At 65.4% G+C, this 114,694-nt stretch carries 96 protein-coding genes (2 of these 96 cut by a window edge); 53 read left to right on the top strand and 43 right to left on the bottom strand.

The window, feature by feature from the left end; genetic code table 11:
• Positions 1-1,559: the 3' portion of an ATP-dependent helicase gene (locus tag AC3WMU_RS14230; RefSeq protein ID WP_492282539.1), read on the top strand. Its footprint begins 577 nt before the window's first position; the window shows 1,559 of its 2,136 coding nt (coding positions 578-2,136); its start codon lies off the left edge, out of view; the stop codon is at positions 1,557-1,559.
• A 36-nt stretch (positions 1,560-1,595) separates the two neighbouring features.
• On the opposite strand, the gene AC3WMU_RS14225 is transcribed toward AC3WMU_RS14230, so the two are convergent.
• Both AC3WMU_RS14225 and AC3WMU_RS14220 read right to left on the bottom strand, forming a co-directional pair.
• Positions 1,596-2,015 (bottom strand): type II toxin-antitoxin system VapC family toxin, encoded by a 420-nt coding sequence (locus AC3WMU_RS14225; RefSeq protein WP_492282538.1) that lies wholly within the window; start codon positions 2,013-2,015, stop codon positions 1,596-1,598.
• Positions 2,012-2,260 carry a FitA-like ribbon-helix-helix domain-containing protein gene (locus AC3WMU_RS14220; protein WP_280026648.1) on the bottom strand — a complete coding sequence of 83 codons (249 nt, stop codon included), beginning with the start codon at positions 2,258-2,260 and terminating at the stop codon, positions 2,012-2,014. The genes AC3WMU_RS14225 and AC3WMU_RS14220 overlap by 4 nt, the downstream gene beginning before the upstream one ends.
• 214 nt (positions 2,261-2,474) lie before the next feature.
• Here AC3WMU_RS14220 and AC3WMU_RS14215 point away from each other — a divergent pair, with 214 nt between their 5' ends.
• Positions 2,475-2,756, top strand: coding sequence for a peptidylprolyl isomerase (locus tag AC3WMU_RS14215; RefSeq protein WP_006222441.1), 282 nt, complete (start codon positions 2,475-2,477; stop codon positions 2,754-2,756).
• A gap of 305 nt (positions 2,757-3,061) precedes the next feature.
• Here the strand turns inward: AC3WMU_RS14215 and AC3WMU_RS14210 are convergent, their stop codons facing one another.
• From AC3WMU_RS14210 to AC3WMU_RS14195, 4 genes are all read right to left on the bottom strand, one after another.
• Complete coding sequence (locus tag AC3WMU_RS14210; RefSeq protein WP_492282811.1) at positions 3,062-3,802, bottom strand: ATP-binding cassette domain-containing protein; 741 nt, start codon at positions 3,800-3,802, stop codon at positions 3,062-3,064.
• Positions 3,803-3,825: 23 nt separating this feature from the next.
• Entirely contained in the window at positions 3,826-4,788 is a 963-nt protein-coding gene (locus AC3WMU_RS14205; RefSeq protein WP_492282537.1) for a sugar ABC transporter substrate-binding protein, read from the bottom strand.
• Positions 4,789-4,806: 18 nt separating this feature from the next.
• Positions 4,807-5,748 carry an ABC transporter permease gene (locus AC3WMU_RS14200; protein ID WP_169269668.1) on the bottom strand — a complete coding sequence of 314 codons (942 nt, stop codon included), beginning with the start codon at positions 5,746-5,748 and terminating at the stop codon, positions 4,807-4,809.
• Positions 5,749-5,893: 145 nt separating this feature from the next.
• On the bottom strand, positions 5,894-7,444 hold the full coding sequence (locus AC3WMU_RS14195) for a xylulokinase (RefSeq protein WP_492282536.1): 1,551 nt from the start codon (positions 7,442-7,444) through the stop codon (positions 5,894-5,896).
• A 123-nt stretch (positions 7,445-7,567) separates the two neighbouring features.
• Here AC3WMU_RS14195 and AC3WMU_RS14190 point away from each other — a divergent pair, with 123 nt between their 5' ends.
• The 4 genes from AC3WMU_RS14190 to AC3WMU_RS14175 all read left to right on the top strand — a co-directional run bounded on the left by AC3WMU_RS14190 (position 7,568) and on the right by AC3WMU_RS14175 (position 11,116).
• Positions 7,568-7,897, top strand: a complete 330-nt coding sequence (locus AC3WMU_RS14190) for a YegP family protein (protein WP_006222446.1) — start codon at positions 7,568-7,570, stop codon at positions 7,895-7,897.
• Between the two features lie 212 nt (positions 7,898-8,109).
• Positions 8,110-9,045, top strand: coding sequence for a 3,5-dioxohexanoate:acetyl-CoA acetone transferase (kce, locus tag AC3WMU_RS14185; protein ID WP_492282535.1), 936 nt, complete (start codon positions 8,110-8,112; stop codon positions 9,043-9,045).
• Positions 9,046-9,087: 42 nt separating this feature from the next.
• Positions 9,088-10,287: an ABC transporter substrate-binding protein gene (locus AC3WMU_RS14180; protein ID WP_006222448.1), complete on the top strand. Its 1,200-nt coding sequence runs from the start codon at positions 9,088-9,090 to the stop codon at positions 10,285-10,287.
• 25 nt (positions 10,288-10,312) lie between these two features.
• The gene (locus AC3WMU_RS14175; RefSeq protein ID WP_492282534.1) at positions 10,313-11,116 is read left to right on the top strand and encodes an SDR family oxidoreductase; all 804 of its coding nucleotides are present in this window, start codon (positions 10,313-10,315) and stop codon (positions 11,114-11,116) included.
• 22 nt (positions 11,117-11,138) lie between these two features.
• Here the strand turns inward: AC3WMU_RS14175 and AC3WMU_RS14170 are convergent, their stop codons facing one another.
• Both AC3WMU_RS14170 and AC3WMU_RS14165 read right to left on the bottom strand, forming a co-directional pair.
• Positions 11,139-12,068, bottom strand: a complete 930-nt coding sequence (locus AC3WMU_RS14170) for a LysR family transcriptional regulator (protein ID WP_424626589.1) — start codon at positions 12,066-12,068, stop codon at positions 11,139-11,141.
• 88 nt (positions 12,069-12,156) lie between these two features.
• Entirely contained in the window at positions 12,157-13,629 is a 1,473-nt protein-coding gene (locus tag AC3WMU_RS14165; protein WP_280026644.1) for a DUF1254 domain-containing protein, read from the bottom strand.
• 161 nt (positions 13,630-13,790) lie between these two features.
• On the opposite strand from AC3WMU_RS14165, the gene AC3WMU_RS14160 reads away from it, so the two are divergent.
• Positions 13,791-14,384 (top strand): hypothetical protein, encoded by a 594-nt coding sequence (locus tag AC3WMU_RS14160; RefSeq protein WP_492282533.1) that lies wholly within the window; start codon positions 13,791-13,793, stop codon positions 14,382-14,384.
• 35 nt (positions 14,385-14,419) lie between these two features.
• On the opposite strand, the gene AC3WMU_RS14155 is transcribed toward AC3WMU_RS14160, so the two are convergent.
• Positions 14,420-14,986: an ureidoglycolate lyase gene (locus AC3WMU_RS14155; protein WP_492282532.1), complete on the bottom strand. Its 567-nt coding sequence runs from the start codon at positions 14,984-14,986 to the stop codon at positions 14,420-14,422.
• Complete coding sequence (locus tag AC3WMU_RS14150; protein ID WP_454677933.1) at positions 14,983-15,222, bottom strand: Arm DNA-binding domain-containing protein; 240 nt, start codon at positions 15,220-15,222, stop codon at positions 14,983-14,985. Before AC3WMU_RS14150 ends, AC3WMU_RS14155 begins: the two co-directional genes overlap by 4 nt.
• Before the next feature lie 151 nt (positions 15,223-15,373).
• On the opposite strand from AC3WMU_RS14150, the gene AC3WMU_RS14145 reads away from it, so the two are divergent.
• A complete protein-coding gene (locus AC3WMU_RS14145; protein ID WP_454677934.1) occupies positions 15,374-15,754 on the top strand; it encodes a cupin domain-containing protein in 381 nt (126 codons plus the stop codon).
• A 2-nt stretch (positions 15,755-15,756) separates the two neighbouring features.
• On the opposite strand, the gene AC3WMU_RS14140 is transcribed toward AC3WMU_RS14145, so the two are convergent.
• Positions 15,757-17,001 carry an MFS transporter gene (locus AC3WMU_RS14140; RefSeq protein ID WP_492282531.1) on the bottom strand — a complete coding sequence of 415 codons (1,245 nt, stop codon included), beginning with the start codon at positions 16,999-17,001 and terminating at the stop codon, positions 15,757-15,759.
• A gap of 85 nt (positions 17,002-17,086) precedes the next feature.
• A complete protein-coding gene (locus AC3WMU_RS14135) occupies positions 17,087-18,493 on the bottom strand; it encodes a sensor histidine kinase (protein ID WP_492282530.1) in 1,407 nt (468 codons plus the stop codon).
• Between the two features lie 251 nt (positions 18,494-18,744).
• Between AC3WMU_RS14135 and AC3WMU_RS14130 the strand changes: the two genes are divergently transcribed.
• Both AC3WMU_RS14130 and AC3WMU_RS14125 read left to right on the top strand, forming a co-directional pair.
• Positions 18,745-21,855, top strand: a complete 3,111-nt coding sequence (locus tag AC3WMU_RS14130; protein WP_492282529.1) for a WG repeat-containing protein — start codon at positions 18,745-18,747, stop codon at positions 21,853-21,855.
• 2 nt (positions 21,856-21,857) lie between these two features.
• Complete coding sequence (locus tag AC3WMU_RS14125) at positions 21,858-24,746, top strand: WG repeat-containing protein (protein ID WP_492282528.1); 2,889 nt, start codon at positions 21,858-21,860, stop codon at positions 24,744-24,746.
• Between the two features lie 20 nt (positions 24,747-24,766).
• On the opposite strand, the gene AC3WMU_RS14120 is transcribed toward AC3WMU_RS14125, so the two are convergent.
• The gene (locus AC3WMU_RS14120) at positions 24,767-25,627 is read right to left on the bottom strand and encodes an isocitrate lyase/PEP mutase family protein (RefSeq protein WP_006222460.1); all 861 of its coding nucleotides are present in this window, start codon (positions 25,625-25,627) and stop codon (positions 24,767-24,769) included.
• Between the two features lie 104 nt (positions 25,628-25,731).
• Here AC3WMU_RS14120 and AC3WMU_RS14115 point away from each other — a divergent pair, with 104 nt between their 5' ends.
• Complete coding sequence (locus tag AC3WMU_RS14115) at positions 25,732-26,616, top strand: LysR family transcriptional regulator (RefSeq protein ID WP_006222461.1); 885 nt, start codon at positions 25,732-25,734, stop codon at positions 26,614-26,616.
• 19 nt (positions 26,617-26,635) lie between these two features.
• Here the strand turns inward: AC3WMU_RS14115 and AC3WMU_RS14110 are convergent, their stop codons facing one another.
• The 3 genes from AC3WMU_RS14110 to AC3WMU_RS14100 form a co-directional block, all read right to left on the bottom strand.
• Positions 26,636-27,451: a siderophore-interacting protein gene (locus AC3WMU_RS14110; RefSeq protein WP_492282527.1), complete on the bottom strand. Its 816-nt coding sequence runs from the start codon at positions 27,449-27,451 to the stop codon at positions 26,636-26,638.
• 26 nt (positions 27,452-27,477) lie between these two features.
• Positions 27,478-28,182 carry a PadR family transcriptional regulator gene (locus tag AC3WMU_RS14105; RefSeq protein ID WP_492282526.1) on the bottom strand — a complete coding sequence of 235 codons (705 nt, stop codon included), beginning with the start codon at positions 28,180-28,182 and terminating at the stop codon, positions 27,478-27,480.
• A gap of 99 nt (positions 28,183-28,281) precedes the next feature.
• Positions 28,282-30,207 (bottom strand): transcriptional regulator, encoded by a 1,926-nt coding sequence (locus tag AC3WMU_RS14100; protein WP_492282525.1) that lies wholly within the window; start codon positions 30,205-30,207, stop codon positions 28,282-28,284.
• A 251-nt stretch (positions 30,208-30,458) separates the two neighbouring features.
• Here AC3WMU_RS14100 and AC3WMU_RS14095 point away from each other — a divergent pair, with 251 nt between their 5' ends.
• The 3 genes from AC3WMU_RS14095 to AC3WMU_RS14085 all read left to right on the top strand — a co-directional run bounded on the left by AC3WMU_RS14095 (position 30,459) and on the right by AC3WMU_RS14085 (position 34,003).
• A complete protein-coding gene (locus tag AC3WMU_RS14095; protein ID WP_492282524.1) occupies positions 30,459-31,307 on the top strand; it encodes a class I SAM-dependent methyltransferase in 849 nt (282 codons plus the stop codon).
• A gap of 526 nt (positions 31,308-31,833) precedes the next feature.
• Positions 31,834-32,862: a DUF1254 domain-containing protein gene (locus AC3WMU_RS14090; RefSeq protein ID WP_492282523.1), complete on the top strand. Its 1,029-nt coding sequence runs from the start codon at positions 31,834-31,836 to the stop codon at positions 32,860-32,862.
• Between the two features lie 112 nt (positions 32,863-32,974).
• Positions 32,975-34,003 (top strand): AraC-like ligand-binding domain-containing protein, encoded by a 1,029-nt coding sequence (locus tag AC3WMU_RS14085; protein WP_492282522.1) that lies wholly within the window; start codon positions 32,975-32,977, stop codon positions 34,001-34,003.
• Positions 34,004-34,015: 12 nt separating this feature from the next.
• Here the strand turns inward: AC3WMU_RS14085 and AC3WMU_RS14080 are convergent, their stop codons facing one another.
• The 5 genes from AC3WMU_RS14080 to AC3WMU_RS14060 form a co-directional block, all read right to left on the bottom strand.
• Positions 34,016-34,810 (bottom strand): hypothetical protein, encoded by a 795-nt coding sequence (locus AC3WMU_RS14080; protein WP_492282521.1) that lies wholly within the window; start codon positions 34,808-34,810, stop codon positions 34,016-34,018.
• A 53-nt stretch (positions 34,811-34,863) separates the two neighbouring features.
• Positions 34,864-35,640, bottom strand: a complete 777-nt coding sequence (locus AC3WMU_RS14075; protein WP_492282520.1) for an acid phosphatase — start codon at positions 35,638-35,640, stop codon at positions 34,864-34,866.
• Between the two features lie 258 nt (positions 35,641-35,898).
• Positions 35,899-37,377 carry an efflux transporter outer membrane subunit gene (locus AC3WMU_RS14070; protein ID WP_492282519.1) on the bottom strand — a complete coding sequence of 493 codons (1,479 nt, stop codon included), beginning with the start codon at positions 37,375-37,377 and terminating at the stop codon, positions 35,899-35,901.
• 18 nt (positions 37,378-37,395) lie between these two features.
• A complete protein-coding gene (locus tag AC3WMU_RS14065; protein ID WP_424625368.1) occupies positions 37,396-40,572 on the bottom strand; it encodes an efflux RND transporter permease subunit in 3,177 nt (1,058 codons plus the stop codon).
• Complete coding sequence (locus AC3WMU_RS14060) at positions 40,569-41,744, bottom strand: efflux RND transporter periplasmic adaptor subunit (RefSeq protein WP_280026628.1); 1,176 nt, start codon at positions 41,742-41,744, stop codon at positions 40,569-40,571. Before AC3WMU_RS14060 ends, AC3WMU_RS14065 begins: the two co-directional genes overlap by 4 nt.
• Before the next feature lie 220 nt (positions 41,745-41,964).
• On the opposite strand from AC3WMU_RS14060, the gene copM reads away from it, so the two are divergent.
• The 4 genes from copM to AC3WMU_RS14040 all read left to right on the top strand — a co-directional run bounded on the left by copM (position 41,965) and on the right by AC3WMU_RS14040 (position 44,515).
• Positions 41,965-42,288 (top strand): CopM family metallochaperone, encoded by a 324-nt coding sequence (gene copM, locus AC3WMU_RS14055; protein WP_492282518.1) that lies wholly within the window; start codon positions 41,965-41,967, stop codon positions 42,286-42,288.
• A gap of 166 nt (positions 42,289-42,454) precedes the next feature.
• Complete coding sequence (locus tag AC3WMU_RS14050) at positions 42,455-43,636, top strand: GGDEF domain-containing protein (protein ID WP_454677946.1); 1,182 nt, start codon at positions 42,455-42,457, stop codon at positions 43,634-43,636.
• Between the two features lie 53 nt (positions 43,637-43,689).
• On the top strand, positions 43,690-44,019 hold the full coding sequence (locus AC3WMU_RS14045; RefSeq protein WP_454677947.1) for a YciI family protein: 330 nt from the start codon (positions 43,690-43,692) through the stop codon (positions 44,017-44,019).
• A 13-nt stretch (positions 44,020-44,032) separates the two neighbouring features.
• On the top strand, positions 44,033-44,515 hold the full coding sequence (locus AC3WMU_RS14040) for a cupin domain-containing protein (protein WP_424625366.1): 483 nt from the start codon (positions 44,033-44,035) through the stop codon (positions 44,513-44,515).
• Between the two features lie 45 nt (positions 44,516-44,560).
• On the opposite strand, the gene AC3WMU_RS14035 is transcribed toward AC3WMU_RS14040, so the two are convergent.
• Complete coding sequence (locus AC3WMU_RS14035) at positions 44,561-44,812, bottom strand: hypothetical protein (protein WP_081534002.1); 252 nt, start codon at positions 44,810-44,812, stop codon at positions 44,561-44,563.
• Between the two features lie 66 nt (positions 44,813-44,878).
• On the bottom strand, positions 44,879-45,760 hold the full coding sequence (locus tag AC3WMU_RS14030) for a helix-turn-helix transcriptional regulator (RefSeq protein ID WP_454677948.1): 882 nt from the start codon (positions 45,758-45,760) through the stop codon (positions 44,879-44,881).
• 120 nt (positions 45,761-45,880) lie between these two features.
• On the opposite strand from AC3WMU_RS14030, the gene AC3WMU_RS14025 reads away from it, so the two are divergent.
• Positions 45,881-47,326 carry an MFS transporter gene (locus AC3WMU_RS14025; RefSeq protein ID WP_492282517.1) on the top strand — a complete coding sequence of 482 codons (1,446 nt, stop codon included), beginning with the start codon at positions 45,881-45,883 and terminating at the stop codon, positions 47,324-47,326.
• A gap of 40 nt (positions 47,327-47,366) precedes the next feature.
• On the opposite strand, the gene proC is transcribed toward AC3WMU_RS14025, so the two are convergent.
• Complete coding sequence (gene proC / locus AC3WMU_RS14020) at positions 47,367-48,173, bottom strand: pyrroline-5-carboxylate reductase (RefSeq protein ID WP_006222478.1); 807 nt, start codon at positions 48,171-48,173, stop codon at positions 47,367-47,369.
• A 38-nt stretch (positions 48,174-48,211) separates the two neighbouring features.
• Entirely contained in the window at positions 48,212-49,345 is a 1,134-nt protein-coding gene (locus AC3WMU_RS14015; protein ID WP_492282516.1) for an alpha-hydroxy acid oxidase, read from the bottom strand.
• Positions 49,346-49,703: 358 nt separating this feature from the next.
• On the opposite strand from AC3WMU_RS14015, the gene AC3WMU_RS14010 reads away from it, so the two are divergent.
• From AC3WMU_RS14010 to dapA, 5 genes are read left to right on the top strand one after another with little or no spacing between them, the layout of a single operon-like run.
• On the top strand, positions 49,704-51,131 hold the full coding sequence (locus AC3WMU_RS14010) for an FAD-binding oxidoreductase (RefSeq protein WP_492282515.1): 1,428 nt from the start codon (positions 49,704-49,706) through the stop codon (positions 51,129-51,131).
• A gap of 49 nt (positions 51,132-51,180) precedes the next feature.
• On the top strand, positions 51,181-52,263 hold the full coding sequence (locus AC3WMU_RS14005) for an ABC transporter substrate-binding protein (protein WP_006222481.1): 1,083 nt from the start codon (positions 51,181-51,183) through the stop codon (positions 52,261-52,263).
• A 20-nt stretch (positions 52,264-52,283) separates the two neighbouring features.
• Complete coding sequence (locus tag AC3WMU_RS14000) at positions 52,284-53,363, top strand: ABC transporter ATP-binding protein (RefSeq protein ID WP_280026614.1); 1,080 nt, start codon at positions 52,284-52,286, stop codon at positions 53,361-53,363.
• 4 nt (positions 53,364-53,367) lie between these two features.
• Positions 53,368-55,143, top strand: coding sequence for an ABC transporter permease subunit (locus AC3WMU_RS13995; protein ID WP_280026613.1), 1,776 nt, complete (start codon positions 53,368-53,370; stop codon positions 55,141-55,143).
• Positions 55,144-55,180: 37 nt separating this feature from the next.
• Entirely contained in the window at positions 55,181-56,092 is a 912-nt protein-coding gene (dapA, locus tag AC3WMU_RS13990; protein ID WP_454677950.1) for a 4-hydroxy-tetrahydrodipicolinate synthase, read from the top strand.
• Between the two features lie 1,306 nt (positions 56,093-57,398).
• Here dapA and AC3WMU_RS13985 read toward each other — a convergent pair.
• The 4 genes from AC3WMU_RS13985 to AC3WMU_RS13970 form a co-directional block, all read right to left on the bottom strand.
• Positions 57,399-58,226 carry an IclR family transcriptional regulator gene (locus tag AC3WMU_RS13985; protein WP_492282514.1) on the bottom strand — a complete coding sequence of 276 codons (828 nt, stop codon included), beginning with the start codon at positions 58,224-58,226 and terminating at the stop codon, positions 57,399-57,401.
• A gap of 130 nt (positions 58,227-58,356) precedes the next feature.
• Positions 58,357-59,142, bottom strand: coding sequence for a phytanoyl-CoA dioxygenase family protein (locus AC3WMU_RS13980; RefSeq protein ID WP_424625359.1), 786 nt, complete (start codon positions 59,140-59,142; stop codon positions 58,357-58,359).
• A gap of 118 nt (positions 59,143-59,260) precedes the next feature.
• Positions 59,261-60,376, bottom strand: coding sequence for an AI-2E family transporter (locus AC3WMU_RS13975; RefSeq protein WP_006222487.1), 1,116 nt, complete (start codon positions 60,374-60,376; stop codon positions 59,261-59,263).
• A gap of 151 nt (positions 60,377-60,527) precedes the next feature.
• On the bottom strand, positions 60,528-61,613 hold the full coding sequence (locus AC3WMU_RS13970; protein ID WP_006222488.1) for a LysR family transcriptional regulator: 1,086 nt from the start codon (positions 61,611-61,613) through the stop codon (positions 60,528-60,530).
• A 387-nt stretch (positions 61,614-62,000) separates the two neighbouring features.
• On the opposite strand from AC3WMU_RS13970, the gene AC3WMU_RS13965 reads away from it, so the two are divergent.
• The 3 genes from AC3WMU_RS13965 to AC3WMU_RS13955 all read left to right on the top strand — a co-directional run bounded on the left by AC3WMU_RS13965 (position 62,001) and on the right by AC3WMU_RS13955 (position 67,989).
• On the top strand, positions 62,001-63,197 hold the full coding sequence (locus tag AC3WMU_RS13965; RefSeq protein WP_006222489.1) for an efflux RND transporter periplasmic adaptor subunit: 1,197 nt from the start codon (positions 62,001-62,003) through the stop codon (positions 63,195-63,197).
• 26 nt (positions 63,198-63,223) lie between these two features.
• On the top strand, positions 63,224-66,439 hold the full coding sequence (locus tag AC3WMU_RS13960; RefSeq protein WP_006222490.1) for an efflux RND transporter permease subunit: 3,216 nt from the start codon (positions 63,224-63,226) through the stop codon (positions 66,437-66,439).
• A gap of 71 nt (positions 66,440-66,510) precedes the next feature.
• Entirely contained in the window at positions 66,511-67,989 is a 1,479-nt protein-coding gene (locus AC3WMU_RS13955; RefSeq protein ID WP_006222491.1) for an efflux transporter outer membrane subunit, read from the top strand.
• Between the two features lie 530 nt (positions 67,990-68,519).
• On the opposite strand, the gene AC3WMU_RS13950 is transcribed toward AC3WMU_RS13955, so the two are convergent.
• Positions 68,520-69,065, bottom strand: a complete 546-nt coding sequence (locus tag AC3WMU_RS13950; RefSeq protein ID WP_492282513.1) for a hypothetical protein — start codon at positions 69,063-69,065, stop codon at positions 68,520-68,522.
• Entirely contained in the window at positions 69,065-70,000 is a 936-nt protein-coding gene (locus tag AC3WMU_RS13945) for a LysR family transcriptional regulator (protein WP_006222493.1), read from the bottom strand. Before AC3WMU_RS13945 ends, AC3WMU_RS13950 begins: the two co-directional genes overlap by 1 nt.
• Before the next feature lie 182 nt (positions 70,001-70,182).
• Here AC3WMU_RS13945 and gtdA point away from each other — a divergent pair, with 182 nt between their 5' ends.
• From gtdA to AC3WMU_RS13905, 8 genes are read left to right on the top strand one after another with little or no spacing between them, the layout of a single operon-like run.
• A complete protein-coding gene (gtdA, locus tag AC3WMU_RS13940) occupies positions 70,183-71,259 on the top strand; it encodes a gentisate 1,2-dioxygenase (RefSeq protein ID WP_492282512.1) in 1,077 nt (358 codons plus the stop codon).
• Positions 71,260-71,312: 53 nt separating this feature from the next.
• Positions 71,313-72,011, top strand: a complete 699-nt coding sequence (locus AC3WMU_RS13935) for a fumarylacetoacetate hydrolase family protein (protein ID WP_492282511.1) — start codon at positions 71,313-71,315, stop codon at positions 72,009-72,011.
• A gap of 16 nt (positions 72,012-72,027) precedes the next feature.
• Positions 72,028-72,666, top strand: a complete 639-nt coding sequence (gene maiA, locus AC3WMU_RS13930) for a maleylacetoacetate isomerase (protein WP_492282510.1) — start codon at positions 72,028-72,030, stop codon at positions 72,664-72,666.
• A gap of 8 nt (positions 72,667-72,674) precedes the next feature.
• The gene (locus AC3WMU_RS13925) at positions 72,675-73,052 is read left to right on the top strand and encodes a chorismate mutase (RefSeq protein ID WP_492282509.1); all 378 of its coding nucleotides are present in this window, start codon (positions 72,675-72,677) and stop codon (positions 73,050-73,052) included.
• Positions 73,045-74,049, top strand: coding sequence for a Bug family tripartite tricarboxylate transporter substrate binding protein (locus AC3WMU_RS13920; protein WP_492282508.1), 1,005 nt, complete (start codon positions 73,045-73,047; stop codon positions 74,047-74,049). The genes AC3WMU_RS13925 and AC3WMU_RS13920 overlap by 8 nt, the downstream gene beginning before the upstream one ends.
• Before the next feature lie 26 nt (positions 74,050-74,075).
• Positions 74,076-75,428 carry an FAD-dependent oxidoreductase gene (locus tag AC3WMU_RS13915; RefSeq protein WP_492282507.1) on the top strand — a complete coding sequence of 451 codons (1,353 nt, stop codon included), beginning with the start codon at positions 74,076-74,078 and terminating at the stop codon, positions 75,426-75,428.
• A gap of 19 nt (positions 75,429-75,447) precedes the next feature.
• Positions 75,448-76,662, top strand: a complete 1,215-nt coding sequence (locus AC3WMU_RS13910; RefSeq protein WP_492282506.1) for a 3-hydroxybenzoate 6-monooxygenase — start codon at positions 75,448-75,450, stop codon at positions 76,660-76,662.
• Positions 76,663-76,684: 22 nt separating this feature from the next.
• The gene (locus AC3WMU_RS13905; protein ID WP_006222501.1) at positions 76,685-77,860 is read left to right on the top strand and encodes an ABC transporter substrate-binding protein; all 1,176 of its coding nucleotides are present in this window, start codon (positions 76,685-76,687) and stop codon (positions 77,858-77,860) included.
• Between the two features lie 43 nt (positions 77,861-77,903).
• Here AC3WMU_RS13905 and AC3WMU_RS13900 read toward each other — a convergent pair whose 3' ends face one another.
• The 7 genes from AC3WMU_RS13900 to AC3WMU_RS13870 all read right to left on the bottom strand — a co-directional run bounded on the left by AC3WMU_RS13900 (position 77,904) and on the right by AC3WMU_RS13870 (position 90,328).
• Positions 77,904-78,689, bottom strand: coding sequence for a TIGR02594 family protein (locus AC3WMU_RS13900; RefSeq protein WP_492282505.1), 786 nt, complete (start codon positions 78,687-78,689; stop codon positions 77,904-77,906).
• A 57-nt stretch (positions 78,690-78,746) separates the two neighbouring features.
• The gene (locus tag AC3WMU_RS13895; RefSeq protein WP_492282504.1) at positions 78,747-84,494 is read right to left on the bottom strand and encodes a CHAT domain-containing protein; all 5,748 of its coding nucleotides are present in this window, start codon (positions 84,492-84,494) and stop codon (positions 78,747-78,749) included.
• A 363-nt stretch (positions 84,495-84,857) separates the two neighbouring features.
• A complete protein-coding gene (locus AC3WMU_RS13890; RefSeq protein WP_454678154.1) occupies positions 84,858-85,874 on the bottom strand; it encodes a Bug family tripartite tricarboxylate transporter substrate binding protein in 1,017 nt (338 codons plus the stop codon).
• Between the two features lie 214 nt (positions 85,875-86,088).
• Positions 86,089-86,829, bottom strand: a complete 741-nt coding sequence (locus tag AC3WMU_RS13885; protein WP_006222505.1) for an amino acid ABC transporter ATP-binding protein — start codon at positions 86,827-86,829, stop codon at positions 86,089-86,091.
• A 60-nt stretch (positions 86,830-86,889) separates the two neighbouring features.
• Positions 86,890-87,990 (bottom strand): amino acid ABC transporter permease, encoded by a 1,101-nt coding sequence (locus tag AC3WMU_RS13880; protein ID WP_315140743.1) that lies wholly within the window; start codon positions 87,988-87,990, stop codon positions 86,890-86,892.
• Position 87,991: 1 nt separating this feature from the next.
• On the bottom strand, positions 87,992-89,182 hold the full coding sequence (locus AC3WMU_RS13875) for an amino acid ABC transporter permease (protein ID WP_088591051.1): 1,191 nt from the start codon (positions 89,180-89,182) through the stop codon (positions 87,992-87,994).
• 129 nt (positions 89,183-89,311) lie between these two features.
• A complete protein-coding gene (locus AC3WMU_RS13870) occupies positions 89,312-90,328 on the bottom strand; it encodes an amino acid ABC transporter substrate-binding protein (protein WP_315845268.1) in 1,017 nt (338 codons plus the stop codon).
• A gap of 325 nt (positions 90,329-90,653) precedes the next feature.
• Here AC3WMU_RS13870 and AC3WMU_RS13865 point away from each other — a divergent pair, with 325 nt between their 5' ends.
• The 3 genes from AC3WMU_RS13865 (at position 90,654) to cheD (ending at position 93,481) form a co-directional block, all read left to right on the top strand.
• Positions 90,654-91,415, top strand: a complete 762-nt coding sequence (locus AC3WMU_RS13865; RefSeq protein ID WP_424625520.1) for a cell division ATP-binding protein FtsE — start codon at positions 90,654-90,656, stop codon at positions 91,413-91,415.
• Positions 91,412-92,320: a cell division protein FtsX gene (locus tag AC3WMU_RS13860; protein ID WP_492282503.1), complete on the top strand. Its 909-nt coding sequence runs from the start codon at positions 91,412-91,414 to the stop codon at positions 92,318-92,320. The genes AC3WMU_RS13865 and AC3WMU_RS13860 overlap by 4 nt, the downstream gene beginning before the upstream one ends.
• A gap of 411 nt (positions 92,321-92,731) precedes the next feature.
• A complete protein-coding gene (gene cheD, locus AC3WMU_RS13855) occupies positions 92,732-93,481 on the top strand; it encodes a chemoreceptor glutamine deamidase CheD (RefSeq protein WP_006222511.1) in 750 nt (249 codons plus the stop codon).
• 13 nt (positions 93,482-93,494) lie between these two features.
• Here cheD and AC3WMU_RS13850 read toward each other — a convergent pair whose 3' ends face one another.
• Positions 93,495-94,451 carry a GlxA family transcriptional regulator gene (locus AC3WMU_RS13850; RefSeq protein ID WP_088591055.1) on the bottom strand — a complete coding sequence of 319 codons (957 nt, stop codon included), beginning with the start codon at positions 94,449-94,451 and terminating at the stop codon, positions 93,495-93,497.
• Positions 94,452-94,722: 271 nt separating this feature from the next.
• Here AC3WMU_RS13850 and AC3WMU_RS13845 point away from each other — a divergent pair, with 271 nt between their 5' ends.
• The 4 genes from AC3WMU_RS13845 to AC3WMU_RS13830 all read left to right on the top strand — a co-directional run bounded on the left by AC3WMU_RS13845 (position 94,723) and on the right by AC3WMU_RS13830 (position 97,992).
• Entirely contained in the window at positions 94,723-95,409 is a 687-nt protein-coding gene (locus tag AC3WMU_RS13845) for a M24 family metallopeptidase (protein ID WP_006222513.1), read from the top strand.
• Between the two features lie 27 nt (positions 95,410-95,436).
• Positions 95,437-95,967, top strand: a complete 531-nt coding sequence (gene thpR / locus AC3WMU_RS13840; protein WP_006222514.1) for an RNA 2',3'-cyclic phosphodiesterase — start codon at positions 95,437-95,439, stop codon at positions 95,965-95,967.
• A 45-nt stretch (positions 95,968-96,012) separates the two neighbouring features.
• Positions 96,013-96,573: a 5'-3'-deoxyribonucleotidase gene (locus AC3WMU_RS13835; protein ID WP_006222515.1), complete on the top strand. Its 561-nt coding sequence runs from the start codon at positions 96,013-96,015 to the stop codon at positions 96,571-96,573.
• Positions 96,574-96,654: 81 nt separating this feature from the next.
• Positions 96,655-97,992: an NAD(P)H-dependent oxidoreductase gene (locus tag AC3WMU_RS13830; RefSeq protein WP_006222516.1), complete on the top strand. Its 1,338-nt coding sequence runs from the start codon at positions 96,655-96,657 to the stop codon at positions 97,990-97,992.
• Between the two features lie 25 nt (positions 97,993-98,017).
• Here AC3WMU_RS13830 and AC3WMU_RS13825 read toward each other — a convergent pair whose 3' ends face one another.
• Positions 98,018-98,764 carry a FadR/GntR family transcriptional regulator gene (locus AC3WMU_RS13825; protein WP_006222517.1) on the bottom strand — a complete coding sequence of 249 codons (747 nt, stop codon included), beginning with the start codon at positions 98,762-98,764 and terminating at the stop codon, positions 98,018-98,020.
• A gap of 37 nt (positions 98,765-98,801) precedes the next feature.
• Positions 98,802-99,539, bottom strand: coding sequence for an SDR family NAD(P)-dependent oxidoreductase (locus AC3WMU_RS13820; RefSeq protein WP_006222518.1), 738 nt, complete (start codon positions 99,537-99,539; stop codon positions 98,802-98,804).
• Between the two features lie 238 nt (positions 99,540-99,777).
• On the opposite strand from AC3WMU_RS13820, the gene AC3WMU_RS13815 reads away from it, so the two are divergent.
• The 11 genes from AC3WMU_RS13815 to lpdA all read left to right on the top strand — a co-directional run bounded on the left by AC3WMU_RS13815 (position 99,778) and on the right by lpdA (position 112,011).
• Entirely contained in the window at positions 99,778-100,590 is an 813-nt protein-coding gene (locus AC3WMU_RS13815; RefSeq protein ID WP_492282502.1) for a shikimate dehydrogenase family protein, read from the top strand.
• 40 nt (positions 100,591-100,630) lie between these two features.
• A complete protein-coding gene (locus AC3WMU_RS13810; protein ID WP_006222521.1) occupies positions 100,631-101,866 on the top strand; it encodes a branched-chain amino acid ABC transporter substrate-binding protein in 1,236 nt (411 codons plus the stop codon).
• A 254-nt stretch (positions 101,867-102,120) separates the two neighbouring features.
• The gene (locus tag AC3WMU_RS13805; protein WP_006222522.1) at positions 102,121-103,062 is read left to right on the top strand and encodes a branched-chain amino acid ABC transporter permease; all 942 of its coding nucleotides are present in this window, start codon (positions 102,121-102,123) and stop codon (positions 103,060-103,062) included.
• A complete protein-coding gene (locus tag AC3WMU_RS13800) occupies positions 103,059-104,327 on the top strand; it encodes a branched-chain amino acid ABC transporter permease (RefSeq protein WP_088591062.1) in 1,269 nt (422 codons plus the stop codon). The genes AC3WMU_RS13805 and AC3WMU_RS13800 overlap by 4 nt, the downstream gene beginning before the upstream one ends.
• Entirely contained in the window at positions 104,324-105,076 is a 753-nt protein-coding gene (locus AC3WMU_RS13795) for an ABC transporter ATP-binding protein (protein WP_006228129.1), read from the top strand. Before AC3WMU_RS13800 ends, AC3WMU_RS13795 begins: the two co-directional genes overlap by 4 nt.
• Positions 105,073-105,792 carry an ABC transporter ATP-binding protein gene (locus tag AC3WMU_RS13790; RefSeq protein WP_006228128.1) on the top strand — a complete coding sequence of 240 codons (720 nt, stop codon included), beginning with the start codon at positions 105,073-105,075 and terminating at the stop codon, positions 105,790-105,792. The genes AC3WMU_RS13795 and AC3WMU_RS13790 overlap by 4 nt, the downstream gene beginning before the upstream one ends.
• A gap of 36 nt (positions 105,793-105,828) precedes the next feature.
• Positions 105,829-106,617, top strand: coding sequence for an SDR family NAD(P)-dependent oxidoreductase (locus AC3WMU_RS13785; protein WP_006228127.1), 789 nt, complete (start codon positions 105,829-105,831; stop codon positions 106,615-106,617).
• 37 nt (positions 106,618-106,654) lie between these two features.
• A complete protein-coding gene (locus AC3WMU_RS13780; RefSeq protein ID WP_280030141.1) occupies positions 106,655-108,838 on the top strand; it encodes an alpha-ketoacid dehydrogenase subunit alpha/beta in 2,184 nt (727 codons plus the stop codon).
• On the top strand, positions 108,835-109,323 hold the full coding sequence (locus AC3WMU_RS13775) for a VOC family protein (protein ID WP_492282501.1): 489 nt from the start codon (positions 108,835-108,837) through the stop codon (positions 109,321-109,323). The genes AC3WMU_RS13780 and AC3WMU_RS13775 overlap by 4 nt, the downstream gene beginning before the upstream one ends.
• 10 nt (positions 109,324-109,333) lie before the next feature.
• The gene (locus AC3WMU_RS13770; RefSeq protein WP_492282500.1) at positions 109,334-110,605 is read left to right on the top strand and encodes a pyruvate dehydrogenase complex dihydrolipoamide acetyltransferase; all 1,272 of its coding nucleotides are present in this window, start codon (positions 109,334-109,336) and stop codon (positions 110,603-110,605) included.
• Positions 110,606-110,613: 8 nt separating this feature from the next.
• The gene (lpdA, locus tag AC3WMU_RS13765; RefSeq protein ID WP_492282499.1) at positions 110,614-112,011 is read left to right on the top strand and encodes a dihydrolipoyl dehydrogenase; all 1,398 of its coding nucleotides are present in this window, start codon (positions 110,614-110,616) and stop codon (positions 112,009-112,011) included.
• A 37-nt stretch (positions 112,012-112,048) separates the two neighbouring features.
• Here the strand turns inward: lpdA and AC3WMU_RS13760 are convergent, their stop codons facing one another.
• Together AC3WMU_RS13760 and ilvD are read right to left on the bottom strand one after the other, a co-directional pair.
• Positions 112,049-112,930 (bottom strand): LysR family transcriptional regulator, encoded by an 882-nt coding sequence (locus AC3WMU_RS13760; protein WP_088591069.1) that lies wholly within the window; start codon positions 112,928-112,930, stop codon positions 112,049-112,051.
• A gap of 857 nt (positions 112,931-113,787) precedes the next feature.
• Positions 113,788-114,694, bottom strand: the final stretch of a protein-coding gene (gene ilvD / locus AC3WMU_RS13755) for a dihydroxy-acid dehydratase (RefSeq protein ID WP_006227183.1). The gene runs 962 nt beyond the window's last position; the window shows 907 of its 1,869 coding nt (coding positions 963-1,869); its start codon lies beyond the right edge, outside the window; its stop codon occupies positions 113,788-113,790.

Here is a 114,694-nt window from a genome sequence, read left to right as displayed (position 1 = left end):
TGTGGGCCATCGAATACGAGAAGCAACGCGTTGACGTGTTCGGCTACGTGGACGCCCGCGGCTTTTTCGATGCCACCTATGACCTGGCGCGCCTGCTGCGGTCCAGCCCCGACGCCCGCCACGACCTGCCCCGCTATAAGCTGGTGGTGTGCGATGAATTGCATGACATGAACGAAGCCTCGTTCTGCATTGTTGAAGCCCTGGTCAGCCTGGACACCACCTATTTCGTCGGCGTGGGCGACAAAGACCAGGTCATTTATTCGCACCTGGGCGCGGACGAAGCGTTTCTGCAATATCGCATCGCCTCCAGCTTTACGGACTGCGCCAGCTTCCCGTTGACGATGACGTACCGCCATGGGCCGCATCTGGCCTACGCGATGGAAGCGTTCAAGCACAAGCCCGTCGATTCAAATCTTCCGGTGCGCACGGATATCCACGAACTGACCTACGCCAACACGCCCGGCGCGTGCGGCGCCGAAGTCGTCAAAGCGGTTATTCAATGGAAGCAGGACGGCAAGAAACTGGAAAACTGCTGCATCCTGTTCCGCGACGCCCACCAGTCCATCGAAATAGAAAACGCGCTGATGAACGCCGGCCTGCAATACCGCACGCTGACGATGAACAGCTACCTGTTGCGCGAAGAAATCCTGTTCCTGCGCGGCATGATCGCCATTGCGCTGGACGACTTCCACCACGTTGCGTCGCCGACTACGCGAGAGGCCATCGTAGAAGCGCTGGCGACCTTTGCAGAGGTTCCGCTGACCCCGGAAGCGCTGAGCGAGGCCAAATCCACCCTGGCCAAAGAACCGTCGGCGTTGAAGCACTTTTTCGACGGCCAGATTCAACGCGTCGGTAGCGTCTCCGCCCGCACCCGCATTGCGGATGCTGTGTCATTCCTGCGCGGCCTGTCCGTGGACTCGCCTGCCCACACGGCGCTGGAGAAAGTCTGCGACATCATGGACATGGATAAATTGGCCAAGCGCCTGTATGTCCACCCCTATGAAGCCTCGGTCGTCACCAAGTCCGTCAGCGGATTCCTCACCTCGGCACGAAACTCGGGAAAGACGCTGAACCAGTTTTCCGAATGGATTGGCGCGGCGGAAGCGTTCGTCGGCGCCCGGCCTGGGAAGAACGCGGTGTTGATGGACTGCATCGTGAATGTGAAGGGCAAGGAATTCGACCATGTCGTCCTGCCGTTCCTGGACGCGGGCGAGTTTCCGAATCCGCTGCGGGAATTGGGGGAAGAAGAGAATCTGTTCTATGTCGCGGCGACACGGACGAAAGCGCGCTTGACGCTGGTTTCGTCGGAAGAAGCGGCGCGGCGGAGCGTGTTCGTTGAACGGATGCAGCTGGCGGCGATTCAGAAGCGCGCGGACACCGCGCTACGCCGGAATATGGCCGCGCCGACGCAGGCGGTGGGTCATCGGGATCTTCGCGTCGCCTATGAGAACAAGGACGTGGTGAAGGCGCTGGGGGCACAGTGGGATAAGACCAGGAAGGTCTGGTATGTGCCTAGCGGGTTGGATTTGGAGCCCTTCAAGCCATGGCTGGCGGATTAATCAAGCGACGGCGGCGGTGCCCCCCGGAATCTGCAGTCAATAGCGCCAAGGATCTATCACGTTGATGCCGCAGTCGGCAAAACCCTTGACGTTACGTGTCGCCAGGCTCGCCCCCCGCGATCGAGCAATCCCAGCGATCATCGCATCAAACTGGCTAACCGGCTTGCCCATCGCTCGGCGCTCGGCAGCGATCTCTGCATACGCATCTGCGGCCTCACCATCAAAGTTGAGAACCTGCCCCGCCAGATCTGACGCAAAGATCGCCAGCACCGCTCGCAAAAGCGCATCCCGGCGCTGACCCTCGGGCAGCAACCTGACGCCGTAGAGCAATTCGCCACGAGTGATCGTCGTCGTAAACAGCGCCGTTCGCGGCCGCGTCTCAAGCCAGTCGACCACACGGGGATCGGGCTCTGGCCGAAGAATCTCTGAAATGACGTTCGTATCCAGCAGGATCATGCGCCCAGCTCCGGAGGCGTGCGTAGGGGTTCGCGCGCTGGAAGATCCAGTTCAAGCCCTCCCAACGGCGCGACACGCGCCCGGATCGCCCCTACGAGCGAAAGGCCACGGGGAGGCTCAGAGGACAGAGCGGCGCGGAGAATGTCGCGGGCCTCGTCTTCCATCGAACGCCCGTGCTGCGCCGCCTGCACCCGGAGCCGGGCCTTGAGCTGGTCATCGATGTTTCGGATCGTCATGGTCGCCATGAAAGCCTCCATTAGTCAATGACTGCATTTTAATCATTGACTAATGGAGGCGCAACGCCAGGGAGACTCGGTCTACCCGTATCAGGCAGAAACACAGGCAACAGGCAGCGACCCGCCCAGTGAGGCCGGATTCCCCGTTTATGATTGCAGGGTAGCGAGCAACGCCGAATGCGTTACTCTCCCCTCCCCCAATCATTCCCCGCAAGGAGCCCCCATGGCACAAGCCTCCGCCCGTCACATCCTCGTTTCCACCGAAGCCAAGTGCAACGAACTCAAGACCGCCATTGAAAACGGCGCTGATTTCGCCCAAGTCGCCAAGGAAAACTCCAGCTGCCCGTCGAGCCGTGACGGAGGCAACCTGGGCACGTTCGGCCCGGGCCAGATGGTCAAGGAATTCGATACCGTCGTGTTCAGCGCCCCGGTTGGCGTGGTCCAGGGCCCGGTGAAGACCCAGTTCGGTTATCACCTGGTTGAAGTGACCAGCCGCAAGGACTAAGTCCCGCTGCCGCACGCAAAAAGGCCGCCGCCAGGGGAAACCCGGCGGCGGCCTTTTTTGTGCGGATACGAAGTCGTAGGATGGGTGCAGCGCGAGAGAATCCAGCCCCCGTACCAGCGTACATCGCGCGTAACCCATCAGGCAGCGTTGCCATGCTTAGGCGTTCCAGCCATGACGCCGGCGCGGCTTGATGGGTTGCGCGCGTTTGGCATTGATGTGCTTGGGGCGGATTTCTCGCGCTACACCCATCCTACATGTTTGGTGTGCCGCCGATCGCGCGAGTCAACAACCCGCTGGCGCGCCCCTCATTCCTTCCCCGTCATCACCATGTGCGCCAGGGTATCTGCATTCAGTCCGGCCACGTCGCGTTCGATGACTTTCACGCCGCTCTTCAGGATCGCCACGCGGTCCGCCAGCGCCACCACGTCGGCCATGTTGTGGCTGATGAGGATGACGGTGCGCCCTTCTTCGCGCAGCTTGCGCACCAGATTCAGCACCAGCGCCGTTTCCTTGACGCCCAATGCCGCGGTGGGTTCGTCCATGATGACGACGCGCGCGTCCCAGCGCAGCGCGCGTGCAATGGCGACGGCCTGGCGTTGGCCGCCGGACATGCGTTCGACCGGGCGGTCCATGTCTTCAATGGGCACGGACAGGCGTTTCAGGTAGCCGCGTGCGTCCAGGGCCATGCGGCGCTTGTCCAGGACGCTGAATGGCCCCACCCGGCGCACCAGTTCGGCGCCCATGAAGACGTTTTCCCAGATGGATAAGCGCGGCGCCAGGGCTAGGTCCTGATAGATCGTCGCGATGCCTTGCACCAGCGCGTCGTGAGGGGATCCGAACACGACCTTCTGGCCGTTCAGGCTCAGTTCGCCGCCCGAGGGTTCTTGCGCGCCGGAGATGATGCGGATCAGCGTGGACTTGCCTGCGCCGTTGTCGCCGCAGATGGCCATGACGCGGCCGTCGGGCACGTCCAGATCGACGCCCTTCAGGGCCTCGACCGCTCCATAGGACTTGCGGATCTGGCGTAGCGACAGCGCGGCGGTCATGGTGGTCAGGGCGGTCACGGCAATTACTTGGCGGCGGGTTGCAGGAATTTCTGGACGTTGGTGGCGTCGACCAGCACCGAATCCATGAACAGGTACGGGCCGGCGGCGACGGTCTCTTTGGGCTCCTTCTTCACCACGATGCGATCGATGGAATCGATGGCGCTTGCACCCAGCTGTTCGAACGGGATCATCATGGTGGCGGTGATCAGGCTGTTGGGGTCGGCGATGCGGCGGTAGGTTTCCGGGCCGCCGTCGACCGACACCAAGGTGATGTCGCCTTTCTTGATGCCCTGGGATTGCAGCAGGTCGTCGATGACGTAGGCCTGGCCGTCAAACGAGGCCCAGACGCCCTTGAACTGGCCTTGATGGCGCAGGAACAAGGCCTGCATGCCGTTGCGCACGTCGTCGCGCCAGCTTTGCGTGCGGGCCATGCTGAACTTGGCCAGGTCTTTGACAGCGGTGTTTTCCGTCAGGACGGCGTCCAGCATCTTGCCGCGGATGCGGGTGCCGGAGTTGCCGTCGAAGCGGGCGGACAGGATGTTGCCCTGGTAGCCCATCTTGCCCAGCAGATACAGCACCGACTGCGCGCCGGTGGCGTATTCGTTGACTTCGACGTCGAACAGCATGTGCGGGCTGGCGCCGGACATCACGCCCACGACGGGGATGCCCTTCTCTTTGGCGGCTTGCAGCTGGGCGTCGGTTTCCACGGGTTTGCCCATGGCGACGACGATGGCGTCGACCTTTTTGTTGACCAGGGTGTCCAGCTGTTCGGCCAGTTTGGGCAGCGAGCCTTCGGCGTTCAGTTGGGTAACGGTCCAGCCCTTGGCGCGGGCGGCTTCGGCCGCGGCGTTGGCGACACGGGCGTGCGTTTCGGACGACATCTGAAAGGCGACGATGCCGACGTCAAAGGCGTAGGCGGCGCTGGCCACCAGCGATTGCAGGGCGAACGCGCTGGCAAGCAGCGTGCGCTTCAAGGTTTTGGTCATGGTGGTTTCCCCTTCGGATCAGAATTTGAAGGCCGCTTTCTTCAGGACGGCCGATGACACCGCGACGGACGCGATCATGATGAAACCCAGCACGATGTCTTGCACGTAGTACGGCGCGCCCATCAAGACCAGGCCGTTGCCCAGCACTTTCAGGATCAGCGCAGCGACGAGCGTGCCAGGGATGTTGGCGTGGCCGGGGTTGAACATGGTCATGCCCAGCAAGACGGCGGCGATCGCGTACAGGAAGTAGTCGCCGGCCATGTTGGGCGCGGCGGACGACAGGCTGGATGTCAGCAACACGGCGGCCAGCCCTGCGCACAGGCCGGACAGGGCCAGGCCGATGCTTTTCATGGCGCGGATGTTGATACCGGCCAGCCGCGCGGATTCCCCGGCTTCGCCGGTGGCGGTCATGCGGGCCCCGGTGCGGGTCCATTTGATCAGGAAGTAGGCAACCAGCACCGCGCCCAGCATCCACAGCACCAAGGCGGGAACGCCAAAGGGCTTGGCGCGAGCCAGGTCCGTGAAGGTTGCGGGCCAGCGGCCGACGTAGGAAACGCCGTCGGTCAGCATGAAGGCAAAGCCGCGTGCCATGGCGGCCATGCCTAGGGTGGCGATCAAGGACGGGACGCGCAGGCGGGTGACGGCGATGCCGTTGACCAGGCCGCAAAGCAGGCCGACGCCCAGGCCCGCCGCGATGGCGATCAACACCGGCTGCCCCGTGTGCACCAGAGCGCCCGTGACGACGGCCGCCAGACTGGCGACGTCGGCCACTGACAGGTCCAGTTCGGCGGTCACCAGCGCCAGCGTAAAGCCGATGGCAATGATGGCCAGGAAGCTGGTTTCCTTGGCGATGTTCAACAGATTGTTCGGTGCCGCGAAATTCGGGGCGGCGATTGCGAAGAAGCCCACCAGGACCAATCCCGCGATTGCCGTGCCGTACTTTTCCAGGATGCCGCGCATCGACTCAACCCTTGCTGCGTTGGTATTCGTTGTAGTGCAAGGGTTATCCACCGCCTGCCGGGCGTTCGCGCCCTGATGGCGTAGGAGTTTATACCCCGACGGTGCGGCAAGGGGCTGCCAGGCCGCGCAAGCGCACCTAGGGTTTTTACGGCAAGCGCATCCCGGCCAGCGCGTGCGACACCGGCGTCAGCGCTGCTTCCGCCGCGCGGAACTGGGCGTATAGCTGGCGGTAAGCGGCGCTGCGGTCAGCCTGGGGTTCGTAGCGGTGCGCCGTGCGGACCAGCGCGTCCTGCGCCTGGGAGAAGCTGCCGTAGCGGCCCAGCGCCGTCCAGCCGGCCACAGCCGCACCGACGACACCGGGTTGTTCCGCTTGGCCGACGACGACGGCGCGTTCGCAGATGTCGGCCTTGACCTGGCACCACTGCGGGCTGGACGCGGCGCCACCGCCATAGCGGATTTCCCCCACCGGCGCGCCCAGGGCGGCCTCGGCGCGCTCCAGGACGGTGCGGTTCAGGAAGGCCACGCCCTCCAGCACGGCCCACGCCAGATCGCCTGCGCCATGCCGCCGGTTCAGGCCAAGGAATGCCCCGCGCAGGTGCGGGTCCCAGTACGGGACGCGCTCGCCCTGCAGGTACGGCAGGAACAAGGCGGGTTGCGGGTCGCGCGGCGCATTCAACAAAGCGTCCATCGCGGTGCCCACGCCCGCCATGCCCGCGGCGCCCAGGCGGCCCAGCAGCGGCAGCAGCCAGGCTACCGTGTCCGCGCCGTTCTGGCCGGGGCCGCCGATCTGATGGTGGCCGCTGCCCCAGTCCACGGTCATCAGGCCCTGGGCCTGCACGGGCTCGGCGCCCACCGCGCCAAAGACTTCGGTGGTGCCCGATATGTTGTAGGCGTAGCCCGAGCGCAGCGCGCCCAGGCCGGCCACCGCAGCCCAGGTGTCGTTCGCGCAGGCGACGACGCTGCGACCCGCCAGACGGGCCAAGGCGCCCGGCAGGCCGGCTTGCACGGGGCCGACAATATCCAGGGGGCTCAGCAAGGGGGGCACCCAGGCGGGATCGGCGCCCAGGGCCGTCAGCAGATCGGGCTCGGCCGCGTGCCCCCGGCCAGCAGCAGCCAGACGCGCCATCGACACGGTATCGCTGGCCGCCGTGCCCGTCAGGCGGAAGTTCAGGTAGTCCTTGGGTTCCAGCACGACCCGCACCCGCGCCGCATGCTGCGGCTCGGCGCGCAGCAGCCACGCCAGGCGCGCCCAAGGATGGAAGGCGTTGATCTGCCGGCTTTCGGGATGGCCGGACGGCATGGCCGCCAGCCATTCAGCCACATCCGCGGCCGTGCGTGTGTCGCGCCAGGTGATGGCCGGGCGAATAGCGGCGCCTTGCGCGTCGACGAAGACCTGGGTGCGTGTAACGCCGCAGATGGCAATCGCCTGCACGGCGTCGAAGGCAGCGCCGGCCTGGGTGGCCAAGGTGTCGGACAGGGATTGCAGGCCGCGCCACCAGGCATCGGGGTCGATGTCGTCCCAACCCGGATGCGGCCCGGCGCCTGCGGGGCTATCGATGGCGCAGGAATGGGCAATGCCGCCGCATTCATCCACCAGCGCCGCGCGAAAGCGCGTACCGCCCAGGTCCACCGCCAGGACGTATCCGCTGCGGGGAGTTTGAGGGGAAGACGGGGAAGGAATCGGGCGGTCGGACATAGCGGCCGATTGTATTTCAGCCTGCTGTTCCAAAGTCGCCCGCATCAAGTATTCTCGGCAGACGCCACCCGGCGTGTTGCAAGTTGCCCAAGCGTTACCCCTTCAACAAGAACGGAGACGACGATGAGCGGTTACTTTGTACTGAAGCGCAGCGGGACGCAGTTCATGTTCAATCTGCACGCGGGTAATCACGAGGTGATCCTGACCAGCGAGCAATACACGACCAAGGCCTCGGCCGAAGGCGGCATTGCCGCGGTGCAGAAATATTCCGCCGACGAGGCGCGCTACATGCGCAAGACGGCGAAAGACGGCTCGCACTACTTCACGCTGGTGGCGGCGAACGGCGAATCGGTCGGGCGCAGCGAAATGTATTCGACGGCCCAGGCGCGAGACAAAGGCATCGAGTCCGTCAAGACGAACGGCCCCAAGTCGCCGACCAAAGACCAGACCTGATGGCGTTTTCGCTTACAGCCGCCGCCCGCCCTGGGCGGCGGCTTTTTATCGGGCCGCGCCAGCCCGGCGCATCCACGTTGCGCCGCAGCACCGTAAAGCCTATCAGTTGATAATTTCTGTTCAGGTGACAAGGCCAGGACCGTGCGACAGAATGGGCCGCACCCGGAGGAGACAGCCGGGGCCCATAAGAAAACACGAATCGTCCAAGGCCCATGAAGAAACGCAAAAACAATGTGATCATCACCTGCGCCATTACCGGCTCGGTGCACACGCCGTCGATGTCGCCGTACCTGCCGGTGACGCCAGACCAGATCGCGCAGTCGGCGCTGGAAGCCGCCGAGGCCGGCGCGGCAATCGTGCATCTGCATGCGCGCGATCCCCAGACCGGCCGGCCCACGCAGGACCCCGCGCTGTACGCGCAGTTCCTGCCGCGCATCAAGGCGGCCAGCGATGTGGTCATCAACATCACCACCGGCGGTTCGCCGGTGCTGCCGGTCAGCGAACGCATGCTGCCCGCCACCACGTTCAAGCCCGAAGTGGCGTCGTTGAACATGGGGTCGATGAACTTCGGCATGTATGAATTGCTGGAACGCTTCAAGGAATTCAAGCACGACTGGGAACGCCCGTATCTGGAAGGCAGCAACGACCTGATTTTCAAGAACACGTTCAAGGACATCGAGCACATCCTCAGGTCCTGCAACGACAACGGCACGCGTTTCGAGATCGAGTGCTACGACATCGGGCATCTGTACACGGCCGCGCACTTCGTGGGCAAGGGCCTGCTGAAGCCGCCCTTCCTGATCCAGTCCGTCTTCGGCATCCGCGGCGGCATCGGCACGCACCCCGAAGACGTGATGATGATGCGCCGCACGGCCGACCGCCTGTTCGGCGACGACTACCGGTGGTCGGTGCTGGCCGCGGGACGCAAGCAGACGCCGCTGGCCACCCAGGCCGCCACGATGGGCGGTTACGTGCGCGTGGGCCTGGAAGATTCGCTGTGGGATGGGCCGGGCGAGCTGGCGCATTCGAACGCCGACCAGGTGCGGCGCATCCGCCGCATTCTGGAAGACCTGTCGCTCACCATCGCTACGCCTGACGACGCGCGCGACATCCTGCAGCTCAAAGGCCGGGACAACGTCGCGTTCTGACGCGTCACCGGAACCACACCAAAACCCTCGCGGGGAGACATCGTGAAAAAGACCTTGAATGCGGCCGTGGCCGCCGTATTGCTGAGCCTGGGCGGCGCGGCCAGCGCCGATGACGGCGTGATCCGCATCGGCTTCATCACCGACATGTCGGGCTTGTCGGCGGACGCCGACGGCCCCGGCGGCGCCGAGGCCATCAAGATGGCGGTGGCGGACATGGGCGGCGCTGTGGCGGGCAAGAAGATCGAGGTGCTGGTGGCCGACCACCAGAACCGCGCCGACATCGCCTCGTCCCGCGCCCGGGAATGGCTGGACCAGAAAGGCGTCGATATGCTGATCGCCGGCGCCAACTCCGCGGCCGCGCTTGCGATGGCGAAGGTGGCCGAAGAGAAGAAGACGCCCTTCTTCGTCGTCAGCGCGGGGGCCTCCGAATTGACTAATGCGCAATGCACGCCCTACACGGTGCATTACGTGTACGACACGGTCTCACTGTCGCGCGGCACGGCCCGCGCGATGCTGAAGGAAGGCAACAAGGACTGGTTCTTCCTGACGGTGGACCACGCCTTTGGCCACGCCCTGGAGCGCGACGCGTCGGCAGTCGTGCAGGCCGACGGCGGCCAGGTGAAGGGCCGCGTGCGGCACCCGTTGAACTCGGCGGACTTCTCGTCGTTCATCCTGCAGGCGCAGGCATCGGGCGCGACGGTGCTGGGGCTGGCCAATTCAGCCAACGACACCAGCAACGCGGTCAAGGCCGCGGCGGAATTCGGGCTGACGCCCAAAATGAAGATCGCCGGCCTGCTGGTGCTGATCACCGACATCCACGCGCTTGGCCTGGCGGCGGCCCAAGACATGTACCTGACGACGGCGTGGTACTGGGATCAGGACGATGCGTCGCGAAAGTGGGCTGCGCGCTTTGAAGAACGCATGAAGAAGAAGCCGTCCATGCTGCAGGCGGGCGACTACTCCGTGACGACCACCTATCTGAAGGCGGTGCAGGCCACCGGCACCACCGACGGCGACACGATCATGAAGTGGCTGAAGGCCAACCCCGTGAACGACTTCTTCGCCAAGGACGCGCACATCCGCGCCGACGGCCTGATGGTGCACGACATGTACCTGATGCAGGTGAAAAAACCGTCCGAATCCAAGGGGCCGTGGGACTACTACAAGCTGATCGCGCAGATTCCCGGCGACCAGATCTACACGTCGCCGCAGGAATCCACCTGCCGCCTGATGAAACCCTGATCCGAACGCATCCCGGGAAAACCACATGAACCAGCAAGACCTTACCGCCCTGCCGGTGGACCTGAGCGGCCGCCGCGTCATCATCACCGCCGGCGCGGCAGGCATCGGCGCGGCCCTGGCCGACGCCTTTGCCGACCGCGGCGCCCGCGTCCACCTGTGCGACGTGGACCAGAACGCGCTTACGTCCAGCCGCCACGCTAATCTCCATGCCGACGTCAGCCGGCGCGAAGACATCGACCGCTACATGGAGACCGCCCTGGCGCATCTGGGCGGCCTGGACGTGTTGGTCAACAACGCCGGCATCGCCGGCCCCACGGCGGGCATCACCGACATCCAGCCCGATGACCTGAGCGCGACGCTGGACATCAACCTGGCCTCACAATTCCACACCGTGCGGCATGCGGTGCCCGCGCTGCGCCAGGCGGGCGGCGGGGCCATCATCAACATCAGTTCGGTGGCCGGCCGCATGGGCATCCCCATGCGCACGCCGTACGCCGCGTCCAAATGGGGCGTGGTCGGGCTGACGCGGTCGCTGGCGGTGGAACTGGGCGGCTATGGCATCCGGGTGAACGCGCTGCTGCCCGGGCTGGTGGCGGGCCCCCGCATCGACCGCGTGATCGCCGCCCGCGCCCGCAACATGGGCCTGACGGTCGAGGAAGAAACCGAGCTGGAACTGGCCGGCGTCAGTCTGCGCCAATTCGTGCGTGCCGCGGATATCGCAAACATGGCGCTGTTCCTGGCCAGCCCTTACGGCGCGATGGTCAGCGGCCAGGCCATCAGCATCGACGGCGACCTGCAATCGCTGCCGTGGCAACCGCCGGCCGCCTGACGCGCGTCAAAAGTGCGGCGCGCTAGCCGATCAGCTGGATCGTGTCCGCATAGACGCCGGTGCGGCGCGCCTGGGCGGTGGCATGCAACGCGCCCAGCAGCCGCCCGGTCAGTTCCTGGTTCTGCGCATCCTTACGAGTGATCAGCACGAATTCAAACCACTGCCGCGACGCCAGCGGCAGCGCCACCAGATCGGGGTAGACCAGCGTGATATCGGAGGCCGACAGCGCGTTGACCAGACTGATCCCCTTCATCGCCCGCACGGTGCCCGGCACCAGGGTCATGTGCGCCTGCATGGCGAAATCCAGCTGCGTGGTGTCGCCGGTGTCGCCCTGCGCCACCACGTAGTCGGACCACAGCGGCTTGACGAAGGTGTCCGGCGCGATATCCGCCACGGCCACCACGCGACGCTTGGCCAGCGGATGATCCCGGTGCGCAATCGCCATGACATCGGTACGCAGGAAAGGAGTGAAGTTCAGCCGCGGGCTGTCTTGCCCAACGGCACCCAGGCCGAAGTCTGCCCGCATGGTCTCCACCGCGCTGATTACTTGCACCGACGATTCCACGTCGACCGAGAACGGCCGCTTACCGTGTTCGTCCAGGTAGCGCTTGACGGCCTCAGGCGCATAGCTCAGCGCCAACGCCGGCGACGACGCGATACGCAAGCCACGGCCACCGAACTGCTCGATGCTGTGCAAGGCTTCGTCGATGCGCACCAGTTCGTCCAGCACGAACTTGGCTTCGGTGTACAGGTACTGCCCCGCCTCGGTGGGCCGCAAGGTCTTGTGCGACCGGTCGAACAGCTGCACGCCCGTGGCGCTTTCCAGGCGCGAAACCGCATGGCTGATCGCCGGCTGCGTCAGGTGCATCACCTGCGCGGCCTGGCGGGTCGACCCGGTCATGACAACCGTGTAGAAGATACGCAGATCGTGGATATTGAAGTTGCGCTTCATGCCCGTGACTCCTCCCCATGGGAAAGGCGGCCGGATTTGCGCCCGCCGCCCTCCGGAGCCCGATTCTAGGCTGTGCGCGCCGATGCGCCTATTGCGGCACCCGCTCTATTTCCGGCGACACCCACTTGCCTTCCAGCAGTTCCGGCTTGGGCCAGTAGTACCGCATCGTCACCATGAACGGGCCTTCCGGCGCGGGCAGCCAGTTGGACTCCTTGGCCTTGCCGGGAGATTGCGCCTGGATATAGAGCGTAAGCCCGCCATCGGCGTCCTTCTTCAGGGACGGCAGCATGGGCGAGTTGATCAGGTAGCGGTTGATAGGATTGGGCGCCAGCAGCTGTTCGGGCAGCCGGTACATGGTCATGGACCAGAACGCATTGACAGGCGGCAGGCTGCGCGGCGCGAAGCGCAGCGTGTAGGCGTACTTGCCGTCCAGTTCCTGGCCGCGGCTGTCTTTTTCCAGGACCGGATACAGCGCCTCTTCGCGGCTGTTGGCCCCGATGCCGACTTGCGTGCCGGTGGCGCGCGTCAGGTAGTCGTTCTTCAGCTTGCTACGGTCGCCGAACAGCGTATCGGTCTTGCCGCCGAGCGCGGCACGGTTCTTGTCGATGTCGTTCTGCGCCGTGTGCATGCCTTCCTGCAAGGCGCGGCGCAAGGCGGGATTCAGGGCGTCGGCCTTGTAGGGTTGGCCCGGTTTCAAGCCGATGCTGGCGAAACGTTCGCGCAGCCATTTCTCGGTGGGATGCGTAGGCGCGAATTGCAGCAGGAAGGCAAGCTGGTTGTAGAACTCCAGCGACGTGCGCATCTCGCCGGGCGGCACTGGCGGGATCCACTCGACGGCCGGCGGTGCGGGTGGGGCCGGGCGCTTGGCGAAGGCCGACAAGGGCTGGATCTTGTAGCGGGCCTGGATGCGCTTGACGTTCTCGAGGTCGGCCGGGTTGAACATCTGGGTGCGGCCCACCATGTTCACCAGTTCGGTTTCCGACTTGATCACCTTGGTGATGCCGGGGGGCACCTTGCCCGTCCAGCGGGGGCCGGCGATCAGGAAATTCCCGCCGCCATTGCCCGTGCTGCGACTGCCGATGTAGGCGAAGTTGTACGTGTACAGGTCCATCAGCTGCAGGACGAAGTACCGGCGCTTTTCCATCGGTGGCACGGAAATCACGACCGGTTCAGCGCGCAGGTCCAGGATGGCGAACGAGTATGGCGTATCGGAGTTGGGCGTGACGAAGGCCGTGTCTTCGGGGGTGAAGACGCGCGCGATGTTGTTCACCGTGTTGAACGGCCCCTTGTACTGCGGGTTGTTCTTGTCGATGCTGAACGCGTACATGGTCTGGTAGCTGGCGACCATGGGCGTGCCGTACAGGTAGGCCTCGCGGGCGATGCTGCGCGCCTGCTGCCCGGTGACGCCGTGGATGCCGACCGATTGCGACCCCGTGGCCTCGTCCGGCGATGTGAAGCTGCAGCCGGCCAAGCCGCCTGCCAGCAGCGTCGCCATGAACCACCGGGCGGGCACGCTGCGAAGGGCGGTGGAAAATCCAGTGCTACTCTGGCGGTCGCGCATGGTTGGCTCCAACACGTTGGGGATGTTGGCAACGCCCTGGTGGCGGCAGCGTCGCGGGCGAAGCAGAAATTCCGGGACAGATTCTGGCATATTTCCCGGCGATGAAGAAGAACTGGTGCCCCACAACTAGGACCGGTTCGCACAGGAACAACATATCAGGCATGGATACGCAGAATAGCAATACGGGTGGCGACGGCGAATCAGGCGCAAACCTGCGAGCATCGTCGTACTACGTGCTGCAAGCCACGCACTGCTGCGCCCAATGCGGCGAATCCACACCGGTGTTCGCGCTGGCGGTGCCGCCCGATCACGAAAGCACGGAAGCCGACATCGAGCTGGACGAAGACGGCGACAGCACCGGGCTGAACCCCATGGCATTCCACGAATGGCTGTTCGGCCCAGAGCAATGGCAGCGCATCGAAGGGCCCGCGCTGTTGTCGCAGGTTGGCATCCTGTCGGCGCCGGTCGTGCGAACCTTGCAGGCGCTGGCACCTACCGTACGCCAAAACCCGGACCGCAACGGCCAGTGGACCAATTTCTGCGAACACTGCGGCAGCCCTGTTTGGGAAGGGGCGCTGTACCCGACGCCGGGCCAGCCCTTCTGCCCGAAGGACGACGCCGCGGCCGCGCAAATCACGGTGCATGCGGTGGATGAACCGCTGTCGGCGTTTACCGCCATGTGCTGGACGGATGGCTACCGCAACAAATGGCCCCTGTTCAAGCGCCTGGGCGTGGTGTGCAGCGAAGCGGAATGATCGCCGCGGCCTTTACCCAGGGCCTGTGAAGCGGGTTATTGCGTAGCCGCTTCCAGCGCCACCTCGGCCAGGCCTTCCAGGCGTTGCAAAGGGATTTCCACGATGGCGCTTTCCGTTGCCCGCGCGTCGGTGGTCAGATGCTGGATCAGGTCCACCGTGGTGGATCGCCGCGTCAACATCAGGCAGGTCACTTCCCCATCGACGACGCGGGTCGCGTGCCAGCAACCCGGCCGCATGCAGATGCCTTGGCCTTGCGGCACGCGAAAAGCCGCCAGCGTCGCCAGATCCGGGCTGCCGTCGGCGGCGCTTTTAGCGACCACCTGGATGATCTGGCCGGTCAGCGGCACGATGGCCTGCTGCGTCAATAGATGCTTTTCCAGGCTCGCGATTTCCACGGATGGGCTGCGGTAGTTGACCCACAGCAATTCGGCGTCGCCGCCCGCCCCCGTGTTGAACACGTGTTCCTGCCAGAAATCCGTGGCCGGGTTGGAGAACAGCGGCACGCCATTGCCGTCCGGCATGGGCTTGCCCAGCATCCAGCCGTAAGCCGAGAAAGCCTGCGGCGTCAGATCATTGACTATCAACTGCGTGTTGCTTGTCATGCGGACCCTTGTGATGGCTTCGGAGGCGTGCCGCGCTTGGGGAATTCGGCGTCGTAGTCGAAATCGCCGCGCGCGATGGCCTCCAGGATGGCCGCCCGGCGATCGGCGGCCCGTTTCAGGTTGGCGGCCGTGGGCTTGACGCGGATGCGTTCAACGCAGTGCCTGCCGTCATAGAAGAAGCCGATCTCGATGGACGATTCGGACGCGGGCCTGACCCCATCGAACCCCTGGCTCATCGCCTTTCCCGTTGTGGTTGCTGATGGGCGACATGATATCGCTTCAAGATGACGCGCTGAAACCGGCGCAAAAGCCCGGGCCAAATCCGGGCCGCCTCGTTACTATGGCCCCAAACCCGCAACACAAGCCCCCCACACAAGGATGCGCACCATGGCTACCGATCTGTCGTCGCATTACGTCTTGCTGGACTCCGCCGGCACCGCTTCCACCGTCAACGGCGGGGACGCGTTCTGGTCACAGTCCCCCGATGAGCTGGACCGTTTCGGCCGCGGCTGGCTGGTGTCCGAATACGCCTTCTCCAAGGATTGGCCGCAGTGGGAGATGCACCCCGAAGCCGACGAGATCGTGCGCCTGATGTCAGGCGCGGCCGAGCTGCACCTGGAATGGCCGACGGGCATCCAGACGGTGAAGATGCTGGACGGCGACGCGTACGTGATCCCGAAAGGCGTGTGGCATACCGTCAAGGTGATCGAGCCCTGTCGCATGCTGCACATCACCATGGGCGCGGGCACGCAGCACCGCGCCCTGTAGCCTCAGCCGGGCGCGGCGACGGGACGCGCCCGCGTGATCTCGCGGTCGTCTATCGGCCAGTGCAGCAGGGCCGAAAGGACGCCCAGCGCCATCGCCCCCATCCAGATCAGGTCATAGGACCGGGTGGCTTCGAACACGATGCCGCCCAGCCACACGCCCAGGAACGAACCCAGCTGATGGCCGAAGAACACGAAGCCGAACAGCGTGGTCAGGTAGCGCACGCCGAAGACCTGCGCAATCAACCCGTTGGTCAGCGGCACGGTGCCCAGCCACACGAAGCCCATGACGGCCGCGAACGCGTAGACGGTCCAGGTCGATAGCGGCAGCAACAGGAACAGCGCGATGGCGGCGGTGCGCACCAGATAGATGCCGGCAAGCAGGTATTTACGTCGATGCCGCGCGCCCAGGATGCCGCAGACATACGTACCCGCGACGTTGGTCAGCGCAATGATCGCCAACGCCCCCACGGCGTCGGCCGCGCGCAGGCCCTTGTCCATCAGGTAGGCAGGCAGGTGCGTGCCGATGAACGCCAGTTGGAAGCCGCAAGCCAGAAAACCCAGGTTCAACAACCAGAACCCGGGCTGCGCGAAGGCTTCGCGGATGGATGCCCGCAGCGACAGGCCTGCATCCGGCGCCGCCCGATCGTGCGCGGCACGGGCCGATTCGCGCAAGGGCCGGGCCAACGGCAGCACAATCGCCAGCAGCAATGCGAACACCAGCAAGGCGTACACCCAGCCCCAGCCTGCGATCAGCCACTGCGCAGCCGGCACCATGGTGAACTGGCCCAGCCCGCCCACGGCGCCCGCCACGCCCAGCGCCCAGCCGCGGCGTTCGGGCGGCGCCAGGCGGCTCAGCGCGCCGTAGATGACTGCGAACGCGGTGCCGGACAGCGCAATGCCGATGCACACGCCCGCCGTCAGCAGGAAGGCCGCCGGCGTCGCGGCGTAGGCCATGCCAGCCAGGCCCAGCGCGTAGAACGCGAGTCCTACGACGATGACCTTGGCCGACCCGTAGCGGTCGGCCACCATGCCGGTGAAGGGTTGCGCGATGCCCCAGGTCAGGTTCTGGATGGCCATCGCCATGGCGAAGGTTTCGCGGCTCCAGCCCCGGTCCATCGATACCGGCAAGAGAAACAGGCCCTGCACGTGGCGTACGCCCAGGGCCAGGCCCATGACGATGCCGCCGGCAAGCACCAGCAGCCACAGCCGCGAAGCATCCGGGGAAGACGGGGCAAGCGGGGACGGCATGGCGGTTCTCCTGTCGGGCGCGACGCCTTGCGATCAAGGGCGCCTGGCGTCCATTACAGAAGAGCTGCGTCCGCGCATCAACTGATTATTTTTTGTCCGCTGCATGCTCGCCAGGAATGTGACCACACCGCGCGGACGCAGGCGCGCGGACCGAAAACACCGATCCCTTGCCCGGTGTGGACCGCAATTGGAGGTCAAAACCCAGCAGCCCCGTCAGCCGCCGCACGATTGCCAGCCCCAACCCCAATCCCAGTCCCTGCCCTGTCGGTGCGTTGCCCACGCGCGTGAATTCATTGAAGACGGCCTCTTGCGCGTCCGGCGCGATCCCCACGCCGGTGTCCCACACCTGGATCAGCGCGCCGCCTGCCTGCGGGCGGGCGCACAGCAGCACGCCGCCCCGGGGCGTGTACGACAGCGCGTTGCTCAGCAGGTTATGCAGGATGCGGCGCAACAGGGTGGGATCGGTCTCCAGCACCAGCTGCGTAGGCAGGACAGACAGACGCAACCCTTGCGCTTGCGCCTGCGGCTCGAAGTCCTGCCGGATCTCGTCGAACAACGCGTCCAGGCTGACGGGGCGGCGCTCGATGCGCAGCAGGTGCGCGTCCATGCGGGACACGTCCAGCAAGCCGTCCAACAGACGGTTCAGGCTGGCCAGGACGGTTTGCTGGCGCTGCGCAACGTGCAACACGTCTTTCGGGCTGGCGTCGCCCTGCTGGGCGCGGCTGGCCAGGATGTCGGTGAACAGGCTCAAAGCGTGAACCGGTTGGCGCAGGTCGTGCCCGGCGGCCGCCAGGAAGCGCGTCTTGGCCTGGTCGGCGGCGGCCACGCGGTCGCGTTCGCGCTGCAGGTCGCCGATCAGGCCCAGGTTCTCGAACCGCAGCGACACCGTGGTCTTCAGGCTGCGATAGGTGATGGCGCTGAAATACATGTTCACGCCCAGCAGGCAGAACGCGAAGGCGGCGTAGACCAGATGCAGCGCGTCGCCCTGGAGCAGGCAGGCCACGGTGAACGGTGCCAGCATGCCCAGCGCAGATCCCACGTAGGCTGCCGGGTAGGCCGACAGCGACGGCACCGCGCCGCTGCACATGCCCGCCAGCATCACGCAGCCGAACGCCAGCATCATGTCGTCGTGCGACAGCACCGCGGCCAGTCCGGCCAGCCCCCAGAACAGGCCCGACAGCCATGACAGCACGCAGAACGCCGACACCCAGCGCGGCACGTCCGCGGAGGCGACCTGGCGCCGCAGGAACCGGCGGTTCACGACCACCCGCAAGGCGGTGAGCAGGTACAACGCGGCGGCCCACGCGGCCAACAGCCAGACCGGCACGCTGGCGCGCATCACATAGGCGACGGGGATCACGATGGCAAAGTTGGCGAACAGCACGCCGTAGGATTGGCGGTATAGCAACCGGGCCAGTTCGGCGCGATGCGAGGCATCGTCTCCGGGGGTGGGCGGCAGGGCGGATGGGGATAGCGCGGCTGGAGCGGTCATGCGCCTGATGAGTCCCTGAAATGACGCATCATTTTGACACAACTAGCCCCCCCTTCCCGCTCGTCATGCCCTGGGGCGGCACGCCTGGCCCGTCGCATTAACGTTTTCTTTTCTATCGTTACATTTGTCGCTTCATTGACTGCTACTGCTGGTTACAGTGCTGCCTTCGCATCATTTTGACAGGCACCTGACATGTGGCACGTCCGGCTTGGCGTATTCCTACCCGCGGCTTCGACCCGCGCCCTCGCAGAATGAGGGCCGCGTTCAAGCCCCTGACGCTGGCCCTGGCGTTTGCCTTGCCCGGCATCTCCGCCACGGCGCAGGCCGACTCCTGGATTGACCGGTGCACCACCACCTACTACGGCCAGGGGTCCGACACCTATTGCCACCAGGCCTTCAGCGAAGGTTTCGCGGCCGTGCTGATCGGAAATCGCGCCGACGACAGCGGCACCTGGGGCTACATCGACAAACAAGGCCGCATGGCCATCGCCCCCGCCTACTCTGACGCCAAGCCATTCCAGAACGGCCTGGCCGCAGTCAGCCAGGGCGATCGTTGGGGCTATATCGACACCAAGGGCCAGTGGGTCATCAAGCCGCGCTTCGGCATGGCGTCGGGTTTTAACGCCGAAGGCACCGCCTTGGCCGAAGAGGACGATCGCGATGTGCTGATCGACCGTCAGGGCAAGGTCGTCAAGGCATTCGAACTGGGCACGCGCACCTGGGGTTTCCAGCCGGGTCAGAAGCTGGCGTCGATGGAAGTGCCCACGCCGCCGCGCCTGTTCAATATCGCCACGGGCAAGGCCGCGACCTTGCCGCCCGGGGTGATGACGCTTGGTGCCCCGACGGATGGCTATCTGCCCGCCCAGTTGCGCGAAACCCGCTACAACGGTTGGTGGGGCCTGCTGGACGACAACGGCCGTTGGGCGGTGCCGCCGGACGTCCTGCGTTCGCAGGAAGCGCCGATGCGCGACGGCGACGTGCTGGCCCTGCGCCGCGACAATCGATGGGAATTTGTCGATCCGCGCGGCAACTCGCTGTCGACGGCGCGGTACGAACGCGTGCAGTGGGTGGCGTCCGGGCTGTGGCTGGTCAAGCCCGAAAACGGAAAATCGGCCTTGCTGGACGGCAAGTTCAAGACCCTGCACACCTTCTCGCAGCCCTATGTGGGTCTGCAGGAACGGGATGGCTGGCGCTATCTGCCCGATACGACCTTGACGCTGCTGATCAGCCCGGGCGGGAAGATTGAAAAATTGGCGTTGCGCGATGGCCGCGTCGAGATCAACCAGGGGCGCGCCTGGGTCTACGGCGCCTCGGCCGCGCCGGCGGCAACGCCCGAGGGCGATGCCGCGCAGTCCGATACCCATGCGACGGGCCTGTCGGACGCGGTGAAAGAAGCCGCCCCGGAAGAAGCCGAGGCCGCCGACGCCGCGACCGTTGCCGAAGCAGCCGACGCCGCCGGCAATGCCCCCACCGCGGAGCCGGTCGCCGATGCCGCCGCGACCGTCATGACGGACGTCGTGACGCCGGCTCCTGATGCCACCGCCGCCGCAGAATCCGCCTCCGTGGCAGACGTGGCCTCTGTGGCCGCCGCCGACGCGACCGTGTCGCCACTCTTGGTCGAAGACGACGATCAGACGACGTCCATGGCGCCCGCAGGCCCTGAAGTCCTGGTTCAGGTCTACGGCCCGGACGGCAAGCCGCTGCTTGATGCCGCCACGACCGCGCAATTGGCCGAGTTGCAGATCAGCGCCTTCTCGCCCGGCAAGTCGGCGTTGCGCGGGCAGGCGGCAACGGGCATGCCGTTGGCGTTGCTGCGCACCGGGGATTATCAGCAACCGCCATCCATCCTGACGGCCGACGGCAAAATCGTCTCGAATCCGGAATGGGATGCCATCGAGACCTACAACGTGACGATGCCGCTGATCGTGCGGACCACCGGCGGTAAATTCGGCGCCATCGACGGCAAGGGAAATTGGGCCGTGCGGCCCCAGTTCAGCGGTATCCGCAACTTCAGCGGCCCCTACACGTGGGCACGCAAGCCGGGGATGCAGCGCGACGATGCCATCTTGATCGATGCGCGCGGCAAGACCGTGGCGATCCCCGAAGCCGTCGCGGCCGACTCCGGCCGGCTGGACGGCGAACTGCTGTTCTACCGCGCGCCTGATGAAAACCGCGCGCGCCGCTGGGGCCTCTGGAACATCCGCCTGGGCACGCCGGCGCTGAAACCGGATTACGAACAGATCGAGGAATTCGAAGACGATTGGGCCCGCGTACAGGCGGACGGCCGCTGGGGCATCGTCAACCGCGAAGGCCAATGGATCGTGCGTCCCACGCACGAAAGCGCCTACAGGATGGATTACCTGGGCAACGGCATCACGCTGGTGGACGACCCCGAGGCCAAGGCCAGCGCCAACCGTTACTCGGACAGCCCATACCGAATGGTCAACCTGCGCACGGGCAAGGCCAGCGACACCATCTACGGCAAACCCGCCAAGATCAAGGACGGACGCTATATCGGCGAAGTGGCCGACGGCAGCGCCGTGCTGTTCGACGCGCAAGGCCACGCCACCCGCCTGTCGGACGGCAAGCCCGAAAGCAAAGAGCAATACGGCGACTGGATCATCGTGCGCCATGACGAACGGGAGGGCGCGATCGATGCCCGCGGCAACATGGCGATTCCCGCCTTGTATGGCGAATTCAATCCGTTCTTCGTGCAGCCCGAAGGCCTGGCGCGCGTCAACCTGGCGACGGGCTACCGCGTGCTCGACCAAAGCGGCAAGACGGTGCTGGAAAAGCGCGGCGACGGCATCCCGTTGGCATCGATGCAGCGCCTGCTGTTCTCCGACGATTCGGAATCCAGCGCCATCATGACCGACCTGCAGGGCCGCGAAATCACGCGCTTTGCGGGCCGTTATTCCGTGGAGTACAGCCGCGCGAGCGAAGGCGTGGTGCCCTACAGCGACGGCGGCGGCAAGCAGGGCTTCGTGAACGCGGACGGCAAGCGCGTCGTGGGCACGCATTTCAGCGAACTGGGCCCGATGAAAGACGGCCTGGCGCGCGCACGGCGCCTGGAACGCACCGGCAAGCTGTACGGCTACATCGACCTTACCGGGCGCTATGCGATCCCGCCCGCCTTCACGTGGGCCGGTGATTTCCAGGACGGGCGCGCCATGGTCCGCCGCGACGGGCTGGTGGAATTCATCGATACGCGCGGCAAGGCGGCCGCCACGTTCGGCGTGCTGTGCGACAAGGTGGTGATCTTCGACGCGGAGGAAAAGCAGACATGGCCCCCCGAGGCGCTGACCTGCCTTGAAGCCACGGACCCGCCGCCCCCCGCCCTCGACAACGCCAAAGCAGAATAACCATGACGTCACGCGTGATCCGCACCACCCGACTCGCCTGCGCCATTGCCGCGCTGGGCGCCTCCCTGTCCGCGCATGCGCAGACCGGCCACATGTATTGCCTGGACGAAGGCAGCTACCGCTCCGACGCTTACACCGACGACATCGCCGGCGTCAGCCCCTACGCGAACGGCTGCATCCGCGCCCTGTCTGACGGGCGCGCCGCCGTACTGCTGCCCTCGGCCCTGGAGAACATCAACCGCGTTCCCATGGACCAGTCGCTGCGTCGTCATGCCTGGGGCTTTCTAGACCAGAACGGCCGACTGGCCATTCGCCCGCTCTTTGAAGACGTGCGCGATTTCCGCCACGGCCTGGCCGCCGTGCAGTGGAAAGGCAAATGGGGGTTTATCGATACGCGAGGCCGCATGGCGGTGCCGCCGCGGTATGACAGCGTCCAGGACTACGCCGAGATCGGCTTGGCGGTCGCCACGCTGGACGGACGCCAGCAACTGATCGACCGCCAGGGCGAACCCGTGGGCGAGCCGCTGGACGCCGGCATCCAGGACCTGTTCCTGGCCGACGGCGTGCCGGCGCGGGCCGCCGTGCAGTACAAGCAGGAATTCCGCGGCATCAACGGCGAACGCCGCTTCGCCAAGCCCGGCGTCACCATCACGCAAGCCTACGGCCAGGGGCTGTACATCGCGATCAACGACGAACGCCGTTACGGCGTGGTGGACGGCGATTGGAACTGGGTAGTCGAACCCACCTACGAAGACATCCTGACGCAACGCGACGGCAGACCCGCCGTGGCCTTCGGCCGCGATGGCGCCGTGCTGATCGGCGCCGACGGCAAGGTAAGCGGACTGGACCAGGGCTACGGCAGCATGCAACCTGTGGGCCGTGCGTTCTGGAGCGCCGAACTGGACCGCCGCAAAGGCTATGCCGTGCTGGACGCGACGGGCACGCTAGTCACGACCATGAAGCCCGACGAAGCGCAAGCCTCCCAGCGCTTTCAAGACACCATCGTCTACCCCTCCGGTGAGACGCTCATGGCCCTGGTGCCGGGTCAGCCCGCCCCCATCAAGCTGGGCCCCGCGTTGTCACCCGCCAGGGATGAAGACGGCTTCGTGCTGTTCTCCGATCAAACCGGCACGCCCGCCGGCCTCTTGACGCCCAAGGGCGTCTGGCTCAATGGCGACACGGCGCCCGCCTGGCTGCGCGAGGCCGGGTCGATGGAAGTGCGCGAGGGCAGGCTGTGGGTCAAGAAGCGAGAAGGCAGATTGCTCAATGTGGTGGATGCCGACGGCCACGTACTGCTCAATCCCGAGGCGGTTGAAGCGGCGCAGTACACAGAACTGAGGGCCGTGCCGTTGAACATGCCGGGCGGGCCGCTGGCCATGCTGGGCCAGTCACATTGCCAATGCGGCCCGTCGGGCGCCGGCCTGTTGCTGGCCGACGGCACGCTGGTGAGCGACCCGTCGTGGACGGACCTGATAGCACTGGACGACGCCGACGACCGCGAGAGCGACCCCGAACCCGAGGCCGGCGACGATGTCCTGAAACCCGATCAGTTGCGCTTTGCCGCCGAGACCGACCGCGGCCTGCAGCTGCTGGACGCCCAGGGCCGGCCGATGAGCCTGCCGGTGCAGCAGCATATCGGCAATTTCCGCCACGGCTATGCACTGGTTTACGTCGATGGCGTCAACCGGATGATCGACCGCGACGGCAAGACCTACGACCTGCCCGACGTTTTCCAGACGGAAATCGTGGCACCGGGCGTGGTCCGATACCTGAAGACCGCCGACGCCGATGCCCTGTGGGGTCTGTACGACTTTGTGGCCAAGAAGGAACTGGCCGCGCCCGCCTTCCGCAAGATCGGCCACTTCCAGAACGGCCAGGCGGTGGCGTCACTGGGCGCGGATCGCGTGGGCGTGATCGACCAGCAGGGGCAATGGGTCTTGCCGGCAAGCCATTACGGCATCGCGCGCGTCAATGACAAGCTGTGGCGGGTGATGCAGGCCGGCGGGCAGGGTGAAGACTACGAACGCCCCGCCGCCATCTTCAATGCCCAGGGCCGCGCGCTGACGTCGTTCCAACGCCTTCTGCAGGTATCCGCCGAGGAGGGAGGCTCCATTACCGCCGCGGGCGAAAACCACCGCTGGATCGTAGCGGCCGACGGCTCCGGCGTGCAGGACCTGCAAGACGCCACCTATTCCCGCATTGGCGACTGGCTGGAGATCCGCCGGGCCGTGCGCTATGGCTATCTGGATGCTCAGGGCGCATGGCAGATCGGCCCCATGGCGGCGGTCGGCTCGGTCTTCCAAGGCTCGCCCGCCCGCGCGCTGGCCGCGGATGACGCAAGCACGCGTCTGATCGACACCACGGGCAAGACCGTCGCCACCCTGCCCGCCGGCGACTGGCGCTGGCCGCAGGGCTCGGCCTTGCTGCTTCGCCACTATGTTGCCAACGGCAAGGCCATGACGGACTACGTGGGCCTGGACGGCAAGGCGCGCATCAAGGTGGAAGGCACGGGATCCGCCTATTCGGAAGGCCGCGCGGTGACGCAACTGTCCACCAGCGCAGTGCGTGCCGTCGACGGCAAGGGCGCGTTGAACGGCCCCGCGTTCGACGCGCTGGGCGCCTTGCATGACGGCCTGGCGCCCGCCCGCACGGAGCGCAACTTCGGCTACGTGGACGGCGCGGGCAAGTTCGTCATCCCGACCGACTACAACGCAGTCACGCCGTTTGCGGACCAGCGTGCGGTGGTCTCCACGATGGAGCTGTCGAAGATCATCGACACCGCCGGCAACGCGCTGGCACGCGTCGAAATGGTGTGCGGCATGCGCACGCTGTACGGCAGCGCCGGCCAGCGCCTGTGGCCGCTGTCCTTGCCGGCGCGCTGCCGCCGCTAAGCCGTCTTGCCGCTGGACGCCTATTGCGCGTCCAGCGCCAGGTAGCGCTGGGTCTGCACGATGGCTTCGCGTTCCTTGAAGCTCGTCAGGCGATCGGCCAGCGCGCTGCTGTCGCCGGTCTGCTTGATGGCGGCCAGCGTGGCCTGCATGGCATGGATGGCGGCGCGCTGCAGGTCCGACGGAATGATGGCCAGGCGATAGCCCATCGCGGCCAGGTCGGGCAGCGGCACCAGCGGCGTCTTGCCGCCGTAGAACATGTTGATGAGCTTCAAGCCCGGCAGGCGCTCGGCGATGGCGCGGATCTGCTCCAGCGTTTCGGGCGCTTCCACGAACACCATGTCCGCGCCCGCCTTCACGTAGCGTTCGGCACGTGCAATCGCCGCATCAAACCCTTCCACCGCAATCGCATCCGTGCGCGCGATGACCAGTGCGTCGGCGTCCGACAGCGTCTGGCGCGCGATGTGCACCTTGCGGCACATCTCGTCCGTGTCCACCAGGCTCTTGTCGTCCAGATGGCCGCAGCGCTTGGGAAAGGACTGGTCTTCGATATGGAAGGCGGCGACACCCGCGCGCTCCATGATGCGCACGGTGCGTTCCACGTTGGCCGATCCGCCGAAACCGGTGTCCGCGTCCGCCACGACCGGCAGGCCGCTGGCGTCGACGATTTTCTCGACCCGGTCCATCACTTCGGTGAAGCTCAAGAGGCCGATATCCGGATAGCCTGCCGCACGCGCGATGGCGCCGCCACTGGCGTAGACGGCGTTGAAACCCGCGGCGGCCACCAGTCGGGCCGACATGCCGTCATAGGCGCCGGGCGCCACGACGATGTCGCGGGCCAGGTGCTGGCGCAACAGGGTGCTGGGTTTGACGGGAGCGTTCATGGCGGTTCCTTGATGAAGATGCGTCGATGTATGCATCATCGGCTGGCCGCAATAGAATGTCCAATATATGGAAAATTGATAATCAGTATTTTTAAGGTATCAATATGGAACTGCGCCATTTGCGCTATTTCGTCGTGACCGCCGAGGCGCAGCATTTCACGCGTGCGGCCGAACTGCTGGGCATGTCGCAGCCCCCGCTTAGCCAGCAAATCCGTCAGCTGGAGCAAGAGGTCGGCACGCCGCTGTTTGACCGCACGGGCCGCGGTGTCGCGCTGAACGACGCCGGCCGCGCATTCCTGGTGTGCGCGCAAGACATCCTGCAACGCGCGCAGGCCGCCGTACAGACGGCGCAACGCGCCGCGCGTGGCGAGGTCGGCGAACTGACCTTGGGTTTCACCGAATCCGCGTCGTTCAACGGCGTCGTGACGGAGCTGATCCGCCAATACCGGCAACAGTATCCCGATGTGGAAATGACCCTGTCGCAAGGCGATAGCGAGACGCTGGTGGCGCAGTTGCGCGAAGGCGCGATTGACGCCGCCTTCGTGCGCCCGCCCTTCGCGCTGGACGGCGGGTTGACGTTCACGCAGTTGGCGGAAGAGCCGCTGGTGGTGGCCCTGCCGCTGGGCCATGCCCTGGCGCGAAAGAAGCGGCTGGCGCCCGCGGACCTGACGCAGGAACGCTTCATCCTGTATTCGCGCAAGTCGGGTTACGGGCTTAGCGCGGACATCATGGCGGCGTGCCGGCAGCACGGCCTGAATCCGCTGATCGGCCAACGCGCGCCGCAGCTGTCGTCGACGGTGAACCTGGTGGCGGCAGGCATGGGCGTGGCGGTGGTGCCGGCGTCATTGCGCCACCTGCGCCCCGACGGCGTGGTCTACCGCCCTTTCGCGCTTGACTGGCCGCGCGCGGTGCTGGGGCTGGCAGTGCGTCAGGACAGGCCGGGCGGCAAGGTGGAAAACCTGCTTCGGCTGGCCGGCGGCCGCGCCTAGAACCCGCGCCCCGCGGCGCTTAGTCTTCGTGCGACTCGTGCACGGCCACGGCGCCGCGCTTCCAATAGCTGGCGGCGCGGATGCGGGTCTTGTCGGTGCCATGCTGCGACACCATGATTTCACGCACGGCCTTGGCCACGGCGGATTCGGCCGCCACCCACACATAGCCTTCGCCGGGCGGCAAGGTCAGTTCCCGCGCCGCTTCCAGCAACAAGGTGCTGTAGCCCGGCGCCGTGCCATCGCGATGCAGCCAGCGCACGGACGTCTGCGCAGCCGAGGGCAGCGGGATCTGGTTGGCGGCGGACGGCACCTCGATCAGGACGAGCGCCTGCGCGACGGCGGGCAGTTCCTCAAGGCGGCGGGCAATGGCCGGCAGCGCGGTTTCGTCGCCGATCAGCACATGCCAATCAAACCCCGTGGGCACCACGAAAGAACCGCGCGGGCCGCCGATGCCCAGCGTCTGGCCGGGCGCGGCCTGCTGGGCCCAGGTGGACGCAGGGCCATCGCCGTGCAGCACGAATTCAATGACAAGCTCGCGGCGTGCCGCATCGAAACTGCGGGGGGTGTAGTCGCGCGCGGCAGGCTTGGGCGCGCCTTCCGGGAACTTGACGCCATCGGGGCCGACGGTGGGCAATGCCAGCGGCTGCGTCGGGTCAGCGGGGAAAAAGAGCTTCACATGGTCGTCAAACGACGCGGACACGAAGTCCGCGAGGTCGTCGCCGGTGAAGGTGATGCGGGCCAGCAGGCCGGCAACGCGCTCGATGCGCGCAACGGTCAGCACGCGCATCTTCAGGTTGTGGCGCACGCGCTCCACGTTCAAATCGCTACGGGTCATTAAAACTCCAGTGTCAGGGGAACAGGTCAAGCACAGGGCTTGCCGTTGATCTCGTCGGTGGCGCGCGCCAGGATGGCGGCAATGCGCCGTTGCTCGGCGGGCGACGCGTCGGTGCGATCCAGCAGCGCCTGCCGGATGGCCTGGCGCGCCTCGACGAACTCCGGCAGCCAGCCGGTACGCACGTCTTCGCCTTCAGGGCCCAGGCTGCGGGGCTCGCCGCTCCAGGCCTGGCGCATCCAGTCCATCTTGCGGGCAATGTGTTTGAAACGGTTGAACATCAGGGTCAGGCGGCTGCGGTTCGCTTCCAGATGCGCCTTGCCCGGCTCCGCCAGGTGATAGCGCTTCTTGGCGCCCTCTTGTTCCACCGTGGCGTAGCCCAGCTCTTCCAGATAGGTCAACGCGGGGTAGACCATGCCCGGGCTGGGCGTATAGAAGCCGTTGCTGAGCGTGCCCAGCGCCTTGATGAGTTCATAGCCGTGGCTCGGGCTTTGCTCAAGCAGGCCCAGCAGCATCAGCTGCAGGTCGTCCGCCGACACGCGGCGTCCCCGCGTGAACCCGCGCCCGTCGCCGCCGAAACCGTCGGCGTCGCCCCGGCCGTCGGGCGGACCCGAGAACCAGTCGCCGCCTGAAGCGGCATGGCGGGGGTGATGGGGATGGTGGGCGTGATGCCCATGGTGGCCGTGGTGGCCGTGGTGGCCGTGATGCTCTTGGTGGAAATGGGAATGTCGCATTATTTCGCTCTTACGATGTATCTTTAGATATATATCTTACGATACACCCGCAAAAAACCAGACGTCAAGCACGGCGTTCCACCCGCCCCGCCTCGGGCGTCACTCCAACCCGATCCGCCTGGCGCCCTCTCTGAACAAGGCCTGCACCTCGGGCGTCAGGCGGAACGCAGCCAGGAGGTCATCCACGCGGTAGGCGGGATGCGACTTGCGGATCAAAGGCAGGAAGCCCAGCGCTTCGTCCACCCGGTCAGCGATGGCCAGGCAATGGGCGGCGATCGCCAGGATGTGCACGTGAGCATTGGGACGCATCGCGGCCTTGAGCGCCCAGTCGGCAGCCTCCTCGATCCGTCCCAACCGGACCAGCGCCAGCGCGCGGACGGCCAGCATGCCGAACATCAGGGGGTCGAAGGGACTCAGATGGCGCGAATGGTCCGCCGACCCGATGGCCGCCAGGGCGTCCCCTGATTGGCAATGGACAAACCCCAATGAGTAATGCCCCAGGGCGAAGTTGGGGCTCAGATCGACGGCACGCTGCAATTCCGCCAGCGATGGGTCCTGACTGCCACGCAGCCATAACGCCCGGCCCATGGCCCAATGTGCCGCGGGGTCGCGGTCGTCGGCGATCAGGCCTTGGCCTGCGGTCTTGAACGCCAGGTCCATCGCGGGCTGCTGCTCGCCCCAGCGCTGGAACGCGTCCTGCCAGTGGGTAAAGGACAGCCCCGCGTAGGCCCGGGAATACGTGGGATCCAGCCGCACCGCCATCTGGAAAAAATGCCGCGCCAGCGCGTTGTCCGCCTGGTTGAACCGGTACATGTGCCACAGGCCGCGGTGATGGGCCGACCACGCGTCCAACGAATTCGGCGGCGTGAGAATGGCCCGGTTGCGCTCGGCGGATTCGACCTCGATTTCGATCGACGCGACGATCCGGTTGCCGATCTCGTCCAGTGCGACGAATGCGTCGTCCAGCGCATGGTCGAAGGTCTCTGCCCACACGATGCGCGCCGTCCGCGATTCGACGAGCGTCACGTCCACGATGATCCGCTTGGCGTGCCGGCGCAGCGAGCCGCTCACCACGAAGTCCACATTCAGCGTCCGGCCAGCCTCTTCCGGCCCCACGCTGCGCTGGTCCAGGGCGAATACCGTCCCCTGCGCGATGACGAACAGGCTGCGCAGCTTGGCCAACCGGGTGATGATGTCGTAGGCCAACCCGTCCCCCAACCCGCCCCGCACGCCGCTGCGCGCCGCGGCGTTCGTAAAGGGCATGACCGCGATCGAGGCCCGTCCGGTTCTTTCCCTGCCGCCGTCGGACGAGTCGGCAATCGGCGCCTTCGCGGCGTCAGCCGCCGGTTCCGGCGGGCCGCCGGGCGATAGCCGAAGCTGCCGCCAGGCATCGCGCAGGGGCCGCCAATCCAGCCCCTCGTCCTCGAAGGCGCGTATCGCGGCAGCCAGGTGTTCTTCTCCCTCGCGAAGCCGCCCCCGGTCGCTTAGCGACTGCAGCATCAACGCGTGCGCGCGCCGGTCGTACGGAGCCAACCGCAACCAATTGTCCAGGCAGCCGTAGCGCTCGTCGGACTCGGTTGGCAGGCACGCGGCCAGGTGCTCCAGCACTACCGCCTGGCAGGCTCTCAATCGCCGCCGTTGCGCCACCATCCAGCTGTCGAAGACCGGGCACGCCCTGAGCTGCAGGCCATCCAGGAACTCGCCCGCGAATAGCGCCGCCAGCCGGCGCAGCCTATCCACGCCCACACTGCTGATGCCCTGACGCATCGCCTGCTCGATATCCAGGACGTCGACAAGGCAGTCGTGCAAATCGAGCGTCACCGTCTCTGGCGTTGCCTGAATTCGTCGGCGGTCGGGCTCGTCAAGCAAGGTTCTTGCCTTGCTGAGACACCAGCGCAGTTCGCCTCGGGGATCGTTCGGAACGTCCCAAAGCAGCTCGCACAGATGCGTGCGCGTCACGGCATGCGGAGCAAGCGCAAGATAGGCGATCAACGCGCGGAGCTTGCGCGAGGGTGGCAACGCCAAGGCGGCGTCCCCCCGCAAGATCGCCATCGACCCAAGCATGTGGATACGAATGGCGGCTGCATCCTGGGGAAAATCCGGATGCCTTGCCGCCGCAGATTCCACGCCGGCTACCACGGTCCGCTCCACGCACGGGAACTACGGTTGACTCCGGATCGCACGACACGCACCTGCCTTCGCGCACTTGTCTGCGATGCCGCTCGGCGCCGGCGATGTCCGCCGACGCTTCCCCCCCGTACTAATGGAGACAGACCATGCCCATATCCGCCACCGCCGTTGCGCAACCTCAAGCCGCCGCGCAGCCCGATCTGGCCGCCCTGAAGACCCGCCAGCAAGCCACCTGGTCTTCCGGAGACTATGCCGTCGTCGGCACCACGCTGCAGATCGTCGGCGAGCAGCTGTGCGAATCCCTCGACGTCCGCGCCGGACAGAAAGTGCTTGATGTCGCAGCCGGCAACGGCAATGCCTCGCTGGCCGCGGCCCGCCGCTGGTGCGAGGTGGTCGCCACCGACTACGTGCCCGCGCTGCTGGGACGCGCCCGTGAACGCGCCGCGGCCGAACGACTGAAGATCGAATTCCAGGAAGCCGATGCCGAGGCCCTGCCCTTTGCACCCGCCAGCTTCGACGCCGTCGTTTCCACCTTCGGCGTAATGTTCACGGCCGATCACGACAAGGCCGCCGCCGAACTGGTCCGCGTCTGCCGCCCCGGTGGCAAGATCGGCATGGCCAACTGGACGCCCGAGGGCTTCATCGGCCAAATCTTCAAGACCATCGGCAAGCACCTGCCCCCGCCGGCCGGCGTCAAATCGCCCGCGCTGTGGGGCACCCGGGCGCGCATCGACGAGATGTTCGGAAGCCACGCCTCCGCCATCCAGGCCGAACCCCGCCACTTCGTGTTCCGCTATCGTTCGCCCGAACATTGGCTGCAGGTCTTCAAGACCTATTACGGGCCGCTTCTTAAAGCGTTTGCTGCGTTGGAACCTGCGGCGCAGGCCGCCCTGGAAAGCGATCTGATAGCGCAAATAGACCGGTTCAATCGCTCTGGCGACGCCGGGATGGTGGTGCCCAGTGAATACCTTGAGGTCGTGATCACGCGGCAATAACCGGGCAGCGATCCCCGACCCCTTACCGCCGGGGTCATTCGGGCAGGCAGCAAGCAGTAGATGGTCCATGGCGCGACGCCTTTACGCCCTTCCGCGCAAGGAGCGGGACGAACGACGCGAAGCAGTGACATGCAAAGCTGGCACGCGGGCTGCGGCCCGGGCCAGGCCGGGACTGATCCTCTGCCTGAAATCATACGCCTGACGGCGGCGGCTGGCGCAAGCCTGCTGCCGTCAGGCGCCGCGTTCGAATCCCCCAGCCGCGATCCGGCGCAATGTCTCATTATTCAGGCCGATTTGTCTCGCCTTGCCCGGTAATGCGGCTTCTGCCATGAGGCCCAGTGTAAATTCGCCAACGATTTCACTCGAGGCGACTCGGGCGGCTCGAGCGTTCGCAGGTTGCCGCGCCGGGCCATCTCCTGAAGGCAAAGATCGTAGGTGCATCCCGGAATGCGTAGCGGCTTCGGAAAGGGCGGAGCCTACGTGAAGCCCGGGTATGAAGTCACTTTCAATCGATCAAGAGGCCTACATGTCATTTTCATCCGTGCCCCGCATCGTCGCCCTGACGCTCGCAACGTTTGGCACTGCGCATGCGCAATCCCCCGATGCGACGACACCGGTTGGCGTCGACAACTTTGTCCGTGCCGAGTCCGATCTCTACATGGGAAAAATGGTGGCGGATGGAGGTGTCGGACGCTTTATCCACAGCCGCGCACCGGTCGCCATCGACGCACAGAACGTCATCCGCATGAATCGCGACACGCTCTACTCCGAAGCCGTGTTCGATCTGGATGCAGGCCCCGTCACGATCACGCTACCCGAAGCCGGTGCACGATTCATGTCGATGCAGATCGTCGATGAAGACCATTACGTACCCGCCGTTTTCTACGGTGCCGGCGCCCATACCCTGAGCAAGGCGGACATCGGCACGCGCTATGTCTTTGTCGCGATCCGCACGCTGGTCGACCCCGCAGACAAGAAGGATCTTAAGCAGGTGCACGCCCTGCAGGATGCCATCAAGGTCAGCCAGGCCAAGGCGGGAGAATTCGTCGTGCCGAAGTGGGATCAGGCCAGCCAGAAAAAGATGCGCGACGCCCTGCTGGTGCTGGGCGAGACGGTCCCCAACTACAACCAGGCCTTTGGCCCGAAGGGCACGGTCGACCCCATCCAGCACTTGATTGGAACCGCCACGGGTTGGGGTGGAAATCCCGCCAAGGACGCCATCTACCTTACCGGCGTGGCGCCCAAGAACGATGGAAAAACCGTTTATCGGCTGAACGTAAAGGAAGTCCCGGTGAAGAGCTTCTGGTCGGTCAGCGTGTACAACGCGGACGGCTACTTCCAGAAGAACCCGTACGACGCCTATTCGTTGAACAACCTCACCGCGCAAAAAAAGGCTGATGGGTCGATCGACATCCAGTTCGGCGGATGCGACGGGAAGATCGCCAATTGCTTGCCCACCACGCCGGGTTGGAACTATACGGTCAGGCTGTATCAGCCCAGCGACGAAATCCTGAACGGCAAGTGGCACTTTCCGGACCCCAAGCCGCAGCCCTAACCCTCAGTTCGGTCGCGCAGCCCATGCCGGCACCCGCGTTTGTGCAACATGGACGCGGGTACACTGGCCCTTCGGCCGGCCACGGGCTTGCGACTTAAGGCGAGACGTCAACATGACATGCTCAGAAACGTTCATCTCCACCGACGCAATAGAGCATTCTCTTCGTGACGAATACTGGCGTGAAGTCACGCGCCCGTTCTGCGATACGACGCTCGATCCGACAACCGGCGCGGCAACGTTGGAAGGCACCATGCGGATTCGCCACCTGGGCGGAGTGACGCTGGGCTCAACGACCTTCAACGCGCAGCACTACAAGCGGGACAAGGCCACGATTGCCCGCACCGGACTTGATCATTACCTTGTTCATGTCGTGGCGGCGGGTTCCATCCACGGCGACTTTGACGGCCGCGACGTCGTGGCGGCCCCCGGGGGGATCTGCATCATCGACCTGGCCCGCCCTTATGCATGCAGCGTGGACGCCGGCGAACGGTTGGCGACGACCATCCCCCGCGCCGGCATCGATAGGCTGCTGGGGCCCCGCGACGTGCACGGATTCGTCCTTGACCCCGGGCTTCCGATGACGCGCCTGCTTGCGGACTACCTTCGCGGTTTCCACGCGGTGGCAGGCCAGCTGTCCACCAGTGAGGACGGCGCGGCACAAGAAGCCCTTACCACGCTGCTCTCGGCAGGCCTGTCGAACACGGCGCCCGTCGACGATGGCCCGCAATCCGTGCTGGGTCAGGCAATGCGGGCGCGAGCCCTTGCCTATATTGATCGCCACCTTGCGGATCCCGAGCTGGGCCCAGACCTGCTCGTGCAACGATTCAGAGTCTCGCGCGCCCATCTGTATCGCGTATTTTCCGACCTGGGAGGCATCGCCCAGGTGATCAAGACACGGCGCCTGGACGCGGCCTACGCCTTCCTCGTCGATCCACGGCGCCCAGCGCGACCGATGAGCCAGATCGCCGCTGACTTTGGCTTTCGCAATACCGGCCGCTTTCGCCAGGCATTTCTTGCGCGCTTTGGATTGGCCCCTGAAGACGCCAGCGGCCAAGGCCCCAATGCGGCGTCGCCGCTGGACAGCGACAATTTTCTATCGACCCATTTCGCCGCGCACAGCCATCGGCCCAACGTCGCGTAAGGCGCCTGCGCTTCAGAACTGGTAAGCCAGACCCACAATGGGGCCCTGCTGGACGACGTTGTAAACGAAGCCGTTCCGATTGAAATTGACGCCCAGCGCCCGATAGCCCAGCACTGCCGACCAATTGGACTTGAACTGATAGCCAATTGCGGCCGTGGCGTCCCAGTCCAGCCGGGCTTGTCCGGCGCCGATCACGCCCCAGCCGGTCAGATACCAGTGATCGTTCAAGGCGTATTGGCCGCGCACGCCGGCAACCGCATCAATCCACGTTGCGCTGTCGCTTCGACGCGTGCCGCCAAGCACCCCACCCTTCAGGGAAATCGTGGTGCTGGCGTGCCAGAGCCGCCCGCCGCCAATCACGTCGAGGTGCCCTCGATCGCTCTCAAGCACGCTGTAACCCGCGCCCAAGAACCCGCTGAACGTCTTCGAGGAAATGTCGACCTTTCGACTGAGAACGCCGTACTGGGTGTTGCCGCCGCCGGAGAGCTGCCCGTACATGACGTCTGCCACCAGGCTGAATCGCTGGTAACGCGCCTCGGCAGCGCCCATGAAGGCCAGATCCGTCTCGCTCACAATGTCGCTGAAACTGGAATTCAACTTTGCCGGCGGCTGCCCGAACTGGCCGACCTTGCCCTTGATGCCCGACGCCCAGATATAGGGGCTCACGCTGACCCGCCACGTATCGGCGGCATTGCCAGAATCCTTCTGCAGAAGCGGGCTGATCGGCAGCGTGCTGTCAGCAAAGGATACGTTGCAGGTCCCGACCAGCGCGCTCAACAGGATAAGCGGCGTAAAACACAGTTTCATGGTGACTCGATGAGGCGGCGTCTTTGGAGTTCGTAAGCAGATCGAAGGCGGCGTCACTGTTCGGACAGCGCAGCTTCCTCTGCCTTGCATTCGACGCTGGGCGCCGGGTGCTTGGCCCTGGCGGCTTCCACTTCCTTGCGAGCCGCAGCCAGATCGGCACGAAACTCGTCATCGTTATGCAACAGGGCAACCGTGGCCGCGCCCATCGTGCGGCCGGCGTCCACATCGCTTTGCCAATGCGCATTGCAGACGACCCGGCTTTGCCCGAACGCCAGGCCGCGCTTGAATATTGTGTTGGCGCGATCAGGATTGATCTCGGCCAGGACCAAGGCCCAGGCCCAGCCCGCCGCCGTATGGCCAGACGGGTATGAGCCATCCGTGCGCAGCAGCGTTTCCTGCTCGGGGAAACACGTTCCTTCGTTGTGGACGACAAACGGGCGAACCCGGTTATAGGTATTCTTGACGCCATAGGTAGACAGGCCTGCATCGGTCAGCACCTTCTGCATCAAGCGATACAGGTGCGGCGTTTGCGCCTCGGTGATGTCCACGCCCATCGCGCACGAGAAATTCTTGGCCGGCTGCGGAAACTGCAGGTCTGCGTCCAGGCGGGCTTGCGCGGCGCGCGCGCCACCGCGCAGCGGGATGGTTGCTTTCCGTGCCTCTTCGTCACGCGCGAACGCGGCGCTGTCCGCAGCAGGTGGCGGCCCCAGCAGATCGAGGCTGTTGGGCAGGTTCTCTTTGGGGATATAGCCCGGCGCCAACTCGAAGTGGGGGTCCGTAACCGCCGGGTCTGCTGCGCCCTCTGCCGCGTACGACATCGCGTGGGTCATGCCCAAGAGAGCAAGAGAAACGCGGGCTGCCTTACTGCGTATTGTGCGAAGCATATACATCGATACCATCAGTGAAATTGCAGGACATTCCCTCGCCGGGCGCTTGGTTTACCCAGGCGTCGTACGAAGGAAATCGTGGGCGAATTTACACTGCGGGGATGGACGGGAAACGTCAAATGCGTCGAGGTGAGACGGATGGGCGTGAATAATGAGACATTGCGCCGCGTGGGGAATTTTCCTGCCGGCCGGGGCAGCGCTCTACGCACCCGTCGACTGCCCGGTATCTTCTTTCCAGCCCCCTCCCAGGGCCTTGTATAGATCGATAAGATTGTTCAGCCGCGTCAGGCGCGTCCGCACCAGGGCCTGCTCCGTGCGGTATAGGGAGCGGTGGGCTTCGAGCAGCGTCAGGTAGTCATCCACCCCTTCTTCGAAGCGCTGCGCCGCCAGTTGGTAGGCGTCGCGGCTGGCGGCCACCGAGAGTTGTTCGGAGTGAATCTGCGCTTCGAGCGTGCGCTTGCCCGCCAGCCCGTCGGCCACCTCGCGAAAGGCGGTCTGCACCGCCTTTTCGTAGTTGGCGATCTCGATGCGTTTTTGCACGTGCGCCACGTCCAGGTTCGCCTTCAGGGCACCCCCGCGGAAGATGGGCACCGTAATCTGCGGCAAAAAGCTCCAGGTATCCGAGCCCGATCCAAAGAGTCCGTCCAGTGAAGCGCTTGCCGTCCCCGCCGACCCCGTCAGGCTGATCGTGGGGAAGAAGGCAGCGCGCGCGGCGCCGATATTGGCGTTTGCGCCGCGCAGCCTCTGCTCTGCCGCGCGAATGTCGGGACGACGCGCGAGTAGTTCCGATGGCAACCCGCCAGGCAGGTCGGTCGGCACGATGCCATCGGGTAGCGTGGTGGCTTCGTCAAGTTGTCGCGATAGCTCGGGCGTCAGCGGTTGCCCCATCAACAGCACGAGCGCATTGCGGTCCCTGGCTGCCTGCCGCGTGTAGACGGCATGATTGGTCTCGGCATTGCGCAGCGTAATCTCCGCAAGGCGCAAGTCGAGTTGCGTGGAGTGGCCGGCCTGGACCAGCCGGGCCGTCAGTTCGTAAGAACGCTTCTGCGTGGCTAGCGTGTCGTTTGTCAGGCGCAGCAACTCCTGATCGGCACGCAGCGTGAGGTAGGCATTGGCCACTTCGGACACCAGGCTCATTTGCGTGGCGATGCGGATGTCGGCCAGGGCCAGATAGGAGGCCAGGGCCTGGTCGCTTAGGCTGCGGATGCGGCCCCAGAGATCCAGCTCCCAGGCGGCACTTACGCCCGCCACTTCGTAGCGCCGGCTGACGCGGGCAGCACCCATGGCATCAAGGTCGGCCGGTACGCGTTCGGATGCGGCGCTGCCGGCCGCGTCCAGGTCAGGCAGCATCTCGGCACGCTGGATGCGGTACATCGCCTGCGCCGCTTCGACGTTGAGCGCGGCTTTGCGCAGATCCTGGTTGTTGCTCAACGAGATACCGATCAATTGCTGCAATAGCGGATCGAGGAAAAAGTCCCGCCACCCGATGTCAGCGACGACCACCTCGCCAGGCTTTGCGGAGGCGACGGCGTCGTAAGCGGCTCCCGATGGATAGGCCGCTTCGATCGGCGCCGCCGGGCGCTCATGCGTGGGCGCCAGCGAACATCCGGCGAGAGCGGCTGCAAGGGCGAGCGGCGCCAGCGGCCGGGCCTGGCGGGAGCGTGTGAAAAATGTCTTCATGTCAGTATTTCCTAGCCATCAGGCGCGCTGGTCGCTTGCCCCGGTGCGGGTTTCAGGGGCGGCGCGGCGCAGGGCAAGCTTGCGCACGACGACATAGAACACAGGCGTGAGCAGCAGGCCGAACAGCGTCACGCCCAGCATGCCGGCGAACACCGCGATGCCCATGGCGTGGCGCATCTCGGCGCCAGCGCCGGTGGCCAGCACCAGCGGCACCACGCCGGCGATGAAGGCGAACGAGGTCATCAGGATGGGGCGCAGCCGCAACCGCGCCGCTTCGAGAACCGCCGCCAGCGGGTCAGCGCCTTCGATTTCCTTGGCGCGGGCGAACTCGACGATCAAGATCGCGTTCTTGGCAGCCAGGCCGACCAGCACCACGAATCCGATTTGCGTGAAGATGTTGTTGTCGCCACCGGAAACCCAGACGCCGGCAATCGCCGAAAGCAGCGCCATGGGTGCAATCAACAGCACCGAGAACGGCAGCGACCAACTGTTGTATTGGGCCGCCAGGATCAGGAAGGCCAGCAGCACTGCGAGCGGGAAGATGTACAGCGCCGAATTGCCCGCCTGCTTTTCCTGGAAGACCAGATCCGTCCATTCGTGCACCATCCCTTCGGGCAGGGTCTCGCTTACGATCTTCTCGATCGCGTCCGTGGCCTGGCCCGATGAATAGCCCGGCGCCGGCCCCCCGCTGATGTCCGCGGAGGCAAAGCCGTTGTAGTGGACGATTCGATCGGGGCCTGACCCGCGCGTTATCGTCACGAAGGCACTCAGCGGAATCATGTCGCCGGCCGCGTTGCGCACCTTGAGCAGGCCGATATCCTCGGCCTGCATGCGAAACGGCGCGTCAGCCTGGGCCATGACCCGGTAGGTGCGCCCGAAGCGATTGAAGTCGTTGACGTAGAGCGACCCCAAATTGATCTGCAGCGTCTCGAATACGTCGGTCAGCGACACGCCCAAGGACTTGGCCTTCACGCGGTCGACTTCCACCCCCAGCTGCGGGGCATTGGTCTGGAAGCTGGCAAGCATGTTCGCCAGTTCGGGCGCCTGCATGGCCTTGCCCATGATCTCGCCCTGCGCCTGCGCCAGCGCTTCGAAGCCCAATCCCGCCCGATCCTCGATCTGCAACTTGAAGCCGCCCATGGCGCCCAGGCCCGGCACCGGCGGCGGCGGGAAGATACCGACGAAGCCGTCCGGGATCTGGCTGAACTTGCCCATCAGCTTTCCTGCGATGGCGTTGGCCGTCAGCGAGGCGTCTTGGCGCTCGTCGAACGGCTTGAGCATGGCGAACATCAGCGCCGAGTTCGGCACATTCACCGGGCCATTCACCGACAGGCCCGGGAAGGCCACTACGCTTTCCACCCCGGGCTCGGCCAGCGCGATCCGGGACATCTCTTTCACGACGGCCTCTGTGCGGTCCAGCGATGCGCCGCTTGGCAACTGGGCGATGCCGACCAGGAAGTACTTGTCCTGGGCCGGCACGAAGCCATTGGGCACCTGATTGAAGCCCAGCCAGGTCAGGCCCACGAAGCCGGCATACAGCAGCAGGACGATGGCGCTGCCGCGCACCGCGCGCCGCACGGCCCCGACGTAGGCGTCCGACGCCTTGTCGAAGAAGCGGTTGAAACGCCGGAAGAATCCGCCAAACACGCTTCCCATCAGGCGCGTGAGCCAATCGGATTTGGCGGCCTCGTGATGCGGTTTGAGCAGAATGGCCGCAAGCGCCGGGGACAGCGTGAGCGAATTGATGGCCGACAGCACGGTCGAGATGGCGATCGTCAGGGCGAACTGGCGATAGAACTCGCCTTGCAGGCCAGAGAGGAACGCCGAGGGGATGAACACGGCCGCCAACACGGAGGTAATGGCCAGAATCGGCCCGGTCACCTCATCCATGGCTTTGCGCGCGGCTTCCTTTGGCGGCTCGCCCAGCGCCATATGGCGTTCCACGTTTTCGACCACCACGATGGCGTCGTCCACCACGATGCCTATCGATAGCACAAGGCCGAAGAGAGACAGCGTGTTCAGCGAGAAGCCGAACATGTGCATCACGGCGAAGGTGCCCACCAGCGACACCGGCACGGCCACCAGCGGAATGATCGAGGCGCGCCAGGTCTGCAGGAACAGCACGACGACGATGACCACCAGGGCGATGGCCTCCAGCAGCGTGACGGCCACGGACTGCAGCGAGGCGCGCACGAAGACCGTGGGGTCATAGGCGATCCGGTACGCGATGTCCTGCGGGAAGCCCCGCTGAAGCGTTTCCATCTTGTCGCGGACGGCATTGGAAACATCGATGGCATTGGCGCCAGGGCTCTGGATGATCTGCAAGGCAGGGGCCGATTCGCCATCGATCAGGCTGCGCAGGGTATAGGCATCGGCGCCCAGGGACACGCGGGCGACGTCGCGAAGGCGGGTGACTTGGCCATCGGCGCCGGTTTTGACGACGATTTCACCGAACTGCTCCACGCTGGCCAGGCGGCCGAGCGTGTTGACGGTCACCTGGAAAGCGGCCGACGTATCCGGTTGCTGGCCCACGGATCCGGCGGCGACCTGCACGTTCTGCTCGCGCAGGGCCGCAACCACATCACTGGCAGTCAATCCCCGCGTGGCGACCTTGGACGGATCGAGCCAGACTCGCATGGAGTATTCTCCGGCGCCCCAGACCAGGACATCGCCGACGCCAGGCAGGCGCGCGAGTTCGTCGCGCACCTGCCGGATGGCGAAGTTGGACAGATAAAGCGGGTCGTACCGCTTGTCCGGCGAGACGATGTGCACGACCATCAACACGTCCGGAGACGTCTTCTGCGTGACGACCCCGATGCGCTGCACTTCCTCGGGCAGGCGCGGCAAGGCGCGCGAAACCCGGTTCTGCACCTGGATCTGCGCCATGTCGGGATCCGTGCCCTGCTTGAACGCGATGGTAAGCACCATCCGGCCATCGGTCGCCATCTGGGAATTCATGTAGAGCATTCCCTCGACGCCATTGATCACTTGTTCAAGCGGGGCGGCGACGGTGTCGGCGATCACCTCAGGGTTGGCGCCGGGGTAGCTCGCCGTCACCTGCACCGTGGGCGGCGTGACGGCGGGGTATTCGCTCAGCGGCAATTGCCAGAAGGCGATGGCGCCGGCCAGCAGCATGAGCAGGGACAGGACGATGGCGAAGATCGGCCGCGCGATGAAGAAGTGAGGGAACTTCATTGGCGCGCCTCCGAGGCGGCTGCCTGCTGCATGGGAACCACGCGGGGCGTGACCGCCATGCCGGGGCGCACCAGGCCCTTGATGACGATCCGGTCGCCGCCTTGCAAGCCGGTATTGATGACACGCAGCCCTTCCTCCATCTGGCCCAGCTCTACCGCGCGGTATTGGGCCAGGTTGTCCTTGCCGACGACCAGCACATAATTCTTCCCTTGGTCCGTGCCAACGGCCTGATCGTCCACCAGGATGGCCGGGCGCTCGCCGCCGGTCGCCAGTCTGGCTCGGGCGAACAGGCCCGGCGCCAATTGGCCATCGGGGTTCGGGATCACGGCGCGGGCGCGGATGGTGCCGGTACTGCGATCGATCTGGTTGGCGACGAAGTCGAGCGTGCCTGTGTAGGGAAACCCGCGATCCGTGGTCAGCCCCACGGCGACGGAAAGCGCCGGCTTGCCGCCACCGGCGTCGGGCCGGGCGTGCCTGACCGCGTTGAGGTAGGTCGCCTCGTCGATGTCGAAGTAGACGTGCACGGGGTCGATCGACACGATCGTGGTCAGCAGCGTGGCAGCGCCCGCCGCCCCGCCACTGACCAGATTGCCTTCGGTCACCAGCACCCGGTCAACGCGCCCGGATATCGGCGCAGTGATGCGCGCGTACGAGAGATCAAGCCGCGCCGCGGCGATGGCCGCCTTGGCCACCTGCACCTGGGCTTGGCTGGCGTTGCGCGCCGACACGGCATCGTCGTAGCTTTTGCGCGAGACCGCGCCGGTGGACACCAGCCGGTGGGCCCGGTCGAAGTCGGCCTGGGCCTGCCCGGCCAACGCCTCCGCCTGGCGCAATTGTGCCGTGGCGGTATCCAGCGCGACCTGAAAGGGTCGCGGGTCGATCTGGAACAGCTGCTGTCCTTTTCGCACCAGGCTACCTTCGGGAACACTGACCGCATCGACGGCTCCGCCAACACGTGAGCGCAGCTCGACAGACTTGGGAGCCGCCAGGAATCCCGTGAAATCAGTCGACGGCGCGATCGTGCGCACGACGACCTCCGCGACAGGCACCTGCGGCGCCGCGGGCGCCGACGCCTTACCTTCGTTACCTGAGACCTCCCTGGGAACAAACGCGATGGTGCCGGCCGCCGCGATGACACCCGCCAATACGGCAATCTTGAATTTTCGACGCATGAAAAAACCCCTTCAGCGCAGCAGGGCGTCGGCCTTTCCGAAGCATCTCTGCAGCATTTTTCGGAAAGGCTAGGTATTGCAATGGTGGGAAGGTCAAGGCATTCGTAGGCGTCCGAGAAGGGTGTTGACCTTTCAACCATTGCAAGGAATAGATTGATCCCGTCGTTCCAGGGCGGCACATACCGAGCCGTCCACTCCCCCTGAAGCACTCGGAGCCATCATGCAGAAAACACCCAACTCAGCCCCCCATCCCCACGAAGCGACCACCACGGCTTCACTTGGCAGTAGCGAGGCCTTTGAGGCCTACCGCAGCGTCAATGAACGTATGCACAAGGACATGATGATCGACGCCACAGGCGACGCCGACGTGGACTTCATGCGTGGCATGATCCCCCACCACCAAGGCGCCATAGACATGGCGAAAGTGGCGCTTCGGTATGGCAAGGACCCGATCGTTCGTGCGCTTGCCGAAGACGTGATCCAGGCCCAGGAGGGCGAGATCACGATGATGCAGGAATGGCTCGACGCGCGAGGCCTGCGATGAAAATTTTCTAGAGCACGTTCCAAAGCTAGCAGCCTGAATGGATCACGGCGCTCGGCAACTCGCACGCGGCACTTGACCTGGATCGAGTTTCCCCAGTTAATGTCGCTGCCTACGTCCTAGCATTACCAATGTAGGAGTTTCTCCCTCCCTCTCCTCGTTTCCATTTATGGTTGCCTCCACGCTCGTCGCCATGCTGTGTGCACACCTGTTGTGCTTTTCGGTCATGTTTTTGCTTATCAGTCGTCGCTTGCCCGGCAACCGGATGGGGATGGATTTTTTTGCGGTAGGCAATCTTCTGCTGGCGTTGGCCTACATCCTGCAACTGCTTGAGGGGGGACCGGCCTGGAGCGTGATGAGCGTCATCAACCACACCCTCACGCTGGCTGCCCCCATCGCCTACTGGCTTGGCGCCATGCGCTTTTTTGGGCGTCAAGTTCCATTGTGGCGTCCGTTGATCATTTTTTCCGTGGCCTACGGCATAGCGCAATTATTGGTGCAATGGAACGCAGGACCCACCGCGCGCTATGCAATGCTTGCGGCGACGGCGAGCCTGCTTTTCTTTGCAATGGCCATCACCGTGATCTACGGTGTGCGCACTTTCGCAAAAGACTTGTACGGAGAGATGGTTTTCTTTGCGCTTCTGATTGGCGGGATCTGTGTTCTCAATGCGCTGAAGTTCTTGAAAATCGTAGATGACGGTTTGGATGCGCTGCACATGGACAGCCGCTTTCAAATGATCTTCTACATCTACATGTCGACTCTGGCTACCATCGTGCCGCCCTCCATTGTCTGGCTGGTACTGCGGCGGCTGACGGATAGTCTGCGCAACATAGCGGCGCGCGATCCCATGACGGACCTGCTCAATCGCAGAGGGCTTCTGGATGCGCTTAAACGGTATTTCGATTCTCGGCAGTCCGCGCCCGTTCGCTTGCTGCTGTTGGATGTCGACCATTTCAAGCGGATCAATGACACCTACGGCCACCAAGCCGGGGATGAAGTCATATGCCAAGTGGCGGAACTACTTCGCTCCACCGTTCGTCGTGGCGACTTGACGGGCCGTATCGGGGGAGAGGAATTCGTGGCAATCTTCCTGGAGGCGGACGGTGACACGGTAATCACCTTGGCAGAGCGCCTACGTACCCGCATTGAAAGCCAAGGCATCAACGTGACGGGTTCTAGTAGTTCCCTGCGCTGTACGATCACCATTGGAATTTCGCCCCCCTTCCATGGCGCCCATGGCCTGGAGGATGCGCTTCGACAAGCCGACGCGGCGCTCTACAGAGGAAAGGCGGCGGGACGCAATCGGGTCGAATTCTCCGACCTGACGTTGTCAGACTGCAATTCATGACGCTGTATGCAGTCTGATACCTTAACGAAGCACACCTTCTCAGGAGACTCCCCATGCCAAAGTTCGTGACGATCGGATATGGAGACCAGGCGGGTTACGACCGTACGGCAGCCCCCCTCCGCGATGCTGCGCATGCGCACGACGCGCGGTTGAAACAAGACGGCGTGTTGATGGGCATCGCAGGCGCCCCGGTGCAGGTACGCAATCATGACGCTGCCGGCGTCGAAACGACGAACGCGCCCTATATGCGCGCGCCCTTGCCGGTGGCTGGCTTTTCCATCATCGAGGCGGCTGACCTGGCCGAGGCGATTGACCTGGTGTCACGCACTCCCTGCGCGGTTGCGCATGGTGTTGTAGAGGTATGGCCATTGGAACAGCCTTAAAGGAGGACAGCCGATGAACCGACCGAATTTCATCAAGCATTGGACTGAACTTGAAGAACCCGATGCGCATTCCTATCAGGGCGATACCGAGCCGATGGCGCTGGATGCGCCGCTTGCCGCGGCACTTGGGATTACCCGTATCGGCATTCATCACGTCAGGCTGTTGCCTGGCCGGCGGACGTCTTATCCGCACGCGGAAAGTACCGAACAGGAGTTTGTGTACGTGCTCGAGGGCAAGCCCGACGTGTGGATCGATGGTGTGCTGCATCCCCTTGCGGAAGGGGACGCCGTCGCGTTTCCTGCGGGAACCGGCATCTGCCACACCTTCATCAACAATACGCAGGACGCTGTGCGGCTGATGGTCATCGGCGAACCTACCCGCGATGACAATCGCGTGCGTTTCCCGCTTAATGACGCGTACGAGCGTACGCGCGCTAATCGCTGGGTGGATTGGCCGGCCCGGCCGCTCGGAGACCATGACGGGAAGCCTGACTGAGTGCGGGACTGAGCCCGGCAATGCATGGCACTGCCTGTTCCGGCGTCAGTTGCTGTTGATCCACTCCTGTGTATCCCGGACGAACCACGGAAGATTCAGTTTTTCGCCTTCGCCGGACTGTATGGTCAAGCGCTGATCCGAAGACCCGGGCGGGGTGTTTGCGCGCTGCGTCGTGGAAGATGGCCGGCTGCGATAGTCCATATCGGTTTGCCGGGGCGGATTGTTCGCGCAGGCGGCAATCGACGCGCACGCGACCGCGGCAAGGACGGGTCTTACGGTTGAGCGAAGGATCTTCATGATGGACGGGTTCCCGCTGGTGGCACAGGCCGACGTGCCGGCAATCAAAGGCCTCTACTGCGTACCTTACTCGCAATGCGCGGTCTCTGTTGGCGTCGTTCGCCCCTGCACCCATCGCGCAAAATCCTCTGCCCGCGGGTCGTCGGGCGCCGGCGCGTACACCACCAGCCGCAAATGGCGGCTTTCGTCCACGGACAAGGTCGCGTGCTCGAAGGCCACCTCTCCCAGCGGTTCGATATGCAGCTTGCGCACACCCATGCACGTGCCGTGCACGTCGTGTTCGCGCCACCAGGCCTTGAAATCCGGCGATACACGTTCCAGTTCGTCGACCAGTTCGGCGATGTCGGGCACGCCCGCCGCGCTGGCGAAATCGCGCCGGAAGGTGGACAGCATGGCGGGCGCTTGCGCTTGCCAGTCGACGAACACCTGCCGCATCGAGGGCGCCACGAACAGCATCCACAGTAGGTTACGGCGGCCGGGCGCTTGCGCCGAGAAGCCGAAGACGTGGTCGGCGGCGGCGTTCCACACCACCACGTCCCAACGCAGGTTCAAGATGTAGGCCGGCCGGGCGGGCAAGTCTTCCATCAGTCGGCGCACCTGTGGCGGCACGGTGCACACGGTGCGGCCCGGCTCGGCAGGCGGGCGTTGATGGGCCAGCAGATACAGGTGGCGGCGCTCGGCGGGGTCCAGTTTCAGTACGCGCGCCAGGTTTTCCAGGAAGGTGGCCGACACGCTGATGTTGCGGCCCTGTTCGAACCAGGTGTACCAGGCCAGGCCCACGCCCGCCAACGCGGCCACTTCCTCGCGGCGCAGTCCGGGCGTTCGGCGGCGGCCGCCGGCGGGCAGGCCCAGCGCCGTCGGGCTGAGGCGTTCACGACGCAGGCGCAGGAATTCGGACAGGTCCGCTCGTGTGCGGTCCAGGCGCTGGGGGATGGGAGCGTCAGTCATCGCGAGAATAAGCATCCTGGCGGGCAGGCTATTGCAAGCAGTAATAGCATAAACAGCTAAATTGTATAAGGCTGAAGGTCCACCCAGAATAGCGCCAATCCCGTTTTCGCTGGCGTATTCATGACCTCGACCACCCTGCCTTCCCCTTGCGCGCCCCGCGCCCCCGACGCCCCTGCGCTCAGCCCGCTGGGCCTGGCCGTGCTGCTGTCGGGCGGCTTCATCACGATCTTCGACCTGTTCGTGGTGAACGTCGCCATCCCAAGCATGCAGGCCACGTTGTCGGCCAGCTTTGCGCAGATCAACTTCATCATCGTCGCCTACGAATTGGCGTATGGCGTGCTGCTGATCGCCGGCAGCCGCTTGGGCGACCGCCACGGGCGCCGCCGCTTGTTCATGCTGGGCATGGCCGGCTTTGCGTTGGCGTCCGCGCTTTGCGGGCTGGCTCCCACGGCCGATACGCTGATCGGGGCACGTATCCTCCAAGGCGTCGCGGCCGCCATGCTGTTCCCGCAGGTGTATGCGCTGATCCGCGTCAGCTACGAAGGCCATGCGCGGCGGCGCGCGTTCGGTTTGATGGGCATGACGCTGGGGCTGGCGGCCATCGCCGGACAGGTGCTGGGCGGCTGGATCGTGCATGCGGACGTGTTCGGCCTGGCGTGGCGCACCATCTTCCTGATCAACGTGCCGCTGGGCCTGTTGGCGTGGCGCTTGGCTCGCCACATTCCCGAGTCCCGCGAGGCGTCGGCCGCGGCAATGGACTGGCCCGGCGCGGCAATGGTGGGCACGGGGTTGGCCTTGCTGTTGCTGGCATTGATCGAAGGGCCGGCGCGGCAGTGGCCGATCTGGACAATCGCTTGCGGCGGCGCATCGGCCATATTGCTGGCGCTGTTCGTGCGCGTGCAGCGCCGCGTGCGGGCCAACGGCGACGCGCCGCTGGTCGACATGGCTTTGCTGGCGCAACCGCGCTTTGCGGCCGGCTGCCTGCTGGTGATGTTTGTCTTCTCGACCGCCAGCGCGATGTTCCTGTGCTATGCCCTGCTGGTGCAGACCGGCTTCGGCCTGGATGCGCTGACCGCTGGCCTGATTTTCGCGCCGGCCAGCGTGGGCTTCGTGGCGGGGTCGATGGTTGCGCCACGTTTGGTGGCGCGCTTTGGCACGGGCGCCATCGCGCTGGCGGCGTTGTTGTATGGCGGGGCCACGGCCGCGCTGATGGTGCACGTGGGCACCGCAGGCGCGGCCTTGGCGCCGTGGTCGCTGGTGCCGGCGCTGGTCTGGCTGGGCGCGGCGCAAGGCGCGGTCAATACGCCGCTGGTGAATCTGGTGCTGGGCCTGGTTGAAGACCGCCAGGCCGGCATGGCGGCAGGTGTGGTGTCGACCTTGCAGCAGGTGGGCGCCGCGTTAGGCGTGTCGGCGGCGGGCATGCTGTTCGGCGGCGCGCTGCACGCGCATGCCGACGCCAGTGCTCCCGAGCGTTATGCGCAGGCATTCGCGTCGGCCATGCAGTTCAACGTGGCGGCGATTGCGGCGTCGGTCATGCTGCTGGGGTGGCTGGGCCGCCAGCGCTGAACCGACGCACAGCTGCGTGGCTGCCCGGGCGCGAGCCGGACTATCCCGCCGACAGTTCGCGCGCGCGCTGTTCGGCCTTGTGCGCCGCCTGCGTGATCGCGTCTGCGACACCGGCCTCGCGCATATGCGACAACGCGGCGTAGGTGGTGCCGCCCTTGGAAGTGACGCGGTCCTGCAGTTCCGTCAGCGGCACGTCTTCGCTGGCGGCCAACCCTGCCGCGCCGCGAAACGCGGACACGGCCAGCCGGCGCGCATCGGTCGCGGAAAAGCCAAGCTCCACCGCGCCTTTTTCCAAGGCGGCCATGAAGTAGAAGACGTAGCCGGGACCGCTTCCCGTCACGGCGGTCACCGCGTCGATCATGGCTTCGCTGTCTACCCAGATACGTTCGCCCACCGCGGCGAACAAGGCATCCACCTGGCCGCGTTCGGCGTCGCTGCAGGCGGGCGTGGCGTAAAGCCCCGTCATGCCCAGCCCCACCTTGGCGGGTGTGTTCGGCATGGCGCGCACGATGCGCGCATGGCCGCCCAGCCATTCCGATAGCGATGCCAGCTCAACCCCCGCGGCGATGCTGACCACGGTGGCCGCTGCCGACAGATGCTGATGCACCTGGCCGCAAGCCTCGCGCAAAGCCTGCGGCTTAGTGGCCAGCACGCACAACGCCGCATCGGCGATTTCCGGACCGACGCTTTCGCGGCAGTTCAGGCCGCGCGCGAACAGCGCGTCGCGCGTCGGCGCATAGGGCTCGATCACGAGGAAGTCGGACAGTTCGCGGCCCTGGCGCAGCAGGCCGTCGATGATGGCGGAGGCCATATTGCCGCCGCCGATGAAAACGATCTTTTCTCGCATATTGCTGTGCTTCCAAAAAAGGGGGTGGCAAGACGGGTTCAGCGCTTTCGCACCGCTGCGGCGTCCAGCGCGCCGATACGGTTGCGGCCCAGCAGCCTGAGGGTATTGTCGAGCTCGGTGCGCAGGATGGCCAGGACTTCGTTCGCCCCGGCCGGTCCGCGCCCCGCCAGGCCATACAGCGGCGCACGGCCCAGCAGCACGGCGCGCGCACCCAGCGCCACCGCCTTGGCGATATCGCTGCCGCGGCGCACGCCGCCGTCCACCAGGATCTCTAGCGACTGCCCGAGTTCCGCGGCGACCTCGGGCAGCACTTCCAGCGGGCAAGGCGCGCTTTCCAGCTGACGGCCGCCGTGGTTGGACAGCACGATGCCGTCCACGCCGTGCGCCTGCGCGCGCCGCGCGTCGGCCATGCCCTGGATGCCCTTGATCACGATGCGGCCGCGCCAGTGGCGGCGCAGCCAGGCCACGTCGTTCCAGCTCAGCGCCAGATCCATCTGCCGACTTAGTGCAGAGGCCTGTTCAGTGATGTTCTCGCGCGCGTTGGAACTGACGGCCAGGTTCTTTAACTGCGGCCCGCCGTGGCGCAACATTTGCCAGCACCAGCCCGGATGCGCCGCCAGATCCAGCAGCAGTTGGCGCGACGGCCGCAGCGGCAGCTTGAATCCATTGCGCTTGTCGTGGTCGCGGTTGCCATGCACCGGTACGTCCACGGTCAGGAACAGCACGGTGTAGCCGTTCTGCCAGGCGCGGTCCATCAGGTGTTCGGCGATGCGGCGGTCGCGCTGCACATACAGCTGCAGCCACAATTCACCGGGCGTGGCGGCGCGTACGTCTTCCAGCAACGAGGTCGACGCGGTGGACAGCACGAACGGCAAACCCGCCTGATGCGCGGCGCGCGCCAGATGCACGTCGGCTTGCGGCCAGAAGAGCCCATTCAGGCCCGTCGGCCCCACGATGGCGGGCATGGCGGCTGAGGCCCCCAGCACCGTGGCGTCCAGGCGGCAATCCGTCACGTCCACCAGCACGTCGGGGCGGAATTCCAGATCGGCGTAAGCCGCCCGGTTGCGAGCAAGGGTCAGGCCGTCTTCTGCTCCGCCCTCCAGGTAATCAAACGCCAGCCGGGGCAGCCGCCTTTGCGCCTGCCGCCGGTAATCCATCACGCTGGGAAGCATGTCCTTCCTTGATTTGCGGGGGTCGAATAGAATTGCATTTCACACGATATGATTGTATTTCGATCATTTTAAAAATCGCAATCCGGAACAGCCACTAGGGGCGAATTCAGCGTGGCAAGGGGTGGACGCGCGACAAGCCGTGGCCAGCAAAGCTTGGCAGAATGCGGGTTTGCGGGGACCACAACAATCCGCCCGCCGCAAGGGACGCCCGTTATCGGACGGATTCACTCCTAGTACATACCCTAGAATTAATTGAAATACGATTATTCAAATCGAAAAGCGATTTAAGTAATCGTATGCTGTGCCTCAATGCGCTCGGACTTCCGTCGAACTCCGAGCCCCATTCGGGACCACAGACATGACCAACGGCATCACCCTGCTAGACGCGTTGACCCAGGCCCTGGGCGCGGACGCCATCCTTCACTCCGACGCCGACACCGCCGGCTACACCGAAGACTGGCGCGGCCGATACAAGGGCCCGGCGCTGTGCGTCGCCCTGCCGGGCAACACGCAGCAGGTCGCCGACATCGTCCGGCTGTGCAACGCGCACGCCACACCGGTGCTGCCGCAGGGCGGCAACACCAGCCTGTGCGGCGGAGCCGTGCCCGACGCCGCCGGCAAGCCGCCCGTCATCGTGAACCTGGCGCGCATGCGCCGGGTCCGCCGGGTCGATGCCGCCAACAACTCCATGGAAGTCGAAGCGGGTTGCGTGCTGGCCACGGTGCACGACGCGGCGGCCGCCGAAGGCCGCCTGTACCCCATCAGCCTGGGCGCCGAAGGCTCGTGCCAGATCGGCGGCACCATCGCCACCAACGCCGGCGGAACGGGCGTGCTGCGCTACGGCAACACGCGCGACAACATCCTGGGCCTGGAAGTGGTGCTGCCCGACGGCACCATCTGGAATGGCCTGACGGCGCTGCGCAAGAACAACACCGGTTTCGACCTTAAACACCTGTTCATCGGCGCCGAAGGCACGATGGGCATCGTCACCGCCGCCGTGCTGAAGCTGCACCCGCTGCCCACGGCGCACGCCGTGGCCTGGATGGCACCGGACAGCCCGCAGGCCGCACTCGAGATCCTGGGCCTGTTCCAACGCGCGTGCGGCTCGCGCCTGTCGGCCTTTGAAATGATCGACAGCAACCAGCTGGACATCGTGATGGCGCACGTGCCGGGCCGCAAGAATCCGCTGGCCGGCGCGCATCCCTGGCACGTGCTGGTGGAACTGTCCGACACCGGCAACGGCGCCGAACTGCAAGACCTGCTGCAGCAGATCCTGGAACAAGCGTCTGAGCTTGGCCTGCTGCACGATGCCGTCGTGGCCAGCAACGACACGCAGCGCGCCGCGCTCTGGGAAGTGCGCCACAGCGTGTCCGAAGGCAACAAGAAGGCGGGCGTGGGCCTGACCACCGACAGCGCGGTACCAGTCTCCAGCGTGCCGCGTTTCATCGATGAAGCCACGGCGGCCGTGCGCCGCCTGGTGCCCGGCCTGCCCGTGCTGATCGTGGCCCACCTGGGCGACGGCAACGTGCACTTCATTCCGTTCTTCACGTTCGACGCCTGGAACGCCCTGCCCGACCGCGACACGATGGCGGCCGACATCCGGCGCGCCGTCAACGACGTGGCGGACGCGCTGGGCGGCACCTTCAGCGCCGAACATGGCGTGGGCCGCACGTCGCTGGCCGAAATGGCGCACTACAAGTCGCCCGTCGAACTGGCGATGATGCGCGCCCTGAAAGCCACCTTCGATCCCGCCAACCTTTTCAACCCCGGCCGCTTGCTGCCTTGAGCCGTCGTTCTTGATCCGTAGTCCCTGACCCGACCCGCAGGAGTCTTCCATGAAATCGACCTCCCACAACGCTTCGCGCCGCAGCGCGCTGAAAACCGTTGCCGCCGGCGCCGCCGCGCTGGCCATGCCCATGATCTGGACGCCGTCGCGTGCGGCGTCCAAGCGCATCGTCGTGCGCGACGACGGCGGCATCTACAGCAAGGCGTATGGCGCCGTGTTCTACAAGCCGTTCACGGAAGCCACCGGCATCCAGGTCGTGGGCGTGCAGGCCAACGCCGAGCCCACCGCGCAGATCCGCAGCATGGTGGACACCGGCAACTACACCTGGGACATGGCCAAGATCAGCCAGCCCGCCATCCTGATGCTGACAGAAGGCGGCAAGGTGTACCTGGAAAAGCACGGCCTGGAATCCGATCCCGTCGTGGCCACCATTCCCAAGCAATACATGTCGCCGTACGGCGTGGGCAACAACGTCTACACCACCGTGCTGGCCTACCGCACCGACGCGTTCAAGGGCCGCCGCGCCCCGGCGTCGTGGGCCGACTTCTGGAACGTGAAGGACATCCCGGGACGCCGCGGCCTGCGCAAGCACCCGTTCGACACCATCGAAGAAGCGCTGATGGCCGACGGCGTGCCCACGGACAAGGTTTACCCCTGCGACATCGACCGCGCGCTGGCCAGCCTGGACAAGGTCAAGCCGTCGGTGGACGTGTGGTGGAACACGGGCGCCCAGGTCGAACAGATGCTGGGCTCGGGCGAAGTCGACATGATCGCCACCTGGGTGTCGCGCGCGCAATCGGCAATTGCCAACGGCGCGCCGGTGCAGATCGTCTGGGACCAGAACATCTGGGGCTGCGACAACTGGTCCATCCTGAAAGGCACGCCCAACGCCGACGCTTGCCGCGAATTCATCAAGTTCGCGTCCGACCCCAAGCGGCAGGCCGCGCTGGTTGAATTCTTTGCCGCCGGCGTGACGCAACCCGCTGCCTTCGACTACATCAAGGCCGACGTGGCGCGCAATTGCCCGACCCACCCCGACAACATCAAGACCGGCCTGCACATCAACGCGGCGTACTGGCTGGACAAGCAGCGCGACGTGCTCGAGCGCTTCAACGGCTGGGTCCTGAAGTAATTCTTTTCTGAATGAACACCATGTCTTCTTCCAATCTGCAAATCTCGGGCCTGGGCAAACGCTACGGCGACTTCGTCGCCCTGGCGCCCACGCACCTGGACGTCGCCCGCGGCGAATTCCTGACCCTGCTGGGTCCGTCCGGCTCCGGCAAGACCACCCTGCTGAGCCTGATCGCCGGCCTGGCGCAGCCCGACGAGGGCCGCGTCTTGATCGACGGCGCCGATGTCACCTACGGCGCGCCGTATGAACGGGATATCGGCATGGTGTTCCAGAACTATGCGCTGTTCCCGCACATGAGCATCGAGGAGAACATCGCGTTCCCCTTGAAGATGCGCAAGGTGCCGGCCGCCGAAGCGCGCCGCCGCGCGCACGAAGCGCTGGAGATGGTGCGCCTGCCGCATGTGGCGACGCGCCTGCCGCGCGAACTCTCCGGCGGCCAGCAGCAGCGCATTGCGCTTGCGCGCTGCATGGTCTACCGCCCGGCCATCATCCTGATGGATGAACCGCTGGGCGCGCTGGACAAGAAGCTGCGCGACCAGATGCAGCTTGAGATCAAGCGCATCCACCGCGAACTGGGCACCACCATCGTGTACGTGACGCACGACCAGGAAGAGGCCATGACCATGTCCGACCGCATCTGCCTGATGAACGGCGGCGCGATCGAACAGCTGGGCACGCCGGCTGATCTGTACTTCCGCCCCCGCACGCTGTTCGTCGCCGATTTCCTGGGCGAGTCGAACCTGCTGCAAGGCGAAGTCGCGTCGGTGGACGGCGAGACGCTGACGGTCAAGCTGGCACATCAGGGCGTAACCGGGCAGGCGCTGTCCAACGGCGCCCCCATCCAGGCTGGCCAGAAAGTCACAGTGATGCTGCGCCCGCAGAACCTGCGCGTGGGCACCACCGGCCCGGGCCTGACCGGCAAGCTGCTGGACGTGATGGTGACCGGCAGCCTGACCAAGCTGTACCTGGATTCCGGCGTGGCGGATGCCGCGCCGATCGTCGTGGCTTACCCCACGCAGCGCCAGGCCGAGCAGTACGCGATCGGCCAGCCGCTGACGGTCAGTTGGCAAGCCGCGGACGCGGTGGCCATTGCGGAGTGAACGCATGACAACCCTTGCCAATCCCCGCAAGCGCATGAGCCCGGGCCGCCGCCATTTCCTGATGGCGGCCCCGCTGGTCGTGCTGCTGCTGGTGCTGCTGATCTACCCGGTCGGCCAGTTGCTGCTGTTGAGCTTCGTCGGCGACCAGGGTTTTACCCTGACGCAATACCACCGGCTTTTCGAATCGTCGGTCTACGTGAACGTGCTGCTGATCACGTTGAAGATCTCGTTGTGGACGACGTTCTTCTCGGTAGTGGCGGGCTACCCCGTGGCCTACCTGATCTCCAGCCTGTCGGCCAAGCGCAAGACCTCGCTGCTGTTCTGGGTGCTGCTGTCGTTCTGGACCAGCTTCCTGGTGCGCACCTTCGCCTGGGTCGTGCTGCTGGGCCGCAACGGCGTGGTCAACCAGCTGCTGCAGGCGCTTGGCATCCTGGATGCGCCGGCCAACCTGCTCTACAACTTCGGCAGCGTGCTGGTGGGCATGGTGCATGCGCTGATGCCGCTGGCGGTGCTGACGATGCTGTCCGTCATGGAGAACATCGACCGCAACCTGCCGCGCGCCGCGTCCACGCTGGGCGCGCGCCCCGGCACGGCCTTCTGGAAGATCTATTTTCCGCTGTCGATGCCCGGCGTGGCGGCCGCCGCCATCATGGTGTTCGTGACGGCCATCGGCTTCTTCATCACGCCCGCGCTGCTGGGCGGACGCAAGGAAACGATGATCACGCAGATCATCATCGACCAGGTCCAGCAGACCATGAACTGGGAGTTCGCCGGCGCGGTGTCGGTGCTGCTGCTGGTGGTGGTGCTGGTGGTCTTCGCCATTTACGACAAGGTGCTGGGCCTGTCGACCATGACGGGCGGCGCGTCCACCCGCGTACGCACTTCCGGCCGCGAAAGCCTGTCGCGCCGCGCGGGCGATGCGGTACTGACCGTGCTGGCCAACGTGTCCGACGCGCTGTTCGCGCTGCTGCCCAAGCGTCTGCGCCGCTCGGTGTCGGGCACCGGCCAGTCGCGCACCTTGTGGTGGATCGTGCTGGGCGTACTGGCCTTTCTGAGCGCCCCCGCGTTCTTGATGATCCCGCTGTCGTTCGATTCGGGTTCCGGCCTGACGTGGCCGCCCAAGGGCTTTTCGCTGCAGTGGTACGAACAGATGTTCACCTCGCCCGTGTGGATGCAGGCGATCACCCGTTCGTTGATCGTGGGCGTGGGCACCGGCCTGCTGGCCATGCTGATCGGCACGCCCGCCGCCTTCCTGCTGGTGCGCGCCAACATGCGCGGCAAGTCGGCGATGCTGGCTTTCGTGCTGTCGCCGATTGTCGTGCCGCGCATGATCATCGCGGTGGGCATGTTCTATTTCTTCGCCCGCGTGGGCCTGGTGGGTTCCACCATCGGCCTGATCCTGGCGCATACGGTCGTTGCCGTGCCGTACGTGGTGATCACCATGATGGCGGTGCTGCGCAACTACGACACGCGCCTGGACCTGGCCGCGCAAAGCCTGGGCGCAGGCCCCTGGGCCACGCTGCGCTTCGTGACCTTCCCCATCCTGGGTGCCGGCCTGATGTCGTCGTTCCTGTTCGCATTTGCGACCTCGTTCGATGAACTGACGATTGCGCTGTTCGCCTCGGGCGGCCTGAACGCCACCTTGCCCAAGCAGTTCTGGGACGAAGTGACGCTGCAGATTTCACCGGTGATCGCCGCCGTCTCCACTTGCCTCTTCATCTTCATTGCCGCGCTGATCTGGCTGGCCGACCGGCTGCGCCGCCGCAGCCTGGCCAACTGATCCATGCGCGCTTGTTTTACCTCTTAGGATTCGCAACATGCTGAACGCAACCCATCTTCGCGGTGTCTTCCCCGCCATCCCGACCCCGGTCAACGCGGACGACACCATCAACGTCCCGGCGGCCCGCGCGCTGATCGCCTACCTGCTCAAGCAAGGCATCGACGGCATCGTGCCGTTGGGCGGCACGGGCGAATACGGCGCACTGCCCCGCGCCGAACGCATCCGCATGTGCAAGCTGACGGTAGAAGCCATCGAAGGCCGCGTGCCGGTTATCCCCGGCGTACTGGACCCCGGCTTTCACGACGCCCTGCAGGCCGGCCAGGAATTCGCCGACGCCGGCGCCGACGCGCTGATGGTGTTGACCCCCTACTACACGACCCCGACGCAAGCCGGCATCCGCGACTACTTCCTGCGCTACGCAGACGCCTCGCCGCTGCCCGTGATGATCTACGAGATCCCGTACCGCACGCGCATCGCGATCGCCCCGGAAGTGTTGCACGAACTGTCCCGCCACGAGAACATCATCGGGATGAAGGCGTGCAATACCGACATGTACCATTTCTTGCGTACGGTGGCGGGCGTTGACGAATCGTTTGCGGTGTTCAGCGGCGAAGACACGCTGCTGCCGGTACATCTGGCTGCCGGCGCGCGCGGCGGCATCGTGGTGACGGCAAGCCTCTTGCCGACGGCGTGGCGGAAGGTTTACGCGTTGGCGGCCGAAGGACGCACGCGGGAGTCGATGGCGTTGCATCGCCGTTTGATTCCGCTGATGAATCTGGCGTTTGCGGAGACGAATCCGGGTCCGATGAAGTCGGTGATGGATTTGATCGGCGTGAATGCACCTGAAGTGCTGGATCCGTTGGTGGCGCCGGCAGACAACTTACAGGCGGCTTTGCGGGCGGAGCTGGCGCCGTTGCTGGCGGAGTTTGAGGGGGTGGTTCAGGGCTAGGCTTTTGGGTTTTGGGGAAGGGTCGCTTTTTTTGCGGTCCTTTTTTATTTTTTTGGTTGGTGGTTCTTCAGACGCCCGTCGTGGTGGTCCCCTGGGGTGTGCGGGTCAACGATTGCGGTCCGGAGCCTTCGCTCCGGACTCGCCTCGGCGGCCCCCCCCATCGTCATCTTCGTCACTGCCTGCGGCAGTTCCTTCAGATTCCCTCGGGCTTATCGACTCCCCGCACACCCCAGGGGACCACCACGACGGGCTCTGGCAATGGCAATCTCACGTCGGCTGGGTAGGACGGTGTGCTTAGGGTTCTCTCCACCCGTGTTGGGTGGTGGAGAATCTTGCGGTGCCCGCTCCCGGCCGGCCGCGCGGGCGGCCTCTGGGAGCTTACGCGGTGTCTTGCGTCGTGTGGGGTATCGCTTCGCGGGTGGGTGGCGTTGTTTGCCTTCGCACGATGGGTCGCGTTGTTTGTCTTCGTACGATGCGTCGCGTTGTTATCCACGTAGGATGGGTGGAGTGCGTTCCGGTGGGCCCAAGCACACTAACGTTTGTCGCACGTAACCCATCATCTTCGCATGCCACCAGATGGGTTGCGCGCGATGGACATGTGCGTTCTAACATCGGCTTTGCCGCGCTCCACCCATCCTACGAACGCGAGTCCAGGTAGACACAAACATAAGGCCCCGAACGTAGCCGATCGTCGTCACGTGCCGCCAGATGGTTGCGCGCGGCGGACGTCGCCGTCCTACGTCAGGTTTGCCCCGCCCACCCATCGAGTACGAAGACAAATACCACTCGGCTCGTCAGACAAGCGACAGTGTGAAGCCCACGACGGTCTTCCTATTAGACGGGTGGCGCGCGTACGGGTCTCGATCAGCACGCCGCTGTTTGCCGCGCGCCACCCGTCGCTCCACCCCTCACCCAGTGACTGCGAGACCCTTAGCAAACCCCTCCCCGCCCGCGCGCAAGCGACCACCGCCACGACGTACCAGTGACGCGTAAGCCGACTGCGCGCCGCCCGCGCGGCCGCAATCGGCGGGCCACGCACATCTCGTCAGTCAGTGGCAATCTAGCAGCGCGGAAACCAAGACAGCGCCAGCCCGTCGGCGGGGTCGGGCTGATGGCGCGCAACCTTGATGCGCCCGAGGGAATCCGAAGGGAGCCGCAGGCGGACGAGGATGACAACGGGGAAGTCCGGAGCGAAGGCTCCGGACCGCTATCGTGGGCGCGCGCCATCAGCCCGACCCCGCCGACGGGCGACCCACGAAGCCCCATCGAGACGCACCGACAAAGCCCCGACCAGCCCCCGCCGCCCCTACCTCGAATAAGCAGAAAACTTGGACTTAGAAATCGAAGTTGCCGCCACCTGCACATGCGGCGCCAGTTCTGCTTCTACCCTCGCCACGGTCCACCGCGTTGTCGGCACGGAAATATTGATTGCCGCCACGGCCAATCCACGATGATCGATAACCGGCGCAGCCACCGAAATATCCCCCAACACGGTCTCGTTCACGATGATCGCGTAGCCCTTCTCGGCCACGCGTTGCACGCGGTCCAGCAGCTTCTCGGGGTTCACTTCGGTATACGGCGTAATCGCTTCCAGCCGCGTTTGCGCCAGGATCTCGCGCCGGTGTTCGTCTGACAGCCGGGACAGAATTGCCGTCCCCGACGCCGTGAAGAAAGCCGGCAGGCGGCTGCCCACGGCGATGTCCACATTCACCAGATGGTGGCCTGGAAAGCGTGCCACGAAAACGATCTCGTGGCCGTCCAGTTCCTGCAGGTTCGTCGTCTCGCCCAGCGTCCGGCTGATGTCCAGCAGATACGGCGACGCCTTGTCGATCAGCTCGTTCGCGCGCACGTAGTTGTACGAGAACTGCAGCACCTTCGGCGTCAGGCCGTAGTTGCGCGTTTCGGGGATGCGGCGCAGATAACCCAGCGTCTCCAGCGTGTAGACCAGGCGCTGCGTCGCGCTGCGGTCCAGGCCGGAAGCGCGTGCGATATCGGCCAGCGTCATGTGGCGTTTCGAACCGTCGAACGCGTGCAGCACCTGAAAGGCTTTTTCAGTGGAACCGACAAACAGCGAAGACCGGGTCTCGGTCGGCGCCTGCGGGTTTGCCGTGTCGTCGGGGGGGGATTTGCGCACAGGGAACAGCCTATTGAGTTCTAGGGATGCCGCGCAAGAATCATCGCGACGTGGGAATTTGCCGGCCCATCGTCGCGTAGTGCGCTTACTTTAATTGTAATTCAATTATTAATAGCAAATATCAATTACTTTAAGCGGTTTCGGCAACCGGTTTTCCCAAAGGCACGCCCGGCTGCGAGGCCGATCGCGTGCCCGGCAGCGGATGGCACGATTGCGGGTGATAGGTGTGCACCACCGACAGCTTCACGCGGTCGCTGCGATTGCCCTGCGCCGCGTGCAGCGTGCGGCAATGGAAGAACACCACGTCGCCGGCCTCGAGTTCCGGGCAAACCGCCTGTGCGATCCATTCGGCGTTTTGCGGCGCGTCGTCGCGGAAGAATTTCTTGTCGTCGAACTGATCGGGCGTGAACGCCGCCGCATGCGAACCCGGAATGAAAGACAGCCCGCCGTTCTCGCGCTTTTCCGGCCCCAGGGCAAGCCAACAGGACACCAGGTCCGTATCGGAAAACGACCAATACCGGATGTCCTGATGCCAGCCCGTCAAGCTGCCGTAGGCCGGATGTTTGGTCATCACACAGTTGTGGTGCACCGTGGACAGCACGGCGGGTTCACCGAAGTAGCTGGCCAGCCATTGGCCGATGCGCGGGGCTGTCGCCCATTGGGCAAACAGCGGATCGCGCGCATAGGCGCTAAGCAGACGGCGCACCGTCAGCCCGCCTTCGGCGGCGCGCGACTCGGGCGCGCCGGGGTAGCGCAGGTCGGCTTCGTATTCGATGGGGGCCACGTGCTCATGCAAATGGCGTTCGGCCAGCGCGCGCAGCGCCGCCACCTGGTCCGCGCCAACGAATTGGCGCGCCACCACAAACCCCTGCTTGCGCAGGACGGCTATCTGATCATCAGGCAGTAACCCGGACATCTCGATCCTCACACCCCGCGGCGGTTGCGAAGCGTCTGCGTGCGGGGCAGGCGCGTACCGGTCAAACGCCGGTATACGCGGGGATGGCTAGATTACCAAAGCGCCGGGCGCCCCGGCGTCAGGCGGTAGGTGTTTTTTCAACCGGCGGAACAATGGGGGGATGCAGGCGCGCGGCGTCGCGCTCCTGCACTTCGTGATGCACCCATTCGCGCCATACCGCCACCAGCAAGGCCATCAGCACGGGGCCGACGAACAACCCCACGATGCCCATGGTCTTCACGCCACCCACCAGGCCGAAGAAGGTCGGCAGGAACGGCAGCTTGACCGGGCCGCCCACCAGGCGCGGGCGCAGGGTCTTGTCGACGATGAAGAGTTCGACGCTGCCCCAGACCATCAGCGCGATACCCGCGACCAGATGCCCGGAGCCCACCAGGTACAGCGACACCAAGGTGAACGACAGCGGTGCGCCGCCGGGGATCAGCGCCATGAAGCCCGTGACCACGCCCAGCAGCACGGGCGACGGCACGCCCGCCACCCAGTAAGCGATGCCCAGCACCAGGCCCTCGCCCAAGGCGATCAGGCCCATGCCCGTGACGGTGGAGTTGATGGTGGCCGGCACCACGCGCGAAAAGCGCTGCCAGCGCGCCGGCAGGATGCGTTCGCCCAGCACGTCCAGCTGGGCCACCATGCGGATGCCGTCCTTATAGACGAAGAACAGCGTGATCAGCATGAACAGCACGGTCAGCAGCAGCTGGAACACGTTGCCCGTGGCCGCCAGCACCATGCGGTAGATATTGCCCAGGTGTTCGCCGCTGACGGCTTCGACCAGCGCGCCCAGCGCATGGGGCTGGCCGATATACGATTCCCAGTATTGCCCCAGCCGTTCGCCCACCACCGGCATCGACGTGATCCAGTTGGGCACGGCCACGCCGTGGCGGTTGGCCGCGATGGCCCAGGCGAAGAAGGTGCTGGCTTCCTTGATGGCGTACGACAGCGCCAGGCTCATCGGCACGATCAGCACGACGATCACCACCAGCAGCGCCAGCGACGCGGCCACTGCCGTGCGGCCGCCGCAACGCACGACCAGGCGCTGGTACAGAGGCCAGCTGGCCAAGCCGATGATCAGTGCCGCAAGCGCGGGGACGAGGAAGCCGCTAAGGAAGTAAACCCCTGCCAACAAGACAAGCAGCAGCAGCCAACGGGCGATCAGGTAAGCGGGTAGAACAGGCTGCATAGAGCGGATCGACAGTAAGGGCGTTGTAGGCTTTGACTGTCGGACTATACAGACGTTTCAAGAAATACGAGGGACGCAAGCCCTGTATTTACTACGGGGTTTCCCGTGGTTTCCCGGCGTGGCGGGCCCGCTGGCCCGCCCCCTCATACGCTTACAGCGCGTATTCGGCCGCCTCTTCGCGCGCGCTGCGGCGGCGCGGCGGCGCCGTCTGGAGCAAGGCGGGTTCCATGCCTGGCTGGGGCTGGGGTTGACCCAGGGTCATCGCGCTGGGCATGCCCAACTGGCGCTGATACACGCCGCAGCTGCCGATGGCGGGATCGGTTTCGTCGCGGCCGCTCAGCAACGGGCAGCCAGCGAACAATTCCGCCACCCAATCGGTGAAGGCGCGCACCTTGGGCGACAACTGGCGGCTTTGCGGATACAGCACGGAGATTGCCGTGGAGCTGGGCTTCCATTGCGGCAGGATTTCGATCAGTTCGCCGGATTGCAGGTGCGGCAAGGCCATATAGCGGGCGACTTGTATCAGGCCGAACCCTTTCAGACCGCAATCCAGGTAGGCGCCGGCTTCGTTCACGGCCACCGTCCCCTTCATGTCCACTTCCTGGTGCTTGCCGTCTACCTTGAAGTCCCAGGCGCAGTTGCGGCCCGTGCGGCTCATGAAGTAATGCACCGCGTGGTGATCGCGCAACGATTCGATCGTTTGCGGCATGCCGTGGCGGGCAATATAGGTGGGCGAAGCGCAGGTGACCGTCTGCAGGGTGCCGATGCGGCGCGCGACCAGGCTGGAATCTTCCAGTTCGCCGGCGCGGATCACGCAGTCCACGGCCTCTTGCACCATATCCACGGGGCGGTCGCCCAGGCCAAGCACCAGCTCGACGTCGGGGTATTTGTCGTGGAAATCACACAATGAGGGGATCAGAATCAGCCGCCCGATGCAGGTCGGGACGTCGATGCGCAGCCGCCCCTTCAGGCGCAGCGCCGCTTCCTGGAAACAGGCCTCGGTCTCTTCGACGTCCGCCAGGATGCGCACGCAATGCTGGTAATAGCCCGCGCCGTCCGGCGTCAGGCCGATACGGCGCGTAGTGCGATTGAGCAGGCGCACGCCCAGAAGGCGTTCGAGGTTCTGGATGATGGTGGTAACGGTGGTGCGCGGAAGCGAAAGGCTGTCGGCCGCCCGGGTGAAGCTGTTGGCGTCCACGACGCGCACAAACACCTGCATAGCCTGAAAACGGTCCATGGCGACGGTGTCCTTTTGGGCAAATAAGTCGGGGTGAACGGAGCATAACCCGATTTCGCCGCCGATTAGTCATTTCTGTCGAACAGTGTTGCCGGAATAGAAAGGTTTATCCGGCCCCGCAAAACACTCAGAATGCAAACCATCTTGAAGTGCCCTTGCCTCCCGGCGCCTCCACAGGGCATGTCAATCCTCAGCTTCCGACACCGCAGTGATCCCGCCCCGCCAAGGCGCCCTGCCTAGGAAACGCAACCCTGTTGCATGTTGCATTGCCGCATATGCATATATCCAGCGGACGCTAAGGACTGCCATGCCCCGGACTGCCGGAGCCGCCTCCGCCCCAGGCTCAAACAAGCGCGCTTTCGCCCCTATACCACTCAAGGAAACATCATGGTTTCGCGCAATCGTATCGCTATGCTCGTCGTCTTTGCAGCCGTACTCGCGGCCGGAGGCGGCTATGCCCTGACCCGGGGACCTGCCGGCGGCAATGTCGCCATGGCCCAAGGCGCCCCCGCCGCCACGCCCGTCGAGGTGGCTGAAGTCGTCAGCAAGACCATCGTGGACTGGCAGCGCTATTCCGGCCGCCTGGAAGCCATCGACCGCGTCGACATCCGCCCGCTGGTGTCCGGCACCCTGACGGCCGTGCACTTCCAGGACGGCAGCATCGTGAAGAAGGGCGACGTGCTCTTCACCATCGACCCGCGCCCGTACGCGGCCGAAGTGGACCGCGCCGCCGCCGCCCTGACGGCCGCCAAGGCCCGCGCGTCGTACACCGCCACGGAACTGGCCCGCGGCCAGCGCCTGCTGACGGACAACGCCATCGCCCGCCGCGACTTCGAGGAAAAGCAGAACGCCTCGCGCGAAGCCGCCGCCAACCTGCAGGGCGCGCAAGCCGCCCTGGACTACGCCAAGCTGAACCTGGGCTACACGCGCATTGAAGCGCCGGTGGCCGGCCGCGTGTCGCGCGCCGAAGTCACCGTAGGCAACGTGGTCGCCGCCGGCGCCACGTCGGTGCCGCTGACGACGCTGGTGTCGGTGTCGAAGATGTACGCATCGTTCGACGTGGACGAACAAACCTTCCTCAAGTACGTGAACCCGGCCCGCAACGGCAAGGCAGGCTCGGTCCCGGTCGAACTGGGCCTGGCCAACGAGGATGGCTATTCGCGCACCGGTTACGTGCAGTCGGTCGACAACCGCCTGGACGCCACCTCCGGCACGATCCGCGTGCGCGCCGAGTTCGACAACGCCGACGGTTCGCTCCTGCCCGGCCTGTACGCCCGCGTCCGCCTGGGCGGCAGCGACCCGCGTTCGGCCGTGCTGATCGACGAACGCGCCATCGGCACCGACCAGGACAAGCGCTACGTGCTGGTGCTGGACGACAAGAACCACGCCATCTACCGCCAAGTGAAGCTGGGCGCCAACCAGGAAGGCCTGCGCGTCGTGGACTCGGGGCTTGCCGCCGGTGAGCGCATCGTCGTCAACGGCCTGCAACGCATCCGCCCCGGCGACGCCGTGGCTCCGACCGTCGTGCCCATGGTTGCCGCCAAGGCCGCTCCGGTCAAGACCGCCGCAGCCGATCTGAAGTAAGGCCTGCGCGTCTACAGAGAACGTTCATGAATATCTCAAAGTTCTTCATCGACCGGCCGATTTTCGCCGGCGTGTTGTCCATCCTGGTGCTGCTGGCGGGCCTGTTGGCCATGTTCCAGCTGCCCATTTCCGAATACCCGGAAGTCGTGCCGCCGTCGGTGGTGGTGCGCGCGCAGTATCCGGGCGCCAACCCCAAGGTCATCGCCGAAACCGTCGCCTCGCCGCTGGAAGAATCCATCAACGGCGTGGAAGACATGCTGTACATGCAGTCGCAGGCCAACAGCGACGGCAACCTGACGCTGACGGTCAACTTCAAGCTGGGCGTGGACCCGGACAAGGCGCAGCAGCTGGTGCAGAACCGCGTGTCGCAAGCGCTGCCGCGCCTGCCGCCGGACGTGCAGCGCCTGGGCGTGACCACCGCCAAGAGCTCGCCCACGCTGACGCTGGTCGTGCACTTGATCTCGCCCAATGACCGCTACGACATCACCTACCTGCGCAACTACGCGATCCTTAACGTCAAGGACCGCCTGGCCCGCATCACGGGCGTGGGCGAAGTGACGGTGTGGGGTTCGGGCAACTACTCGATGCGCGTCTGGCTGGACCCGCAAAAGGTCGCCCAGCGCGGCATGACCGCGTCCGAAGTGGTCGCCGCCATCCGCGAACAGAACGTGCAGGTCGCCGCCGGCGTGATCGGCGCATCGCCCACGCAAGGCGACGTACCGCTGCAGCTGAACGTGAATGCGCGCGGCCGCCTGCAAAGCGAAGAAGAGTTCCGCGACATCATCCTGAAGACCTCGCCCGACGGCGCCGTGACGCACTTGTCCGACGTCGCCCGCGTGGAGCTGGACGCCCAGGAATACGGTCTGCGTTCGCTCCTGGACAACAAGCAGGCGGTGGGCATGGGCATCATGCAATCGCCGGGCGCCAACGCGCTGGACGTCTCGAGCAAGGTGCGCGCCGCGATGGCCGAACTGGAGCAGGACTTCCCGCCGGGCGTGGAATACCGCATCGAATACGACCCCACGCAGTTCGTGCGGTCCAGTATCGAAGCCGTGGTGCACACGCTGCTGGAAGCCATTGCGCTGGTGGTGCTGGTGGTGATCCTGTTCCTGCAGACCTGGCGCGCGTCCATCATCCCGCTGCTGGCGGTGCCGGTTTCCATCGTGGGCACGTTCGCGCTGCTGCTGGTGTTCGGCTATTCCATCAACGCCCTGTCGCTGTTCGGGATGGTGCTTGCCATCGGGATCGTGGTGGATGACGCGATCGTGGTGGTGGAAAACGTCGAGCGCAACATCGCGGCGGGCTTGAGTCCACGCGACGCGACCTACCGAGCCATGCGCGAAGTGAGCGGCCCCATCATCGCCATCGCGCTGACGCTGTGCGCCGTGTTCGTGCCGCTGGCCTTCATGACGGGCCTGACCGGCCAGTTCTACAAGCAGTTCGCCATGACCATCGCCATTTCGACGGTGATCTCGGCCTTCAACTCGCTGACCCTGTCGCCCGCCCTGTCGGCCCTGCTGCTCAAGAGCCATCACGACAAGCAGGACTGGCTGACCCGTGGCATGAACCGCGTCTTCGGCCGCTTCTTCAACTGGTTCAACAACATGTTCGGCCGCGCCTCCGAGTCCTACGGCTCGGGCGTGTCCGGCGTGATCCGCCGCAAGGCCGGCGCGATGGGCGTGTACGCGGTGCTGGTGGCCGCGACCATCGGCGTGTCGTACCTGGTGCCTGGCGGCTTCGTGCCGGCGCAGGACAAGCAGTACCTGATCGGCTTCACGCAGTTGCCCAACGGCGCCTCGCTGGACCGCACGGAAGCGGTGATCCGCCGCATGAGCGACATCGCCCTGAAGGAACCCGGCGTGCAATCCGCCATCGCGTTCCCGGGCCTGTCGATCAACGGCTTCACCAACAGCTCCAGCGCCGGCATCGTGTTCGTGACGCTCAAGCCCTTTGATGAACGCAAGGGCGCCGCGCTCTCGGGTAACGCCATCGCCGCGTCGCTGAACCAGAAGTTCGCCGCTATCCAGGACTCGTTCATCGCCGTGTTTCCGCCCCCGCCCGTGATGGGCCTGGGCACGCTGGGCGGCTTCAAGCTGCAACTGGAAGACCGCGCCGCACTCGGCTATGCCGAACTGGACAAGGCCAAGCAGGCCTTCCTGGAAAAAGCGCGCCAGACGCCTGAACTGGGTCCGTCGTTCTCCAGCTACGAGATCAACGTGCCGCAGCTGGATGTGGACCTGGACCGCGTGAAGGCCAAGCAGTTGGGCGTGCCGGTGACGGAAGTCTTCGACACCATGCAGATCTACCTGGGTTCGATGTATGTGAACGACTTCAACCGCTTCGGCCGGGTGTTCCAGGTGCGTGCGCAAGCCGATGCGCCGTTCCGAGCGCACGCCGACGACATCCTGCAGCTGAAGACCCGCAATGCCGCGGGCGACATGGTGCCGCTGTCGTCGCTGGTGACCGTCAAGCAGACCTTCGGGCCTGAAATGGTAGTGCGCTACAACGGCTACACCGCCGCCGACATCAACGGCGGCCCGGCCCCCGGCTTCTCGTCCGACCAGGCGCAGGCCGCGGCCGAACGCGTCGCCGCCGAAACGCTGCCGCGCGGGGTGAAGTTCGAATGGACCGACCTGACGTATCAGCAGATCCTGGCGGGCAATGCCGGCTTGTGGGTGTTCCCCATCAGCGTGCTGCTGGTGTTCCTGGTGCTGGCCGCGCTGTATGAAAGCCTGACGCTGCCGCTGGCCGTGATCCTGATCGTGCCGATGAGCATCCTGGCCGCGCTGACGGGCGTCTACCTGACGGGCAACGACAACAACATCTTCACGCAGATCGGCTTGATGGTGCTGGTGGGATTGTCGGCGAAGAACGCAATTCTGATCGTGGAATTCGCCCGCGAACTTGAGATGAGCGGCCGCACGCCGCTGGAAGCCGCCATCGAAGCCAGCCGCCTGCGTCTGCGCCCGATTCTGATGACCTCCATCGCGTTCATCATGGGTGTGGTGCCGCTGGTGCTGTCGTCTGGCGCCGGTTCCGAAATGCGCCATGCCATGGGGGTGGCCGTGTTCTTCGGGATGTTGGGCGTGACCTTGTTCGGCCTGTTCCTGACGCCGGTGTTCTACGTGCTGCTGCGTTCGCTGGGCGGCAAGCCGCTGCACTCGGCGGCCCCGCATGAAGCGCCGGAGTGCGCGCCGCACATCGACCCGCACGCACCGCCCGCCACGCAGACTCACGCGTAACGCCGGCAGACGAAAGAGAAGCCAGCGCGTCCCGCCCAAGCAGGCGGGGCGCGCGCCAAAGAGAATTCATCATGATCCAAAGACTGACCCGCGGTTCCGCCTTGCTTGCCGTCCTGCTCGTGCTGGCCGGCTGCGCGGTGGGCCCCACTTACGAAAAACCGTCTGCCGCCGCGCCGGCGGCATTCAAGGAAGCCGCCCTGCCCGCTTCCGAAGCCGGCACCTGGAAGCCCGCCGAGCCGTCGGAAGACGCGCTGCGCGGCGCCTGGTGGAAGGTATTCGGCGATGAAGGCCTGAACCAGCTGGAAGACGAAGCGCAACACGCCAACCAGAACCTGCAGGCCGCTGCCGCCCGCCTGGCGCAGTCGCGTGCCCTGCAGCGCGAGGCCCGCGCCGGCTTCTTCCCCTCGCTGGATGCGGCCTTCGGCCCCAACCGCCAACGCCCGTCGGCCGTCTCGCAGGGCCTGCCCGACGGCACGTCCACCAGCCCGGTGACGACGTGGCGCGCCCAAGGTGCGGTGTCGTATGAAGCGGACCTGTTCGGCCGCGTGGCATCCACCGCCGACGCCGCCACCGCCGACGCCCAGCAAAGCGAAGCGCTGTACCGTTCGGTGCTGCTGGCCTTGCAGGCCGACGTGGCCACCACGTACTTCCTGGTGCGCGAACAGGACGCCGAATCGCAGCTGTACAACCAGACGGTCAAGCTGCGCACGGACACCCTGCAACTGATCCAGCGCCGCTACGACGCCGGCGACATCAGCGAACTGGACCTGGCGCGCGCCAAGGCCGAACTTGCCTCCGCGCAATCGGAAGCACTCGGCATCGACCGCCGCCGCGCCACGACCGAACACGCGCTGGCCGTGCTGCTGGGCCGCGCCCCGTCCGACTTCACGATGCCGCCGCAGCCCATCCAGAAGGTCGCGCTGTCGATTCCGGCCGGCCTGCCGTCCACGCTGCTGGAACGCCGCCCCGACATCGCCGCCGCCGAACGCGCCATGGCCGCCGCCAACTCGCGCGTCGGCGCCGCCAAGTCTGCGTTCTTCCCGCGCCTGGACATCACCGGTGCCTTTGGTTACGAGTCGTCCGACCTGGGCAACCTCTTCCAGTGGTCCAGCCGCACGTTCCTGCTGGGCCCGCTGGTCGGCGCCGCGCTGTCCATGCCCATCTTCGACGGCGGCCGCCGCCAAGCCGGCCTGGACCGCGCCCGCGCCGTCTACGAGGAAGACGTCGCCGTCTACCGCCAAACCGTGCTGAACGCCTTCCGCGAAGTCGAAGACAACCTGGCCAACCTGCGCATCCTGGCAGACCAGACCAAGGCCCAAGACGCCGCCGTCGAAGCCTCGGCCCGCGCCGCCAAACTGTCGCACACGCAATACCGCGAAGGCTCGATCAGCTATCTGGACGTGATCGAAGCCGACCGCAGCGTCCTGCTGCAACAACGCGTGGCCGTGCAGCTGAGCGGCGAGCAGGCAAGATCCGCCGTGGAACTGATCCGCGCCATCGGCGGCGGCTGGGAAAACCCCGTCCCGCCGGAAACGGTAGCAGCCAAGTAGGATGGGTGTAGCGCGCAATGCGCTACACCTGTGCGCGACTGCCCATCGCGCGTAACCCATCGTCGAAGCACCGGCATCGCCATGCATCGACGATGGGTTACGTGCGGCATGCATCCGTGTTCGTAGGCAGACAGGCCCGCACTCCACCCATCCTACGAACGCGCAGCGAAGTGCACCCCACACGCGCAGCATCACCCGTCGACGCAAGACACCGCGTAAGCCCCCGAAGGCCGCCCGCGCGGCCGGCCGGGCGGCGGGCCCCGCAAGACCCTCCACCCCACCCCGCCGGTACCAAGAACCGCAAGCACCCCGCTCTCCCCGGCAACCAGTAAATGGCAGCTGACCGAGCCCGGCGCGGCGGTGGCCTGCGGTGCGCGGGGAGTCGATGCGCCCGAGGGAATCTGAAGGCTGTTGCCGCAGGCAACAACGAAGATGACGACGGGGAAGTCCGGAGCGAAGGCTCCGGACCGCAATCGTTGACCCGCGCACCGCAGGCCGCCGCCGCGCCGGGCGCCTCAAGAACCCAAAACCTACTTCCGAAGATCCAGATACCGCCGCGCCACCCGATACCCCACAAACACAAAAAACCCCCCACTATTGGCCACCAACCAGGCCCCTAACCCCCCTAGCAACGCCACGACAGGCCCCACTGCCCTCACATCCCCCTGCGTCCAGGCAATCACGCCGAGACCGCCCACGGTCACCAACCCGATCGCCAGCCACTTCACGATCACCAGCCCCGCCGACCGTCCTGCCATCAGCATCACCACCGCGATCGACAACGCCAGCGCCGTCCCCGCGCACACCGCCACCAGCGCGAACGCCGCCCAGGCCGAGCCCACGGCGCGCAGCACCAGGCTAAGCACTTCGATGCCGACGCCCAACCCGCCCGTCATCACCAGTACCGACAACGCCAACGGCGACCACATCCCTGGCGGGATCCGTCTGGCATCCATATCGGCCACGAACCGATGCATGGCCACGGACGCGGACGGGTCCGGGCTTCCGGCCAGCGCAGCCTCCACCCGGCGGCACTGCGCGATCAACGCATTCAGGCCCGCGTCGGAGGATGGCATCACAGCCTCGTCACGCCCGGCGCATGTTCCGCCACCGTATTGCGCAAGGCTGCCATCGCTTCCTGCACCGCCAGCGGCCTGAAGGCGTCTTCGCGCCAATACATCGCCACCGAGCCGAAACCGGACAAGCGCACCGGAATGATCCGCATCGCCCGCATCTGCGAAAACCGCAGCGCCGCGCGGTGCGAGGCCACGCCGATCATGTCGCTGTTGTTGATCAGCGTCAGGTTGATCGTCACCGAGTTCGACTCCACATGGTCCGGCGGCGGCGCCTGCCCGGCGGCCGCCAACGCGGCGTCCACCGCGTTGCGGATGGGCGTGCCCTTGGGCCACAGGATCCACCGGTAAGACAGCAGGTCCTGCCAGCTGGGCTGCTCGATAGAGAAGAGCGGATGGCGCGGGCGCGCCACCAGATGAATGGGTTCCAGGTACAGCGCCTCGAAGCGGATCGCCGGGTCGTGATGCTCGGGCGCCGAGCGGCCCACCACGATGTCCAGGTCGCCTTGGGCCAGTTGCGCCAGGAGGCGGTCCGTCGTGCCCTCCACCAGCTTCACGCGCGCCTGCGGCATGCGTTCCAGCAGCTTCATCACCGCCAGCGGCACCGTATCTGACGCCGACGCGCCGGACGCGCCGATCACCACCCGGCCGCCGCCGCCTTCACGCAACGCGGCCATGTCGGCGCTGGCGCGGTCCAGTTGTGATTCCACGCGCTGGGCGTGGGCGATCAGCACGTCGCCGTGCGGGGTGGGGCGCAGGCCGCGCGCATGGCGCTCGAACAGCGGCAGGCCGATATCGTCTTCCAGATCTTTCAGCCACTTGGACAAACCCGGCTGCGTGGTGTTGAGCATCGCGGCCGAATGGCTGATGTTGCGGGTCTGCGCCAGGCTCAGCAGCATCTTCAGATTGCGCAGCCGCAGGCGGTGGGTCCAGTCCATGCGGGTCCTCGCCGAGAGGAGGTTGTCTCGTATGTATATTGTTATTCGTATGGATAATAAGATAATTTCATTATTAAACACATAGCTGCTTACGCATAATCGTCTCCATATCCGGACCAGCCGCGACCCACGCGGCGGCCACCCGTAGAAGCCGGCATCAGCCGGACATACTGGAGACAACCATGCCCGACGGCCACACCGCCGGCGCCGATCATGCCGCCGACCGTGCCGCAGATCGCGCCGCCTATTACGCGCGCATCGCCAAAAAACACATGGCTCCCCTGTGGGAGTCGCTGCACAACCTGGTGCCCCGCCAGCCTGCCCCGCGCTGCGTGCCTGCCCTCTGGAAATACGACGACGTGCGCGACGACGTCATGGCGTCGGGATCACTGATCACGGCCGAAGAAGCCGTGCGCCGCGTCCTGATCCTGGAGAACCCCGGCCTGCCGGGACAAGCCAGCATCACGCAAAGCCTGTATGCCGGCCTGCAACTGATCCTGCCCGGCGAAATCGCGCCCAGCCACCGCCACACGCAGTCCGCGCTGCGCTTCATCGTGGAAGGACGCGGCGCCTATACGGCCGTCAATGGCGAGCGCACCACCATGCACCCCGGCGACTTCATCATCACGCCGTCCTGGACCTGGCACGACCACGGCAACGCCGAAACCACCGAGGGCGGCGAACCCGTGGTGTGGCTGGACGGCCTGGACATTCCGCTGCTGCGCTTCCTGGACGCCGGTTTTGCCGAGAACTACCCGCAGGCCACCCAGCCCGTCACGCGGCCCGAAGGCGACAGCATGGCCCGCTTCGGCCACAACATGGCGCCGGTGCGCCATCACGCGGCGAGCGGCACGTCGCCCATCTTCAACTACCCCTACGAACGCAGCCGCGAAGCGCTGGACGCGCTGTACCGCCACGGTGAACTGGATCCCTGGGACGGCGTGAAGCTGCGCTACCTGAATCCGGCCACGGGCGGCTACCCCATGCCGACGATGGCGACCTTCATGCAGCTGCTGCCCGCCGGCTTCCAGGGCAAGACCTATCGCAGCACCGACTCCACCGTCTACAGCGTGGTGGAAGGCCGCGGCACGGCGCGCATCGGTGACCAGGAATTCCACTTCGGTCCACGCGACGTCTTCGTGGCCCCCTCCTGGCTGCCCATGCAACTGGCCGCGCTGGAAGACGCCACGCTCTTCAGCTATTCCGACCGCCCGGTGCAGGACGCGCTGGGCCTGTGGCGCGAAGAACGCATCGCCTGAGCCCGCGGCCCCCGCCACTTTCCGCTTTCCCTTCCCTCTTTCAAGGGTGATTCATGCCTTTCGTGTTTGCTCCCGCCGCCCCCGTCGCCGTGCCCATCGCCGGCAGCCAGGACGCCTTCCCGGTTCGCCGCGTTTACTGCGTGGGCCGCAACTACGCCGCCCATGCCCGGGAGATGGGCTTCGATCCCGACCGCGAACCGCCGTTCTTCTTCTGCAAGCCCGCCGACGCCGTCGTTCCGGTGGCCGACGGTCAGACGCTGGACCTGCCCTACCCGCCCGAGACCGCCAACCTGCATTACGAGATTGAACTGGTCGCGGCCATCGGCAAGGGCGGCGCCAACATCACGGTGGATAACGCGTTGCAGCACGTCTGGGGCTACGCCATAGGCCTGGACATGACGCGGCGCGACCTGCAGATGAAAATGCGCGAAGCCGGCCGCCCGTGGGAACTGGGCAAGGCTTTCGACCAGAGCGCGCCCATCGGGCCGCTGCACCCGGCCGCGTCGGTCGACGGCATCGGCCAGGCCGCCATCTGGCTACAGGTCAATGGCGCGGACAAGCAACGCAGCGACATCGGCAAGCTGATCTGGTCCGTCGCCGAGACCATCGCCTACCTGTCCAAGTACTTCCGCCTGGAAGCGGGCGACCTGATCTACACCGGCACGCCGGAAGGCGTGGGCCCCGTCGTGCGCGGCGACACGATGGTCGGCGGCGTCGACGGCCTGGGCACGCTCAGCGTACGCATGGTCTAACCTTCCAGGAACCCGCATGCAACTCCACAGCTTCTTCAATAGCTCCACGTCCTACCGCGTGCGCATCGCGCTGGCGCTCAAGGGCCTGCCTTACGAATACCTGCCCGTGAACCTGCGCAAGCAGGAGCAGCGCGCCGCGGAATATGTGGCCAAGAACCCGTCGGCGGGCGTGCCGCTGCTGATCGATGGCGACACGCAGTTGTCGCAATCGCTCGCCATCGTCGACTACCTGGATGCCACGCATCCCGAGCCCCGCCTGATCCCGGCCGATACGCTGACGCGTGCCCGCGTGCTGGAACTGTCCGACGCCATTTCCTGCGACATCCATCCCGTGAACAACATGCGCATCCTGCGTTATTTGCAGGACGTGCTGGGCGCCACGGATGAGCAGAAGACCGCCTGGTACCACCACTGGATCCGCGAAGGCCTGACCGCCGTCGAAGCACTGCTGGCGCGCCACGGGCACGGCGCGTACTGCTTTGGCAACGCGCCCACGCTTGCCGATTGCTGCCTGGTGCCGCAAGTGGCCAACGCGCAGCGCATGGGCTGCGACCTGTCTGCCTACCCCCATATCCTGCGGATCTTCGACCACTGCAACGCGCAGCCCGCGTTCCAGGCCGCCGCGCCCGCGCGCCAGCCCGACTACACCCAATGACCACGCCCATGCAAGAACCCGACACCCAAGGCGCGCCGCTGCGCGAATACACCGACCCAGCTTATCGGCCCCTGTGCGAAAACCTTGCCGACGTGCGCGCCAACATCGACCGGCTGGACGACGAGATCGTGCGCCTGATTGCCGAGCGCGCCATGTACGTCAAGGACGCGGCGCGCTTCAAGCGCGACGCCTTCCAGGTCAGCGCGCCCGCACGCCAGGCCCAGGTGTTCGATAAGGCCCGCGCGCTGGCCGAACGCCACAACCGCGGTTTCGCCAATCTTGAGCAGGTGGTGGACGCCACCTACCGGGCGATGGTCGCCGCCTTCATCGCCAACGAGCAAACCTATTTCGCCACCATGAAAGACGTGGGAGACACGCATGAATAAGTCGCGTCCGCTGACGCTGGCCCGCCACGCGGCGGCGCGCGCCCTGATGCTGGCGCTGGCCGTGGCCGCGCCGCTGGCGGCAGCCCAGGCCGCCGACGCCTGGCCCACGCAACCGCTCAAGGCCATCGTGCCCTTCGGTCCCGGTTCCAGCCCCGACCAGGTCGCCCGCATCGTCGGCGAAAAGGCCGGCGCCATCCTGGGCCAGACCATCGTCATTGAAAACAAGCCCGGCGCCAGCGGCAATATCGGCACCTTCGCCATCGCCAACGCCAAGCCCGACGGCTACACCTTCGGCGTGTCCATCACGGGCCCGCTGGTGAACAACACGCTGCTGTTCGACAAGCTGCCGTACGCGCCGGCGACCGACCTGTCGCCCCTGACGCTGGCCGTGCACCAGCCCAACGTGCTGGTCGTGCCCGCCTCCGCCGGCATCGGCAACGTCAGCCAATTACTGGATGCGCTGAAGCAGAACCCGGACAAGTACAACTTCCCGTCGCCCGGCGCGGGCACGGTGTCCCACCTGGCCGTCGAACTGCTGTTGCAGCAGATCGGCGCGCGCGCCACGCATGTGCCTTACCCCTCGTCGCCCGCCGCCCTGACCTCGTTGCTGTCGGGCGACACGCAATTCGCGGCGCTGCCGCCCATTGCCGTCATGCCGATGGTGAAAGACGGCCGGCTGAAGGCCTTGGCAGTCACCTCGTCCAAACGCTCCGCGCTGCTGCCCGATATCCCGACCTTTGCCGAAGTAGGCGTGCCGGGCATCGAGGGATCCGCGTGGATCGGCTTCGTGGTGTCGTCCAAGGTGCCGGCCGACATCCAGAAGAAGCTGTCCGACGCGCTGATCCAGGCGATCCGCGACCCCGAGGTGGCCAAGCGCCTGCAAGCGCAGTTCATGGACCCCGTCGGCAGCACGCCTGCCGAGTTCCGCGCCTACATGGATGACGAGCTCAAGCGCTGGGAACCCCTGATCAAGAAGCTGGGGATCAAAGGCCAGTGACACGCACGACAAGCAAGGAGAATCAGATGCTGATCAACGAACCCGCCCGCCAGATCCCGCTCTACGGCGAATACGACGTCGTGGTGCTGGGCGGCGGCCCGGCCGGCGTGCTGGCCGCCACCAGCGCCGCCCGCAATGGCGCCAGCGTATTGCTGGTGGAACGCTACGGCTTCCTGGGCGGCATGGGCACAGCGGCAGGCGTGTCGAACTTCTGCGGGCTGCACGCCAACATCCACGGCGACATCCGCCAGGTCGTGCACGGCATGACCGACGACCTGCTGGACCGCATGCGCGCCATGGACGGGCTGAATGATCCGCATCTGATCCTGGGCAAGATCCACGCTCAGGCCTACGACATCTCGGCATTCAAGTGCGCGGCCGACGGCCTGGTGCAGGACAGCGGGGCGCACGTGCTGTTCCATGCCCTGGCCACCGGCCTTGCACGCGCCGAGGACGGCCGCGTAGACGCCTTGTTCCTGGAGACCAAGTCGGGCCGCTGCGCCGTGCGCGCCCGCGTGTTCATCGACTGCTCGGGCGATGCCGACATCGCGCAATGGGGCGGGTTGCCGTTCGAAAAAGGCGACGAACACGGCCACATGCTCTACCCCACCCTGATGTTCAAGGTGGGCAACGTGGACGGCGCGCGCGCACAGGAAGCCTGGAAGACCATCCCCCTCCTGATGGACCAGGCCGCGGCCAGCGGCGAATTCACATTCCCTCGCCGGGGCGCCATCGTGCGTCCGCAAAAGCACGATTACGAATGGCGCGTGAACGTCACGCAGCTGGCCAACGCCGACGGCAGCGCGGCCGATGGCACCCATGCCGGGTCGCTGTCCGCCGGAGAGCTGGAAGGCCGCCGACAGATCATGCAATACCTGGGCTTCCTGCGCGCCAAGGTGCCGGGCTTTGAGAACGCGTATGTACTGGACATCGCCCCGCAACTCGGCATCCGTGAAACGCGCCGCATCGTGGGCGAAGCGGTATTGACCAAGGAACACGTGCTGGGCTGCGCCGATTTCGAAGACAGCATCGGCGTGAATGGCTGGCCCTTGGAGATGCACACGGCGGGTGACGTGCAATGGGTGTGGCCACCCATTCCCGAATCGCGGGGCTACAACCAGCTGCCGTTCCGGATGATGGTCCCCAAGCGCGGCCCCGGCGTGGCCGACAACGTGCTGGTGGCCGGCCGCTGCGCCTCGATGACGCACGAGGGCCAGTCGGCCGCGCGCGTCAGCGGCAGCTGCTTCGTGATGGGCGAAGCCGCAGGCACGGCTGCGGCCATGGCGCTGCGCGCCGGCATCGCGCCTGCCGATGTGCCCGTTTCCGCCTTGCAGGCCCAGTTGACGCGCCAGGGCGCCTTCCTTGGCGGCCAGGAATGACGGGGCGCGGACAACAATCATGAACACGTCCAAGACAAGCACTCAAGCGGCCCGGTCCGTCATCGTGGTGGGCGGCGGCATCGGCGGCCTGGCTGCCGCGCTGGCGCTGACCCGCCAAGGCATCGCGGTGCAACTGCTGGAACAGGCCGCGCACATTGGCGAGATCGGCGCGGGCATCCAATTGGGCCCGAACGCCTTCGCCGCACTGGACGCCCTGGGCGTGGGCCAGACGGCGCGCACCCGTGCGGTCTTCACCGATCACATCATCATGATGGACGCGGTGGATGCCCGGGAAGTGGTGCGCATCGACACGGGCGACGCGTTCCGCGCGCGCTTCGGCGGCCCGTATGCCGTGATCCATCGCGCAGACATCCACCTGTCCATCCTGGAAGCCGTGCAGCAGAACCCGCTGATCCGCTTTCGCACGTCTACCCAGATCGCCGGCATGTCGCAAGACGGCAACGGCGTCGAGGTCGTGGACACGGATGGCAACCGTTACCGGGCGGACGCCATCGTGGGCGCGGACGGCGTCAAGTCGGTGATCCGTGAACGCACGGTCGGCGATCCCGCACGCGTGACCGGCCACGTCGTCTACCGGGCAGTGGTCGAACGCGACAACATGCCCGAAGAACTGCGCATCAACGCACCCGTGCTGTGGGCCGGCCCGCACTGCCACCTGGTGCACTACCCCTTGCGCGGCGGCCAGCAATACAACCTGGTCGTCACGTTTCACAGCCGCGAACAAGAAGAATGGGGCGTGCGCGAAGGCAGCAAGGAAGAGGTGCTGTCGTACTTCCAGGGTATCCATCCGCGCCCGCACCAGATGCTGGACCGCCCCACGTCGTGGAAGCGCTGGGCCACCGCCGACCGCGAACCCGTCGAGCACTGGGGCCAGGGCCGCGTGACGCTGGTGGGCGACGCCGCCCACCCCATGACGCAATACATGGCCCAGGGCGCATGCATGGCACTGGAAGACGCCGTGACGCTGGGTGAAGCCGTGCGCCACTGCGGCCATGATCTGGAGGAAGCCTTCCGCCTGTATGAATCGGTCCGCATCCCGCGCAGTGCGCGCGTGGTCTGGTCCACCCGGGAGATGGGCCGCCTGTATCACGCGCGGGGCGTGGAACGCACCGTGCGCAACCAACTGTGGACCGGCCGCAGCCAGTCCCAGTTCTACGACGCGTTGCAGTGGCTGTACGGTTGGAAAGTGGAGAACTGCCTCGCGGCGACATAACAAGAGCACAAGAGGAGACAACATGAAGAAGACCCCCATCCGCGGCACCGCCGCCCTCCTGCTGGCGTTGGTGGCCTCCGCGGCCGCCGCGCAGCAAAAGCCGGTGGACATCGGTTTCATCGGCACGCTTTCCACCCCCGCCGGCTACATCGGCGAGGACGAGCGCGACGCCTTCATGCTGGCCGTGAAAGAAGGCGGCGGCAAGCTGGGCGGCGTGCCCGTCAACGTGCGCGTCGAAGACGATGCGCTCAAACCCGCCAACGCCAAGCAGATCGCCGACAAGATGGTGCAGGACGGCGTGAGGCTCTTCACGGGCGTCAACTTCTCGAACGTCATGGCCGCCGTCGGCCCCACGGTGCTGAACGCCGGCGGCTTCTACGTGAGCCTGAACGCGGGCCCCTCGAACTATGCCGGCCGCGCCTGCAACCCCAACTACTTTGCCGTCGCCTTCCAGAACGACTCCTATGCGGACACCGCCGGCATGGCGGCCAACGAACTGGGCGTCAAGCGCGTCGTCGTCATGGCCCCCAACTACCAGGCCGGCCGTGACGCCGTCGCCGGCTTCAAGCGCGCCTACAAGGGCGAAATCGCCGAAGAGATCTATACCAAGCTGGACCAGTCCGACTTCTCGGTGGAACTCGCCCGCATCCGCTCGCTGAACCCCGACGCCATCTTCCAATTCCATCCCGGCGGCGCCGGCATCAACCTGACCAAGCAGTTCGCCAACTCGGGGCTGTCCGAGAAGATCCGCATGATCACGCCCATCTACTCGATGGACGACCGCATGCTGGCCGCGACCGGCACCGCAAGCAAGGGTTTCTATCTGAGCTCACTGTGGAGCGCCGACCTGGACAACGCGCAGAACAAGCACTTTGTCGAGGCCTTCACCAACGCCTACAAACGCCCGCCCACCGCTTACGCCGCCCAGGCCTACGACACCGCCAACCTGATCGCCTCGGCGCTCAAAGCCGTCAACGGCGACGTCACCGGCCGCGCCGACGACTTCCGCACCGCCCTGCGCCGCGCCGACTTCCCCTCCGTGCGCGGCAAATTCAAGTTCGGCCCCAACCAGCACCCGATCCAGGACTGGTACCTGCTGCACATCGAAGCCGGCCCCGACGGCAAGCTCGTCTACAAGAACCAAAAGGTACTCGCCCGCGACCACACTGACGTGCACGCGGCGGAATGCAAGATGTAGGACACGCCTGCCCCACTGTGTGGGTGAGCGGGCCTGCCTGGCATCAGTTGCCGCGCAATCCACCATCGGTACGGAAGGAGTGCAATTTCAGGTCTTTGCCATCATCAGGCAAGAGCTTGATATTCACTTCTCCGGTGTTCCTGGCTTCGTATGTGCCCGGAGCAAGCGCCCCCTGCAATGGCATCTGGTTGCCGCCCAGTACATACGTTCCTTTCGCCGTCCGACTGACGAAAAATCCAACATGGCCTTTACCCGCCTCTTTTTTGTGTTGGAAGACCACCAAGTCTCCCAATTGAGGCTCAGTCGTCGAAATTTTCCAGCTTCGAAAAGAGGCGGAAGCCGCGCTGTTGGTTCCCGTGACGCTTCCACTGCGCATAAGGCACCAGTTCACGAATGCCGCGCACCAGGGCGTTACATCTCCGTTGGGTGTCCGGTTGCTCGTGGCATTAAAAAAATCCACGATCACTGGATTCGCGCGCACCGGCCATTCCTGGGCGTACAAGTGCGCATTCGCCCCGTATTGCGCGTCTAACTCACCGCCCCGCAACGAAGCAAAATACTGGGCGACGGCCATCGGTGAAACATTGCTCGCGGCCCCACTCATGATCTTTCGTCCCTTCTCGATCTCCTCCGCGTAGGCGGTCTGCCCTCCCTGGAACCTGGGCATACTGGCCAATATCTCCTCAACGCTGGGCACCGGCTTTCCTTCTGGAAACAATACCGGCTCGTCGATGCCGATTCCCGAGGGACTGGCGACAGCCGGACGCGCAACTCCCGCCGCCGCAGCCAACACGCCGACCCCTCCTACTAGCATGGATCTTCGATGCATCGTCTCTCTCCTTTGGCTTCTCACAATTGCGGTCGACAATCCCTTTTTGCTGGCGGGTCAGTATCCGACCGAAGAAAGGGGCGCCCAGTAGAATGGGCTGGCCTCGCCCTGCGTGTGGGCTTCCTGCAGCAAGTCGAGTTGGGCCCGTTGCAGCGCAGCCGCGTATTCACGACTACCGCCGCCGGTACCCAATGTCCGAAACGCCGCAGAGATCAACTTCGACGCCGCTGGCGCCTCGATTCGCCAATGGCTGACATATAGATGGCGTGCCCCGGCATACAGAAAGGCACTGGCCAACCCCTCGAACACCTCGCTGCCACGACCAGCGTCCATGTCACCAGACGCCTGGCTGTCACGGCCATCCCTGTATCCGCCTGCGGAATCGCAAGCGGACAACACGACCAGATCGGCATTCAGACGAAGTGCCATGACCTCACTCACCGACAGATAGCCGTCGTCGTTCGCCGTGCTTTCGCCCGGCGGCGTCAACACCAGCCCCGCTTCCGAATAGTTCGACTGCCCTCCGGTCAATCCGTGCGTCGCAAACACAATTCGGCGGTATGCCGCCAATCTTTCATCCACGGAGAGTTGTTTGATCGAGGCTTCCAGGGCGCGGCGGTTTACATACAGGTCGTCCGTCCCCGCCCCGGCCTCCTTGGCCAATTCCTGCAACAGACAAGCCGTGTCGGGAAGCGCCGCGTCGAACATGGCGGTAGCCGCGACGCCGCTCGCGGCCCGCGTGTCGTCGGCGACCGACAGCGGACCGTCGCATGCGTGAGGCGTCCAATCGCCGATAACCGGGTCCCCGATACCCAGGAAAGGCAACGGGCCCGACGGCTTGGAGCCGCTGGTTCTCACCATGGCGGCTACCGATGGCGCGATCGTGATCGAATGGTCCCGGACCAGCCAGGATGCGGCCTGGATCTGCGAAACCTCGGGGGATGGAGGCAACTCGGTACTCAACAACATTTGGAAAGGGACGGCCGCAAGTTCGCCATCGGGGATCACAATCCAGTGGCGCTTGGATAACACGTGCGATGCCGCCGGCGCCACCACCATGTCATAGAGACGATGCGAAGCGGAAAAATCGAACATCGCGTGCTTGGGAATAGCGCCCGGCAACACGCTCTTTTCATAGACCCGCAGCGCTTCGCCAGCGCGCAATGACGCACCGACTCGCGCCGATGCAACTCTTACCTCGCGCGCGCCATCCCAGCGCCGCTTTGCCAGATCAAACAATCTCGTTCCGTCGCGAGTCGTGACGCTCAGCAACGCGACGCTGGAATTCAGCCGATAAACCATCAGTGCTTCGTCTTCCTGAAGGCCTTCAGGAATTTTTCGAACGCCGTCTTGCGCAGCTTGAACAATGTCCAGGTAGCGTTTGGCCCGCTCCGCGGTTGCGCCCTTGTCGGATTCAAACCGCATGCGCGCGTCACCCAGCTTTGAAAGCTCGCTGCCCAGCTTGGCCTTGGGTTTTTCCGACTGTGCCAGCAAGTCCAGCAATTGTCCCCTTGCACGGCCCCATTCCCGCGCCGCCAACTCGCTGCGCAAACCGGCTCCGTCATCCGCAGACTCGGACGTGATCGCTGCCTTGAGCAAGGCGGTCGCCGCCGGGCTACGCTGCGCCTGGGCAATGACTTCCAGCGCACGCAAAGCCGCTTCAGCGTCACCGCCGTCCTGCTGCCGGTTCTTTTCCGCCAACAAGAGCAGCAACTTGTCCGCCATGCGCTGATCGACCAGTGAAAGGCCACCAGGATCCTCGGCGCCTGCGGGCGTTGGATCCGCGACGGATTTTCGCAATTCCTGCCGGCTCAGGCGCAGTCCGAATTCAAAGAGCTCGATACCGGCGTCCAACGCGTCAGGAATGAAATCGTGTGCCGGGATTTGTCCAAGATTCCACAGCGTTTCGCGCGGATTGTTTCTGGCCATGTTTTTCCAGAAGCGGAGGCTTTCCTGGTAGTGCTGGTCGGTTAACAGCGGCCCGTCACGCGTCAGTTCCTCGCGGATTTTTCGGACGTCTTCCGCTAGCCTTGCGTGTCGGTCATAACCGCTCACCGCATCCAGAACCTGCTGCACAGCCAGGCCGTCCCTCCTGGAGAGGTAGTGTTTCCCAAAGGCCCTGAGCGCATGCAACACTTGTAGGCGCGCGCGGTGGCTCTGGGCATTCGGCGCCAACTGCCGCAAGGCCGAAAACGCCTCGGCCAGCATTTCGTTTGCCGATGCGACCAGACGACGCGCCGACACCATCTGATCCAGGGCGCTGCGCGCAACGTCGTCAACGCCCGCCTTCGCCGCGTGCCGGGCCACCGTTGCAAGCCCCTTCAATTTGGCCGAGCCCACATCGATTTCCTTCGCGGAGCGCAGCGCTTCGCGCGCAAGTTCCGCGATCTCCGGCGCGGGGACTCCCGCCTCTTGCAATCGTTCCGCCAGAGCGGCCTGAAGCTCCGCACGTTGCCGCCTTTCCGTCGTTCTTGCAGCAAGTTTTGAGGCCCGCTCGGCATCACCCAGTCTGCCCAACGCAAGCACATAGCGCTCGAAATCTGAGTTATCCAAGACGTCGAATCCGGAATTCTCCACCAGGGGAATTAAGCTCAAGGCAACTTGTCTATGCTCGTCTTGGCGAGAAACATTGTCGAGTGTCTGGATCGCCAATGCGCGGATTTTCGCTGGACCCAGCACATCCCGCACGGACGCAAGCAACTCCGCGATAACAGGTACGGTCTCCACTTCCAATGCCCCCTCAATCAGCCCCTCCACCGCGGACTCTAAGGTCGCCCGATTCGCCGCATTGGCAACCTCATCGCCCTTCGGATCAACGGAAAAGCGCTTCTTCGCGTCCGCGTAAGCGTCGTCCAGCCCTGCCGCCAATACCCAGGACCGGTACAGCCGCTGAACGCCAAACCTGAACGTAACCCCTTCAAGCCCCTTGAGCTCCTGCTGTGCGCTGAGCAAAGCCTGCTTTGCGGCGTCACGATTTCCGCGCGTCGCGAATTCGCTTGCGACGTTAAGATAAGCGTCAACCCGATCCTCAGGTTTGCCGATCTGTTTAATGATGGATCGCGCATCCTTGACTTCACCGAAAACGAACAGGCAGGACGCGAACAATTTCCGCAAGCTATCGCTCACAGAGATTCCCTGACCCTGATTCCGCAAGAACGTGCGCTGCGCGGGAGCCATGACCACGGGAGGGGCCAATGATGCAGCCGGCGCTGCTGCGCAAAGCAGGTCTGCCGCAAGCGCCATGCGCCTAGGTGAATCGCTGACTTCCAGCAGGGAATCCATGGCCTCTGCCAGCCATTGCGCACGGCGCTCGGGATCTTTCGTTGCCGATTCCACGAAAAACCTCGTTTGTTGCGCCGGAGCCAGGTGCCCGGCCAACTGCCGGGCTCCGTCCTTCTGGCCTGCCTCCAGTAGAACCAAAGCCCCACTTTCACGGAGTACGGGGTCCTGCCAACGCTCCAGTGCCGCAATGATCTCGCCATACTTGTTGTGCCGGGCCAGTGCCAGAATGCCGTACCACCTGCGTTCGCGATCAGCGCCTTCGGCCAACCAGGCCGACACGCGTTCCGGTTCCAGCCGGGACGCCTGGAGGCGCCAGCGGCGGTCCTGCCATTGGCGATATAAATCATCGGGCAAGGTGGCTAGCCAGGCTTTCCCGGACGCATCGAGGTCCTGCTCCAGCAGCGTATACAGCACGGCTTCCTGGCCGCGCCTCTTGTCGTAGTCGTCCAGTTGATCCAGGCCGGCAATGGCGGCCTGTGTGTCGCCCAGCTCCGCCATCGCAATCACGACTGCCAGCACAGTCCGTTGGTCTAACGCAAAGGTACCTTCCTCGCGTCGAAGCAATCGTGGGTACTCCCCCAGCAGAATGGCCATCGAAGCTTGGGCTTCCGGGTTTTCCGGAAGCGCCGATCTTGCGTCATTGACCAAAGCGACCCCGCCGCTCGTGTCTCCCATGTTCCTTCGAAGCCGGGCCATATCCGTCACAAGATCAGCCCAATCTTCACGGGTCCCCTTGTCGTCGTCGTTGACCCGCAAGGCAGTCTGCTCGAACAACCGTTGCGCCAGGGCATACAGCACAGGGACTTCGGACCGTTCCACCGCGTTGCCGCCCCGCAGCGCATCCAACCGCTGGTCGATCTGCATCAACAGGATGCCAACGGATTTCAGAGATAAGCCTTCCACGCCGCTTTTATCAGCAGCCAGCACCTGTTCCACTTTCCTGCGTAGATTTTCTTCCTCTGTCGGGATGGACACCGACACCTTGCAGTCATTCAGGGCATCTTCCGCGCGGATCCCGATTTTCAGTGTTTCGGCCTGCAGTTCGAAATGCGCGGGCACGACCCCGTTGTCGGCACCAAAGGCTTCGGTTAGCCTTCTACCACGCTCGTTCATCGCGCGAAGTTCGGAATAGACCTGGCGGCGTTCGCACGGTGTGTCGGCGGGAGGTGCAACCATCAGAACATTCACAACCTGCAACAAGGCATGGGGCAAGCCCGGGGTTTCATCAGGCATGTCCTGCAGGACTGGAACCAGGCGGCGCGCAACACTCAGCGACTGCGCCTTCCCGCCAGGCACGTTGTTCAGTGCGATAAGAACGCCTATATCTTCGAGACCGGCGGTGTCCGTCGATGCGCCGCCCATTTCCTCCATCCGCAGGGAGGCTGTTGCTTCAAGCGCCTGCTCGGGTAGTCCCAGATGCTCGAACAGCGCGACCACTTCCTTAAGCTGAACATGGCGCACCTCGGCATCGGAATCATTCACTGCGGTTTGATAAAGACGCGCTACCAAGCGCGCGCCTTTGTGCTGGGCCGACTCCCGTATCGGCAACGGCAGACCATACATGGGCTCGGCGCTTCTTGCGTAGAACCCCGCCAAGGAGCCCGCCAAGTCACGGGCAACCGCGCTTTCCGTATTGAAATGCAGGTCCGTAATCCAGAGTACTTGCGCGATTGCCGGCTCCAACTCCCACAATGGAACGTCGCCGATTGCTCCTGCGCTCAAGGCGTAGCTGGCTGCTTGAGCAACGACGGTCGCCGCCATATAGTCCGCGCGTGGACCGTCTTCCATCGTGCGAATCATGGATTCCAGCAGGATGGAACCCGCCTTGGCCGGCTCATCCGGCGCGATGGCCGTGGCATACGTGGCGCGGACCATGGCATTGACGCCCACGGCGTCGGGAGGATTACCCTCCCGCCAACCGGTCGCCTCGGAAGACGAAGCACGCTGGGAGAAGTCCTCCCAGGATTGCACTATCTGCTGAAACTCCTCCCGACTGAAATACTCCAGCATCTGCACCAGCGTGCATCGCGCAGCAACCGATCGCTCCGCCGCATCGGCATGCTGCGAAACGGTCGGCGCACAAACCGCTTTGCGAGTGTCTTCCAGTAGCGTCCCGGTGCCCTCATCATCGGCGCCCCACATAGTGACGGCGAAGGCTGCTTCCTGCTTGAGCGCTTCAGAAATCGCCGGCATGCCTTCGAGCATTTCATGCACTTGCACGGCTCGGGTCTGGTATTGCGCGAGATGGGCGGGATCGCGAGCAGCTATCTGCCCCAATCGATAGACGTCATCCAGCAGGCAACGGGCGGATTGCGGCGGTTGCGTCGAACTTTCACACGCTTCGCGCAGCGGCAACGTAGACGGCCCCGGCAATCCCACGGCGGCCCACGCGCCGGCTACAGACAAGACAGAGAGCAATACGAACGTCAAGCCCAGCCAGACGCACAGGAGCGATGGCTGCGTCCGTGCACGCCGCAAGCGGAAGTTGTCCGGATACACCACGCCGACTAGTTGCCTATGCATAGCCACGCTCCTTCCGGGCGCAACGAATGAACATCCGCCAATAGGTATTGGCTTGAAGCAACCTACCTTTCTGCCCGGATCTGGACGGCTGTCCGATCACGGCTGGCGCGGTGGTGGATAAGCGCCACCTGCGTTGAATTAGTCTGCCCGCGTCAGTCGAAGGAGCTTAAACCACAATCCAGGTAGCGCCGTGATGCTGCTGCACTGGAAATGCTGCGCTAGTGCCCCGCTTGGCGCCGGTTACGACGAATGGGGGAGAAGGTCCGGAGCGAAAAGTCCGAACCGCATCATTGACCCAGGCACTTCGGTTCAACGATGCGGCGGGGGCCTCAAGAACTTGCGCCCCCCGCCGAGGAACACCAATCAATTCAAACTAGCCCCAGAAATCTTAACGATCTCCTGATACTTCGCCTTCTCGCCCTTAACGAATTCAGCAAACGCCTCAGAAGTCATCGGCCCCGCCTCCGACCCCATGGTCAACAGGCGCTGCTTCACATCCGGCTGCTGCATCGCTTCCGAATAAGCCTTGTTCAGCTTCGCCACCACAGGCGCCGGCGTGCCACCGGTCGTGAACACCCCGAACCACGTGCCAAGGTCAAAGCCCTTGACCCCCGACTCCTCGACCGTCGGCACATCCGCCAGCAACGACGAGCGCTTCGCCGTCGTCACGGCCAAGGCCTTCACCTTGCCGTCCTTGATCAACGGCGCTGAGGCCGCCAGATTGTCGAACATGAAATCGGACTGGCCCGACAGCAGCGCCAACTGCGCCGGCGCCGCACCCTGGTAAGGAATGTGCTCGACATTGATGCCCGCGCGCGCCTTCAGCAGCTCACCCGACAAATGGCCTGCACTGCCGTTGCCGCCCGAACCGTAGTTCAGCTTGCCCGGGTTCTTCTTCGCGTACTCGATCAGATCGGCCAGCGTCTTGATGTTGTTCTTCTCGGCGAACTCCACGTTCATCACCAGCACGTTCGGCACCGAGGCCACGATCGTGACTGGCGCGAAATCCTTCACGGGGTCGTACGGCAGATTGGCGAACAACCAGGGGTTGATCGCATGCGTGGCCACCGCACCCATCACCAGCGTGTAGCCGTCGGCCGGCGCCTTGGCCACTAGGTCGGCGCCAATGTTGCCGCCTGCGCCCGAGCGGTTTTCCACGATCACGGCCTGGCCGAGCGAACCGCGCACCTTTTCGGCCAGCATGCGGGCCATGGTGTCCAGCGGGCCGCCGGGCGGGTAAGGCACGACGAAGCGGATCGGCTTCGTCGGGAAATCAGTGGCTTGCGCCAGGGCGGGCGCGCCGAAAGGCAGGGTGGCGGCAAGCGCCACGGCGCCTTGCAGCAGTGCGCGGCGCATAGCGCGGCGGGGGGTTGTCGTCATCATGTTGTTCTCCTCACTCCGGATCGATAGCGGTCAGTAGCATACCGCAGGGAGCAGACTGACGTAACAAAGAGATACGCCTGAACTTCCCCCGAAGTTCCCGCGATTCCCTGAAATTCAGTCTTCACGCGGGGGGCCGGCACCATGAAAAACACCCCAAGCGCCGGACCTGTGTCCAACGCTTGGGGTGCTTGAGAACGCGGGGTTCCTGCGATCAGTGCAAAATCTGGCTCAAGAAGAGCTTGGTCCGGTCGTTCTGCGGGTTGTCGAAGAACTCGTCCGGGCTGTTTTGCTCGATGATCTCGCCGCGGTCCATGAAGATCACACGGTTGGCGACCTTGCGCGCGAAGCCCATTTCGTGGGTCACGCAAATCATCGTCATGCCGCTTTCCTGGGCCAGGCTGACCATCACGTCCAGCACTTCCTTGACCATTTCCGGGTCAAGCGCCGACGTGGGCTCATCAAACAGCATGATCTTGGGGTTCATGCACAGCGAACGCGCGATTGCGACGCGCTGTTGCTGGCCGCCCGACAACTGCCCGGGAAACTTCTTGGCCTGTTCCGGAATGCGCACGCGCTCCAGGTACTTCATGGCCGTCGCCTCGGCTTCCGCGCGCGGCTTCTTCAGCACCCACATGGGGCCCAGCGTCAGGTTTTCCAGCACCGTCAGATGCGGGAACAGGTTGAAGTGCTGGAACACCATGCCCACGTCCTTGCGGATCGTCTCGATGTGCTTCAGATCATTGGTGAGCTCCGTGCCGTCCACGATGATGTGGCCTTTCTGGTGCTCTTCCAGACGGTTGATGCAGCGGATCATCGTGGACTTGCCCGACCCCGAGGGGCCGCACACCACGATGCGCTCGCCTTGCGCCACGTCCAGGTTGATGTTGCGCAACACGTGGAACTGGCCATACCACTTGTTCACGTCCTGCAAACGAATAATGGCATCGGACATGCCTGTACTCCCGTAAATATCGCTGTGCGCGCCCGCCTTGCGGCGGACGCGTGGCATTGGCTAGCGTTTGTGATCAGTCGCAAGACGTTTTTCAAGCGCCTGACTGTACTTGGACATGGAAAAGCAGAACACGAAGTAGATCAGCGAGATGAAGAGATACGCCTCCACGCCGAATCCGCGCCATGCCGCGTCGGACAAGGCCGCCTTGGCTGCCAGCGTCAGGTCGAAGATGCCGATGATCACCACCAGTGACGTGTCCTTGAACAGCGCGATGAAAATGCTGACCAGCGGCGGGATCACGATCTTCAGCGCCTGCGGCAGGATGATCTTGCGCATCTGCTGCCAGTAGTTAAGGCCCAGCGAATCCGCGCCTTCGTACTGTCCCTTCGGGATGGCCTGCAAGCCGCCGCGCACCGTTTCCGCGATGTAGGCCGCGGCGAACATGATGATGGCGATCTGCGCGCGCAACAGCTTGTCGATGGAAAAGCCTTCCGGCAGGAACAAGGGCAGCATCACCGACGACATGAACAGCAGGCTGATCAGCGGCACGCCGCGGATCAATTCGATGTACACGACGCACAACGCCTTGATGGCCGGCATCTTCGAACGCCGGCCCAGGGCCAGCAGCACGCCGATGGGGAACGCGAAGGCGATGCCGAACGTGGACAGGATCAGCGTGAGCGGCAGACCGCCCCAGCGTGCATTTTCCACATAGGTCAGGCCGAACACACCGCCCCACATCAGGAGCGCCACCGCGGTCAGGCCCACGGTCCAGATGACGGCCAGCTTCCAGTTCCAGAAACGGCGGATGCCGCTGCAGACGATCACCGCCACCAGGATGATGGTGGCGATCAGCGGACGCCATTGCTCATCGAACGGATAGGTGCCGAACAGGATCAGCCGGTGCTTCTCGATGATGAACGCCCAGCATGCGCCGCCCGAAGCACGGCATTCCTGAGCGCTCGTCGCGTTGAAGTTGGCTTTGATGAATGCCCATTCCACCAGTGCCGGCACCGCCATCAACAGGAACCACGCAAGCAGTACCGTGATGAGGATGTTCAGCGGCGACGAGAACAGGCGGGATTTGAGCCATGCCCATGCGCCCACGTGTGTGCTGGGCGGCGGCAGGCCTTCGCTGGGGGTATGCGTAGTGCTGCTCATCTCAACGCTCCACCAGCGCGATGCGCTTGTTGTACCAGTTCATGAATATCGAGATCGACAGGCTGACCGTGAGGTACGCGCCCATGATGATGAGGATGCCCTCGATCGCCTGGCCCGTCTGGTTCAGCGTGGTGTTGACCACCGACACGATGTCCGGATAGCCGATGGCGACCGCCAGCGAGCTGTTCTTCGTCAGGTTGAGGTACTGGCTGGTCATCGGGGGGATGATCACGCGCAGCGCCTGCGGCAGGATCACCAGGCGCAGCACCTGCTTTCTGCGCAGGCCCAGCGAACCGGCGGCTTCCCACTGGCCGTTGTTCACCGCCTGGATGCCCGACCGCACCACTTCGGCGATGAACGCCGACGTGTAGATCACCAGGCCCGCCAGCAACGCGGCGAATTCCGGTGACAGCGTCAAACCGCCCGAGAAGTTGAAGCCCTTCAATTCCGGCATGTCCAGCGTCAGCGACGCGCCGCTGACCAGCCAGCCGATGAACGGCAGTCCGATCAAGAGGCCGATGGCCCAGCGGCCCAGCGGGAACATGTGGCCCGTGGCCTCATGGCGCTTCTTGCCGTAATGGCCCAGGAAGATGATGGCCACGATGGCCAGTCCCAGTCCGGCCAGCATCCAGTCCAGCGAGTTGCCTTCCAGGCCGGGCACTTTCAGGCCGCGGTTGGAAATGAAGACGCCCGGCAGCGGGTTGTGCGCCTGGCGCGGGCCCGGCATGTTTTCCGTGATCAGCGCGTACCAGAAGAACAGCTGCAACAGCAGCGGCACGTTGCGCATCACCTCGACATACACCGACGTGATCTTGGCCACCAGCCAGTTCTTGGACAGGCGGCCGATGCCGATCAGGGTGCCGAGAATGGTTGCCAGCACGATGCCGATGACGGCAACGCGAAGGGTATTGAGCAGGCCCACCAGGATGGCGCGGCCGTAATCGTTTGCGGGGGTGTAGGCGATGGGCGTTTCGCCGATCGCGAACCCGGCTTCGCGGTTCAGGAACCCGAACCCCGTGGCGATGTTGCGCACGGACAGGTTGTGAAGCGTGTTCGAAACCAGGAACCACACGGCCCAGGCGACCGCTGCCAGCGCAAGCACCTGGTAGACCACGGAGCGCACGCCGGGGTCGTTCCAGTTCAGCCGCCGGCGGGGCGCCGAAATCGGGGCGTTTTTATTGGAAGTCGTCATGTTGAATCTACAGAAGTCGTACACCGGGTGGCAAAGCCGGCAAGGCCACGCCCCCCACTCCTGCCGCCCGCTCTATGGCGGGCTAGGCAAAACGGAGCCCGAGGCTCCGTTTTGCCAGGCAGCCGTGTGTTAGCGCACCGGCCAGCCGTACATCAAACCGCCCTGCTTGTACGACGCGTTCAGACCGCGTTCCAGCTTCATCGCGCTGTTCTTGCCCAGCGTGCTTTCGAAGCTTTCACCGTAGTTGCCCACGTTCTTGATGATGTTGTAGGCCCACTTGTCATCCACGCCCAGGTTCTTGCCCATGCCCGGGGTCACGCCCAGGATGCGCTGGATGTTCGGGTTGGGGCTCTTGGCCATTTCTTCTACGTTCGCCTTGGTGATGCCGTATTCCTCGGCTTCCAGCATGGCGTTCAGCGACCAGCGGACCACGTTGAACCATTGCTCGTCACCCTGGCGGACCATGGGACCCAGCGGCTCCTTGGAGAAGTCTTCCGGCAGGATGATGAACTTGTCCGGGTTCTCCAGCGTGGTGCGCGTGGAAGCCAGCTGCGACTTGTCGGTCGTGAAGGCATCGCAGCGGCCGGCCGAGAAGGCGCGGATGATTTCGTCGTACTTGTCGATCACGACAGGCTTGAATTCGATCTTCTGACCACGGAACCAGTCAGCCAGGTTCAGTTCGGTGGTGGTGCCCGGCTGCACGCAGATGGTGGCGCCGTTCAGTTCCTTGGCGCTCTTGACGTTCAGGTCCTTGGAGACCATGACGCCTTGCGAGTCGTAGTAGTTCACGCCCACGCCGATCAGGCCCAGCGTCGTGTCACGCGTCAGCGTCACGGTGGTGTTGCGGGTCAGCACGTCGACTTCGCCCGACTGCAGCGCGGTGAAGCGTTGCTGCGTGTTCAGCGGAGTGAACTTGACCTTGGTGGCGTCGCCGAACATCGTGGAGGCGATGGCGCGGCACAGGTCCACGTCGATGCCCTTGTATTCACCCTTGCTGTCGGCGATCGAGAAACCCGGAATGCCCGTCGACACGCCGCATTGGACAAACCCTTTCTTTTTGACATTATCGAAGGTCGCGCCCGCATTGGCGGCCGCGGATGCAGCAAACAGTGCCGCGCCAATAGCAGCGAGTTTCAGTACTTTCATCGTGATCTCCGTGTGGGATAAATCGAGCCGTACGCGGGCCGGGTTGGGCCGACGCATGGGGCGGATGGTAGCGTCCGCGCAGCAGGCGGCGCATCCGGGAATTCCCTTGAAATATAGGGACACTGGCGAAATCAAACGTTGTTTTCGTACGAAAACGGGGACGTGTTTTAGCGCGTCGGATTTGTCCCAAGACGCATTCATTTCGTTCTGGCGAAAACGTGTCCGACCGGTCACATGGATACGCTTTTTCACAGCCTGCCCACCAAGAGGCTTAGGCCACCTTACTGTCCCCGAGTTACTATTGCGGCTTCATCTGACAGCCGCCATGATCGAATTCCAACACGTATTCAAATCATATGGTCGCGGCCGCAATATTCTGGCCGACATCAACTTCCGCGTCAGCGCGGGAGAATTCGTTTTCGTATCGGGGCCGTCCGGCGCCGGTAAGTCCACGCTGCTCAAGCTGATCGGCGGGCTGGAGCCCGCCAGCCGGGGATCCATCCAGGTCAACGGCCAGCGGCTGGACAAGCTGCCCGCGCGCGCCCGGCCGTATCTGCGCCGCGCCGTGGGCGTCATCCTGCAAGACACCCACCTGTTGTTCGATCGAAGCGCGTTCGAAAACGTGATGCTGCCGCTGGCCGTCCAGGGGCAGCCCTGGGATTCGGCCGCCGCGCGTGCCCGCGCCGCGCTCGACAAGGTGGGCCTGTCCGGCAAGGAAGACCTGAACCCCATCGAACTGTCTGGCGGCGAACAGCAACGCCTGGCGATCGCGCGGGCCATCGTGAACCGGCCGGCCATCCTGATCGCGGACGAACCCACCGCCAACCTTGACCACGACAACGCGCAACGCATCATGAACGTGTTCCGCGACTTCAACCGCGTCGGCGTGACGACGCTGATCGCCTCGCACGACCAGGACCTCATGGCGCGCTACGCCACGCGCACCTTGCGCATCGACCCGGGCAAGTTCGCCGATTCCGCTGGCACCGCGCCTCCGCCCGACGCTGGGCAGGCCCAGGCCGCCCCGGTCCGCACGGGCGGCGGCCGCGCCGAGCCCGGCTTTGGCCATCCGGGAGAGCCCGCATGAACGCCTGGTTGCGGCAACACCGCTACGCGCTGATGGTCACCCTGCGCCGCCTGGCCAAGCAGCCGTTCTCATCTCTGGCCAACCTGCTGGTCATGGCCCTGGCACTGGCCCTGCCCTTGCTCGGCAGCGCCATCCTGGTGTCGGTCCAGCCCGTGGCGCGCGAAATGTCCGTCACGCCCGAAGTCACCGTGTTCATGCGCGTGGACGCGCCAGCGGGCGCCGCCGCCGACGTGGCCAAGCGCATCAAGGACGAGTATTCGCAAGACGTGCGCGCCGTGCGTGTCGTGGGGCGCGACGCCGCGCTGGCCGACCTGCGTGCCAACCCCGCCTGGCAGCAGGCGCTGGCCGTGCTGCCGGGCAATCCCTTGCCGGACGCCGTGGTCGTGACGCTGGCCGATGGCGACAATCTGGCCGGGCGCGCCGACAAGCTGGCGGGCGCCTGGAAGCAATGGAACCACGTGGACCTGGTGCAGCTCGATAGCGCCTGGGTGCAGCGGTTGGAAGCCATCTTGCGGTTTGCCCGAATCGGCCTGGGCTTCCTGGCCGCCTGCGTGGCGGTCGTGGTGCTGGCCACCGTGTTCAACACGGTACGCATGCAGGCGCTCTCCCAGCGCGAGGAAATCGGCGTGGCCCGCCTGGTCGGCGCCACCGAATCGTTCGTGCGCCGGCCGTTCCTGTATCTGGGCGCGCTGTCGGGCGCCGTGGCCTCGCTGCTGGCCATCGGGGTTGCGGCCATCGCGCTGTCGCCGCTGAACGACGCCCTGCTGGGGCTGGCCCGCAGCTACGGCGCCGAATTTGCCCTTCACCTTCCCGGCGCGTCGGTGCTGATCACCGCCGTGGTGGCCTCGGCCGCCCTGGGCGCGCTGTCGGCCCGCTGGTCGGTCACGCGCAGTACGCGCTTCTGACGCTGCCGCGTTGCGGCCCGGTTCCCGATGCCCCGCGCCTTGGGAACCGGCGCAGGCCGCCGCCACTGAAAACCCCGCCTAAAGCCACGTATGAAGCCCGTTCCTCCCCGTGATCCGGGGAAAGGCGTGCTATCCGCCCGGGTACGATGATTGCAAGCCGTCCGGGTGAACGGCCGCAGGCGCCTGCAGGTGCCTGGCCTACAGGCTGTCCACCCTGCAAAAAAGGAAACCGCGAGAAAGAGCGTTAAAAATCAGGGACGTATCGCACCGTCGCCGTTACAAGCATTTCCCCCGTTGTAAGCTGGGATATGCAAGAATAAAGCGACATTTTTTTACACTTTTTGAAACATTCATTGTTTTGCCGAGCGCCGTCCTTCGTGTCCCAATCGCTGTTCTTGCCCCTTAAGTCCCATGGTCGCCCGTCTTGAAGCCCGTGCAACGCGCCACTATTTCGATAGCGCGTTCCAGTGTCAGGCGGTGAAAGTACTCCCCAACGAGTACTACGTCACCGACGAAGACCTGATGATCTCGACCGTACTCGGGTCGTGTGTCGCCGCCTGCATCCACGATCCGGTCACCGGCGTGGGCGGCATGAACCATTTCATGTTGCCGGAAGGCGACATGCAGTCGCCTGCCTCGGCCACGATGCGCTATGGCGCCTTCGCGATGGAAGTGCTGATCAACGAACTGCTGAAGGCGGGCGCCGTGCGCGACCGCCTGGAAGCCAAGGTGTTCGGCGGCGGCGCGGTGCTGAGCGCCATGCAGCAGATGAACATCGGCGAACGCAACGGCGAATTCGTCCTGAACTACCTGAAGACCGAAGGCATCCCGGTCAAGGCGCAGGATCTGGGCGACGTGCACGCCCGCCGCATCAACTACTTCCCGCGCGACGGCCGGGTGATGGTGCGCAAGATGGCCCCGCACCATCAACGCGCCGAAGAAATCATCGCCAAGCGCGAGCAGGCGGCGGCCCAGAGCGTGCAGGCCAAGACGCAAAGCCCGCCGCGCGTCGAGCGCTTCACCCGGCCCGGGGTGGAACGTTTCGACAAGCCCGCGGCGCGCCCTGGGGTAGAGCGCTTCGACCGCCCGGCCCGCCCTGGCGTCGAACGCTTCGACACCGCGCTGAGCCGGCTGCGCAAATCGGAAACCACCGACACCTGAGGCGCGCGCCGCCTTAGAACCCGAAGCTTGCGCGGTACTGGCTGGGCGACACGCCCAGCCGCCGCGTGAACACTTCGCGCAGATGCCGCGCATCGCGAAAGCCGCATTCGTAGGCCACGGTCTTCAGCGGCCGCGCCTCGCGCTCCAGGCGCGCCCGCGCCGCATCCACCCGCACGCGTTCGACGAACTCGGCCGGCGTCACCCCCGCATCGCGCAGGAAGACCCGCGAAAAGTTGCGGCGGCTCATGTTGGCCACGGCCGCCAACGCATCCAACCCAAGGTCCGCGTCCAGGTGGCCCAGCACGTGTTGCTGCACCTGCGCGACGGCCGACGTCTCTTCCACGAACGGCGTCAGGAACGGGCTGAACTGCGATTGCCCGCCCGCGCGCTGCGTGAACACCACCAGCCGCTTGGCCACATTCAGGGCGACATCCTGCCCGACGTCCTGCGCCAGCAGATACAGCGCCAGGTCGATGCCCGCCGTCACGCCCGCCGACGTATGCAGGCGCCCGTCCTGCACGTATAGCCGGTCTGCCTCGACCCGCAGCGCGGGGTAGCGCGCCGCCAGGGCCGGCGCATCGTTCCAATGCGTGGTGACGGTGGCGTCCTGCAGCAGGCCGGCGCGCGCCAACAGGAAGGTGCCGTTGCAGATGGAGCCATAGCGCGGCGCGCGCAGGCACATCGCGCGCAGCCAGGCCAGGGCGTCATCGGGTTCGCGCTGCCCGGGCAAGGCCGGCCCGCCCGCCACCAACAGCAGGTCGGGGGGATCGGCCACGTCCGCGTAATGGCGCTGCGGCAGCAGTGCCATGCCGTTGGAACAGGGCACGGTGCCGCGCGTCAGGCCGATCAGTTCCAGCTGGTAATGCTGGGCGGGCAACAGGAAGCGGTTGGCTTCGGCGAACACGTCCAGCGGCCCGCTGACATCCAGCGACTGCACGCCGGGAAAAACGACGATAGCGACGGTTTTCATGGGAAATCGTTAGCAGGCGGAACGGCGGTGGACGCACAAAACGCTACCTTAGCCGACCGCCAGGGCTGCGGCATGGCCCCGCGCACCAGCCTGGCCTGAAAACGCGGCATCGCGGCCGGAAACCACCCCTGCGTGCCCCGTTGGCCGCCCGCCGCACCACGCTGGCGCGATTCCGTCCACGCTGGCCCCGCCCCATTGCCCGCCCGGCCGGCAAGATTGCCATGTCCGGCCCGGCATGCCGCCGCGCCCACCACCCCCAAAGGATCCCGCCATGACGAAGCCCCCGTCTCTAGCCAGCGAACGCGTCGGCCCCGCCTTTTCCGTGGACGGCATGCTGGCCGCCCGCAACAAGACCCGCCAGGCCATCGCCGATGTTGCGGCGCGCATCCGGCCCGGCATGGTCGAAGAAGACGCCGTGCAACTGGCCCGGCAAACGCTGATCGACGCCGGCATGGCGCTCAGTTGGCACCCGACGCGCGTGCGCTTCGGCGCCAACACCATGAAGGCCATGCGCCAGGCTTCCGAACCCGGCGTGGTGCTGGGCGAGCACGACATCTTCTTCCTGGACATCGCGCCACGCCTGGACGCCTGGGAAGGCGACGGCGGCAAATCGTTCACCGTGGGCGGCAATGCCGACCAGGCGCGCTGCGCCCGCGACGCCGAAGCCCTGTTCCACGACGTGCGCGGCGTGTGGCGCCGCGACGGGCTGACCGGGCAGGAGCTCTACGCCTACGCCGACCGCCAGGCGCGCGCGCTGGGATGGGAGCTGAACTTCGACCTGCCGGGCCACCGCGTGTCCGATTTCCCGCACGCCGCGATCCACACCGGTTCGCTGGCGGACCTGGCCACCTCGCCGTCGGAGATGCGCTGGATCCTGGAGATCCACTTGCGCGATCCGGCCGGCCGCTTCGGCGCGTTCTTCGAAGACATGTTGCTGGGCGACGAGCACTACGCGTAGGGCGCAGGCCGCGCCTACAATCGGCGCATGTCCACCGTCCGTCTCTTCTTCGCCCTGTGGCCGTCGCCCCCGCTTGCCGCGTCGCTGGCCGGCTGGGCGGAACAGGCCCGCCTGGCCTGCGGCGGCCGCGTCATGCGCACCGAGACGCTGCATCTGACCCTGGCCTTCCTGGGGCCGGTGGAGGCGCAGCTGGCAGACACGCTGGCCTGCGCCACGCCCGACCACCGGCTGGCCCCCGGCGAGGTGGCGCTGGACCACTACGGCGTGTTCAACCGCCAACGCATCCTGTGGGCCGGCCCGCGCGACACGCCCGCCGGCTTGCAGGCCGCGCATGACGGGCTGTGGCAATGGCTGGCCGGATTCGGCCTGGCGGCCCCACCCCAGCCCTTCCGCCCGCACGTGACCTTGCTGCGCAACATCGAACGCGGCCAGCCCCCTGACGCGACGCCGGCGCCGCTGTCCTGGCGCTATGACCGCATGGTGCTGGTGGCCTCGGAATCCCTGTCGGGCGGCAGCCGCTACCGCGTCATCGCGCAGTCGCGCCCCGGTGGCGGGTAGCGCGGCTCTGGCACAATCAGGCGGTTGCAACGACCTGGGATCACCATGATCATCCTGCTGGACCAAGACGGCGTGCTGGCGGATTTCGAACACGCGTTCATCGACGCCTGGCGCGCCCGCCACCCGGACATCGCCCCCGTCGCGTTCGAAGACCGGAAATCCTTCTACATCCGTGAGGACTACGCCCCGGAACTGCGCGGCATGGCCGAGGCCATCTACACCGCCCCGGGGTTCATCCGCAACCTGCCGCCCGTGCCCGGCGCGCTGGACGCCGTGCGCGAACTGCTTGCATTGGGCATGGACGTGCGGATCTGCACGTCGCCGCTGTCGCAGTTCGAAAACTGCGTGGCTGAAAAGTACCTGTGGGTGGAAAAACACCTGGGGCGCGAGGCCACCAACCGGCTGATCCTGACCAAGGACAAGACGCTGGTGCAGGGCCATTTGCTGATCGACGACAAGCCCTTGATCCAAGGCGCGGTCAAGCCGCGCTGGAAGCACATTCTGTTCGACGCCCCCTACAACCGGCAGGTCACCGATCGCGCCCGCATCACCTGGGCGAACTGGCGCAACGTGCTGGCGGGCGAGCTCTATACGGCAGACGAATGAGTCCGCGCGGGTCCTGTTCAGCGGTCATGATTTAGGGCTATTCTGTGTTGGCTGTACCCCCACCCCGGAGGAGCCCGCACCATGAATCTGCACCGCCTGCTCAAGCAGCGAGAAGCCGACCACAAGCCTTTGCGAGTTGCATTGCTGGGCGCCGGAAAGTTCGGCGCAATGTTCATGAGCCAGGCGCCCCGCACTCCCGGGATGCGGCTGGTTGCGGTGGCTGATCTGGCGCCCGCCCGCGCCCGCGCCGCGCTGACCCGCGTGGGCTGGCCGGCCAGCGCGCTGAACGCCGCCAGCACCAATGACGCGTTAAAGAACGGCAAGGTCTTTTTCAGCGACGACCCCTACGCCATCATCGCCAGCCCCGACGTCGACATCGTCATCGACGCCACCGGCCAGGCCGCAGCCGGCATCGGCCACGTGCTGGCCTGCTGCGAACACGGCAAAGACATCATCATGGTCAACGTCGAAGCGGACGCGTTGGCCGGCCCGTTGCTGGCGCGCCGCGCGCGCGAGGCGGGCATCGTGTATTCGCTGGCCTACGGCGACCAGCCGGCCCTGATCTGCGAAATGGTGGACTGGGCGCGTGCCGCCGGCTTTGAAGTGATGGCGGCGGGCAAAGGCACCAAGTACCTGCCGGAATTCCATACGTCCACGCCGGATACCGTCTGGCCCTACTACGGCTTCACCGCTGAAATGGTGGCCGCGGGCGACTTCAACGCGCAGATGTTCAACAGCTTCCTGGACGGCACCAAGAGCGCCATCGAAATGGCGGCGGTGTCTAACGCCACGGGCCTGCTGCCGTCGCCCTCGGGCCTGCATTTCCCGCCTTGCGGCGTGGACGATCTGGCCCGCGTGCTGCGTCCACGCGAAGACGGCGGCATCCTGCACCATCGCGGGCAGGTGGAAGTGATCTCGTCGCTGGAACGCGACGGCCGGCCGGTGTTCCGCGACTTGCGCTGGGGCGTCTACGTGACCTTGGCCGCCGACAGCGACTACGTGCGGCGCTGCTTCCAGGAATACGGGCTGGTCACCGATCCCAGCGGCAATTTCACCGCCATGTACAAGCCCTATCACCTGATCGGGCTGGAGCTGGGCATCAGTGTGGCCAGCGTCGGGCTGCGGCGCGAGCCCACGGGCGCTCCCGCCGGCTGGCACGGCGACGTGGTGGCCACCGCCAAGCGCGACCTGCAAGCCGGCCAGTTGCTGGACGGCGAAGGCGGCTATACGGTGTACGGCCGGCTGATGCCCGCGCCGGACTCGGTGGAAGAAGGCTATCTGCCGCTGGGCCTGTCGCACCAGGTCAAGCTGAAGAACCCGGTGCGCCAGTCGCAGGCGATACGCTGGCGCGACGTGGAGTACGACGACCGCTCCACCGCCGTGCAGTTCCGCCGCGAAATGGAACAGACCTTCGCCTAAGCCCACGCGGACGCACCGCCGCCGGCTAGACCGGCGCGGGGCGTTCGGCCTGGAAGAGGCGCAGCCGGTCTGCGGCGTTGCGCAGATGCTGTTCGGCGGCTTGACCGGCAGCGTCCGGATCCGCCCCTTCGATTGCCGCGAAAATGGCCTGGTGCTCGCTTTGCACGGCGGCCATGCGTTCGGCGTACCTGCGCGCCGTGTTGTTGCGCGCGCTACGGATCACCCGGCGCACGTTGGCTTCCAGGTAGTCGTTCAACGCGACCAGATGCGGGTTGTGCGTGGCCTGCACGATGGCCTGATGGAACTGGTAGTCCTCTTCGTCGCCCAGCTTGTCGTTGATCAGCGCGTATTCCATGCCCACCAGCGCCTGGCGGATCTTCTTCAGGTCTTGCTCGGTGCGACGCTGCGCCGCGTAGCGCGCGGCGGTGACTTCGATGGACAGCATCAGTTCCAGGATGTGTTCCAGGTCCTGGCTGTCGCCCGGCGTGGGCGCGGCGATGCGAAACGCGTTGCGCTGGAAGTTCGGATCGACGAACACGCCGCTGCCTTGCTGCGACGTGATCAACCCTTCCGACTTCAAGCGGGCCAGCGCTTCGCGCACGACCGCCCGGCTGACGGAATAGGTTTCGGTCAGCTGCTTTTCGGTCGGCAGGCGATCGCCGGGGGCAAGCACGCCCTGGCGTATCTGCTCGGCCAGCGCGTCGCCCAAGGCCGCGGAAAGCGAACTCTTGGGCGCAGCGCGCGGCGGGTCCTGTTCTTGGGTAGGCTGCATGGAAAATCGTTGGATCGTGATGGCGGCGTCCTGAACTTTAAGCGATATAGATGCCGCCGTTGACCTGCATGACTTCGCCGGTCACGAAGCCCGCCAGCGGCGAACACAGGAACGCGATCGATCCGGCGATTTCCTCGGCCGTGCCGAAGCGGCGCAACGGCGTGCTTTCCAGCAACTGCGCACCCTTCTGGCCGATCAGGTCATGCGTCATGGACGTGGCGATGATGCCGGGTGCCACTGCATTCACGCGGATCTGCGGCGCCAGTTCCAGCGCCAGGCTGCGCGTGAAGCTCTGCACGGCGCCCTTGGACGCCGAATAGGCGGCGTGGGCGTAGCTGCCGCGCTGGGCGGCCAAGGACGTCAGCAGCACGATCGACCCATTGTGGCGCAGGTGGCGCTGGGCCGCGCGGCACACGTAGAACGTGCCGTCCAGGTTCACGCGCATCAGCGTGCGCCAGGCCTCGTCGCTGGTGTCTTTCACCAGTTGTTCCGGGTAGATGCCGGCGCAATGGACCAGGTGGTCCAGCCCGCCGAAATGCTTGGCCGCCGACTCGAACACGCGTTCGCAGTCGTGCGACACGGACACATCCAGCGCGTGGGTGTAGACCCGCTGGCCGCTGGGATCCAGCTCGGCCGCGATCGCCTCCAGGCGCGCGTTGTCGATGTCGGTCAGCACCAGCCGGGCGCCGTGGGCGGCCATCAGCCGCGCAGTCGCCAGACCAATGCCATTGCCTGCGCCGGTGATGACGGCCACCTGTCCTTCGAACGAAATCATCCTGTCTCCAAAGCTCTCTATGGGCGGGCCCGCGGCCTTTCAAGCGCCGGCGGCTTCTTGGATTGAACTCCTGAATCCGCTGCTTGACACGAGAAAAACGCATGCCCTATGATTTATCGGACAACTTAATAAAGTTGCCTGACAACTTATTCCGAAAGCGTAAATCAAGTCGCGCTTTCAGGCAAGAAGGGTCAGAAAAACACGGCCGCAGGCCGCATGACAGGCAGGGGACAACCAGGTGGAAATCACCGGCAGCACTACCGTATTCGCGATCGCGGCGGACCCGATCACGCACGTCAAGACGCCCCAGCGGCTCAATGCCCTGCTGCGCGAACGCGCGGTCGACGCCGTCATGGTGCCCTTCCACGTGTCCGCCGACGCGCTGCCCGGCCTGTTCACCGGCCTGCGCGGCCTGGCCAACCTGGGCGGCATCGTGGTCACGGTGCCCCACAAGGAACATGCCGCCACCCTGTGCGACGCCCTGACCCCGGCAGCCCAGCTGATCGGCGCGGTCAATGCCGTGCGCCTGCAAGACGGCGTGCTGACCGGCGGCAACTTCGACGGCCTGGGCTTTGTGGCCGGTTTGCGCAGCCAGGGGCATGACCCCGCCGGCCGCCACGTCTACCTCGCCGGTCTGGGCGGCGCCGGCAAGGCCATCGCCTGTGCCCTGGCCGACGCCGGCCCCGCCAGCCTGCGCCTGTACAACCGGTCCGCCGACAAGGCGCGCGCCTTCGCCGCCCATCTGGCCGGTCAACACCCCAACCTGGACATCCGCGTGGCGGATTCCGCGCCCGAACCCTGCGACATCGCCATCAACGCGACCTCGCTGGGCCTGCAAGACACCGATCCCCTGCCCTTCCCCCTGGACGCCCTGGCCCCCGGCACCGTCGTGGCCGACGCTGTGATGAGCCGCGTCGACACCCCCTTGCTGCGTGCCGCCGCCGCGCAAGGCTGCCGCACGCATCCGGGTCTGTACATGCTGGAAGGACAACTCACCGAAATTGCCCGCTTTCTGGGCGTAGAAGAGCCGCAACAAAGCGCGCTTGCTTGATTCACGGACTCACCACTCCCGTCCCACGGAGGAGACACGCATGAAATTGGCTTTCACCACCGGCCTGCTGTGCCTGGCCGGCATTGCCGCATCGGCGCACGCCGCACCCGTCAAGATCGGTCTGATCGAAACGCTGTCGGGCCCGCAGGCCTCGACCGGCCTGATGTTCCGCGCCGCGGTCAAGTACGAACTGGACCGCATCAACGCCGCCGGCGGCTGGAACGGCCAGCCGCTGGAATTGGTCGAATTCGACAACCAGGGCGGCCCCGTGGGCGCGTCCGACCGCTTCCGCGCCGCCGCTGCCGAAGGCGTGCAGGTCCTGGTGCAGGGTTCGTCGTCCGCCATCTCGGGCCAGCTGACCGAAGACGTGCGCAAGCACAACCTGCGCAACCCGGGCAAGGAAGTCGTCTTCCTGAACGTGGGCGGCGAGGCGCTGGAACTGACGGGCCAGAAGTGCCACTTCTACCACTTCCGCTTCACCACCAACGCCGACCTGCGCGTGAAGTCGCTGGCCTCGGTGATGTCGGCCGACGGCACGCTGGGCAAACGCGTGTACGCCATCAACCAGAACTATTCCTGGGGCCAGGACATGGAAGGCGCCACCGAGCGCTTCGCCAAGCAGTACGGCTATGAAGTGGTGGGTAAGACGCTGCATGAAGTCAACAAGATCCAGGACTTCGCGCCCTACGTCGCGCGCATCCGCTCGGCCACGCCGGACACCGTCATCACGGGCAACTGGTCCAACGACCTGCTGTTGCTGATGAAGGCCACGCAGGCCGCCGGCCTGAAGGTGCGCTTTGCCACCGTGTTCCTGGATCAGGTGGGCAACCTGGCCAACGCGGGCGAAGTCGCGCTGGGCCACTACATCGCGCACCCGTACAACATCGAAGCCGCGGGCGACGAAGGCGCCAAGTTCGCCGAAGACTACAAGGCCAAGACTGGCCATTACCCCAGCTATACGGAACCGCAAACCGTCATCGGCGTGCGCTTCCTGGGCGAAGCGCTCAAGCAGGTGCCGCCGCAGGACGGCAAGCTGTCCGTGCCGGCGCTGGCGAAGGCGTTGGAAAAGGTCACCTACACCTCGTCGCTGGGCACCTACACGATGCGCGCCGAAGACCACCAGGTGCAACTGCCGATGGTCGTGTCCAAGGTGAGCAAGGGCGCCAAGTACAAGGCCGACGGCACCGACATGGGCTTCGAGCCGGTGAAGGTGCTGGCAGCGGCGGACGTATCGGCGCCGGTGCAGGCAACGTGCAAGATGCAGCGGCCGGACTGATGGGTTGCGCGCGCTGGACGGCAGCGCGCGCGGCGTGATTGTCGCGCGCTCCACCCATCCTACGGATGCGTACCCCGCTTCGTAGGATGGGTGGAGCGCGGCACGTCCCCAAAAGCGGACGGCAGCATCGAACGCGCGCAACCCATCATCGCCACCGCAAAAAACAAGCGCACTCCCGGCGCGGGCCGGAAAAACAACGTGCGCAATCGCTCGCAGGACGCCTCGCGTCTTAGCGCAAGAATTATGGAGCGGACATGGAATTCTTTACCGTCTCGCTGTTGAACGGCGTGATTTACGGCCTGCTGCTATTCATGGTGTCGGCAGGCCTGACTTTGATTTTCGGAATGATGGGCGTGCTGAACTTCGCGCACGCCTCGTTCTACATGATCGGCGCGTATGCCGCCTACACACTGACGCCGGTCACGGGGTTCTGGACGGCGCTGGTGCTGGCCACGATCATCGCGGGCGTGCTGGGCATGGGCGTCGAACGCTTCTTCCTGCGCCGCGTCCACAAGTTCGGCCACGCGCAAGAACTGCTGGTGACGTTCGGCCTGGCGTTCATCGTGGCCGAGCTGATCAAGCTGTTCTACGGCGACTTCCCCGTGGACTACCGCGTGCCGCAATTCCTGAACTTCGCGGCCTTCCGCGTGTTCGACGCGGACTACCCCTTCTACCGCCTGTTGATGGGCGGAGTGTCGCTGGCGATGTTCGCCGTGATCTACCTGCTGCTGTCGCGCACTCGTGTGGGCATCGTGGTGCGTTCGGCCATCTACCGTCCGCGCATGGCCGAAGCGCTGGGCCACAACGTGCCGCTCGTCTTCATGAGCGTGTTCGGCGTGGGCGCGGCGATGGCCGGCCTGGCGGGCGCCGTGGCAGGCGCCTTCTACACCACCAATCCCAACATGGCGCTGGAACTGGGCGTGCTGGTGTTCGTAGTGGTGGTCGTGGGCGGCCTGGGTTCGCTTGAAGGCGCGATGATCGCGTCGCTGCTGATCGGCCTGATCAGCTCGTTTTCGGTGGGCATCGACGCCAGCCTAGCTTCCTTGTTCGGCCTGTTCGGCGCGGGCGAGTGGGCCGAAAGCGTGGGCGGCCTGATGACCGTGAAGATATCCAGCCTGGCGGCCACCTTGCCCTTCCTGCTGATGCTGGTCGTGCTGCTGGTCAAGCCGTCCGGCCTGAAGGGAGAACAGGCATGAGCCAAACCCGTAACGTCTCGGGCGCCCTGCTGTTGATCGTCTGCGTGGGCGTGCTGTGCGCGCTGCCCTGGCTGCTGCCCCCGGGCCAGCTCGTGGCCGCGGTGCAGATGCTGATCGCCGCGCTCTTCGCTTGCGCCTTCAACCTGCTGGCGGGCCAGGGCGGCATGCTGTCCTTCGGCCATGCCGCGTACTTCGGCGTCGGCACGTTCGCCACCATCCACGCCATGAATGCGCTGGGCGGCGCGGGCCTCTTGCCCACGCCCCTGATGCCGCTGGCGGGCGGCGTGGCCGGCCTGCTGTTCGGTCTTGTTGCCGGCTGGTTCGCCACCATGCGTTCCGGCGTGTACTTTTCGATGATCACGCTGGCCTTGGCGGAATTGCTGCACGCGCTGGCGCCGCACCTGAAAGGCGTGTTCGGCGGCGAGGCCGGCGTGTCGGCCATGCGCATGCCGGCCTGGGGCTTCACCTTCGGTTCCGACATCGAGGTGTACTTCCTGGTGCTGGCCTGGGTGCTGATTTCGCTGGCGGCCTTGTACGGCCTGACCCGCACGCCGCTAGGCCGGCTGACGCTGGGCCTGCGCGAAAACGCGAACCGGTTGCGCTACCTGGGCTACCGCCCGCATGCGTTGAAGACGATGGTGTTTGCGCTGTCGGCCATGTTCGCCGGCATCGCGGGCGGCCTGCAGGCCTTGAACATCGAGGCCGGCAACTACGTGCTGTTCGAGGTCAAGCTGTCCACCGACGCGGTGCTGTTCGCCTACATCGGTGGCGTCAACGCCTTCCTGGGCCCCGTGCTGGGCGCGTCCATCCTGACCTTCCTGTCGCAGACGCTGGCCGACATCACGCGGTCGTGGCTGTTGTACCAGGGAGTCCTGTTCGTGCTGGTCATGCTGTTCGTGCCGGATGGCCTGGTGGGCCTGGTGCAGCGCGCGGCCAAGTCGCTGCGCGAGCGCGGGTTGGCCAACTGGCTGCCGCGCGCCGCGCTGTCGGTGGCCGCCGGCCTGCTCCTGACCGCCGCCACCGTGTTCTCGGTCGAGATGCTGCAACGCATGTTCGCCCGCGATTACCGCGCACTGCTGGCCATGAACCCGGAGGCCGGCTGGCCCGCCATTGCCCTTTTCGGCCAGGAATGGGCGCCGCTGGCGCTGTCCACCTGGCTGATCCCGCTGGCGCTATTTGCCGTGGGCCTGGCGGCCTGCCGCTGGGCGCTGGCCCTGTGGCGCGACGACGGTGACGCCGCCCCTGTGCTGGAGCCCGCAAAATGACCCACGACATCCTGACCCTGACTGACGTGCGCAAGTCCTTTGGCGAAGCGCAGATCATCCGCGGCGTGAACCTGGCGATCGAAGCCGGCGAACGGCACGCGGTCATCGGCCCCAACGGCGCCGGCAAGTCCACCTTGTTCCACCTGATGTCGGGCTCGTTCGCCCCGACCTCGGGCGACATCAGCCTGCGTTCGCGTTCCATTGGCGGCCTGGCGCCTGAAGCCATCAACCGGCTGGGGCTGGCGCGCTCGTTCCAGATCACGAACGTATTCCCACGCCTGTCGGTTCGAGAAAACCTGCGCCTGGCCGTGCTGCGCATGCACGGGCTTGTCTACAACTTCTGGCGCCCCATCGCGCGCAACCGCGCCGTCAATGAAGACGTGGACCGCCTGCTGGAGAAAGTGCGCCTGACCGCCAAGCAGGACACGGCCGCGGGCGACTTGAACTACTCCGAGCAGCGCTCGCTGGAAATCGGCATGACGCTTGCCTCGCGCCCCAAGGTCATCCTGCTGGACGAGCCGATGGCCGGCATGTCGCAGCACGAGGTCGACTACACAGTCGAACTCATCAAGGAAGTGACGCGCGATTGCACCCTGCTGATCGTCGAACACGACATGCAGGTGGTGTTCTCGCTGGCCGACCGCATCAGCGTGCTGGTGTACGGCGAGATCCTGGCCACGGGCACGCCCGCGGACATCCGCGGCGACGCCCGCGTGCGGGAAGCCTACCTGGGAGAGGAAACGGTATGACGACGCAATCCCCCCTGCTCAGCCTGCAAGGCGTGCACGCGCACTACGGCAAGAGCCACATCCTGCACGGCATCGACCTGTCCATCGGGCGCGGCGAAGTCGTCAGCCTGTTGGGCCGCAACGGCGCAGGCCGCTCCACCACCATGAAAAGCATCATGGGCCTGGTGGACGTGACCGGCGGGCGCATCGCCATCGAAGGGCGCGACATCACCAACAAGCGCCCCTTCGAGATCGCGCGCGCCGGCCTGGGCTTCGTGCCCGAAGAACGCGAGGTCTTCGCCAACCTGACCGTGGACGAGAACCTGCGCATGGGCGAACAGCCCAAGCGCGACGACGCGCCCTACTGGACGGTCGCGCAGATGTTCGACTACTTCCCGCGCTTGAAGGAGCGCATCAATACCCGCGCCGGCAACCTGTCCGGCGGCGAACAGCAGATGCTGACCATGTGCCGATCGCTGTTGGGCAACCCCAAGGTCATGCTGATCGACGAGCCCACCGAGGGTTTGGCCCCGAAGATCGTGGAAGTGATTGCGGACGTGATCCGCGACATCCATAAACGCGGCGTCTCGGTGGTGCTGGTGGAACAGAAGCTGACTATCGCGCTGAAGGTGTCGACCCGCGTCAGCGTCATGGGCCACGGCCGCATCGTATTCGAAGGACCGCCCGCGCAGCTGCATGAGCGCCAGGACGTTGTGCAGGAATGGCTGGCCGTCTGACGCGCCGTCACGCTAACCCCCTTACAGGCAAATACCTTGGACAACCCTACTGAAGTCATCCATAGCGACCTGCGCGGCCAGACCGTCGTGATCACCGGCGGCGCCAAAGGCATCGGCTTTTCCACGGCGCAGGCTTTCGTGCGCCAAGGCGCGCGCGTCGCGCTGCTGGACATGGACGCCGCCGCCCTGGACGCCGCCGTGGCTGAGCTGACATCCGACGGCGGCGAAGCCATCGCGGTGCAGGCTTCCGTCACCGACGCCGACGCCGTCGAACGCGCCTTCGCCCGGGTGGAACAGGCCTGGGGCCGCATCGACGTGCTGGTCAACAACGCCGGCATCTCGGCCAACAAGCCCACGCTGGAAGTGACCGTGGACGAATGGCGCCGCGCGGTCGACATCAACCTGACCGGCGTCTTCCTGTGCGCGCAGGCCGCCGGCCGCCGCATGGTGCCGGCAGGCTCGGGCAGCATCATCAACCTGGCCTCGATGTATGGCGTGGTGGCCGCGCCCGACCGCGCCGCCTACTGCGCGACCAAAGGCGCCGTGGTGCTGCTGACCGAAACGCTGGCGGTGGAATGGGGCCCGATGGGCGTGCGCGTCAATGCGCTGGCGCCCGGCTATGTCGAGACCGACCTGGTGCGAGACCTGGCTGCGCGCGGCCGACTGGACCCCGAGCGCCTGAAACAGCGCACCCCGCTGCGCCGCATGGCGCAGCCGGCCGAAATGGCCGACCTGGCGGTCTTCCTGGCGTCGCGCCAGGCCGCCTACATCACCGGACACACCCTGGTGGCCGACGGCGGCTGGAGCCGCTACAGCTACCTCTAACCGCACCGACGCTTAAAAACATTCTGGAGATTCACTCATGGCCACCTACCAACCGCTTGAGCCCCAAGCGCCCTGGCGGCAACTGACGGTCGAGGCAAAGGATTGGCAGCAGGCGGACCCCGCCCTGCTGGGCACCATGCTCACCCAGTTGCACTGGATCCGCGCCTTTGAAGAGGCCGTGCTGGACCTGGCCGCCGAAGGCCTGGTGCACGGCCCCGCGCACTCGTCCGTGGGCCAGGAAGGCGGCGCCGTCGGTTCGGTGCTGGCCTTGGGCGCCGGCGACCAGATCAACGGGTCGCACCGCGGCCACCACCAGTTCCTGGCCAAGGCGCTGCAGCACGTCGCCCCGCTGGGCCTGGACCCGCGCAACCCGCTCACCCCCGCCATCGACGAAGTCCTGCAAAAGACGCTGGCCGAGATCATGGGCCTGGCCCAGGGCTATTGCCGCGGCCGTGGGGGCAGCATGCACTTGCGCTGGCTGGAAGCGGGCGCGCTCGGCACCAACGCCATCGTGGGCGGCGGCGTGCCGCTGGCCGCCGGCGCCGGCTGGGCGCACAAGCACGCCGGCACCGACCGCGTGGCGGTGACCTACTTCGGCGACGGCGCGGTGAACATCGGTTCCGTGCTGGAAACGATGAACCTGACCGCCGCGTGGAAGACGCCGCTGTGCTTCTTCATCGAGAACAACCGCTACGCCGTGTCGACCACGGTGGAAGAGTCCACCGCCGAACCGCGCCTGTCGGCCCGCGGCCTGGCGTTCAACATCCCGTCGTGGAAGGTGGATGGCATGGACCCGCTGGCCGTGCACCTGGCCATGTCGGAAGCGGTGGCGCACATGCGTGCCGGCAACGGCCCGACCATCGTGGAAGTGGACGTGTACCGCTTCTTCCACCAGAACGGCCCCTTCCCCGGCAGCGCCTTCGGCTACCGCACGAAGGATGAAGAGGCGCAATGGCGCCGCCGCGATCCGCTGGACAAGATCGCTTCCGAGATGATCGGACGCGCGCTGATCACGCAAGCGGAAGTGGACGCGCTGCGCCAGCGTTGCAAGGACGTCATGAAAGACGTCTGCGGCCGCCTGACCGAAGCCGCCGAAGGCGGCAAGCGCCGCGTGCGCGCCGACCTGTGGCCCAGTCCCGACTTCCGCGACGTGGGCCTGCGCAGCGATGGCGCCGAATTGGCCGGCCTGCGCTACGAGGACGTGGCTGATTACACCGGCGACAAAGTCGAGCGCAAGTTCGTCGATGCCGTCGCCGACGTGCTGGACCGCCGCATGGAAACCGATGGCGGCGTGGTCGTGCTGGGCGAAGACGTGCACCGCCTGAAGGGCGGCACCAACGGTGCGACTCGCGGCCTGAAGGACAAGTACCCCGACCGCGTGCTCGGCACCCCGATTTCCGAGAATGCCTTCGCCGGCCTGGGCGGCGGTTTGGCAATGGACGGCCGCTACAAGCCCGTCGTCGAATTCATGTACCCCGATTTCATGTGGGTCGCGGCCGACCAGATCTTCAACCAGATCGGCAAGGCCCGCCACATGTTCGGCGGCGACATCGACGTGCCCTTCGTGCTGCGCACCAAGGTCGCGATGGGCACGGGCTACGGCTCGCAGCACTCGATGGACCCGGCCGGCATCTTCGCCACCGCGCCCGGCTGGCGCATCGTGGCCCCGTCCACGCCCTTCGAGTACGTGGGCTTGATGAACACCGCGCTGGCCTCCAAGGACCCCGTGCTGGTCATCGAACACGTGGACCTGTATGCCTCGTCGGGCGAAGTGCCCGCCGGCGACCTGGACTACGCCATCCCGTTTGGCAAGGCCCGCGTTCGCCGTGCCGGCAGCAAGGTCACCATCCTGACCTACCTGTCGATGGTCAGCCGCGCGCTCAAGGCCGCTGAAGAAGCCGGCGTGGACGCCGAAGTGATCGACTTGCGCACGCTGGACCGCGCCAGCCTGGATTGGGACACCATCGGCGCCAGCATCCAGAAGACCAACAACGTGCTGATCGTGGAGCAAGGCGCGCGTGGCACGTCCTACGGCGCCATGCTGTCTGATGAGATCCAGCGCCGTTACTTCGATTGGCTGGACCAGCCGATCAAGCGTGTGACCGGCGGCGAAGCCTCGCCCAGCATCTCGAAGGTGCTGGAACGCGCGGCGTTCGCCGACACCGAGGAAGTGCTGGCCGGCCTGGCCGACGTGCTGGCCGACCTGGGAGAACAGGCATGAGCGCCCTGCAAATGACCGTGCCGATGGAAGTCGGCATCTGCTGCAAGGATCTGGACGCGCTGCTGGCGTTCTACACGGACGTGGTCGGCCTGACGCTCGTCAACCGCGTGAGCGTGCACGCCGACAAGGCGCGCGCCACGGGATTGACGGTGCACGGCTACGACGTGGCGCGCCTGCAGACGTCCTACGGCGAACGCATCAAGCTGCTGCAGCCCAGCGTGGCGCCGGAATCCGCCGTGCGCGGCGCGGCGATCCTGGACCGCCAGGGCGCCACCTACCTGACCTTCATCGTGCGCGATCTGGCCGGCGTGGTGCGCAACCTGGAATCCAGGGGCGTCGTGTTCGACAGCGCGCCCGCGCCCATGGAAGTGCGCCCCGGCACCTGGCTGGCGTTCTTCCGCGACCCGGAAGGCAATGTGCTGGAACTGGTCGAATACGACGACCCCGCCGCCTACCGGCCCGATCTGGCCGCCGCCGCAAACTAGGACGAACATCGTGGCACACCTTATCAAGCTCCCCTCCGTTGCCGCCGACACGTCGGGCGGCAACCTGCACCAGTGGTTAAAGAAAGAAGGCGACAAGGTCGCCGTCGGCGATGCACTGGCGGAAATCGAAACCGAAAAGGCCATCGTCGAAATCAACGCCGAACATGCCGGCGTGCTGGGCCGCATCGTGGTCCAGGCCGGCGCCGCGTCGGTGCCCATCAACACCGTGATCGGCGTGCTGCTGGCTGACGGCGATGACGCCTCCGCAATCGACCGCGCGTTGGCGGAACATGGCGGGGCGGCTACGGCCGCGCCGGCCCCCGCTGCCGAACCCGCGGCAGCGACCGCTTCGAAGGTTGCCGCTACACCGCCTGCTGCAGCGCCGGCTGCCGCAGAATCGCCTGCCGCATCCTCTTCCGCCGCCGTGCCGGGCGGGCGGCTGTTCGCCAGTCCGCTGGCGCGCCGTCTGGCCGCGCAATGGCATGTGGACCTGCTGGGCGTGACGGGCACCGGCCCGCACGGCCGCATCGTGCGCCGCGACGTCGAAGCCGCGCGCGACCGCGCGCCGGTTGCTGCCGCCCCGTCGGCTGCCGGCCGCCCCGCTGCCCGCCGCGTGCCGCACACCGGCATGCGCCGCGCCATCGCCCGCCGCCTGACCGAAAGCAAGCAGAACGTGCCGCACTTCTACCTATCGGTCGATTGCCGCATGGACGCGCTGCTGGCCCTGCGTGCGCAAGCCAACCACGGCGGCGCGGTGAAGCTGTCGGTAAACGACTTCATCGTGCGCGCCGCCGCACTGGCGCTGCGCGAAGTGCCGGAAGTGAACGTCAGCTGGCACGAAGACGCCATCGAATACCATGCAGGCGCCGACATCTCGGTAGCGGTCGCCACCGATGGCGGGCTGGTCACGCCCATCGTGCGCGACGCGGACGTAAAGTCCCTGTCCGCCATCGCGGGCGAAATCGTCGAACTGGCCGGACGCGCCAAGATCAACCGTTTGAAGCCCGAAGAATTCACCGGCGGCTCGCTGACGGTCAGCAACCTGGGCATGTACGGCATCAGCCAATTCGCCGCCATCATCAATCCGCCCCAGGCCGCCATCCTGGCCGTCGGCGCGGCCGAACGCCGCCCAGTCGTGAATGAGGCCGGCGAACTCGTCGCCGCCACCGTCATGACCGTGACGCTGTCGGCCGACCACCGCGCGGTGGATGGCGCCGTCGGCGCGCGCTGGTTGGCTGCGTTGCGCACGCTGATCGAAAACCCCGTGCGCATCCTGCTGTGAGCCCGACGATGACGAAGACCGTGTTTGACCTTATCGTCGTCGGCGGCGGCCCCGGCGGCTACGTCGCCGCCATCCGCGGCGCTCAGCTGGGCATGTCGGTAGCGCTGGTGGAGCGCGCCGAACTGGGCGGCATCTGCCTGAACTGGGGCTGCATCCCCACCAAGGCGCTGCTGCACAGCGCCACCGTGTTGCGCGCCTGCCGCGAAGCCGCGCACTACGGCGTGACGGGCGCGGGCGATGCCCGCCCCGACCTGGCCGCGATGGTTGCCAGGTCCCGCAAAGTCGCGGGCCGCCTGGGCCAGGGCGTGGCGCACCTGATGAAGAAGAACGGCGTCACCGTGTTCGCCGCCAACGCCAAGCTGGCCGGCTCGGGCAAGCTGGCGCTGGACACCGGCGCCACGCTGTCGGCCAAGCACATCATCCTGGCCACCGGCGCACGCGCCCGCGAACTGCCGGCGCTGCCGGTGGGTGAACGCATCTGGGCCTACCGCCAGGCCTTGGCGCCGGCGGAGATCCCGAAGTCGCTGCTGGTCGTGGGCGCCGGCGCGATCGGCGCGGAATTCGCCAGCTTCTACCGCGCCATCGGCTCGGACGTCACCCTGATCGACATGACGCCGGAAATCCTGCCGCAAGAAGACGCCGAGATCTCGCAACTGGCGCGCAAGGCGTTCGAGAAGCAAGGCATCCGCGTGCTGACGCAATGCGCCGTCACGGCATCTTCGCCCACCGCCACGGGCGTCAAGGTGACGCTGGAGCAGCAAGGCAAGAAGACGGATATTGAAGTCGATCGCGTCATCGTCGCCGCCGGCATCGTCGGCAACATCGAGAACCTGGGCCTGGAAAAGACCCGCGTCACCGTCGAGAAGACCCACATCGTCACCGACGCCCAATGCCGCACCGGCGAACCGGGCGTCTACGCCATCGGCGACGTGGCCGGCGCCCCATGGCTTGCCCACAAGGCCAGTCACGAAGCCGTGCTGTGCGTGGAAGCCATCGCGGGCCTGCCCACCCACGCGATCGACCCGCTGCGCATTCCGGCCTGCACGTACTCGTACCCGCAAGTCGCCAGCATCGGCATGACCGAGGCCCGCGCCCGCAAACATGCCAAGCAAACCGGCGGCGAGATCCGCGTGGGCAAGTTCACCTTCGCCGGCAACGGCAAGGCAATCGCCATGGGCGAAGACCAGGGCCTGGTGAAGACGGTGTTCGACGCCAAGTCAGGCGAATTGCTGGGCGCGCACATCATCCATCCGGAAGCGTCCGAGCTGATCACGGGTTATGGAGTGGCGGCGTCGCTGGAAGCCACCGAAGAGGATCTGATGCACACCGTGTTCGCGCATCCGACCTTGTCGGAAACGCTGCACGAATCAGTGTTGTCGGCGTTTGGACGGGCGTTGCACGCGTAGCGCGGCATGATGGGTTGCGCGCCGCAACCCATCCCTCCTACACCCGTCCGGCGAAGAAATCCAAAAAGCACGCAATGCGCCGCGACAGCTGCGTATTGCGGTGGTACACCGCGTGCATGGGTTGCAGGTAGTCGCTGTACACGCCCTCCATCACCTTGACGAGCCGACCGGCCGCGATGTCTTCGCGCACGACGAAATCCGACAGGCACGCGATCCCCACACCGCGCAGCGCCAGCTGCCGCTGCGTTTCCCCGCTGGATGTGGCCAGCGTCGGTGTCGCCAGATAACTGGACCCGCCGGCGTGCTTGAGCGGCCACACGTTCAGGCTTTCGGGGTGCGTGAAGCCCAACACCTCGTGCTCTGCCAAATCCTCCACCGTCTCCGGCGCCCCACGTCGCGCGATGTACTCAGGGCTGGCCATCATCCACCGCGGCGCCGGCCGCAAGGGCCGGGCATGCAAGGTCGAATCCGTCAACGGTCCCATGCGGATCGCGATATCGGTGCGATGCTCCATCAAGTCCACGATGCGGTCGTTGCTGGTCAGCTCCAGCGTGATCTCGGGATATTCGCGCCGGAACTCACCCACGTGCGGCACCACGCAATGCAGCATCACCGGAACCGACGCATCCACCCGCAACCGCCCCGCCGGCCGCTGATGCACCATCCGCATGCATTCCTCGGCCTCTTCCAACGCCGCCACGATCTGCCGAGCCTTGGGAAGAAAGTGAGCGCCTTCTTCGGTCAATTCCATCCGCCGGGTTGTCCGGTTCAAGAGAATGACGCCTAACTCGTCCTCAAGCCGCGACAGGCCCCGGCTGACGCCTGATGCGGTCTGCCCGAGCATTTCTGCCGCCGCGCTCATGGAGCCGGCATCGACGACGCCGAGGAACAGGCGCAACGCTTCTGAATTCAGGGACATGAGGGCTCCAGGCGGGGTCTAGGAATTTTATCGGGGTTTCCTGGTGATGGGCGGGGAGATGGTTCTTGAGACGCACGACGCGGCGAGGCCCTGGGGTACGCGGGTCAACGATTGCGGTCCGGAGCCTTCGCTCCGGACTTCCCCTTCGTCATCTTCGTCACGGCCTTCGGCCGTTCCTTCAGATTCCCTCGGGCTTATCGACTCCCCGCGCACCCCAGGGCCTCGCCGCGTCGTGCTCCAACGTGTGCAATCTGGCGTCACCGGAGACGGTCTGTGTTCTTAAGGTTCTAGCCCCGTGTCGGGGGTAATGGAAGATCTTGCGGGGCTCGCCCCCGGCCGGCCGCGCGGGCGGCCTTTGGGGGCTTCCACAGTGTCTTGCGGGCGGCGATGCCGCGTAACGCGCAACGCGAAAATCACTTCCCCACGCGCGCGCAAGCGACCACCGCCACGACGCCCCGCCGACGCGTATGCCGAATGCGGCCGCCCGCGCGGCCGCGTGAGGCGGGCCACGCAAATCTCGTCAGTAAACAGCGATCCAGCAGCGCATCGAGCCAAGACGGCGCCAGCCCGTCGGCGGGGTCGGGCGGATGGCGCGCAACCTTGATGCGCCCGAGGGAATCCGAAGGGAGCCGCAGGCGGACGAGGATGACAACGGGGGAGTCCGGAGCGAAGGCTCCGGACCGCAATCGTGGGCGCGCGCCATCCGCCCGCCCCCGCCGACGGGCGACCCACGAAGCGCCCAACCGCCTCTACAAAGCAAACCCGAGCGACGAAGCCGCCAACCGCCCGCCCAGGCAACACAAAAAAAAAGCGACGCAAAAAGCGCCGCCTTTTTCACACCCCAAGCGATCAGGCAATCACCGCTTGCCCTTCTGCTTCAGCTGCGACAAATCCCGCACTGCACCGCGATCCGCCGACGTCGCCAACGCGGCATAAGCCTGCAACGCCTGCGACACGACGCGCTCGCGCCCCACGGGCTCCCAGCCATCCGCACGCGCATCCATCGCTGCACGACGACGCGCCAGTTCTTCGTCGGACACCGCCAGATGCATCTTCCGGTTCGGGATATCGATCTCGATCACATCGCCCTCTTCCACCAGGCCGATCGTGCCGCCTTCGGCCGCTTCCGGCGACGCATGTCCGATCACCAGACCCGACGAGCCGCCCGAAAAACGACCGTCCGTGAACAGCGCGCACGTCTTACCCAAACCCTTGGACTTCAGGTACGACGTCGGATACAGCATCTCTTGCATGCCCGGACCGCCCTTCGGGCCTTCGTAGCGGATCACCACCACGTCACCCGCCACGATCTTGTCGCCCAGGATGCCTTCCACCGCATCGTCCTGGCTTTCGAACACGCGCGCACGACCCGTGAAGACCCATTGCGACTCGTCCACGCCGGCCGTCTTCACAATGCAGCCCTTCTCGGCCAGATTGCCGTACAGCACGGCCAGGCCTCCGTCCTTCGAGTAGGCGTTTTCCTTGCTGCGGATGCAGCCCGTCTTGCGGTCGGTGTCCAGCGTCAGGAACGTTGCGTCCTGGCTGAAGGCCACCGTCGTCGGGATGCCGCCAGGCGCCGCGCGGTAGAACTTCTGCGCTTCTTCGCCGGCCTCGCCTGCCACGTCCCACTTCTGGATTGCGTTGCCCAGCGTGCCGCTGTGCACGTTGCCGCAAGACAGGTCCAGCAGGTCGGCGCGCGCCAGTTCACCCAGGATGCCCAGGATGCCGCCTGCGCGGTGCACGTCTTCGATGTGGTATTTGTCG

The organism is Achromobacter sp. FW305-C-13, from assembly GCF_058783475.1.
The sequence above is the reverse complement of the archived record's forward strand: the minus strand, read 5'-3'. Positions and strand labels throughout refer to the sequence as shown.

What these genes read in the sequence shown, in the direction of transcription:
- AC3WMU_RS14050 (WP_454677946.1), top strand. Translation starts at nt 42,455, where the DNA reads ATGGTTGCCTCCACGCTCGTCGCCATGCTGTGTGCACACCTGTTGTGC.
- AC3WMU_RS14110 (WP_492282527.1), bottom strand. Translation starts at nt 27,451, where the DNA reads ATGACCCGTAGCGATTTGAACGTGGAGCGCGTGCGCCACAACCTGAAG.
- AC3WMU_RS13955 (WP_006222491.1), top strand. Translation starts at nt 66,511, where the DNA reads ATGATCCAAAGACTGACCCGCGGTTCCGCCTTGCTTGCCGTCCTGCTC.
- AC3WMU_RS13910 (WP_492282506.1), top strand. Translation starts at nt 75,448, where the DNA reads ATGAACACGTCCAAGACAAGCACTCAAGCGGCCCGGTCCGTCATCGTG.
- AC3WMU_RS14145 (WP_454677934.1), top strand. Translation starts at nt 15,374, where the DNA reads ATGGCTACCGATCTGTCGTCGCATTACGTCTTGCTGGACTCCGCCGGC.
- AC3WMU_RS14090 (WP_492282523.1), top strand. Translation starts at nt 31,834, where the DNA reads ATGTCATTTTCATCCGTGCCCCGCATCGTCGCCCTGACGCTCGCAACG.
- AC3WMU_RS14010 (WP_492282515.1), top strand. Translation starts at nt 49,704, where the DNA reads ATGACCAACGGCATCACCCTGCTAGACGCGTTGACCCAGGCCCTGGGC.
- AC3WMU_RS13875 (WP_088591051.1), bottom strand. Translation starts at nt 89,182, where the DNA reads ATGACGACTTCCAATAAAAACGCCCCGATTTCGGCGCCCCGCCGGCGG.
- AC3WMU_RS14045 (WP_454677947.1), top strand. Translation starts at nt 43,690, where the DNA reads ATGCCAAAGTTCGTGACGATCGGATATGGAGACCAGGCGGGTTACGAC.
- AC3WMU_RS13775 (WP_492282501.1), top strand. Translation starts at nt 108,835, where the DNA reads ATGAGCGCCCTGCAAATGACCGTGCCGATGGAAGTCGGCATCTGCTGC.
- lpdA (WP_492282499.1), top strand. Translation starts at nt 110,614, where the DNA reads ATGACGAAGACCGTGTTTGACCTTATCGTCGTCGGCGGCGGCCCCGGC.
- AC3WMU_RS14095 (WP_492282524.1), top strand. Translation starts at nt 30,459, where the DNA reads ATGCCCATATCCGCCACCGCCGTTGCGCAACCTCAAGCCGCCGCGCAG.
- AC3WMU_RS14025 (WP_492282517.1), top strand. Translation starts at nt 45,881, where the DNA reads ATGACCTCGACCACCCTGCCTTCCCCTTGCGCGCCCCGCGCCCCCGAC.
- AC3WMU_RS13915 (WP_492282507.1), top strand. Translation starts at nt 74,076, where the DNA reads ATGCTGATCAACGAACCCGCCCGCCAGATCCCGCTCTACGGCGAATAC.
- AC3WMU_RS14175 (WP_492282534.1), top strand. Translation starts at nt 10,313, where the DNA reads ATGAACCAGCAAGACCTTACCGCCCTGCCGGTGGACCTGAGCGGCCGC.
- AC3WMU_RS13890 (WP_454678154.1), bottom strand. Translation starts at nt 85,874, where the DNA reads ATGACGACAACCCCCCGCCGCGCTATGCGCCGCGCACTGCTGCAAGGC.
- AC3WMU_RS14080 (WP_492282521.1), bottom strand. Translation starts at nt 34,810, where the DNA reads ATGAAACTGTGTTTTACGCCGCTTATCCTGTTGAGCGCGCTGGTCGGG.
- AC3WMU_RS13795 (WP_006228129.1), top strand. Translation starts at nt 104,324, where the DNA reads ATGACCCACGACATCCTGACCCTGACTGACGTGCGCAAGTCCTTTGGC.
- AC3WMU_RS14005 (WP_006222481.1), top strand. Translation starts at nt 51,181, where the DNA reads ATGAAATCGACCTCCCACAACGCTTCGCGCCGCAGCGCGCTGAAAACC.
- AC3WMU_RS13935 (WP_492282511.1), top strand. Translation starts at nt 71,313, where the DNA reads ATGCCTTTCGTGTTTGCTCCCGCCGCCCCCGTCGCCGTGCCCATCGCC.
- AC3WMU_RS14040 (WP_424625366.1), top strand. Translation starts at nt 44,033, where the DNA reads ATGAACCGACCGAATTTCATCAAGCATTGGACTGAACTTGAAGAACCC.
- AC3WMU_RS14135 (WP_492282530.1), bottom strand. Translation starts at nt 18,493, where the DNA reads ATGACCGCTCCAGCCGCGCTATCCCCATCCGCCCTGCCGCCCACCCCC.
- AC3WMU_RS14150 (WP_454677933.1), bottom strand. Translation starts at nt 15,222, where the DNA reads ATGAGCCAGGGGTTCGATGGGGTCAGGCCCGCGTCCGAATCGTCCATC.
- AC3WMU_RS14035 (WP_081534002.1), bottom strand. Translation starts at nt 44,812, where the DNA reads ATGAAGATCCTTCGCTCAACCGTAAGACCCGTCCTTGCCGCGGTCGCG.
- AC3WMU_RS13850 (WP_088591055.1), bottom strand. Translation starts at nt 94,451, where the DNA reads ATGAAAACCGTCGCTATCGTCGTTTTTCCCGGCGTGCAGTCGCTGGAT.
- gtdA (WP_492282512.1), top strand. Translation starts at nt 70,183, where the DNA reads ATGCCCGACGGCCACACCGCCGGCGCCGATCATGCCGCCGACCGTGCC.
- AC3WMU_RS14205 (WP_492282537.1), bottom strand. Translation starts at nt 4,788, where the DNA reads ATGACCAAAACCTTGAAGCGCACGCTGCTTGCCAGCGCGTTCGCCCTG.
- AC3WMU_RS13925 (WP_492282509.1), top strand. Translation starts at nt 72,675, where the DNA reads ATGCAAGAACCCGACACCCAAGGCGCGCCGCTGCGCGAATACACCGAC.
- AC3WMU_RS13790 (WP_006228128.1), top strand. Translation starts at nt 105,073, where the DNA reads ATGACGACGCAATCCCCCCTGCTCAGCCTGCAAGGCGTGCACGCGCAC.
- AC3WMU_RS13800 (WP_088591062.1), top strand. Translation starts at nt 103,059, where the DNA reads ATGAGCCAAACCCGTAACGTCTCGGGCGCCCTGCTGTTGATCGTCTGC.
- AC3WMU_RS14210 (WP_492282811.1), bottom strand. Translation starts at nt 3,802, where the DNA reads ATGACCGCCGCGCTGTCGCTACGCCAGATCCGCAAGTCCTATGGAGCG.
- cheD (WP_006222511.1), top strand. Translation starts at nt 92,732, where the DNA reads ATGGTCGCCCGTCTTGAAGCCCGTGCAACGCGCCACTATTTCGATAGC.
- AC3WMU_RS13945 (WP_006222493.1), bottom strand. Translation starts at nt 70,000, where the DNA reads ATGGACTGGACCCACCGCCTGCGGCTGCGCAATCTGAAGATGCTGCTG.
- AC3WMU_RS14065 (WP_424625368.1), bottom strand. Translation starts at nt 40,572, where the DNA reads ATGAAGTTCCCTCACTTCTTCATCGCGCGGCCGATCTTCGCCATCGTC.
- AC3WMU_RS13845 (WP_006222513.1), top strand. Translation starts at nt 94,723, where the DNA reads ATGACGAAGCCCCCGTCTCTAGCCAGCGAACGCGTCGGCCCCGCCTTT.
- AC3WMU_RS14195 (WP_492282536.1), bottom strand. Translation starts at nt 7,444, where the DNA reads ATGTCCGACCGCCCGATTCCTTCCCCGTCTTCCCCTCAAACTCCCCGC.
- AC3WMU_RS13980 (WP_424625359.1), bottom strand. Translation starts at nt 59,142, where the DNA reads ATGTCCGGGTTACTGCCTGATGATCAGATAGCCGTCCTGCGCAAGCAG.
- AC3WMU_RS13820 (WP_006222518.1), bottom strand. Translation starts at nt 99,539, where the DNA reads ATGATTTCGTTCGAAGGACAGGTGGCCGTCATCACCGGCGCAGGCAAT.
- AC3WMU_RS13810 (WP_006222521.1), top strand. Translation starts at nt 100,631, where the DNA reads ATGAAATTGGCTTTCACCACCGGCCTGCTGTGCCTGGCCGGCATTGCC.
- AC3WMU_RS14215 (WP_006222441.1), top strand. Translation starts at nt 2,475, where the DNA reads ATGGCACAAGCCTCCGCCCGTCACATCCTCGTTTCCACCGAAGCCAAG.
- AC3WMU_RS13975 (WP_006222487.1), bottom strand. Translation starts at nt 60,376, where the DNA reads ATGCAGCCTGTTCTACCCGCTTACCTGATCGCCCGTTGGCTGCTGCTG.
- AC3WMU_RS14120 (WP_006222460.1), bottom strand. Translation starts at nt 25,627, where the DNA reads ATGAACGCTCCCGTCAAACCCAGCACCCTGTTGCGCCAGCACCTGGCC.
- thpR (WP_006222514.1), top strand. Translation starts at nt 95,437, where the DNA reads ATGTCCACCGTCCGTCTCTTCTTCGCCCTGTGGCCGTCGCCCCCGCTT.
- AC3WMU_RS14115 (WP_006222461.1), top strand. Translation starts at nt 25,732, where the DNA reads ATGGAACTGCGCCATTTGCGCTATTTCGTCGTGACCGCCGAGGCGCAG.
- AC3WMU_RS14170 (WP_424626589.1), bottom strand. Translation starts at nt 12,068, where the DNA reads ATGAAGCGCAACTTCAATATCCACGATCTGCGTATCTTCTACACGGTT.
- AC3WMU_RS13880 (WP_315140743.1), bottom strand. Translation starts at nt 87,990, where the DNA reads ATGAGCAGCACTACGCATACCCCCAGCGAAGGCCTGCCGCCGCCCAGC.
- AC3WMU_RS14015 (WP_492282516.1), bottom strand. Translation starts at nt 49,345, where the DNA reads ATGCTTCCCAGCGTGATGGATTACCGGCGGCAGGCGCAAAGGCGGCTG.
- AC3WMU_RS14200 (WP_169269668.1), bottom strand. Translation starts at nt 5,748, where the DNA reads ATGCGCGGCATCCTGGAAAAGTACGGCACGGCAATCGCGGGATTGGTC.
- AC3WMU_RS14155 (WP_492282532.1), bottom strand. Translation starts at nt 14,986, where the DNA reads ATGACAAGCAACACGCAGTTGATAGTCAATGATCTGACGCCGCAGGCT.
- AC3WMU_RS14190 (WP_006222446.1), top strand. Translation starts at nt 7,568, where the DNA reads ATGAGCGGTTACTTTGTACTGAAGCGCAGCGGGACGCAGTTCATGTTC.
- AC3WMU_RS14140 (WP_492282531.1), bottom strand. Translation starts at nt 17,001, where the DNA reads ATGCCGTCCCCGCTTGCCCCGTCTTCCCCGGATGCTTCGCGGCTGTGG.
- copM (WP_492282518.1), top strand. Translation starts at nt 41,965, where the DNA reads ATGCAGAAAACACCCAACTCAGCCCCCCATCCCCACGAAGCGACCACC.
- AC3WMU_RS14000 (WP_280026614.1), top strand. Translation starts at nt 52,284, where the DNA reads ATGTCTTCTTCCAATCTGCAAATCTCGGGCCTGGGCAAACGCTACGGC.
- AC3WMU_RS13920 (WP_492282508.1), top strand. Translation starts at nt 73,045, where the DNA reads ATGAATAAGTCGCGTCCGCTGACGCTGGCCCGCCACGCGGCGGCGCGC.
- AC3WMU_RS14160 (WP_492282533.1), top strand. Translation starts at nt 13,791, where the DNA reads ATGGATACGCAGAATAGCAATACGGGTGGCGACGGCGAATCAGGCGCA.
- AC3WMU_RS13865 (WP_424625520.1), top strand. Translation starts at nt 90,654, where the DNA reads ATGATCGAATTCCAACACGTATTCAAATCATATGGTCGCGGCCGCAAT.
- AC3WMU_RS14075 (WP_492282520.1), bottom strand. Translation starts at nt 35,640, where the DNA reads ATGACCCACGCGATGTCGTACGCGGCAGAGGGCGCAGCAGACCCGGCG.
- AC3WMU_RS14130 (WP_492282529.1), top strand. Translation starts at nt 18,745, where the DNA reads ATGAGGGCCGCGTTCAAGCCCCTGACGCTGGCCCTGGCGTTTGCCTTG.
- AC3WMU_RS13760 (WP_088591069.1), bottom strand. Translation starts at nt 112,930, where the DNA reads ATGTCCCTGAATTCAGAAGCGTTGCGCCTGTTCCTCGGCGTCGTCGAT.
- AC3WMU_RS14220 (WP_280026648.1), bottom strand. Translation starts at nt 2,260, where the DNA reads ATGGCGACCATGACGATCCGAAACATCGATGACCAGCTCAAGGCCCGG.
- proC (WP_006222478.1), bottom strand. Translation starts at nt 48,173, where the DNA reads ATGCGAGAAAAGATCGTTTTCATCGGCGGCGGCAATATGGCCTCCGCC.
- AC3WMU_RS13960 (WP_006222490.1), top strand. Translation starts at nt 63,224, where the DNA reads ATGAATATCTCAAAGTTCTTCATCGACCGGCCGATTTTCGCCGGCGTG.
- AC3WMU_RS14125 (WP_492282528.1), top strand. Translation starts at nt 21,858, where the DNA reads ATGACGTCACGCGTGATCCGCACCACCCGACTCGCCTGCGCCATTGCC.
- AC3WMU_RS13965 (WP_006222489.1), top strand. Translation starts at nt 62,001, where the DNA reads ATGGTTTCGCGCAATCGTATCGCTATGCTCGTCGTCTTTGCAGCCGTA.
- AC3WMU_RS13825 (WP_006222517.1), bottom strand. Translation starts at nt 98,764, where the DNA reads ATGCAGCCTACCCAAGAACAGGACCCGCCGCGCGCTGCGCCCAAGAGT.
- AC3WMU_RS14060 (WP_280026628.1), bottom strand. Translation starts at nt 41,744, where the DNA reads ATGCGTCGAAAATTCAAGATTGCCGTATTGGCGGGTGTCATCGCGGCG.
- maiA (WP_492282510.1), top strand. Translation starts at nt 72,028, where the DNA reads ATGCAACTCCACAGCTTCTTCAATAGCTCCACGTCCTACCGCGTGCGC.
- kce (WP_492282535.1), top strand. Translation starts at nt 8,110, where the DNA reads ATGAAGAAACGCAAAAACAATGTGATCATCACCTGCGCCATTACCGGC.
- AC3WMU_RS14105 (WP_492282526.1), bottom strand. Translation starts at nt 28,182, where the DNA reads ATGCGACATTCCCATTTCCACCAAGAGCATCACGGCCACCACGGCCAC.
- AC3WMU_RS13860 (WP_492282503.1), top strand. Translation starts at nt 91,412, where the DNA reads ATGAACGCCTGGTTGCGGCAACACCGCTACGCGCTGATGGTCACCCTG.
- AC3WMU_RS14225 (WP_492282538.1), bottom strand. Translation starts at nt 2,015, where the DNA reads ATGATCCTGCTGGATACGAACGTCATTTCAGAGATTCTTCGGCCAGAG.
- AC3WMU_RS13995 (WP_280026613.1), top strand. Translation starts at nt 53,368, where the DNA reads ATGACAACCCTTGCCAATCCCCGCAAGCGCATGAGCCCGGGCCGCCGC.
- AC3WMU_RS14165 (WP_280026644.1), bottom strand. Translation starts at nt 13,629, where the DNA reads ATGCGCGACCGCCAGAGTAGCACTGGATTTTCCACCGCCCTTCGCAGC.
- AC3WMU_RS13830 (WP_006222516.1), top strand. Translation starts at nt 96,655, where the DNA reads ATGAATCTGCACCGCCTGCTCAAGCAGCGAGAAGCCGACCACAAGCCT.
- AC3WMU_RS13885 (WP_006222505.1), bottom strand. Translation starts at nt 86,829, where the DNA reads ATGTCCGATGCCATTATTCGTTTGCAGGACGTGAACAAGTGGTATGGC.
- AC3WMU_RS13895 (WP_492282504.1), bottom strand. Translation starts at nt 84,494, where the DNA reads ATGCATAGGCAACTAGTCGGCGTGGTGTATCCGGACAACTTCCGCTTG.
- AC3WMU_RS13905 (WP_006222501.1), top strand. Translation starts at nt 76,685, where the DNA reads ATGAAGAAGACCCCCATCCGCGGCACCGCCGCCCTCCTGCTGGCGTTG.
- dapA (WP_454677950.1), top strand. Translation starts at nt 55,181, where the DNA reads ATGCTGAACGCAACCCATCTTCGCGGTGTCTTCCCCGCCATCCCGACC.
- AC3WMU_RS13950 (WP_492282513.1), bottom strand. Translation starts at nt 69,065, where the DNA reads ATGCCATCCTCCGACGCGGGCCTGAATGCGTTGATCGCGCAGTGCCGC.
- AC3WMU_RS13900 (WP_492282505.1), bottom strand. Translation starts at nt 78,689, where the DNA reads ATGCATCGAAGATCCATGCTAGTAGGAGGGGTCGGCGTGTTGGCTGCG.
- AC3WMU_RS13780 (WP_280030141.1), top strand. Translation starts at nt 106,655, where the DNA reads ATGGCCACCTACCAACCGCTTGAGCCCCAAGCGCCCTGGCGGCAACTG.
- AC3WMU_RS14030 (WP_454677948.1), bottom strand. Translation starts at nt 45,760, where the DNA reads ATGACTGACGCTCCCATCCCCCAGCGCCTGGACCGCACACGAGCGGAC.
- AC3WMU_RS13870 (WP_315845268.1), bottom strand. Translation starts at nt 90,328, where the DNA reads ATGAAAGTACTGAAACTCGCTGCTATTGGCGCGGCACTGTTTGCTGCA.
- AC3WMU_RS13835 (WP_006222515.1), top strand. Translation starts at nt 96,013, where the DNA reads ATGATCATCCTGCTGGACCAAGACGGCGTGCTGGCGGATTTCGAACAC.
- AC3WMU_RS14070 (WP_492282519.1), bottom strand. Translation starts at nt 37,377, where the DNA reads ATGAAGACATTTTTCACACGCTCCCGCCAGGCCCGGCCGCTGGCGCCG.
- AC3WMU_RS14085 (WP_492282522.1), top strand. Translation starts at nt 32,975, where the DNA reads ATGACATGCTCAGAAACGTTCATCTCCACCGACGCAATAGAGCATTCT.
- AC3WMU_RS13805 (WP_006222522.1), top strand. Translation starts at nt 102,121, where the DNA reads ATGGAATTCTTTACCGTCTCGCTGTTGAACGGCGTGATTTACGGCCTG.
- AC3WMU_RS13970 (WP_006222488.1), bottom strand. Translation starts at nt 61,613, where the DNA reads ATGGACCGTTTTCAGGCTATGCAGGTGTTTGTGCGCGTCGTGGACGCC.